The 108,089-nt window shown below is 65.1% G+C and carries 91 protein-coding genes; 51 read left to right on the top strand and 40 right to left on the bottom strand.

Features of this window, described 5'->3' with window-relative positions:
• Window positions 1-517 precede the first annotated feature (517 nt).
• Together BM315_RS14195 and BM315_RS14190 are read right to left on the bottom strand one after the other, a co-directional pair.
• Window positions 518-838, bottom strand: a complete 321-nt coding sequence (locus BM315_RS14195) for a hypothetical protein (RefSeq protein ID WP_090502053.1) — start codon at window positions 836-838, stop codon at window positions 518-520.
• A gap of 229 nt (window positions 839-1,067) precedes the next feature.
• Window positions 1,068-1,649 carry a DUF6436 domain-containing protein gene (locus BM315_RS14190; protein WP_090502050.1) on the bottom strand — a complete coding sequence of 194 codons (582 nt, stop codon included), beginning with the start codon at window positions 1,647-1,649 and terminating at the stop codon, window positions 1,068-1,070.
• A gap of 177 nt (window positions 1,650-1,826) precedes the next feature.
• On the opposite strand from BM315_RS14190, the gene bipL reads away from it, so the two are divergent.
• Complete coding sequence (gene bipL, locus BM315_RS14185; RefSeq protein WP_090502047.1) at window positions 1,827-2,759, top strand: phospholipase BipL; 933 nt, start codon at window positions 1,827-1,829, stop codon at window positions 2,757-2,759.
• Between the two features lie 27 nt (window positions 2,760-2,786).
• Here bipL and BM315_RS14180 read toward each other — a convergent pair whose 3' ends face one another.
• Entirely contained in the window at window positions 2,787-3,554 is a 768-nt protein-coding gene (locus tag BM315_RS14180; protein ID WP_090502045.1) for a hypothetical protein, read from the bottom strand.
• Window positions 3,555-3,640: 86 nt separating this feature from the next.
• Here BM315_RS14180 and BM315_RS14175 point away from each other — a divergent pair, with 86 nt between their 5' ends.
• Together BM315_RS14175 and BM315_RS14170 are read left to right on the top strand one after the other, a co-directional pair.
• A complete protein-coding gene (locus BM315_RS14175; RefSeq protein ID WP_170862221.1) occupies window positions 3,641-4,264 on the top strand; it encodes a 2OG-Fe(II) oxygenase in 624 nt (207 codons plus the stop codon).
• Between the two features lie 373 nt (window positions 4,265-4,637).
• The gene (locus BM315_RS14170) at window positions 4,638-5,156 is read left to right on the top strand and encodes a 2-thiouracil desulfurase family protein (protein WP_090502043.1); all 519 of its coding nucleotides are present in this window, start codon (window positions 4,638-4,640) and stop codon (window positions 5,154-5,156) included.
• Between the two features lie 103 nt (window positions 5,157-5,259).
• Here BM315_RS14170 and serA read toward each other — a convergent pair whose 3' ends face one another.
• Complete coding sequence (serA, locus tag BM315_RS14165) at window positions 5,260-6,489, bottom strand: phosphoglycerate dehydrogenase (protein ID WP_090502040.1); 1,230 nt, start codon at window positions 6,487-6,489, stop codon at window positions 5,260-5,262.
• Between the two features lie 188 nt (window positions 6,490-6,677).
• Here serA and BM315_RS14160 point away from each other — a divergent pair, with 188 nt between their 5' ends.
• From BM315_RS14160 to BM315_RS14140, 5 genes are all read left to right on the top strand, one after another.
• Entirely contained in the window at window positions 6,678-8,072 is a 1,395-nt protein-coding gene (locus BM315_RS14160) for an FAD-binding oxidoreductase (RefSeq protein WP_090502038.1), read from the top strand.
• A 103-nt stretch (window positions 8,073-8,175) separates the two neighbouring features.
• Window positions 8,176-8,841 (top strand): fumarylacetoacetate hydrolase family protein, encoded by a 666-nt coding sequence (locus BM315_RS14155; RefSeq protein WP_090502036.1) that lies wholly within the window; start codon window positions 8,176-8,178, stop codon window positions 8,839-8,841.
• Between the two features lie 103 nt (window positions 8,842-8,944).
• A complete protein-coding gene (locus BM315_RS14150) occupies window positions 8,945-9,877 on the top strand; it encodes an SdiA-regulated domain-containing protein (protein WP_090502033.1) in 933 nt (310 codons plus the stop codon).
• A 120-nt stretch (window positions 9,878-9,997) separates the two neighbouring features.
• Window positions 9,998-10,345 carry a NirD/YgiW/YdeI family stress tolerance protein gene (locus tag BM315_RS14145; RefSeq protein ID WP_090502031.1) on the top strand — a complete coding sequence of 116 codons (348 nt, stop codon included), beginning with the start codon at window positions 9,998-10,000 and terminating at the stop codon, window positions 10,343-10,345.
• 104 nt (window positions 10,346-10,449) lie between these two features.
• Window positions 10,450-11,370 carry an SdiA-regulated domain-containing protein gene (locus tag BM315_RS14140; RefSeq protein WP_090502028.1) on the top strand — a complete coding sequence of 307 codons (921 nt, stop codon included), beginning with the start codon at window positions 10,450-10,452 and terminating at the stop codon, window positions 11,368-11,370.
• Window positions 11,371-11,396: 26 nt separating this feature from the next.
• Here the strand turns inward: BM315_RS14140 and BM315_RS14135 are convergent, their stop codons facing one another.
• Both BM315_RS14135 and rpiA read right to left on the bottom strand, forming a co-directional pair.
• A complete protein-coding gene (locus tag BM315_RS14135; RefSeq protein ID WP_090502026.1) occupies window positions 11,397-11,729 on the bottom strand; it encodes a YegP family protein in 333 nt (110 codons plus the stop codon).
• Between the two features lie 65 nt (window positions 11,730-11,794).
• Complete coding sequence (gene rpiA / locus BM315_RS14130) at window positions 11,795-12,466, bottom strand: ribose-5-phosphate isomerase RpiA (RefSeq protein WP_090502024.1); 672 nt, start codon at window positions 12,464-12,466, stop codon at window positions 11,795-11,797.
• Window positions 12,467-12,720: 254 nt separating this feature from the next.
• Between rpiA and ilvA the strand changes: the two genes are divergently transcribed.
• Window positions 12,721-14,235: a threonine ammonia-lyase, biosynthetic gene (gene ilvA, locus BM315_RS14125; RefSeq protein WP_244527305.1), complete on the top strand. Its 1,515-nt coding sequence runs from the start codon at window positions 12,721-12,723 to the stop codon at window positions 14,233-14,235.
• A 116-nt stretch (window positions 14,236-14,351) separates the two neighbouring features.
• On the top strand, window positions 14,352-14,792 hold the full coding sequence (locus BM315_RS14120) for a DUF2269 family protein (RefSeq protein WP_090502020.1): 441 nt from the start codon (window positions 14,352-14,354) through the stop codon (window positions 14,790-14,792).
• A gap of 264 nt (window positions 14,793-15,056) precedes the next feature.
• Here the strand turns inward: BM315_RS14120 and BM315_RS14115 are convergent, their stop codons facing one another.
• On the bottom strand, window positions 15,057-15,710 hold the full coding sequence (locus tag BM315_RS14115; protein ID WP_090502018.1) for a histidinol-phosphatase: 654 nt from the start codon (window positions 15,708-15,710) through the stop codon (window positions 15,057-15,059).
• Between the two features lie 138 nt (window positions 15,711-15,848).
• Here BM315_RS14115 and BM315_RS14110 point away from each other — a divergent pair, with 138 nt between their 5' ends.
• Together BM315_RS14110 and ptsP are read left to right on the top strand one after the other, a co-directional pair.
• Window positions 15,849-16,328 (top strand): RNA pyrophosphohydrolase, encoded by a 480-nt coding sequence (locus BM315_RS14110; RefSeq protein WP_079203695.1) that lies wholly within the window; start codon window positions 15,849-15,851, stop codon window positions 16,326-16,328.
• Window positions 16,329-16,347: 19 nt separating this feature from the next.
• Window positions 16,348-18,627 (top strand): phosphoenolpyruvate--protein phosphotransferase, encoded by a 2,280-nt coding sequence (gene ptsP / locus BM315_RS14105; RefSeq protein WP_090502015.1) that lies wholly within the window; start codon window positions 16,348-16,350, stop codon window positions 18,625-18,627.
• Window positions 18,628-18,957: 330 nt separating this feature from the next.
• Here ptsP and BM315_RS14100 read toward each other — a convergent pair whose 3' ends face one another.
• A complete protein-coding gene (locus tag BM315_RS14100; protein ID WP_090502013.1) occupies window positions 18,958-19,707 on the bottom strand; it encodes an NRDE family protein in 750 nt (249 codons plus the stop codon).
• Between the two features lie 139 nt (window positions 19,708-19,846).
• Here BM315_RS14100 and BM315_RS14095 point away from each other — a divergent pair, with 139 nt between their 5' ends.
• Genes BM315_RS14095 through BM315_RS14085 form a run of 3 tightly spaced genes read left to right on the top strand, consistent with a single transcriptional unit; the run spans window position 19,847 to window position 22,234 of the window.
• A complete protein-coding gene (locus tag BM315_RS14095; protein ID WP_090502011.1) occupies window positions 19,847-20,629 on the top strand; it encodes a sulfite exporter TauE/SafE family protein in 783 nt (260 codons plus the stop codon).
• Window positions 20,630-20,639: 10 nt separating this feature from the next.
• The gene (gene lgt, locus BM315_RS14090) at window positions 20,640-21,443 is read left to right on the top strand and encodes a prolipoprotein diacylglyceryl transferase (RefSeq protein ID WP_090502009.1); all 804 of its coding nucleotides are present in this window, start codon (window positions 20,640-20,642) and stop codon (window positions 21,441-21,443) included.
• On the top strand, window positions 21,440-22,234 hold the full coding sequence (locus BM315_RS14085) for a thymidylate synthase (RefSeq protein ID WP_090502007.1): 795 nt from the start codon (window positions 21,440-21,442) through the stop codon (window positions 22,232-22,234). The genes lgt and BM315_RS14085 overlap by 4 nt, the downstream gene beginning before the upstream one ends.
• Window positions 22,235-22,503: 269 nt before the next feature.
• Here the strand turns inward: BM315_RS14085 and BM315_RS14080 are convergent, their stop codons facing one another.
• The 3 genes from BM315_RS14080 to BM315_RS14070 are packed head-to-tail and all read right to left on the bottom strand — an operon-like array spanning window position 22,504 to window position 27,297.
• Window positions 22,504-23,619 carry an ABC transporter permease gene (locus tag BM315_RS14080; protein ID WP_090502005.1) on the bottom strand — a complete coding sequence of 372 codons (1,116 nt, stop codon included), beginning with the start codon at window positions 23,617-23,619 and terminating at the stop codon, window positions 22,504-22,506.
• Between the two features lies 1 nt (window position 23,620).
• Window positions 23,621-26,335: a ribosome-associated ATPase/putative transporter RbbA gene (gene rbbA, locus BM315_RS14075; RefSeq protein ID WP_090502003.1), complete on the bottom strand. Its 2,715-nt coding sequence runs from the start codon at window positions 26,333-26,335 to the stop codon at window positions 23,621-23,623.
• Complete coding sequence (locus BM315_RS14070; RefSeq protein ID WP_090502069.1) at window positions 26,332-27,297, bottom strand: HlyD family secretion protein; 966 nt, start codon at window positions 27,295-27,297, stop codon at window positions 26,332-26,334. The genes rbbA and BM315_RS14070 overlap by 4 nt, the downstream gene beginning before the upstream one ends.
• A gap of 172 nt (window positions 27,298-27,469) precedes the next feature.
• Here BM315_RS14070 and BM315_RS14065 point away from each other — a divergent pair, with 172 nt between their 5' ends.
• Complete coding sequence (locus BM315_RS14065) at window positions 27,470-28,537, top strand: transporter substrate-binding domain-containing protein (RefSeq protein ID WP_090502067.1); 1,068 nt, start codon at window positions 27,470-27,472, stop codon at window positions 28,535-28,537.
• 415 nt (window positions 28,538-28,952) lie between these two features.
• Here BM315_RS14065 and BM315_RS14060 read toward each other — a convergent pair whose 3' ends face one another.
• The 3 genes from BM315_RS14060 to BM315_RS14050 all read right to left on the bottom strand — a co-directional run bounded on the left by BM315_RS14060 (window position 28,953) and on the right by BM315_RS14050 (window position 36,045).
• Window positions 28,953-32,789, bottom strand: a complete 3,837-nt coding sequence (locus tag BM315_RS14060; RefSeq protein ID WP_141123949.1) for an RNA-directed DNA polymerase — start codon at window positions 32,787-32,789, stop codon at window positions 28,953-28,955.
• A gap of 373 nt (window positions 32,790-33,162) precedes the next feature.
• Window positions 33,163-34,536, bottom strand: coding sequence for a GTPase/DUF3482 domain-containing protein (locus BM315_RS14055; RefSeq protein WP_090501999.1), 1,374 nt, complete (start codon window positions 34,534-34,536; stop codon window positions 33,163-33,165).
• Between the two features lie 120 nt (window positions 34,537-34,656).
• Window positions 34,657-36,045, bottom strand: a complete 1,389-nt coding sequence (locus BM315_RS14050; RefSeq protein ID WP_090501997.1) for a DUF2868 domain-containing protein — start codon at window positions 36,043-36,045, stop codon at window positions 34,657-34,659.
• A 105-nt stretch (window positions 36,046-36,150) separates the two neighbouring features.
• On the opposite strand from BM315_RS14050, the gene BM315_RS14045 reads away from it, so the two are divergent.
• Together BM315_RS14045 and BM315_RS14040 are read left to right on the top strand one after the other, a co-directional pair.
• Window positions 36,151-36,675 carry a dihydrofolate reductase gene (locus BM315_RS14045; protein ID WP_090501995.1) on the top strand — a complete coding sequence of 175 codons (525 nt, stop codon included), beginning with the start codon at window positions 36,151-36,153 and terminating at the stop codon, window positions 36,673-36,675.
• 88 nt (window positions 36,676-36,763) lie between these two features.
• Complete coding sequence (locus BM315_RS14040; RefSeq protein ID WP_090501993.1) at window positions 36,764-37,408, top strand: YitT family protein; 645 nt, start codon at window positions 36,764-36,766, stop codon at window positions 37,406-37,408.
• 73 nt (window positions 37,409-37,481) lie between these two features.
• Here the strand turns inward: BM315_RS14040 and ligB are convergent, their stop codons facing one another.
• The 3 genes from ligB to BM315_RS14025 all read right to left on the bottom strand — a co-directional run bounded on the left by ligB (window position 37,482) and on the right by BM315_RS14025 (window position 41,790).
• Window positions 37,482-39,155 (bottom strand): NAD-dependent DNA ligase LigB, encoded by a 1,674-nt coding sequence (ligB, locus tag BM315_RS14035; protein WP_090501991.1) that lies wholly within the window; start codon window positions 39,153-39,155, stop codon window positions 37,482-37,484.
• A gap of 415 nt (window positions 39,156-39,570) precedes the next feature.
• Window positions 39,571-40,761: a methionine adenosyltransferase gene (gene metK / locus BM315_RS14030; RefSeq protein WP_090501989.1), complete on the bottom strand. Its 1,191-nt coding sequence runs from the start codon at window positions 40,759-40,761 to the stop codon at window positions 39,571-39,573.
• 12 nt (window positions 40,762-40,773) lie between these two features.
• Complete coding sequence (locus BM315_RS14025) at window positions 40,774-41,790, bottom strand: ArsR/SmtB family transcription factor (protein ID WP_090501987.1); 1,017 nt, start codon at window positions 41,788-41,790, stop codon at window positions 40,774-40,776.
• Between the two features lie 194 nt (window positions 41,791-41,984).
• On the opposite strand from BM315_RS14025, the gene tkt reads away from it, so the two are divergent.
• The 5 genes from tkt to BM315_RS14000 all read left to right on the top strand — a co-directional run bounded on the left by tkt (window position 41,985) and on the right by BM315_RS14000 (window position 48,272).
• Window positions 41,985-43,982, top strand: a complete 1,998-nt coding sequence (gene tkt / locus BM315_RS14020; RefSeq protein ID WP_090501985.1) for a transketolase — start codon at window positions 41,985-41,987, stop codon at window positions 43,980-43,982.
• 133 nt (window positions 43,983-44,115) lie between these two features.
• Window positions 44,116-45,174 carry an erythrose-4-phosphate dehydrogenase gene (gene epd / locus BM315_RS14015; RefSeq protein WP_090501982.1) on the top strand — a complete coding sequence of 353 codons (1,059 nt, stop codon included), beginning with the start codon at window positions 44,116-44,118 and terminating at the stop codon, window positions 45,172-45,174.
• Window positions 45,175-45,186: 12 nt separating this feature from the next.
• Window positions 45,187-46,350 carry a phosphoglycerate kinase gene (locus BM315_RS14010; RefSeq protein ID WP_090501979.1) on the top strand — a complete coding sequence of 388 codons (1,164 nt, stop codon included), beginning with the start codon at window positions 45,187-45,189 and terminating at the stop codon, window positions 46,348-46,350.
• Between the two features lie 179 nt (window positions 46,351-46,529).
• Window positions 46,530-47,594, top strand: a complete 1,065-nt coding sequence (gene fba / locus BM315_RS14005; RefSeq protein WP_090501978.1) for a class II fructose-bisphosphate aldolase — start codon at window positions 46,530-46,532, stop codon at window positions 47,592-47,594.
• Window positions 47,595-47,765: 171 nt separating this feature from the next.
• Window positions 47,766-48,272: a M48 metallopeptidase family protein gene (locus BM315_RS14000; protein ID WP_090501976.1), complete on the top strand. Its 507-nt coding sequence runs from the start codon at window positions 47,766-47,768 to the stop codon at window positions 48,270-48,272.
• 33 nt (window positions 48,273-48,305) lie between these two features.
• Here BM315_RS14000 and BM315_RS13995 read toward each other — a convergent pair whose 3' ends face one another.
• Window positions 48,306-48,539 (bottom strand): DUF2789 domain-containing protein, encoded by a 234-nt coding sequence (locus BM315_RS13995; RefSeq protein WP_090501974.1) that lies wholly within the window; start codon window positions 48,537-48,539, stop codon window positions 48,306-48,308.
• 127 nt (window positions 48,540-48,666) lie between these two features.
• On the opposite strand from BM315_RS13995, the gene BM315_RS13990 reads away from it, so the two are divergent.
• Window positions 48,667-49,431: a substrate-binding periplasmic protein gene (locus BM315_RS13990; protein ID WP_170862220.1), complete on the top strand. Its 765-nt coding sequence runs from the start codon at window positions 48,667-48,669 to the stop codon at window positions 49,429-49,431.
• Window positions 49,432-49,441: 10 nt separating this feature from the next.
• On the opposite strand, the gene BM315_RS13985 is transcribed toward BM315_RS13990, so the two are convergent.
• On the bottom strand, window positions 49,442-49,930 hold the full coding sequence (locus BM315_RS13985) for a GreA/GreB family elongation factor (RefSeq protein ID WP_090501970.1): 489 nt from the start codon (window positions 49,928-49,930) through the stop codon (window positions 49,442-49,444).
• A gap of 116 nt (window positions 49,931-50,046) precedes the next feature.
• Here BM315_RS13985 and BM315_RS13980 point away from each other — a divergent pair, with 116 nt between their 5' ends.
• Window positions 50,047-50,277, top strand: a complete 231-nt coding sequence (locus tag BM315_RS13980; protein ID WP_090501968.1) for a hypothetical protein — start codon at window positions 50,047-50,049, stop codon at window positions 50,275-50,277.
• An 86-nt stretch (window positions 50,278-50,363) separates the two neighbouring features.
• Window positions 50,364-51,221, top strand: a complete 858-nt coding sequence (locus BM315_RS13975; RefSeq protein WP_090501967.1) for an HDOD domain-containing protein — start codon at window positions 50,364-50,366, stop codon at window positions 51,219-51,221.
• A 31-nt stretch (window positions 51,222-51,252) separates the two neighbouring features.
• On the opposite strand, the gene yccS is transcribed toward BM315_RS13975, so the two are convergent.
• Window positions 51,253-53,430 carry a YccS family putative transporter gene (yccS, locus tag BM315_RS13970; RefSeq protein ID WP_090502065.1) on the bottom strand — a complete coding sequence of 726 codons (2,178 nt, stop codon included), beginning with the start codon at window positions 53,428-53,430 and terminating at the stop codon, window positions 51,253-51,255.
• Window positions 53,431-53,782: 352 nt separating this feature from the next.
• Between yccS and BM315_RS13960 the strand changes: the two genes are divergently transcribed.
• The 6 genes from BM315_RS13960 to BM315_RS13935 all read left to right on the top strand — a co-directional run bounded on the left by BM315_RS13960 (window position 53,783) and on the right by BM315_RS13935 (window position 62,037).
• The gene (locus BM315_RS13960; RefSeq protein WP_244527304.1) at window positions 53,783-55,195 is read left to right on the top strand and encodes an NfeD family protein; all 1,413 of its coding nucleotides are present in this window, start codon (window positions 53,783-53,785) and stop codon (window positions 55,193-55,195) included.
• 2 nt (window positions 55,196-55,197) lie between these two features.
• Window positions 55,198-55,956: a slipin family protein gene (locus tag BM315_RS13955; protein ID WP_090501962.1), complete on the top strand. Its 759-nt coding sequence runs from the start codon at window positions 55,198-55,200 to the stop codon at window positions 55,954-55,956.
• A 75-nt stretch (window positions 55,957-56,031) separates the two neighbouring features.
• Window positions 56,032-57,528 (top strand): pyridoxal-phosphate dependent enzyme, encoded by a 1,497-nt coding sequence (locus BM315_RS13950; protein ID WP_090501960.1) that lies wholly within the window; start codon window positions 56,032-56,034, stop codon window positions 57,526-57,528.
• A 152-nt stretch (window positions 57,529-57,680) separates the two neighbouring features.
• Window positions 57,681-58,805: an alanine dehydrogenase gene (gene ald, locus BM315_RS13945; protein WP_090501957.1), complete on the top strand. Its 1,125-nt coding sequence runs from the start codon at window positions 57,681-57,683 to the stop codon at window positions 58,803-58,805.
• Between the two features lie 642 nt (window positions 58,806-59,447).
• Window positions 59,448-60,335 (top strand): Hsp33 family molecular chaperone HslO, encoded by an 888-nt coding sequence (gene hslO / locus BM315_RS13940; RefSeq protein WP_090502063.1) that lies wholly within the window; start codon window positions 59,448-59,450, stop codon window positions 60,333-60,335.
• Window positions 60,336-60,495: 160 nt separating this feature from the next.
• On the top strand, window positions 60,496-62,037 hold the full coding sequence (locus BM315_RS13935; protein ID WP_090501955.1) for a phosphoenolpyruvate carboxykinase: 1,542 nt from the start codon (window positions 60,496-60,498) through the stop codon (window positions 62,035-62,037).
• A gap of 46 nt (window positions 62,038-62,083) precedes the next feature.
• On the opposite strand, the gene BM315_RS13930 is transcribed toward BM315_RS13935, so the two are convergent.
• Window positions 62,084-63,973, bottom strand: a complete 1,890-nt coding sequence (locus tag BM315_RS13930) for a putative bifunctional diguanylate cyclase/phosphodiesterase (protein ID WP_090501953.1) — start codon at window positions 63,971-63,973, stop codon at window positions 62,084-62,086.
• Window positions 63,974-64,435: 462 nt separating this feature from the next.
• Here BM315_RS13930 and BM315_RS13925 point away from each other — a divergent pair, with 462 nt between their 5' ends.
• Both BM315_RS13925 and BM315_RS13920 read left to right on the top strand, forming a co-directional pair.
• Entirely contained in the window at window positions 64,436-66,373 is a 1,938-nt protein-coding gene (locus BM315_RS13925) for a RecQ family ATP-dependent DNA helicase (protein WP_090501951.1), read from the top strand.
• 1,181 nt (window positions 66,374-67,554) lie between these two features.
• A complete protein-coding gene (locus BM315_RS13920) occupies window positions 67,555-67,899 on the top strand; it encodes a cupin domain-containing protein (protein ID WP_090501949.1) in 345 nt (114 codons plus the stop codon).
• A gap of 64 nt (window positions 67,900-67,963) precedes the next feature.
• On the opposite strand, the gene BM315_RS13915 is transcribed toward BM315_RS13920, so the two are convergent.
• On the bottom strand, window positions 67,964-68,446 hold the full coding sequence (locus BM315_RS13915) for a hypothetical protein (protein WP_090501947.1): 483 nt from the start codon (window positions 68,444-68,446) through the stop codon (window positions 67,964-67,966).
• A gap of 320 nt (window positions 68,447-68,766) precedes the next feature.
• Here BM315_RS13915 and BM315_RS13910 point away from each other — a divergent pair, with 320 nt between their 5' ends.
• Window positions 68,767-69,192: an HPF/RaiA family ribosome-associated protein gene (locus tag BM315_RS13910; RefSeq protein ID WP_090501946.1), complete on the top strand. Its 426-nt coding sequence runs from the start codon at window positions 68,767-68,769 to the stop codon at window positions 69,190-69,192.
• A 742-nt stretch (window positions 69,193-69,934) separates the two neighbouring features.
• Window positions 69,935-70,198 carry a hypothetical protein gene (locus tag BM315_RS13905; RefSeq protein ID WP_090501944.1) on the top strand — a complete coding sequence of 88 codons (264 nt, stop codon included), beginning with the start codon at window positions 69,935-69,937 and terminating at the stop codon, window positions 70,196-70,198.
• 9 nt (window positions 70,199-70,207) lie between these two features.
• Here BM315_RS13905 and BM315_RS24315 read toward each other — a convergent pair whose 3' ends face one another.
• On the bottom strand, window positions 70,208-70,600 hold the full coding sequence (locus BM315_RS24315) for a hypothetical protein (protein WP_141123947.1): 393 nt from the start codon (window positions 70,598-70,600) through the stop codon (window positions 70,208-70,210).
• Here BM315_RS24315 and BM315_RS13900 point away from each other — a divergent pair.
• Both BM315_RS13900 and BM315_RS13895 read left to right on the top strand, forming a co-directional pair.
• Window positions 70,599-71,762, top strand: a complete 1,164-nt coding sequence (locus BM315_RS13900) for an iron-containing alcohol dehydrogenase (RefSeq protein ID WP_090501942.1) — start codon at window positions 70,599-70,601, stop codon at window positions 71,760-71,762. The genes BM315_RS24315 and BM315_RS13900 overlap by 2 nt on opposite strands.
• 100 nt (window positions 71,763-71,862) lie before the next feature.
• Window positions 71,863-72,297 (top strand): acyl-CoA thioesterase, encoded by a 435-nt coding sequence (locus tag BM315_RS13895; protein ID WP_090501940.1) that lies wholly within the window; start codon window positions 71,863-71,865, stop codon window positions 72,295-72,297.
• 157 nt (window positions 72,298-72,454) lie between these two features.
• On the opposite strand, the gene BM315_RS13890 is transcribed toward BM315_RS13895, so the two are convergent.
• Window positions 72,455-73,744: an MFS transporter gene (locus BM315_RS13890; RefSeq protein ID WP_170862219.1), complete on the bottom strand. Its 1,290-nt coding sequence runs from the start codon at window positions 73,742-73,744 to the stop codon at window positions 72,455-72,457.
• 328 nt (window positions 73,745-74,072) lie between these two features.
• Between BM315_RS13890 and BM315_RS13885 the strand changes: the two genes are divergently transcribed.
• Entirely contained in the window at window positions 74,073-76,913 is a 2,841-nt protein-coding gene (locus BM315_RS13885; RefSeq protein WP_090501938.1) for an AMP-binding protein, read from the top strand.
• Between the two features lie 269 nt (window positions 76,914-77,182).
• On the opposite strand, the gene BM315_RS13875 is transcribed toward BM315_RS13885, so the two are convergent.
• The 3 genes from BM315_RS13875 to BM315_RS13865 all read right to left on the bottom strand — a co-directional run bounded on the left by BM315_RS13875 (window position 77,183) and on the right by BM315_RS13865 (window position 79,074).
• Window positions 77,183-77,605 carry a glycine zipper domain-containing protein gene (locus BM315_RS13875; protein ID WP_090501934.1) on the bottom strand — a complete coding sequence of 141 codons (423 nt, stop codon included), beginning with the start codon at window positions 77,603-77,605 and terminating at the stop codon, window positions 77,183-77,185.
• A 271-nt stretch (window positions 77,606-77,876) separates the two neighbouring features.
• Window positions 77,877-78,362: a hypothetical protein gene (locus BM315_RS13870; protein ID WP_090501932.1), complete on the bottom strand. Its 486-nt coding sequence runs from the start codon at window positions 78,360-78,362 to the stop codon at window positions 77,877-77,879.
• A 397-nt stretch (window positions 78,363-78,759) separates the two neighbouring features.
• A complete protein-coding gene (locus BM315_RS13865) occupies window positions 78,760-79,074 on the bottom strand; it encodes an ArsR/SmtB family transcription factor (protein ID WP_212632956.1) in 315 nt (104 codons plus the stop codon).
• Window positions 79,075-79,163: 89 nt separating this feature from the next.
• Between BM315_RS13865 and soxC the strand changes: the two genes are divergently transcribed.
• Both soxC and BM315_RS13855 read left to right on the top strand, forming a co-directional pair.
• Complete coding sequence (gene soxC, locus BM315_RS13860) at window positions 79,164-80,447, top strand: sulfite dehydrogenase (RefSeq protein ID WP_090501928.1); 1,284 nt, start codon at window positions 79,164-79,166, stop codon at window positions 80,445-80,447.
• Window positions 80,440-81,000, top strand: a complete 561-nt coding sequence (locus BM315_RS13855; RefSeq protein WP_170862218.1) for a c-type cytochrome — start codon at window positions 80,440-80,442, stop codon at window positions 80,998-81,000. Before soxC ends, BM315_RS13855 begins: the two co-directional genes overlap by 8 nt.
• 189 nt (window positions 81,001-81,189) lie before the next feature.
• On the opposite strand, the gene BM315_RS13850 is transcribed toward BM315_RS13855, so the two are convergent.
• Window positions 81,190-82,281, bottom strand: coding sequence for a substrate-binding domain-containing protein (locus BM315_RS13850; protein WP_090501924.1), 1,092 nt, complete (start codon window positions 82,279-82,281; stop codon window positions 81,190-81,192).
• Window positions 82,282-82,483: 202 nt separating this feature from the next.
• Here BM315_RS13850 and BM315_RS13845 point away from each other — a divergent pair, with 202 nt between their 5' ends.
• The 5 genes from BM315_RS13845 to fdhD all read left to right on the top strand — a co-directional run bounded on the left by BM315_RS13845 (window position 82,484) and on the right by fdhD (window position 88,641).
• Window positions 82,484-82,978: a formate dehydrogenase subunit gamma gene (locus tag BM315_RS13845; RefSeq protein WP_090501922.1), complete on the top strand. Its 495-nt coding sequence runs from the start codon at window positions 82,484-82,486 to the stop codon at window positions 82,976-82,978.
• A complete protein-coding gene (locus tag BM315_RS13840; RefSeq protein WP_090501920.1) occupies window positions 82,975-84,546 on the top strand; it encodes a formate dehydrogenase beta subunit in 1,572 nt (523 codons plus the stop codon). The genes BM315_RS13845 and BM315_RS13840 overlap by 4 nt, the downstream gene beginning before the upstream one ends.
• A 15-nt stretch (window positions 84,547-84,561) precedes the next feature.
• Window positions 84,562-87,405 (top strand): formate dehydrogenase subunit alpha, encoded by a 2,844-nt coding sequence (fdhF, locus tag BM315_RS13835; protein ID WP_090501917.1) that lies wholly within the window; start codon window positions 84,562-84,564, stop codon window positions 87,403-87,405.
• A gap of 130 nt (window positions 87,406-87,535) precedes the next feature.
• The gene (locus BM315_RS13830; protein ID WP_090501915.1) at window positions 87,536-87,784 is read left to right on the top strand and encodes a formate dehydrogenase subunit delta; all 249 of its coding nucleotides are present in this window, start codon (window positions 87,536-87,538) and stop codon (window positions 87,782-87,784) included.
• A 32-nt stretch (window positions 87,785-87,816) separates the two neighbouring features.
• A complete protein-coding gene (gene fdhD, locus BM315_RS13825; protein WP_090501914.1) occupies window positions 87,817-88,641 on the top strand; it encodes a formate dehydrogenase accessory sulfurtransferase FdhD in 825 nt (274 codons plus the stop codon).
• Between the two features lie 143 nt (window positions 88,642-88,784).
• On the opposite strand, the gene yrfG is transcribed toward fdhD, so the two are convergent.
• Window positions 88,785-89,447 (bottom strand): GMP/IMP nucleotidase, encoded by a 663-nt coding sequence (gene yrfG / locus BM315_RS13820; RefSeq protein ID WP_090501912.1) that lies wholly within the window; start codon window positions 89,445-89,447, stop codon window positions 88,785-88,787.
• Between the two features lie 135 nt (window positions 89,448-89,582).
• On the opposite strand from yrfG, the gene nudE reads away from it, so the two are divergent.
• Both nudE and cysQ read left to right on the top strand, forming a co-directional pair.
• The gene (nudE, locus tag BM315_RS13815) at window positions 89,583-90,149 is read left to right on the top strand and encodes an ADP compounds hydrolase NudE (protein ID WP_090501910.1); all 567 of its coding nucleotides are present in this window, start codon (window positions 89,583-89,585) and stop codon (window positions 90,147-90,149) included.
• Window positions 90,146-90,967: a 3'(2'),5'-bisphosphate nucleotidase CysQ gene (gene cysQ, locus BM315_RS13810; RefSeq protein ID WP_090501909.1), complete on the top strand. Its 822-nt coding sequence runs from the start codon at window positions 90,146-90,148 to the stop codon at window positions 90,965-90,967. The genes nudE and cysQ overlap by 4 nt, the downstream gene beginning before the upstream one ends.
• A gap of 109 nt (window positions 90,968-91,076) precedes the next feature.
• On the opposite strand, the gene BM315_RS13805 is transcribed toward cysQ, so the two are convergent.
• Window positions 91,077-92,987 (bottom strand): beta-ketoacyl synthase, encoded by a 1,911-nt coding sequence (locus tag BM315_RS13805; protein ID WP_090501907.1) that lies wholly within the window; start codon window positions 92,985-92,987, stop codon window positions 91,077-91,079.
• Window positions 92,988-93,230: 243 nt separating this feature from the next.
• Between BM315_RS13805 and BM315_RS13800 the strand changes: the two genes are divergently transcribed.
• Complete coding sequence (locus BM315_RS13800) at window positions 93,231-94,883, top strand: acyl-CoA synthetase (protein ID WP_090501905.1); 1,653 nt, start codon at window positions 93,231-93,233, stop codon at window positions 94,881-94,883.
• A gap of 234 nt (window positions 94,884-95,117) precedes the next feature.
• On the opposite strand, the gene dctM is transcribed toward BM315_RS13800, so the two are convergent.
• From dctM to rfbB, 9 genes are all read right to left on the bottom strand, one after another.
• Entirely contained in the window at window positions 95,118-96,401 is a 1,284-nt protein-coding gene (gene dctM, locus BM315_RS13795; protein ID WP_090501902.1) for a C4-dicarboxylate TRAP transporter large permease protein DctM, read from the bottom strand.
• The gene (locus BM315_RS13790; RefSeq protein ID WP_090501900.1) at window positions 96,398-97,027 is read right to left on the bottom strand and encodes a TRAP transporter small permease; all 630 of its coding nucleotides are present in this window, start codon (window positions 97,025-97,027) and stop codon (window positions 96,398-96,400) included. The genes dctM and BM315_RS13790 overlap by 4 nt, the downstream gene beginning before the upstream one ends.
• A 131-nt stretch (window positions 97,028-97,158) precedes the next feature.
• A complete protein-coding gene (gene dctP / locus BM315_RS13785; RefSeq protein ID WP_090501898.1) occupies window positions 97,159-98,148 on the bottom strand; it encodes a C4-dicarboxylate TRAP substrate-binding protein DctP in 990 nt (329 codons plus the stop codon).
• A 346-nt stretch (window positions 98,149-98,494) separates the two neighbouring features.
• Entirely contained in the window at window positions 98,495-99,892 is a 1,398-nt protein-coding gene (locus tag BM315_RS13780; protein WP_090501896.1) for a sigma-54-dependent transcriptional regulator, read from the bottom strand.
• Complete coding sequence (locus tag BM315_RS13775; protein WP_090501894.1) at window positions 99,889-101,703, bottom strand: sensor histidine kinase; 1,815 nt, start codon at window positions 101,701-101,703, stop codon at window positions 99,889-99,891. The genes BM315_RS13780 and BM315_RS13775 overlap by 4 nt, the downstream gene beginning before the upstream one ends.
• Before the next feature lie 341 nt (window positions 101,704-102,044).
• Window positions 102,045-102,914: a dTDP-4-dehydrorhamnose reductase gene (gene rfbD / locus BM315_RS13770; protein WP_090501892.1), complete on the bottom strand. Its 870-nt coding sequence runs from the start codon at window positions 102,912-102,914 to the stop codon at window positions 102,045-102,047.
• Complete coding sequence (gene rfbC, locus BM315_RS13765; protein ID WP_090501890.1) at window positions 102,911-103,456, bottom strand: dTDP-4-dehydrorhamnose 3,5-epimerase; 546 nt, start codon at window positions 103,454-103,456, stop codon at window positions 102,911-102,913. Before rfbC ends, rfbD begins: the two co-directional genes overlap by 4 nt.
• The gene (gene rfbA, locus BM315_RS13760) at window positions 103,453-104,325 is read right to left on the bottom strand and encodes a glucose-1-phosphate thymidylyltransferase RfbA (RefSeq protein WP_090501889.1); all 873 of its coding nucleotides are present in this window, start codon (window positions 104,323-104,325) and stop codon (window positions 103,453-103,455) included. The genes rfbC and rfbA overlap by 4 nt, the downstream gene beginning before the upstream one ends.
• A 14-nt stretch (window positions 104,326-104,339) precedes the next feature.
• Entirely contained in the window at window positions 104,340-105,395 is a 1,056-nt protein-coding gene (gene rfbB / locus BM315_RS13755) for a dTDP-glucose 4,6-dehydratase (RefSeq protein ID WP_090502059.1), read from the bottom strand.
• A gap of 484 nt (window positions 105,396-105,879) precedes the next feature.
• Between rfbB and BM315_RS13750 the strand changes: the two genes are divergently transcribed.
• Together BM315_RS13750 and BM315_RS13745 are read left to right on the top strand one after the other, a co-directional pair.
• Window positions 105,880-107,028, top strand: a complete 1,149-nt coding sequence (locus tag BM315_RS13750) for an ImmA/IrrE family metallo-endopeptidase (RefSeq protein WP_090502057.1) — start codon at window positions 105,880-105,882, stop codon at window positions 107,026-107,028.
• On the top strand, window positions 107,015-107,620 hold the full coding sequence (locus tag BM315_RS13745) for a DUF4411 family protein (protein WP_244527303.1): 606 nt from the start codon (window positions 107,015-107,017) through the stop codon (window positions 107,618-107,620). Before BM315_RS13750 ends, BM315_RS13745 begins: the two co-directional genes overlap by 14 nt.
• A gap of 125 nt (window positions 107,621-107,745) precedes the next feature.
• On the opposite strand, the gene BM315_RS13740 is transcribed toward BM315_RS13745, so the two are convergent.
• A partial coding sequence (locus BM315_RS13740) for a transposase (RefSeq protein ID WP_141123946.1) occupies window positions 107,746-108,089 on the bottom strand: 344 nt, incomplete at its 5' end.

Here is a 108,089-nt window from a genome sequence, read left to right as displayed (position 1 = left end):
CGCCCTGGCGAACAAACTGGCCCGCATTGCCTGGGCGATTGCCGTTAAGCACACTCGATATGAAGCCGAGCCAAACGGCTTGACCGCCTGACCCTACTGACTGAGCAGTACCACGACGACCTTTTCCGGTTTTGCGATAGCTGAATAGACGATGACGTGAACGGCCCACCGGCCTGATGAAGAACCTGATGTAAAAACTGGCTTTCGAAGCCGCCAACGTTTTCAGGATCCTCAGGCGCGACTCTCATCGAGGCGCGGAGCTTGCTCCACCAAGACGCCGGATAGATTTAGGCAAGCCTAACGCTCATCGCTGATCAGTATTGCAAAAGTGGGGGTGACCATAGATTTTTACACAGTCTGGGCCGACTCCGGCCCGTCACGACCGGTAGCAGTCGACCCCAACCTGACGCTTAGCAGCATCGGTATCGTGGTTCCCGATTCTGCTCATTAGTCGGTCCTGCATAGTTGATAGTGGCCTGTCCCTATTGTCCATGAGCCAGCCTGCATCGCCTTGGCCTCAGAGCGAGGCGCTGCGCCGAATGTAGCCAAGCTTCTCTTCCGACAAGCCCGCCAGCTGCGCCTCCTGGACGCGTTCTTCACGAATCAGCTGACCGAACACGAAGAGCAACTGCGAGTAGCGATAGTCGTATTTGCGGTCGATCTCGCGTTGCTTGCGCGCCAGGTATTCCTGGAGCGGCCAGATCTCCTGCGGCTGCGTGATGGCGGCGGCTCTTGCCTTGAAGTCGGCCATGATCTCGGCCAGTTCGGTTGTGAGCGCCGCCTCGAATACGTGGTGCGCGAGTTTCTTCTCGGCGGCGGACCACTTGAGGTCGTGCATGGAGGCTCCTTGCTGGTGCGGCGGCCCTGGGTGAATTTGGGATATTCGGGGCTTGGCCGCGATATGGCCTCTGTTGGAGCCCCGACTGCGCTTCGATTAAAGCCCTTCACTGGCCCATGATTCAACCCGGTCGGCGTCTTTACGCTTGGAAATCCGGGCCGCTGGCCTTCGGCAATCCGGGGCAGGCCATGGCGCGGAGTTGAGCCGGGCTGCCCCTGAATGCCCGGAGTCAGTCGGCTGGCTCCGTTGGCCACTGGCAGAAGCAGCCCACCGCCATGGTGTTGCTGGCGTTGACCGGGCGTCCGGCGTTCAGGGCTTCGAGGATCGGCTCGATGAAACTGTTGCTCGAGTTACAGGTGAGGCCTTCGCTGTAGGGGCCGAAATAGGCCAGTTGGCCCTGCTGGTCCCAGATCGCCACCGCCGGGCTGGCCGGTATGTCGGCGCTGCCGGGGAGCGAGGTGATAGTCTGTATGGCGCTCAGGGTGGCCGGTAGCCGGCCCTTGCTGCCGGGCTTCTGCACGGCATGGAAGCTCACGCCGAGGGGAGCGAAGTGCTCGATCAGTTCGGCCAGGTGTTGCTGGTTGCCGATGTTGCACGGGCAGGCCGGGTCCCAGAAATGCACCAGGCGAATCGGCCCGGGGCCGGCCAGTTCGGCGGGCAGGCGCAGTTCAGCGCCGGCGAACAGCGCGGCCTGCTGGTCGAAGCTGCGCAGGTAGCGCGCCTCGAACCACCAGAAGGCGGCGAGCATGGCGGCTATCCAGATCAGCGCGATGCAGCTGACGAGCAGGGTCTTGCGGCTGGGGCGGGGCATGGCACTATCGGTCGATGAAAGGATGCGTAGCTTGCCATGCCTTGTCTGGCAGCAGAATATCTTTAACCAACCGCCGGTTGCTGGAAGACGGCGTGCTGCGTCGCGAGTAGGTCCTGCGCGATACCAACGTTGTTTGACCGGCCGCACGGGAAGTCCGCCTGATTGATGGAAAGCTTTATGTCAGAACGTTTTCAGCCCGCAGATCTGCTCGCCAATCTGCGCCCCCTGGCCGCCGCGACGACGGCACTGCCGCATGAGCAGGCGTACCGGCGCTTTTACGGTTTCGCGCAGTTGCCGACCGAGGGCAGTCTGCTCGGCTATTTCCAGGTCGGCGCTTACCGGATTGTCGCCCAAGTCTGGTGGCCGCAGGCGCCACGGGCGACCTTGCTGTTGCTGCATGGTTATTACGACCACAGCGGCCTGTATCGCCATGTGATCGAATGGGCGCTCGGCCTGGGCTTTGCCGTGCTGGCGGTCGACCTGCCGGGCCACGGCCTGTCCAGCGGTGCGCGTGCCAGCATCGACGACTTCGCCGAGTATCAGCTGGTGCTGCAGGGCGCGCTGGAGCAGGCCGCCGCACTCGATTTGCCGCAGCCCTGGCACCTGTGCGGGCAAAGCACCGGCGGCGCCATCCTGATCGACTACCTGTTGACCGGCACGCCCGCACCCGAGGTGGGCGAGACGATTCTGTTGGCGCCGCTGGTGCGGCCGCGGGCCTGGGCCTGGTCGCAGCTGAGCTATCGCCTGTTGAAGCCCTTTGTCAGTGAGATTCCACGGCGCTTCAGCGACAACTCGAGCGACCCCGAGTTTATCGACTTCGTGCACAACCGCGATCCGTTGCAGGCGCGCAGCCTGCCAACCGCCTGGGTCGGCGCACTGAGTCAATGGGTGCCGCGGATCGAGGGTGCGTCGCGCAGCGCGCGCAGCCCGTTGATCATCCAGGGCGAAGCGGACATGACTGTGGACTGGCCGCACAACCTGGAGCTATTGCAGGACAAGTTCGCCGCGCCGGAGATCTTGCGCCTGGCCGAGGCGCGCCATCACCTGGCCAACGAATCGCCGGACCTGCGTCAACTCTATTTCGATTTTCTCCGCGAGCGCCTGGCCTGATCGGTTGGCTCGCCGCGCGAGATCCCGTCAGATTCCCTGCGGTGGCGGTGCCAGGTTGGCGCTGCTCTGGCCGACTGCCAGGCCGGCGCGGATTGCCGCCAGGGCCGCCTGGTAGTAGGCCTGGCCTTGTGCCGACTGGGCGAAGCCGACGAATTCATCCAGCTCCGGGTCGGACAGGTCGCGGTAGACGTGCAGCAGGGTGTTGTCCAGGTCCGCACCGATCTGTTCCATCAGGCGCTGACGCTGGGTGTTGAGCAAGGTTTGCGCGCTATCGCCGCCGAACAGGCCGGGGAGCATCTGGCTCAGGCTGTCGGCTGCGACGCCGGCCAGGGCCAGGCTGACCTCGGCGCCAGCCTCCTTGGCCGGCAGCGCCTGGGCCAGGTGACGGATCAGCAGGCGGCGGGTGGCGCTGGCCTCGATACGCGGCAAGCCATCGGCGTACCGGGCCAATTGATCTTTGCGGGTGGCGAGCAGTTCGGCGGCGATGATCTTGCGCCCCAGTTCCGACTGGAAAAACTGCAGGGCGGGCTGCGGGTCGACGAGGTTTTGCCGCAGGCTCTGCTGGGCGCGTTGATCGATCGCCAGCGGGGCAAAGCGCTGGTTGCTGTTGTTCACCAGCGCCTCATACACCGCTGGCGGCAGGCTGCTGCGATAGCGCGCCTGGGCGGCGCTCAGGGCATCGTTGAAATGCGCGCGTTGTTGCGGCCAGCCTGCTGCCTGATAGAGCTGAATTTGCGCATCCGCCAGGCTCGGCAGGCTGAGGAACAACAGGAAAACCATGAATAAGGCGCGCATACGGACTCCGGTCTAGCGGGCGACTATTTTCGATGGCTTGACGGAGCTTGTCGAGGCATAGACCGCGGGCTGATAGAATCGCCGGCATGACTATTTCAACTGATTCCGCACTGTTAGCGCGCATCGTCGACGACCTGGCCGAACAAGGCTGGTCGCTGCAACCGCTGTTCGCACCTCAAGCTCTGACCCTCGAACTGGTCGATGAGTGCCGCAAACGTGCCGCGCAGGGTGATCTGACCCCGGCCAGCATCGGTCGTGGCGCTGGCCAGGAGGTGCGCGAAGGGGTGCGTGGCGACCATATTCAATGGCTGGATGCCGGTTTGTCGCCTGCTTGCGACCAGTATCTGGCGCTGCTGGACGGGCTGCGTCAGGCGCTCAACCGTGAGCTCTACCTGGGCCTGGAAGATTTCGAGTGCCACTTCGCCCTGTATCCGCCCGGCGCCTTCTATCAGAAACATGTCGATCGCTTCCGCGATGACGACCGCCGCGCGGTGTCGGCCGTGTTCTACCTCAACCCCGATTGGCAGCCCGAGCAGGGCGGCGCCCTGCGCCTGTACCTGGCGGACGAGACGACGCGCGATGTACAGCCGCAGGCCGGCAACCTGCTGGTGTTCCTTTCCGCCGACATGCCCCATGAGGTGTTGCCGGCCAGCCGCGAGCGCTTGTCGCTGACCGGCTGGTTCCGGCGCCGCGGCGACGGGGTGGTTTAGGCCGGCACCCGGGGGCATGCCGCGCAACTTGTGGGAGGCGCGCCCCCGCGGCGAATGCAGCCCGCAGGGCTGCCTAGCTATCGCCTGGCGAGCACCGGTTAAAAGCTCGCCCCGAGGTCGGGCCTCCCACAGGCGTGTAGGGTGGATGACGCCTTTTTCATCCTCCAGCGCAGTGGGTGGATGGGTAAGCGTCCGCTACGCGCCCCGATCCACCCTGCGAGGTCGCAGGTCTTGCAAATAAACACAGGATCTACGGGGAGCGTGCCCTTGGCCACGATTGGCGGTGAGGTCGAAGTCGCCGGTGGATCAGGCTCGGGCGTTTGCTTTACGCAGCACGAAACCTGTCAAAGGTGGTCAAGCCCCGGGAGGCTCTATGCAGAAGATACTGGTCAGTCGCTGCCTGCTCGGCCATGCCGTGCGCTATGACGGCGGCGCCCACGGCCCCTTCGATCTGCTCCGGCGCTGGCAGACCGAGGGCCGGGTGGTGGCGCTCTGCCCGGAAGTCGCCGGCGGTCTGCCGACGCCACGGCCGGCGGCGGAAATCCCCTCGGGCCAGGGCGCGCAAGTGCTCGACGGCCGGCTGCCGGTACTGACTATCGAGGGCGAGGATGTCACGGCGGCCTTCGTCGCCGGTGCCGAGCAGGCCCTGGCTCTGGTCCGCCAGCACGGCATCCGCCTGGCCCTGCTCAAGGCGCGCAGCCCGTCGTGCGGCAACCGCGAGAACTACGACGGCAGCTTCGGCGGGGTGAAAGTCGCCGGCGAGGGGGTGACCGCCGCCGCGCTCAGGCGTGCCGGGGTGCGGGTGTTCAGCGAGGAGGAGCTGGCCGCCGCCGAGGCGGCGCTGCGCGAGTTGGAAGCCTTGTGGGAGGGGCCGGGCGGCGCTCCGCTTTAGCCGCGCCAGCAGGCGATCGCCGCTAAAGCGCCTCCCACAGGGTCGCGGTATCGCACATGAAAAAGGGAAGCCGAAGCTTCCCTTTTTTGCATCGCGGCAATGCTTAGAACAGCACGCGGCTGCGGATGGTGCCGTTGACGTGTTGCAGTTTTTCCAGCGCCAGGTCGGAGTACTCGGCGTCGACGTCGATCACCACATAGCCGACCTTGTCGTTGGTCTGCAGGAACTGGCCGGAGATGTTGATGGCGTTTTCGGCGAACACCTTGTTGATCTCGCTCATCACGCCCGGCACGTTCTGGTGGATGTGCAGCAGGCGGTGCTTGCCCGGGTGCGCCGGCAGGGCGACTTCGGGGAAGTTGACCGAGGACACCGAGGTGCCGTTGTCGCTGTACTTGACCAGCTTTTCCGCCACTTCCAGGCCGATGTTGGCCTGCGCCTCGGCAGTCGAACCGCCGATGTGCGGGGTCAGGATCACCCGGTCCAGGCCGCGCAGCGGGCTCTCGAATTCCTCGTCGTTGGACTTCGGCTCGACCGGGAACACGTCGATGGCCGCGCCGATCAGGTGCTCGTCCTTGATCGCCTGGGCCAGATGCTCCAGCTCGACCACGGTGCCGCGGGCGGCGTTGATCAGGATGCCGCCCTTCTTCATCGCGCGGATTTCCTGCTCGCCGATCATCCACTGGGTGGATGGCAGCTCCGGCACGTGCAGCGAGACGATGTCGCACAGGCCCAGCAGGTCATGCAGCTTGGCGATCTGGGTGGCGTTGCCCAGCGGCAGCTTGGTCACGGTGTCGTAGAAGAACACCTGCATGCCCAGGGCTTCGGCCAGTACCGAAAGCTGGGTGCCGATCGAGCCGTAGCCGACGATGCCCAGCTTCTTGCCGCGGATCTCGAAGGAGTTGGCCGCGCTCTTGATCCAGCCGCCGCGGTGACAGGAGGCGTTCTTCTCGGGGATGCCGCGCAGCAGCAGGATGGCCTGGGCCAGCACCAGCTCGGCCACCGAGCGGGTGTTCGAGTAAGGCGCGTTGAATACCGCGATGCCGCGTTCACGAGCCGCGTCGAGGTCGACCTGGTTGGTGCCGATGCAGAAACAGCCAACCGCTACCAGCTTGCTCGCGCAGTCGAAGATTTCGGCGGTTAGCCGGGTGCGCGAGCGAATACCGATGAAGTGCGCGTCGGCGATCTTTTCTTTCAGTTCGTCGTCGGACAGTGCGCCCTTGTGGTACTCGATGTTGCTGTAGCCGGCAGCCTTCAGGGTGTCCACGGCATTCTGGTGGACGCCTTCGAGAAGAAGGAACTTGATCTTGCTCTTGTCGAGAGAGGTCTTGCTCATCGGAGTACCTGTTGTCCCACAAAATAGTGTCAGGAGGGGCGTCAGCGACAGCGCTGACCGAACCCGGCAAATCGGTGCGGGAGGCACGATTCGCGGGATGCGTATGCTAGCATGATCTCCTTTTTCCATGCTCGGTTGCGACCTGAATGGTTCTCAGGGCGACCATGAATTGTTTGAGAGTTCACTTGATGACTACTGCCGTCCTGATCGAAGAGCTGAAGACCCTGGTCGAACCCGGAAAAGTGCTGACCGACGCCGATTCCCTCAACGCCTACGGCAAGGATTGGACCAAGCATTTCGCTCCGGCCCCTTGCGCCATCGTCTTTCCCAAGAGCATCGAGCAGGTCCAGGCCATCGTCCGTTGGGCCAACCAGCACAAGGTCGCGCTGGTGCCGTCGGGCGGGCGCACCGGGCTGTCGGCCGCGGCAGTTGCGGCCAACGGCGAAGTGGTGGTGGCCTTCGACTACATGAACCAGATTCTCGCCTTCAACGAGTTCGACCGTACCGCGGTCTGCCAGCCCGGCGTGGTGACCAAGCAGCTGCAGCTGTTCGCCGAAGAGCAGGGGCTGTACTACCCGGTGGATTTCGCTTCCAGCGGCTCCAGCCAGATCGGCGGCAATATCGGCACCAATGCCGGCGGGATCAAGGTGATCCGCTACGGCATGACCCGCAACTGGGTGGCCGGCCTGAAGGTGGTCACCGGCACCGGTGAGCTGCTGGAGCTGAACAAGGATCTGATCAAGAACGCCACCGGCTACGACCTGCGCCAGCTGTTCATCGGCGCCGAAGGCACCCTCGGCTTCGTGGTCGAGGCCACCATGCGCCTCGACCGCGCGCCGCAGAACCTCACCGCCATGGTCCTCGGTGCGGCCGATTTCGATTCGATCATGCCGGTGCTGCACGCCTTCCAGAACAAGCTGGACCTGACCGCCTTCGAGTTCTTCTCCGACAAGGCCCTGGCCAAGGTCATGGCCCGCGGCGATGTACCGGCGCCGTTCGACACCGAGTGCCCGTTCTATGCGCTGCTGGAATTCGAGGCGACCAGCGAGGCGGTGGCCGAAGCGGCCCTGGCCACCTTCGAGCATTGCGTCGAACAGGGCTGGGTGCTTGACGGGGTGATGAGCCAGAGCGAGCAGCAGCTGCAGAACCTGTGGAAGCTGCGCGAATACATCTCGGAAACCATCAGCCACTGGACGCCGTACAAGAACGACATCTCGGTGACCGTCAGCCAGGTGCCGGCCTTCCTCCACGATATCGACGCCATCGTCACTCAGCACTATCCGGAGTTCGAGATCGTCTGGTTCGGCCATATCGGCGACGGCAACCTGCACCTGAATATCCTCAAGCCGGAAAACCTGTCCAAGGACGAGTTCTTCGCCAAGTGCGCCACGGTCAACCAGTGGGTGTTCGAGACCGTGCAGAAATACAACGGCTCGATCAGCGCCGAGCACGGCGTCGGCATGACCAAGCGCGATTACCTGCATTACAGCCGCTCCGAGGCGGAAATCGGCTACATGAAGGCGATCAAGGCGGTGTTCGATCCGAACGGCATCATGAATCCCGGAAAAATTTTCCCGCTCTGATCCCGTAGGGTGCGTGGGGCCGCCCAGGCCGTGCGCACCAGAAAACCCGCACAGGGCAATGACGGTGCGCGCGGCACACCCTACCGAAACCTAGGAGTCCCTGATGAGTTATCAGCACCAGTATGTCGACGGTACCCATATCCACTTCCCCATGGGCAAGGTGGTGTGCATCGGCCGCAACTACGCCGAGCATGCCGCCGAGCTGAACAATCCGGTGCCCACGGAGCCGCTGCTGTTCATCAAGGCCGGCAGCTGTGTGGTGGCGCTGGACGAGGGGTTTGTCATTCCCGACGACCGCGGCGATGTGCACTACGAGGCGGAAATCGCCGTGCTGATCGGCAAGCCGCTTTCGCGCACACCGGATGCCGAGGAGGTGCGCGACGCCATTTCCGGCTTCGCCCCGGCGCTGGACCTGACCCTGCGCGACCTGCAGGCCAAGCTCAAGGCCAAGGGCTATCCCTGGGAAATCGCCAAGTCCTTCGACGGCGCCTGCGTGCTGGCGCCCTTCGTGCCGGGCGACGCGCTGGAAGACCTGGGCGATATCGGCATCCGCCTGAGCATCAATGGCGAGGTGCGTCAGGACGGCAACAGCCGCGACATGCTCAACCCGATCCTGCCGATGATCCAGCACATCGCCGGCCACTTCAGCCTGCAGCCGGGCGACGTGATCCTCACCGGCACGCCGGTCGGGGTCGGGCCGTTGCACAAGGGCGACGAACTGGTGCTGGAGCTGGTCGGTCACTCGCGCTTCGCCAGCCGCGTGCTGTAAGCGGCCAGTCAGGTACGGGGCGCCTGGAGGCGCCCCTGTCGATAATCGAATCTTAAGCTTTGCCCGCTAGTCTGACGGCCATGGTTTTCTCGAGTCGTGGCCGATGCCTGTCCCGTTCCTTCGTTTCATGCCCCCGCGCCGGTGGGTGCTGTTGTTGCTGGTCGTCGCCACGGCATTGCTGGTCGACTTTCTGCGCCTGGATGAGCGCGCCTGGTTCTGGCTCAAGGAAGGTCGGCTGAGTGTTGCCGAGCAGCAGGCGAGCATCTGGTTGCCAGGCTATCGGGTGGTCGTGCAGGGCAGGACGCTGGCCGGCCTGGCGCGGGACGAAACCTCAGGGCTGAGCTACAACCCGGCCAGCGACACCCTGTTCACAGTGACCGGCAGAAATCCGCAACTGGTGGAGTTGTCGTTGGCAGGCGAGGTGCTGCGGCGCATTCCGCTCACTGGCTTTTCCGATCCCGAGGGGGTCGAGGTCATCTCCGGCGGCCGCCTGGCGATCATCGATGAGCGTCGGCGCAGTCTGACGGTACTCACTGTCGATGACGACACGCGGAGCCTGGATGCCGGGGACTACCCGTCGTTCGATCTGGGCTTTGCCGATTCCGGCAACAAGGGCTTCGAGGGGATCGCCTGGGACTCACTCAACCAGCGCCTGCTGCTCGGCAAGGAACGCGGCCCGCTCGGGCTGTTCAGCTTGCCGTTTGCCGGCGAAGACGGCGCCGCCGGGACGCTGCAGGCCTTGCCCTCGAAGCGCGCGTTCGTGCGCGATATCTCGTCGTTGAGTTTCGATGCGCGCACCGGTCACTCCCTGGTGCTTTCCGACGAGTCGCGTCTGCTGCTGGAGCTGGATGGCCAGGGCCGGCCGGTCAGCTTTATCAGCCTGATCGGCGGTCTCAACGGTTTGCATCGGAGCATCAAGCAGGCCGAAGGCGTGACCATGGACGCGGCGGGCAACATCTACATAGTCGGCGAACCCAATCTGCTCTATGTGTTCAGCAAGGACGCGCCGGTGGTGCTGCCCACGCAGGTCGAATGAGTGGCCTGACGACCTTGCATGCGGGTGCGCTGGTTAAGTTTGGCTTAAGCCCTGATTAAGCCTGGCTTCAGTCTCAGCCTCTAATCTGACCCGGTCATTTAACGATTAGAGGTTCACGCCATGAAGCGTTCCATACTTGTACTGCTGCTTGCCCCACTGTTCTCAGCCGCGGTCTTGGCCGAAGGTTATACCGGCCCCGGCGCCATCACCCAGGTCAGCACGGTGGCTGCTGCGCTGGACGCCGCCGACGATACCCCGGTTGTGCTGCAGGGCCAGATCGTCAAGCGTCTGCAAGACGAACTCTACGAGTTCAAGGATGCCAGCGGCACCATCCAGGTCGAAATCGACGATGAGGATTGGCCGGCGCAGGCTGTTTCCGAAAGGGCTATGGTCAAACTGACCGGCGAGGTCGACCGTGACCTGACCAGCCGCGAAATCGATGTCGATAGTGTCGAGCTGATCAACTGAAAACCGGCCGCGACGCGCGGCTGACCCGCACAACCACGCCAGCCCGAGGCTTTCGCTTCGGGCTGGCGTGGTTGTGCGTTGCGCAATCTGAGAGTGGAAACGCGATGCGCCCTATGGTTACCCGCAAACACTTGGCCCTGGGGCTGTTGCTGGCGGTGCTGCTGGTGCTGGGTTGGCTGGCCCAGGACTACCGCCTGTTCGAGCGTGCCTGGTTCAATGCGCAGCAATGGCGCCATCTGGCGCAATGGCAGGACAGCTCGATCTGGCTGACGGACTACCGGGTGGCGATCGAGGCGCAGCCGATCGTCGGCCTGGACGACGATGTCTCGGCGCTGACCTACGACCCGGATCGGCGCAGCCTGTTTACCGTCACCAACCAGAATTCGGAATTGGTCGAGCTGTCGCTGGACGGTCGTGTCCTGCGCCGGGTCAGGCTGATCGGTTTTGGCGATGCCGAGGCGGTCGAATACATCAGTCGCGGCCTCTACGTGATCACCGACGAGCGTCGTCAGCGCCTGATCAAGGTGCGCCTGGACGAGGACACCCGCGAGATCGATGCGGCCAACGCCGAGCAACTGTCGCTGGGCATCGAGCTGAGCGGCAACAAGGGCTTCGAGGGCCTGGCTTACGACCCGCTCGGGCAGCGCCTGTTCGTCGCCAAGGAGCGCGATCCGCTGCGGATCTACGAGATTCATGGCTTCCCGCACGGCGACCCGGACCAGCCGTTTGCCGTGCATGTGGTCGACGACCGGAAGCGCGACGCCGGGCTGTTCGTGCGCGACCTGTCGAGCCTGCAGTTCGACCGGCGCACCGGGCACCTGCTGGCGCTGTCCGATGAGTCGCGCCTGGTGCTGGAGCTGAATGTCGCCGGCAAGCCGATCAGCAGCCTGTCGCTGTTGGCCGGGCAGCAGGGGTTGAAAACCACGGTGCCGCAGGCGGAAGGGGTGGCCATGGACGATGACGGCAACCTCTATCTGATCAGCGAGCCGAATCTGTTCTACCTGTTCAAGAAGAAAGCCGAGTGATCACCCGGCCTTCGTCTGCCGGTACTTCAGCTGTCGTCGTGCAGGGCCGCTGTCGGTGCATTTTTCTTCACCGCCTCGACGCCGTTCTGGCAGCCGGCCTCGCTGGCATATAGCTGGCTCTGGCCGACCACCTGGCCATTGGTGGCCTTGAGCACGAAGTGAAACTTGCCGCCGGCCGCGGGTTTGACCTCGAAGGCGCCCTCGCGCTGCGCGTTGTTCTTCACCGACTCGATGCCGTTGAGGGCCGAGGGTTTGCTCTTGTACAGCTCGCTGGTGAGGATGATCTCGCCGTTGCCGGCGAGCAGGTTGAAGTGGAACTGACCGTCCTTGGCTGTCTTCAGGTGGAATTTGCTGGCCATGTGGAGCTCCTGAACGTGGGGACTACCCCAGCAAGCCTAGCTCCGATTGTGTATCCGGCCAGCGCTCAGCGGGTCAGGGTTTTCACCCCGTCGGCGGTGCCGAGCAGCAGCCGATCCGCCGGGCGGGCGGCGAACAGGCCGTTGGTGACCACGCCGACGATATTGTTGATCTGCGCTTCGAGTTCGCCTGGGTTGACGATCGACAGGTTGTAGACGTCGAGGATCTGGTTGCCGTTGTCGGTGATCACGCCCTCGCGGTACACCGGGTCGCCGCCGAGCTTGACCAGTTCGCGGGCGACGTGGCTGCGCGCCATGGGGATCACTTCCACCGGCAGCGGGAAGGCGCCGAGCACCGGCACCAGCTTGCTGGCGTCGGCGATGCAGATGAAGGTCTTGGCCACGGCGGCGACTATCTTCTCGCGGGTCAGCGCGGCGCCGCCGCCCTTGATCAGGTTGAGGTGCTCGTCGCTTTCGTCGGCGCCGTCGACATAGAACTCCAGGTCGCTGACCGTATTCAGCTCGTACACCGGAATCCCGTGGCCTTTCAGGCGCGCGGCAGTGGCTTCGGAGCTGGCCACGGCGCCGTCGAACTCGGCCTTGTGCTGGGCCAGGGCATCGATAAAGCAGTTGGCGGTGGAGCCGGTGCCGACCCCGACGACACTCTTGGCGTCGAGCTGGGGGAGGATGAAGTCGACGGCCGCCTGGGCGACTGCTTGTTTGAGTTGGTCCTGGTTCATCGCGGGTTCTGCGCCTGGAGGAATGGAGTCGGAAGGCGCGAATTATAGCGCGTGAGCGCGGTAAAACCTTGCCGGGTGTCAGTAGGGCGCACAGGCAACAGCTAGCCCGGATGCAATCCGGGAAAAATCGCAATGACGCCCCGGATTTCATCCGAGCTACGAAGCTGCGGCGCACGCCTGCATTCTCGGTGGTTTCCCGGCCAAGCCCTGGGGTAGACTCGCTGATTCCTCGAAAAGCCGCCTGCGATAACGCCATGCTCGAACAGTACGTCAAGATGATCCTCACCTCGCGCGTCTACGACGTCGCGGTGGAAACCCCGCTGCAAGCCGCCAGCCAGCTGTCCGAGCGTCTGGGCAACCAGATTCTGCTCAAGCGCGAAGACCTGCAGCCGGTGTACTCGTTCAAGATTCGCGGCGCCTACAACAAGCTGGCGCAGCTCTCGGCCGAGGAGCGCGCGCGCGGGGTGGTCACCGCCTCGGCCGGCAACCATGCCCAGGGCCTGGCCCTGGCAGCCAAGGTGCTGGGGGTCAAGGCGACCATCGTGATGCCCAAGACCACCCCGGAGATCAAGGTCCAGGGTGTGCGCTCGCGCGGCGGCAAGGTGGTGCTGCACGGCGACAGCTTCCCCGAGGCGCTGGCCTATTCGCTCAAGCTGGTGGAAGAGAAGGGCTACATCTATGTCCACCCCTATGACGACCCGCACACCATCGCCGGCCAGGGCACGGTGGCCATGGAGATCCTCCGTCAGCACCCCGGCCAGCTCGACGCCATCTTCGTCCCGGTGGGCGGCGGCGGCCTGATCGCCGGGATCGCCGCCTACGTCAAATACCTGCGCCCAGATATCCGCATCATCGGCGTCGAGCCGGACGACTCCAACTGCCTGCAGGCCGCCATGGCCGCCGGCGAACGGGTGGTGCTGAGCCAGGTCGGGCTGTTCGCCGACGGCGTGGCGGTGGCGCAGATCGGCCAGCACACCTTCGATGTCTGCAAGGATTATGTCGACGAGGTGATCACTGTCAGCACCGACGAGATCTGCGCGGCGATCAAGGACATCTACGACGACACCCGCTCGATCACCGAGCCAGCCGGCGCGCTGAGCGTCGCCGGGATCAAGAAGTACGTCGAGCGCGAAGGCTGCAGCGGCCAGGTGCTGGTCGGCATCGACTCGGGCGCCAACGTCAACTTCGACCGCCTGCGGCATGTCGCCGAGCGGGCCGAGCTGGGCGAGAAGCGCGAGGCGATCATCGCCGTGACCATTCCCGAGCAGCCGGGCAGCTTCAAGGCGTTCTGCGAGGCGATCGGCAAGCGCCAGATCACCGAGTTCAACTACCGCTACCACAGCGACAGGGAAGCGCACATCTTCGTCGGCGTGCAGACCCACCCGGAAAGCGACCCGCGCGCGGCCCTGGTGGAGAGCCTGCGTGGCCAGGGCTTCCCGGTGGTCGACCTGACCGATAACGAACTGGCCAAACTGCACATCCGCCATATGGTCGGCGGCCATGCGGCGCGGGTGCGCGACGAGGTGGTGTTCCGTTTCGAGTTCCCTGAGCGGCCGGGCGCCCTGTTCAACTTCCTGCAGAAGCTCGGTGGGCGCTGGAACATCTCGATGTTCCACTACCGCAACCATGGCGCCGCCGATGGCCGGGTGGTCGCCGGCCTGCAGGTGCCGGAGGCCGAGCGCCATCTGGTGGCGGCGGCGCTGGACGCGATCGGCTATCCGTACTGGGACGAGAGCGACAATCCGGCTTACACACTTTTTCTTGGCTGATTGGTCGGCGGGACCGCAATCTAGGCGGCCGTGCGCGGTTGCGTTCAGCTCCGCTCGGCCCATGCCATTGCGCAACGACTTACTGCGTCGCTAATCCGACAGAGAACACAACCGTTATGGATCCATACCTGTTACTGCGCATCGCCCACAGCCTGCCCGCCATCCTCCTGCTGCTCGGCGTGCTGGCTCATGTCTTCATGCTGTGGAAGGCCCGGCGCGGCGGCGATGCGGCCATCCTGCAACGCAAGTTGCGGCGTACCCGGATGATCAGCCTGCCGCTGCTGGGGCTGCTGGCGTTGAGCCTGCCGGTCAGTGGCTGGGGCCTGGTGGACATGGTCGGCTGGCCCCTGGGGCAGACCTGGTTGCTGCTCGGCAGCATCCTGTTCGCGCTGATGATGCTCTGCGGCCTGTTGCTCGCCGGGCGCCTGGCCGCCTGGCAGGCGCTGGGTGAGGCGCCGGCCTCCAGCCGCCTGCTGGGTTTCACCGCCGCCTATGCCGGGCTGATGGTCCTGCTGTTGCTGGTGATCATGGGCCTGATGGGCGCCAAACCGGCTTGAGTAACTGCGCCAACAAAAACGCCGCCTGACCAGGCGGCGTTTTTGTTGGGGGCCCCGAATACAGGACCGTAGGATGGGTTAGGCGCCCACAAATTGTCCTGTTACCAGCAGAATAACCGCGCCGTAACCCATCATGGATTTCAGCCACGACAACCGGATGCAGGTATAAATCGCTCGATGGGTATCGCTGCGCTCATCCTACGCGGCCCGACGGATCGCCGCCCGCACCATCCTACGGGCAACCTACAAGGGACAGGCGCTTTACTAGCGCAGGGAAATAATCGGCCAGCCGCGTTTCTCGGCTTCGCCGCGCAGCTTGGGGTCGGGGTCGACGGCTACCGGGTGACTGACCTGTTCCAGCAGCGCCAGGTCGTTCATCGAGTCGCTGTAGAAGCAGCTGTCGGCCAGGCTGAAACCGCTTTGCGCCAGCCAGCGGTTGAGGCGGGTGACCTTGCCTTCCTTGAAGCAGGGCACGTCGGTGGTGCGCCCGGTGTAGCGGCCGCCTTCCATCTCGCACTCGGTGGCCAGCAGGGTGTCGACGCCCAGGCGCGCGGCAATCGGTGCGGTGACGAAGCGGTTGGTGGCGGTGATGATCAGCAGCTTGTCGCCGGCGGCGCGGTGCTCCTCGAGCAGGGCTTCGCCCTTGGCCAGGATGATCGGTTCGATGCAGTCGCGCATGAACTCGCGGTGCCACTGCTCGAGTTGCGCCATCTCGCTGCGGCCGAGGATCGCCAGGCTGAAGTTCAGGTAGTCGCGGATGTCCAACCGACCGGCCAGGTAGTCTTGGTAGAACTGGTCGTTGCGCGCCTTGTAGGCCGTGCCATCGAGAATGCCGCGCGCGCACAGGTAATCGCCCCAGGCGTGATCGCTGTCGCCGCCGAGCAGGGTGTTGTCGAGATCGAATAAAGCCAGACGCACAGAGCACCTTTGAGCAAAACCTAGAAGGGCGGTCAGGATAACGGCTTTTATCCGGCCTGCCCATTCGGGTGCTCGCGTTGCTGCTGTTATGACCTTTGTGGAACAATGCCGGAACATGCGTTTACGAGGTTGTGCGCCGTGATCGATCCTGATGGTTTTCGCCCCAATGTCGGCATTATTCTGACCAACGATGTTGGCCAGGTGCTCTGGGCGCGCCGGATAAACCAGGACGCCTGGCAGTTCCCGCAAGGCGGGATCAACGACTATGAGTCACCGGAAGAAGCGCTGTACCGCGAACTCAACGAAGAAGTCGGCCTGGAGCAGCAGGATGTGAAAATTCTCGCCTGCACCCGGGGTTGGTTGAGGTATCGTCTGCCCCAGCGCCTGGTTCGCACCCACAGCCAACCGCTGTGCATCGGCCAGAAACAGAAGTGGTTCCTGCTGCGTCTGACCTCGGACGAACAGCGGGTGCGCATGGACCTGACCGGCAAACCGGAGTTCGATGGCTGGCGTTGGGTCAGTTACTGGTACCCGTTGGGCCAGGTGGTCACATTCAAGCGCGAAGTCTATCGCCGCGCCCTCAAGGAACTCGCTCCGCGCCTGCTGGCACGGGACTGATACGGACTAGAGCCGAACCATGCTCAATACGCTGCGCAAGATCGTCCAGGAAGTTAATGCTGCCAAGGATCTCAAGGCGGCCTTGGGCATCATCGTGCAGCGGGTCAAGGAGGCCATGGGCAGCCAGGTCTGCTCGGTCTACCTGCTCGACCCGGAGAGCAACCGTTTCGTGCTGATGGCCACCGATGGCCTGAACAAGCGCTCCATCGGCAAGGTCAGCATGGCGCCCAACGAGGGCCTGGTCGGCCTGGTCGGCACCCGCGAGGAGCCGCTCAATCTGGAGAACGCCTCCGAACACCCGCGCTACCGCTACTTCGCCGAAACCGGCGAGGAGCGTTATGCCTCCTTCCTCGGCTCGCCGATCATCCACCACCGCAAGGTGATGGGCGTGCTGGTGATCCAGCAAAAGGAGCGGCGCCAGTTCGACGAGGGCGAAGAAGCCTTCCTGGTGACCATGAGCGCCCAGCTCGCCGGGGTTATCGCGCACGCCGAGGCGACCGGTTCGATCCGTGGCCTGGGCAAGCAGGGCAAGGGCATTCAGGAGGCCAAGTTCATCGGCGTGCCCGGTTCGCCCGGTGCGGCGGTGGGCACGGCCGTGGTGGTGTTGCCGGCCGCGGACCTGGAAGTGGTGCCGGACAAACATGTCGAGGACATCGCCGCCGAGCTGCTGCTGTTCAACACCGCCCTGGAAGGCGTGCGCACCGACATGCGCGCCTTGTCGGCGAAGATGGCCACCCAGCTGCGCCCGGAAGAGCGCGCGCTGTTCGACGTCTACCTGATGATGCTGGAAGACGCCGCCCTGGGTAACGAGGTGGTCAAGGTCATCAAGACCGGACAGTGGGCCCAGGGCGCCTTGCGCCAGGTGATCGGCGAGCACGTCAACCGCTTCGAGCTGATGGACGACGCCTACCTGCGTGAGCGCGCCTCCGACGTCAAGGATCTCGGCCGCCGTCTGCTCGCCTATCTGCAGCAGGCGCGCCAGCAGACCCTGGTGTACCCCGATAACTGCATCCTGGTCAGCGAGGAACTGTCGCCGGCCATGCTCGGTGAAGTGCCCGAAGGCAAGCTGGTTGGCCTGGTTTCGGTACAGGGCTCGGGTAACTCGCATGTGGCGATCTTCGCCCGCGCCATGGGCATTCCCACGGTGATGGGGGTGGTCGATCTGCCCTACTCGAAGATCGACGGCATCCAGCTGATCGTCGACGGCTACCACGGCGAGGTGTTCACCAACCCCAGCGAGCTGCTGCGCAAGCAGTATGCCGAGGTGGTCGAGGAAGAGCGCCAGCTGACCCAGGGCCTGGATGCCTTGCGCGCCCTGCCGTGCGAGACGCTGGATGGTTACCGCATGCCGCTGTGGGTCAACACCGGCCTGCTGGCCGATGTCAAGCGCGCCCAGGAACGCGGCGCCGAGGGCGTGGGCCTGTACCGCACCGAAGTGCCGTTCATGATCAAGGAGCGCTTCCCCAGCGAGAAGGAGCAACTGGCCATCTATCGTGAGCAGTTGCAGGCCTTCCACCCGTTGCCGGTGACCATGCGCAGCCTGGACGTCGGTGGCGACAAGGCCCTGAGCTACTTCCCGATCAAGGAAGAAAACCCCTTCCTCGGCTGGCGCGGCATCCGCGTGACCCTCGACCACCCGGAGATCTTCCTGGTGCAGACCCGCGCCATGCTCAAGGCCAGCGAAGGCCTGGATAACCTGCGCATCCTGTTGCCGATGATTTCCGGGATTCAGGAGCTGGAAGAAGCGCTGCACCTGATTCACCGGGCCTGGGGCGAAGTGCGCGACGAGGGCGTGGACATCCCGATGCCGCCGGTGGGGGTGATGATCGAAATTCCCGCCGCGGTCTACCAGGTGCGCGAGCTGGCGCGCCAGGTCGACTTCCTTTCGGTCGGCTCCAACGACCTGACCCAGTACCTGCTGGCGGTGGACCGCAACAATCCGCGGGTCGCCGACCTCTACGACTTCCTCCATCCGGCCGTGTTGCAGGCGCTGTGCAAGGTGGTCGAGGGCGCCCATGCCGAAGGCAAGCCGGTGAGCATCTGTGGCGAAATGGCCGGCGATCCGGCGGCGGCGGTGCTGCTGATGGCCATGGGCTTCGACAGCCTGTCGATGAACGCCACCAACCTGCCCAAGGTCAAGTGGCTGCTGCGTCAGATCAGCCTGGGCAAGGCCAAGGAACTGCTGGGCCAGGTGATGACCATCGACAACCCGCATATGGTCCATAGCACCCTGCAACTGGCCCTGCGCAACCTCGGTCTGGGCCGCATGATCAATCCGGCGTCGAATATCCAGGCCTGAACACGTGGCCGGGTTGGTTTAGCGGTGCGTGCCTGATGAATCGCCACGAAATATCGGCCTAGGCTGCTCGCGGTTAGGCCGCTCCTACAAGATCAAGCCCGACGCAAACCTCGCGGGAGCGGCGGGGACGTTCGAATTTGACCGCTATTGCGATGCTGGCGAGGCACTGGTGGGAGATCTCCCGTCGTCCAGACGCCGCGCTGTCGCGCAGCAAACTGGAGGCAATCGCGTGTGTCGGCCTGTGGGCACTTGTGGGAGGGGCTTTCGGTTCGGGCATCCTGCTTCGCTCTACCTCCTGCATCCCTGCAGTCGTAGCCGCGAAAGCCGCGATCAAGGACACTCGATCCGCACCTCGCCCAGGTGCGCGCCAAAGGACCCGTAGCTACGTTCGACCAGGGTTTGCGAGCCGTCGGCATTGACCAGCAGCACCGTGCTGGCGCGCGTGCCGTAGCTATGGGTGGCGATGAAGATGCTGGAGAGCAGGCGCTCGGTATTCAGGCCGACGCCGGTGTCGGGCAGGCGCGCGTCCTCGACCTGCTGGTCGTCGTGCAGCAAATCCAGCAGGGACGGTATCTGCGGCCTTATCAGGCATTCGCCGAGCAGCGCCTTGGCTTTTTCCACCTTGGGCCAGGGCGTATCCAGTTCGGCATTCGACAGGCCGTAGATGCCCTGCGTCAATTGCATTGGCTCGCCTGCGCGCGAATTGAGCAACCAGAGCTGCTGAGGGTCGCCGAGCAATAGATTGAAGCCCGAGTAGTCCCCGGCGCGTTGCGCCACATCGCGCAAAAACGCTTGCGGGCCAAGTCGGCCACTCAGGTACTGAACGGGTAACTCGCCCCTGGAGCGGCCGCGTGGCGGCTGGCGTGGGTCACGGATATTGGTCAGGGCGGCGAAACGCCCCTGGGGGCCAATGCCCAGCCAGGTGCCGCCGGCCTGCTGGTCGCGCCCGGCGATGAGCCCGGGCACGTCCGGCCATTCAGCCAGCGGCAGGCTGGGGCGGTCATAGAACTCGTCCCGGTTGGCGGCCATCAGCAAGGGCTGCGGGTGGCCGGGACGCCAGGCAAATACGATCAGGCACATGGGAATCCTTGCGTGGCAGCTAGCTTCAAATCCTAAGATAGCAGCGCCGCCGCCCGATTGCGCAAGTGGTGGATTCCGCTTCGCGCTTCCCGCATCCGCCCGCGACGATTACCATTGCGCTTTGTTTTCGGGGGTGGCGATGGAACTCGTGCTGTATTTACTGCTGGGCGCTGCCGCGGGTGTGCTGGCCGGGCTGTTTGGCGTGGGTGGCGGGATCATCATAGTGCCGGTGCTGGTCTTCAGTTTCGCCGCCCAGGGCTTCGAGCCGAACGTGCTGACCCATCTGGCGGTGGGGACTTCGCTGGCGACCATCGTCTTCACCTCGATCAACTCGGTACTCGAACACCAGCGCAAGGGCGCGGTGCGCTGGCCGATCTTCATCTGGATGACCCTGGGCATCCTGCTCGGCGCGGCCCTGGGCGCCATGACCGCGGCCGCGATCCAGGGGCCGCTGCTGCAGAAGATCATCGGCGTGTTCGCCATCGTCATCGCCCTGCAGATGGCCCTGGAACTGCAACCCAAGGCCAGCAGTTCGGTGCCGGGCAAGCTGGGGCTGACCGCTGCCGGTGGCGTGATCGGCTGGGCCTCGGCGATCTTCGGGATTGGCGGCGGCTCGCTCAACGTACCCTTCCTGATGTGGCGCAGCGTGCCCATCCAGCAGGCGGTGGCGACCTCCTCGGCCTGCGGCCTGCCGATTGCCGTGGCCGGCGCGCTGAGCTTCATGTGGCTGGGCTGGGACAGCCCGCAACTGCCGGAGTGGAGTCTGGGTTTCGTCTACCTGCCGGCGATGGCCGGGATTGCCTTCACCAGCATGTTCTTCGCCCGTTTCGGCGCACGCCTGGCGCATCGTCTGTCGCCACGCCTGCTCAAGCGCCTGTTCGCCTTGCTGCTGTTCAGCGTGGGCCTGAGTTTCTTGATTTGAGGAGTTGTTGATGCTGCCTTACCCGCAGATCGACCCGGTGGCGATAGCCCTGGGTCCGCTGAAAATTCACTGGTACGGCCTGATGTACCTGGTCGGCATCGGTGGCGCCTGGTGGCTGGCATCGCGCCGCTTGAGCCGCTTCGAGCCGACCTGGAACCAGGAGAAACTCTCCGACCTGGTGTTCTGGGTGGCCATGGGGGTGATCCTCGGCGGGCGCCTGGGCTACGTGCTGTTCTACGACCTGGCGGCCTATATCGACCAGCCAAGCCTGATCCTGCAGGTGTGGAAGGGCGGCATGTCGTTCCACGGCGGCTTTATCGGCGTGATGCTGGCGAGCTGGTGGTTCGGCAAGCGCAACGGCAAGAGCTTCTTCCAGTTGATGGACTTTATCGCGCCACTTGTCCCTATTGGATTGGGAGCGGGCAGGATCGGCAACTTCATCAACGCCGAACTCTGGGGCAAGGCCACCGACCTGCCCTGGGCCATGGTCTTCCCCACCGATCCCGAGCAACTGGCGCGCCATCCCTCGCAGCTCTACCAGTTCGCCCTGGAGGGCGTGGCGCTGTTCACCATCCTCTGGTTCTACTCGCGCAAACCGCGGCCGACCATGGCGGTGTCGGGCATGTTCGCCGCCTGTTACGGGCTGTTCCGCTTCATCGTCGAGTTCGTCCGGGTGCCGGACGCCCAGCTCGGCTACCTGGCCTGGAACTGGCTGACCATGGGCCAGGTGCTCAGCCTGCCGATGATTCTGCTCGGGCTGGGCCTGATCTGGTTCGCCTACCACCGCCAGGCCGTCCAGGGAGCCACGCGATGAAACAGTACCTCGAGCTGATGCGCCTGGTGCGCGACACCGGCACCTTCAAGAGCGACCGCACCGGCACCGGCACCTACAGCCTGTTCGCCCAGCAGATGCGCTTCGACCTGGCCGCGGGTTTTCCCCTGGTCACCACCAAGAAGTGCCACCTGAAATCGATCATCCACGAGCTGCTGTGGTTCCTCCAGGGCGATACCAATATCAAGAACCTGAAGGATAACGGCGTACGCATCTGGGACGAGTGGGCCGACGAAAACGGCGACCTCGGCCCGGTCTACGGCTACCAGTGGCGCAACTGGCCGGCGCCCAACGGCGGCTCGATCGACCAGATCAGCCAACTGATCGAGACGATCAAGCAGAATCCGGACTCGCGCCGGCTGATCGTCTCGGCCTGGAACCCGGCGCTGGTCGAGCAGATGGCCCTGCCGCCGTGCCATGCGCTGTTCCAGTTCTACGTCGCCGAGGGCAAATTGAGCTGCCAGCTGTACCAGCGCTCGGCCGACATCTTCCTCGGCGTGCCCTTCAATATCGCCAGCTACGCCTTGCTGACCCTGATGGTCGCCCAGGTCTGCGATCTGCAGCCGGGCGATTTCATCTGGACTGGCGGTGACTGCCACCTGTACGCCAATCATCTCGAGCAAGCCGACCTGCAACTGTCGCGCGAGCCGCTGCCGCTGCCGCGCATGCAGCTCAACCCGGCGGTGAAGGACATCTTCGCCTTCAAGTTCGAGGACTTCGAACTGCTCGGCTACCAGGCCCACCCGCATATCGCTGCGCCGGTGGCGGTCTAGCTCCCCGGCACCAGTGTCGTGTCAATCCTGAAATGTCGGATCACTGTAGGGTGGGTTAGCGGCGCCAACCTCCGAACGATCAGGCATCGCCATCGTGGCGCGCCGCGTAACCCACCAGGCGATATCCCTGCGCTGCGCCAATGGTGGGTTACGGCGCAACGGATCTTGCGGTTCATCGCTATCGACAGCGTGCGCCTAACCCACCCTACAGGGGATCGCGGTACATGGGTAAGACCGCGATTAACCGACATTTCATGGTTGACGCGGCACTAAGCCGCCAGGCTGCTGCGAAAGCGTCGCAGCGCCAAGCCGAAGAACACCAGGCCGATCGCCGTCAGTGCCGCCAGCTCGGGCCAGAGCACGCCCGGGCCGGCGTCGCGGAACAGGATCGAGGTGCTCAGGCTCAGGTAATGAGTGGACGGCGAGAGTTGCATCAGCCACTGCAGCCACACCGGCATGCTCTCCATCGGCGTGCTGCCGCCGGAGAGCATCAGCATCGGGATGATCACCGGGATCGCCAGCAGGCCGAATTGCGGGATCGAGCGCGCCAGGGTGGCGAGGAAGATGCCCAGGGCGGTGCTGGCGAACAGGTAGAGCGCGGTCACCGCGAGAAAGAAGGCGAGCGAGCCGGCCAGCGGCACGCCGAGCGCGCCCTTGACCACCAGTTCCAGCGACAGCCAGGTGCAAATCACCACCACCAGGGCGTTGCTCCAGATCTTCGCCAGCATGATCTCCAGTGCGGTCAACGGCAGCACCAGCAGGTGGTCGAGGGTGCCGTGCTCGCGTTCGCGCAGCAGCGCGGTGCCGGTCAGCAGCACGGCCAGGATGGTGATGTGGTTGACGATCTGCAGCAGCGCGAGGAACCAGCCGCCCTGCAGGTTGGCGTTGAACAACGCGCGGCTGCTCAGCCCGACCGGCGCCTGTGCGGCGGCGTCCGGATTGGCGTAGTCGAGCAACTCGCGCTGCAGGATCCGCCCGAGGTCGCGCGCACCCATGAACGCCTGGCTCATGGCGGTGGCGTCGACATTGACCTGCAGGGCCGGCTGGCGCCCGGCCAGCAGGTCGGCCTGGAAGTTCGCCGGGATGTCGATGACGAAGGTGAAGCGGCCGCTGTCCATCGCCGCGTCCAGCTGGTCGTAGGGCAGCAGCTCGGGGATCTGGAATTCCGGCGGCTGCAGCACCTCGGCCAGGCGCCGCGACAGCGGGCTGCGGTCCTCGTCGACCATGGCCACGCTGGCATGGTGCACGCCGATCACCGAGCCGGTGGCCGGCATGTAGACGGCCACGCTGAAGGCATACAGCAGGAACAGCAGCAGCACGCTGTCGTGGCGCAGGCTGGTCAGCTCCTTGAGGCCGAGGCGGAAGATATGCGCCAGCTTGTTCACCCTAGTCCTCCTGCTTCTTCAGCAGCCACACGCTGAGCGCGCTGGCGGCGAGGAAGAAGCCAAATAGCGCCAGGCATTGCGGCCACAGGCTGCGCAGGTCGAGGGCCTTGGTGAAGGTGCCGACGGCGATGTCGAGGAAGTGCCCGGCCGGGAACACATGGCCCATCAGCGCCGAGCCGCCTTCCAGCGAGGAACGCGGCACGATCAGCCCGGAGTACTGGATGGTCGGCAGGGTGGTGACGATCACCGTGCCGAGGATCGCGGCGATCTGGGTGCGGGTGAAGGCCGAGATCAGCAGGCCCAGGCTGGTGGTGGCGAGCAGGTAGAGCAGGCCGCCGAGGGCCAGGGTCAGGCCGCTGCCCTTGAACGGGACGCCGAACAGCAGGCGGTTGAGCGCCACCAGCATGGCCAGGTTGAGCAGGCTGACCGCCAGGTACGGCAGCTGCTTGCCGAGCAGGAACTCCAGGCGGGTCAGCGGCGTGGCGTAGAAGTTGCTGATCGAGCCCAGTTCCTTCTCCCGCACCACGCCCAGGGCGGTGAGCATGGCTGGGATGAAGGCCAGGATCAGCGCCATCACCCCGGGGCCGATGGCGTGCACGCTGACCACGTCCTGGTTGTAGCGAAAGCGCGTCTCCAGGCGCGCCACGGCCGGCGCGGCGAGGGCCGGGCTGCTCTCCCGGGCCAGGCGCTCGAGGTTGGCCAGGTGCACGGCCTCGACGTAGTTGCGGCTGGTCTCGGCGCGAAACGGCATGCCGCCGTCGAGCCAGGCGGCCACCTGCGGCTGGCGCCCGGCCAGCAGGTCGCGGCCGAAGCCCGGCGGGATCTGCAGCGCCAGCTTCAGCTCCGAGCGTTGCAGGCGCCGGTGCAGTTCGCCGGCGTCGCTGATAGGCGCGCGCTCGTCGAAATAGCGCGAGCTGCGGAACGCCTCCAGGTAGGCGCGGCTGTGCGGCGACTGGTCCTGGTCGAGGGCGGCGAAGGCGATGTGCTCCACGTCCAGGGAGATGCCGTAGCCGAAGATCACCATCATGAACAGCGCGCCGAACAGGGCGAAGGCCAGGCGTACCCGGTCGCGCAGCAGCTCCATGCTCTCGCGCACGGCCAGGGCGCGCAGGCGGCGCAGGCTGAAGCCGGGTTGCCGCGGCGACGGCCCGGCGGTCGCGGCGGCAACGGCCGCTGGCGGCGCCGCGGGGCTGTCGCCCTGGGCCTGCTCCAGGCAGCGGACGAAGGCTTGCTCCAGGTCCTGCGCGGCGAACTGCAGCTGCAGCGCGGCCGGGGTGTCGCAGGCCAGCACCCGGCCGGCATGCATCAGCGAGATGCGGTCGCAGCGCTCGGCCTCGTTCATGAAGTGGGTGGAGAGGAAGATGGTCACCCCCTGCTCGCGCGACAGCTCCAGCAGCAGGCGCCAGAAGTCGTCGCGCGCCGCCGGGTCGACGCCGGAGGTGGGTTCGTCGAGGATCAGCACCTCCGGGCCATGGATCACCGCCACCGCCAGCGACAGCCGCTGGCGCAGGCCCAGGGGCAACTCGCCGGCCGCGTCGCCGGCGTGTTCGGCCAGGCCGAAACGCTCGATCAGCGCCTGGCTGCGTGCGCGGCCCTCGGCCGCCGGCAGGTCGAACAGGCGCGCGTGCAGCTCCAGGTTCTGCCGCACCGACAGCTCGCCGTACAGCGAGAAGCTCTGCGACATGAAGCCGACCCGCTTGCGCGTGGCCAGGTCGCCGGCGTCCACCGCCTGGCCGAGCAACCGGGCGCTGCCCGCGCTGGCCGGCAGCAGGCCGGTGAGCACCTTCATGGTGGTGGTCTTGCCGCAGCCGTTGGAGCCGAGGAAGCCGAAGATTTCGCCGCGGCGGATGGCGAAGCTGACCTTGTCCACCGCGGTGAAATCGCCGAAGCGCAGGCTCAGCTCGCGGGCCTCGATGGCGATCTCGGCGGACTGCGCGGGCAGCGGCGGGATCAGCAGCGCCTGGCGCGGCGCCGCGCTGCCCTGGAAGTGGGTGAAGGCTTCGTCCAGGTGGCCGCTGGCGGTGACCCTGGCCAGCTCGGCGGTACGGCCCGCGGCGATCAGCCGGCCGCGGTCGAGCATCAGGCAACTGTCGAACTGCTCGGCCTCCTCCATGTAGGCGGTGGCCACCAGCAGGGTCAGCTGCGGCCGCCCGGCGCGCACCTGCTCGACCAGTTCCCAGAAGCGCCGGCGCGACAAGGGGTCGACCCCGGTGGTCGGCTCGTCCAGGACCAGCAGGTCCGGCTCGTGGATCAGCGCGCAGCAGAGCCCGAGCTTCTGCTTCATGCCGCCGGACAGCTTGCCGGCCGGGCGCTCGGCGAAGGCCGTCAGGTCGGTGGCCGCCAGCAGGTTGGCCATGCGCGCCTGGCGCTCGGCGCGGCTCAGGCCGAACAGGGTGGCAAAGAAGTGAATGTTCTCGGCGATCGACAAGTCGGGGTAGAGGTTGTGCCCCAGGCCCTGGGGCATGAAGGCGATGCGCGGGTACAGGCTGGTGCGGTGGCGGCGTTGCTCGATCGGCCCGCCGAGCACATCCAGGCGGCCGCGCTGCAGCTTCTTCACCCCGGCGATCAGGCCCAGCAGGCTGGACTTGCCGGCACCGTCCGGACCGATCAGGGCGCAGCGCGCACCGACCGCCAGTTCGAAGTCGATGCCGTTCAGCGCCAGCTGCTTGCCGTAGCCATGCTGCAGGCCTTCGGCGCGGATCGCCCAGGCGCTCATTGCAGCTCGGCCGGCCAGGCGACCTCGGCCGTGCGCACATAGCCTGCCCCGGGCATGCCCGGCTTGGCCTGGGGCACGGCGGCCGGCTCGCTCAGGCGCAGCTTGACCCGGAACACCAGCTTCTGCCGCTCGTCGCGGGTCTCCACCTCCTTGGGGGTGAACTGCGCCTTGGCCGCGACATAGGCGACCCTGGCCGGCAGCGGCCGCTCGGGCAGGGCGTCGAGCAGCACCCGCGCCTCGTCGCCCTGGGCCAGGCGGCCGGCGACGGCGGCGGGCAGGTAGAGGTTCATGTACTGCTCGCCGGGGTCGATCAGCAGCAGCACCCGGCCGCCGGCGCCGAGCACCTCGCCGGGCTCGGCCAGGCGCAGCTGGACCAGGCCGTCGAGCGGCGCGCGCAGGCTGCTGTCGTCGATCTCGCTGCTCAACTGGGCGACCAACGCCTGGGCCGCGCCGATTGCCGCGCGGGCCGCCGAGACCTGGGCGCGGGCCGCTTCCAGGGCGGCGCCGGCGGTGTCGAAGCGCGCCTGCTGCTGGTCGAGCGACTGGCGGCTGGCATGGCCGCGCTGGAACAGCTCGCGAAAGCGTTTGAGGTCCTGCTCGGCCAGCAGCCGCTCGCTCTCGCGCAGGCGCACATTGGCCTGGCTGGCGGCCAGGTTCTCCTCGGCGCGGCGCACCTCGGCCTCGGCCTGGGCGCGCTGGGCCTCCAGGGTGCGGGTGTCCAGGCGGGCGAGCAGCTGGCCTTGCTTCACCCGGTCGCCTTCCTGCACCCGCACCTCGGCCAGCCGCCCGGGATACTTGCTGGCGATCTGCACCTCGGTGGCCTCTAGGCGCCCGTTGCTCATGGCCAGGCCTTCGGGTAGGCGCTCCCTGAGCGACAACCAATAGCCGAGCAGGCCGGCGGCGAGCAGGCCCAGCAGCAGGGGCACGACGAACAGGCGGGAAGGGCGGAGCTCGCTGGACATGAAGTGCATCCTGCAGAGTGACGCCGCCAGTGTGGCAGCGTTGCCGGTGCGGGTCTTGACCCGCATCAAACGGGGCGCCTGCAGCTCAGGATAGACCGCGAGCCGGGTCGTGGCCGGGCGCTGGCGGTCATTTTTGTTACCCTGACGCTTTGCCGGGAAGGGGAGTGTGCGGGTGTCGAGGATTCTGATCATCCTGCTGTTGGGACTGCTGGGGCTGAACGCCGTGGCGGATGAGTCGAGCGAGCCGGTCTTGCGGGTCGGCATCAGCGAGGTGCCGCCGTTCGTGATCAAGGAGCCGGACGGCAGCTGGCGCGGCATCAGCATCGACCTGTGGCAACAGGTGGCGGCGCAGTCGGGTTACCGCTTCGAGCTGCAGCCGATGCCGTTCAAGCGCCTGCTGCCGAGCCTCGAAGCCGGCCAGCTGGATGTGGTGGTCGGTGCCCTGACCATGACCGCCGAGCGCGAGGCGCGCTTCGACTTCACCCACCCGTTCTACCGCACCGGCCTGGCCATCGGCGTGCCACGGGGCGGCGATGGCAGCGGCTGGGCGGCGGTCAAGGGTTTGCTGTCCTGGCAGTTCGTCAGCCTGATCCTCGGCCTGGCGGTGTTGCTGCTGATCGTCGGCGGGCTGCTCTGGCTGTTCGAGCGGCGGCACAACCAGCAGCAGTTCGGCGGTACCCCGGTGCAGGGGCTGGGCTCCAGCTTCTGGTGGGCGGCGGTGACCATGACCACGGTCGGCTACGGCGACAAGGCACCGGTGACCCTGGGCGGGCGCCTGATCGGCCTGGTATGGATGTTCGCCGGCCTGATCATGGTCTCGACCTTCACCGCCGCGGTGGCCAGCGCGCTCACCGTGGGCAACCTGCAGGGCGGTATCCAGGGCGTCGACGACCTGCGCCGCGCCCATGTGGCGAGCATCGACAAGACCGTCAGCGCGCGCTACCTGGACAGCCAGCGCATTCGCCACAGCGACTACCCCAACCTGCTCGAGGCCATGCGCGCGGTGCAGCAGGGCGAGGCCGATGCCGTGGTCTACGACCTGCCGATCCTGCAGTACCGCAATGGCGAGCTGGGCCAGGGTGGTTTGCGCATGCTGCCCGGCACCTTCGAGGAGCAGTCCTACGCCTTCGCCCTGGCCGACGGCAGCCCCTACCGCGAACGGATCAGCCAGGAAGTGCTGCGGGTCACCGGCGGCGACGACTGGGACGAGGTGCTGGAGCTGTACCTGGGCAGGCCCTGAACGGGTGTGAAAAGTGCGAGCCTCTCCGCACAGCCCGCTGCAGCCATCCACCCTCCACAGTCTGCAAATTGACGTAGGGTGGAAAAACCGCGGAGCGTTTTCCACCTGTGCCGTATTCAGGCTACCTGGCTGGCCGATCACAACCGGCAGCAGTCGGCCAAGAGCAGTCATTCGTGGGTGGTCTTTTTCGACCCTTAGCTAACGTTCGCGAAAGCCAAAATTGAACCCAATGTCTTCTGACGCGGCTGCTCGGGAATATTCGTAGATTGATCGCCTCCGCCACTCAGAAGTTGTAGGTGCGGTGAAATGGTGGACAGGATGTAAGCCTTCCATGGCCCCATGGTGGACTGGGGTGGGTCTACCCGCGTACTTGGCAGACCTGTGAACCTGTCCAGGCACCGCTCGCGATCGACAGTTACGTAGTTGCCCTACGCTTCAAACCAGCAGGTGGGGTTTTGCCAATCCTTTCAGTAACCTCCTTGAGTTTCTTGATCCCAGGACCAGCTGCCTGTAGTTCTGGGCCAAAATCTTCCATGCGGACATCGAAGACTGAAATCGCAAGTTGCTCACTACCGTGAGAATGGGAGATGAGGCGCCGGTGTTCTTGATCGTAAGGGGCTTGAGCCGTCGAGCCGCCATATTCACCAATATTCGCGATCAGAATGTGCTGATACATGTGATAACGCAGGGCTGCGACCATCCCGTCAAACGTTTTCACGTCCTTATTCATAGCTGATACCACATACATGTGGCTTTCATCTCTGAGGTCTGCCGCGAGGGCTAGGTCAGTTGCATCGAAGCATATCGACCCAGTTAAGCGGTATGGGCTTGATGTAGAGCTCGATGGATCGTGAAGCTCGATCACTACCTGGTACGGGCGCCATGAGTTAATCCCCAGAGTTTTCTCCCCTGGCGTGAGGTGGAACTTCCCCTGATCTACCTGAACCCACGAGCGACCTTGCGCTCTCATCTGGGGAACTAGCCACCTTGCCGCGTTAATGGGGTTCCCACCAAGGTCCGCTGCCCCAAGTAGCCCATAGAACAACATCGCGCCCGTGGCGTCTGAGAACGCGCGCATTAAATCCTGATCATCGACATGGATGCTCAATTCAGGGAATACGACCAGATCGAAATGTGGTTTTTCTGAGCGTCCCAAAACGTAATCACGTGCAGCAAGGTGTTTGGTCGTTAAATGCAATAGCGCCGCTGTGTGGTTCCGGTGCTGTTCTCTGTACCCTGGGTCATCAAGTCCTTCTAGTCCTCGATCAAAATGGGCCTGCATCGGCATCAGTCCTTGGACCATCACCACCCGCAAGCCACGCTTCACGTTTAGTCGCCACTCAAAGGGATACCTGTAAATTGGGAGATTACTACTCTCTCCGAAAATCAAGGCTTGCTCGTCGATGCGTTTTTCGATGGTCTTCAAAAAGTCGGTACGCGTGCGAATGTTCACTGATTCAACTTGGTCTCGTCCAGCGATCCCAGGCCATCGAAGCAGATTAAGAAGAAGCTCTGAGAACCATGGGGTTATGGCAGCAGTGGTTCCACGTAAACCTTCAGCAGTATGGAGCATGCCCAGACGACGTTTATGCCACGTGCTGCGAATCCCCGAATACCAACCAGAATCCTCGCGCGTCAGCCAATGACGAACCGTGAAGTCGGGCTCTCCCGTGGAGGCAGCGCGAAGGAGGCGACCAAAGGCGTATTTCCAGGCTTCCTCAGGGCGACACCAAGACGGCGTGTCATAGTACCCCCCCGTGGTTTTTATGTGCTCAATCGCCCTGGCATCTAGATTCGCTAAGCTTGGATTGTTTAATTTATCCCAGTCGTCGCTTCGCACTTCAACGTTCAAAAGAGTAAGAATTTCGGGATCAAAGGCCCGAATCGTCTTATCGCGTCCCAAGGCGCGGGCTAGCACGAGAAGAGCGTTTTCCTGGGCGAATAATTCGGAAGGATGAGTGATCACCGTTAGCAGCGGCAGCCATTTGCGTGTGGGAAGGGGATCGGTGCCCTTATCCCATCTCGCGGCTAAGTAGCGGGTTAGATACCTCGGAACTTTGGATATTGCATCAGACATTCCACTGCGGGGAGATTCCAGCAAAGACATAAACAAATCTGAAGAGGTTTCTGCGATCGCCTGCCATGCTTTTCCGACCACGACCTTATCTCGATTCTCACAAAAACGTATGAACCATTTTTCGTAGTGAGGTATGTCGTTGAGCAACTGATGCCCTACAAGTGAAACGACGAGTTGCTCTTGCGCCAATACCTCATCTTCGAGAGGTCGGAATCTCACATACGAGCTGAGCACTCTATAGAAACGCAGTTCCTCGACACTTTTTGCCAACGACGCGGCTTGACGCTGAGAAGCCAACAAGAGTGTGGCTTGCTGTTGGACATACCATGGCGAATCTTTTCTCTCGATAATTTTCTTCGCCAAGATCGAAAGTGCAACGCGGTAGCTCCCTACATCGGCAACGCTCAAAGTTGAATCGCTTTCTGCCTCCTTCCCGGTTTCTGTAGCACCCGCTTTAAAAAGGTCAGCGAGTACGTACCAAGCAACACGTTTTCCAAACTCCCCGGTCGACGTTGCCTGATCAATTTTGCTCATCAGAGCTTGCTCTATAGGTTCGAGGAGATCAGTGCTCGGATAGAGGTCTAGTGCATATCTGAGCACCTGAACCAAAGAGGGGTTGACGGCCCATGCCGACACCAGCCGGCGGGCAACGGCCTGATAGTCTTGGATAAGATCAATCTTAGGGTCTTTTCCATCGGTAGACTCTGTTAGATCAGTCATGCTCCGACGCATTCTCAATGAGCGAACGAGTCTGTACGCTGAAAATCTAGTCAGCGTATCATCACGCACTTCGAGCTTCAGCTTCGCAACTGATGCCAATTGAAGGCCTTGGGTCAACAGTGGAGAAGATTCATCTTCAACAAGGCTGAGTTCAGCTAATGAAAGCAGGCCGTTCAGACCTGACTCCAACTGACGCAGTGAATCCACATCGAATGGGCCACTCAGCTGCTTCTGAAACGTTTTCATTCGAACAGCCGTGCCGGATTCGCCACCTACTTCGACAAGTGGTTCAAGCTGAGTTTTACGCTCGTTGATTTTCAAATACGCATCAGGGTTATCCGTTGGGGCGGTATGTCTCTTTAGCAGGCGTTGCACCCAGTCGCTGATTTCACTACCTAATTGCGTCGGATCGACAAAATCTCCCTCATCCTTGTCTACTGATACAACCAATCTGATGTCATCGACGTATCGGCAGTAATCGTGAATGCGGAAAGATCTCTTTCGAGGCCGTCTGCCGATAAATGCGCCCACCACGCGATCAAACTTCAAAAGATATGCGTTTGCAAAAAAACCACTTCCGACCAAGCCTTGAGGGAGGCCTAATGGAAGCAATTGGTCTCGGAATAGGTTTGCAAGCGGTTGGTCTTCAGCTCGCCAGTCAAATTTGAGAGCCGCGCTGGTAGCCGTCCAAAATGCTTCGTCAGAGTCAAGATACTCCTCATCGGTGGCCCCTACGAAGCGCGCATATTCATCACGCATTCGCTCGATGAGTAGATCCACGTCGATGCTGTCGAAAAACGCGCTCAGGTCCAAGCTCACGATGAAAACGTTCTCTTCACCTTCGGCTTCAGCCTGCTTAGCCAGAGCTACCGGCCTCTCCACGAAACGTTGGTAGTCCTGAAAATAGCGGCTGTAGGTATTGGAATTACCCCATGAGAAGGTTGCAGCGGAATGATCTTTCGACCATGAGCAAAAAAGCCGGTTGCCGTAGCTATACACTTTGGCTGTCGAGGCCGCTAGCGCATCCTGCGACGTGTCTCCTTGAGCCGTCTCGATACAGTCCGCAAGGCACAACATAATTGCGGTCGCAATGGTCTGTTCCTTGATCCCGATGTGAGCAAGCGGGCGCAGTACGGGCTCGTCACCGTTTCCGCTCTTTCGAGGTCCCCAGCCACCTTCATCGTTCTCCCGAAAGCCCCAAAGACCGTTTTTCGGTGCGGGCACGAGCCAGGCAGGAGCAGTTTGGTACTCCCCGGATGAGATTGACTTTGACCAAAGACTTAAATTATCAGCCAGGCATACAGCAGAAGCATCAAGCTCCAACACATCCGCATACCAGTTATGCCGTCTTATGAAGGTGTGGGTTTTCTTCCATGCTTGGGCAAGTATGACTTCATCTTGAAGCAACCCAATTTGCGGGCTCAACCTATCGTATCGTGAATCCACAACGCTCATTAGCAGTCCTTTAAATAGCTGTCGACCTGCTGCGCGTGTTCTTGGGCTGAAATTACCATCAGCAGGCCTTCTGCCCGCAACTCTAACCGTCTCGGCTTAATTGGTCGACTGTCCCCTTCTGGCCGGTTGTTGCCTGTCGCGACTGGCGGCTGAGGGTCTGAATCTGCCTGCCTGCGGCCGTCATCAACCCCCTCTGACTCGCTGCCATCGATGAGATTGAGGCCATCTGTGATCGCGCTATATCCATCTCTCCGCCCACTGAACGCCGAGCAAGAGCCTGCTGCTCAAGACGTCGGCGCCCATTGCAACAACAGTTCAAGTACGGATGCAAACCGGGCAGCATGAATGGGCACGCTCCTCGGCGTCCATCCGGCTACGACGCTGTCAGCGTCGTGCTCAGCACCTCGACCTGCGCCTGGCGCTCCAGCTGTTGCAGGCGCGCGCCGGGGTTGAGGGACGACCATTCGGGGTGGGCGCGGGCCTTGTGCAGGGCGTCGGGCAGTTTGCCTTCGCGCCATAGCGCCTCCTGCGGCGCGGCCAGTTGGATGGCCTGCACCGCCGCGTGGCCACGGGCTTCCAGGGCTTGCAGCAACAGTTGCTGGCGCAGGGCGAGCAGGCGCAGCACGGCGTCGTCGACGCTCAGCTCGCGCTGGCCCTTGAGTTTGCCTTTCAGGCGGGCGCCGTAGCCGCGCAGGGTCTGTGCGCCGCCGCCGAGCAGGGCGCCGAGGGCGGCCGCGGCGCCGAGGGTGACGCCGCCCACCAGCAGGTCGATGCCGACCCCGGTGGCCGCGCCGGCGGCCATGCCGCCGCCGAGCTTGACCCCGAGTTGCTTGAGGGTTTCCGGGTTGAACAGGTCGTCGCCCCAGCGGCCGTCGAGCAGGGGCACGGCTTCGGCCTTGGCGTCGTCCTGGCGGAAGGCGTACAGGCGCAGCAAAGCCTCGACACAACGCTGTTCGCGCTGGCGGATGGTTTCGCGCAGTTCGCGGATCGCGCCTTGCTCCAGGCTTGGCTGGGCCGCCACGCTGCGCCGGCAGGCGGCGCAGTCGAGCAGCAGTTCGGCGATCAGCCGGGTGCCGCTGTGGCGGCGGGCCAGGCGCTGCGCTGCATGGTCGTCGATCAGCCGTTGCAGCTGCGGCCGGGCCTTTTCCTGCAGCAGGGCCAGGCTCTCGTACAGCCGGCGTTCGCCATCCAGCGGTGGCGCCACGCTGTCGAAGGCGACCCGCGCATGCAGGCCGAGGCGGGCCAGGGCCTGGTACCAGTCGTCTTCGCGGTGCTGGCTGCCGGCGACGAAATTCAGCACCGGCAGCAAGGGTCGGCCGGCCATGGTGAGGATCGCCAGTTCGTCGCGGTACTTGGCCAGCACCGGCTCGCGGGCGTCGATCACGTAGAGGCCGGCGTCCGAGGCGAGCAACTGGCGCAGCACCTTGGCCTCCTGCTCGAAACGCTGGCGCGCCTCGCTGCCCTCGAGAAAGCGCGCCAGGCGAGCCGGGCCGTCCAGGCGTTCGCCGGGGCGCTCCAGGCGTTCCAGGTAGTCGAGCAGGGCGATGGCGTCTTCCAGGCCGGGGGTGTCGTACAGCTCGAGCAGCGCCTGGCCGTCCACCGACAGGCGCGCGCCCTCGACATGGCGGGTGGTGCTGGGGCGGTGCGAGACCTCGCCGAAGCCGTGGTCACGGGTCAGGGTACGCAACAGCGAGGTCTTGCCGACATTGGTGTGGCCGACCACGGCCAGCTTCAGCGGTTGGCTCATCGTAGGCTCCGGGGTGGATCGGGGCGCGTAGCTGACACCTTTTTCATCCACCATCGCAGCCGGTGGATGGATGAAGCGTCATCCACCCTACTCAGGTCGCGTAGCCTGGCTTGAACGGCTTCAGTCATGGCCGCTCTCCAACCAGCGTAGCGGCGCGCTGTCGCTATGGGCCAGCTGCAACTGGTCCAGGGCGGCGTGCCAGTCGCCGAGGCGTTCGCTGTCCAGGGCTTCGCCGGGTTGTGCCGGCAGCAGCCAGATGCGCGTGGCTGCGGCCGTGCGGGCTAGTTCGCCGAGCAGCGCCAGGCTGCCGCGATCCGGCGAGCGGCGCGGGTCGCAGGCGATCGCTAGGCGCGCCGGGGGGAAGCGGCTGAGTTTTTCGAGTAGGCGCTGGCGCTGTTCGCGGCTGTCGATCACCCCGGCGTCGCCGATGCCCTTGGCCAATGCCGGTGGCCAGGGCCGTCGCTCGTCCAGTTCGATGGCGACCAGTACGGCGCCCTGGCTGTCTTGCGGGTTGCTGCCGGCGGTTGGCTGCGACCACTGCGCGGGCGCCGCATCGCACACGCCGAGGCGTTCGCTGCTCGGTTGCAGGCGCTCACGCAGCAGGCTGTAGCCGGGCAGGCCGACGTCCAGGCGCAGGACGGCGCAGCCCCGGCGCCAGCGCCACAGGCAGAACAGCCCAAGCAGCAGGCGCGGCAGCAGGCCGTAGACCAGCAGCACACCGACCAGCCAGCCGGCCCAGGCGTGGCGCGCGGCTTCGCTGGCCAGGGCGTTGTCGCCGCTGGCGCGAATCAGCTCGGCATCCGGCAGGCTGAAGCCGAGCAGCGCCGGCAGCGCGCCGAGGGCCTGGGTCAGGGCGATAAAGGTTTCGCCGCCGAGGATGGTGCTTTCCCAGACGAAGCCGTAGCGGCGGGTGGCGAGCAGCGTCAGCAGGCTCAGCAGCGCCGCCAGCAGGGCCAGCAGCCACAGGCCATGGACCAGCACACCCAGGCCCCAGCGGCTCAGGCGTTGGCGTTGTAGCAGTACCAGCAGGGCCGGCGCCAGTTGTGCGGCCCGGGCGTCGCGGGCGAGCTTTGCGCTGAGCCACAACCACAGCCGGCCGAGGGCGCCGCTGCTGTCGCGCGCCAGCAGCAGGCCCAGGGCCCAGCCGAGCAGCATCAGCAGGTTGAGGCCGAGCAGGCTGCCCAGGGCCCAGAACACGTTGACCGGGCGCTGGCCGTCGCCGAGCGCCGCAAGCGCCAGGCCGATGCCGCTGAGCAGGGCCAACAGCAGCAGCGCCGCCAAAGCCAGGCGTGCGCCCTGCAGCCAGTGGCGCAGCGCTTGCAACTGGCCGTCACGCTCGGCGAGCAGCAGGGCGCGGGCCTGGATGCGTTCGGCCAGATCGCCGCCGGCGGCCTGGGCGCGACGATTGGCTTCGCGGTCTTCCAGCGGGCCTGCGTGCTCTTCGCGCAGGCGAATCGCTTCGCTGAGCCAGAGGCGTTGGAGTTTGTTCGGAGCGGGTTCGGTGGTCACGCGGCATCTCGTTGGCCAGGTCGAGACTGAGCATAACCCGTGCTGCCGCGTTGGGCTAAGCCTTGTCCGTGCGGGGGCGGCTGCACGGCCAGCGGTTGCTCTGCTATGCTCGCCGCCATGAAAAATTCCCTGCCTCTCTGCCTGATCGCCGCCCTCGCGGACAACCGCGTGATCGGCCGCGACAACCAACTGCCCTGGCGTCTGCCGGCCGATCTCAAGCACTTCAAGGCGCTGACCCTGGGCAAGCCGATCATCATGGGCCGCAAGACCTGGGATTCGCTCGGACGGCCCCTGCCGGGCCGGCTCAACCTGGTGGTCAGCCGCCAGCCCGGCTTGCAGCTCGAGGGTGCCGAAGTCTTCGCCTCGCTCGAGGCGGCCATGGTCCGTGCCGAACACTGGGCCCGTGAGCAGGGTGCCTGCGAACTGATGCTGATCGGCGGCGCCCAGCTTTACCAACAGGCGCTGCCTTTGGCCGCGCGGCTGTACCTGACCCGGGTCGCGCTGAGTCCCGAGGGCGACGCCTGGTTTCCGGCGTTCAGCGAGGCCGACTGGCAGCGTGATGCCCTCGAGGCACACCCGGCCACGGCGGATACGCCGGCCTATACCTTCGAAACCTGGTTGCGCGATTGATCGAGGCTTTCTTGATCTAGACCAATTCGCCTGAGCGGTTATTGGTCTAGTTTTTCCGACTCGTTCATTGCACCAGCAGGTTTGCACCATGGCTGAAGCCAAATCCGATAGTCCGCAGGCGGACACCCTGGCCGCGATCATGCGTCATCCGTTGTGGGAGGATGCCCTGGCCTTGCTGATGGGCACCGCCATGGTCGCCCTGGGCATCGCCCTCTATGCCCATGCGGGGCTGCTGACCGGCGGCACCGTGGGCGTGGCCTTCCTGCTCAAGTACCTGATTGGCTGGTCGTTCGGCTGGTCGTTCTTCCTGATCAACCTGCCGTTCTATGCCCTGGCCATCTGGCAGATGGGCTGGCAATTCACCCTGCGGACCTTCTGCGCGGTCGGCCTGGTGTCGCTGCTGGCCGAACTGACCCCGCTGTGGATCGGCTTCGCCCAGTTGAATGTGCTCTATGCGGCCTTGTTCGGCGGTTTTGCCATGGGCCTGGGGCTGCTCATGCTGTTCCGCCATCGCGCCAGCCTGGGCGGGGTGAATATCCTCGCGCTGTTCCTGCAGGAGCGCTTCGGTCTGCGCGCCGGCAAGGTGCAGATGGGCATCGATGTGGCGATCGTGCTGGCGGCGGTGTTCATCGTGCCGCTGGACAAGGTCGTGTTGTCGATCATCGGTGCAGTGGCGCTGAACATGGTCCTGGCGATCAATCACCGGGCCGGGCGTTATATGGGCGTGAGTTGAGCGGCCTGTTCGACCGGTAGGGTATGCATTGGCCGGTACGCGGCGCGTCCTGCTACGCGGGTTGGTCGCCGGCTTAAAAACCCGCGACTCCTGCCTGGCGCAGGCGCTCGCGCAGGGCCCGGACCTCCGGGTGCTGGAAGAAGGCCTGCAGCTGCGCCGCGCGGCTCGGGCCGATGCCCGGCTGGCGCTGCCACTGCGCGCGGCTGCGTTGCGCCAGCTCATCCCAGTTGTCCGCCAGTGGCGCCGCGCCGCTGGGCGGCAGGCCGAGCGCGCGCAGCCAGTCGGCGAAGGGGCGTTGCCGGGCCAGGGCAAAGCTCTGTTCCAGCTTGCTGGCGCTGAGCGGGCCTAGACCGGGCACTTCGCCCAATTGCGTAGCGGAGAGCTGCAGCCAGTCGAGCAGGCCGTCGAGTTGCTGCGCCTGCAGCAGCTTGTCCCAGGTGCCGGGACCGACCCCGGGCAGGGCCAGACCCTGCTTGCCGCTGAGCCAGGCCAGGCGTGCACGGAATTGGCTGGCGCAGGCCGGCGTCGCCCGCCAGCAGCTCAGCGCATGGTAGTCGTCGGCTTGCGGTGCCTGCACCACGGGGCGATGGGGGCTGCGCCAGACCACGTTGTCCAGGTGCGGAATGGTCAGCCCGGCCAGCTGGATGGCGACCTGGTCGCCGGGGCCGATGTCCAGGCTGCGCCAGCGTTGCAGCGAGCCGAGGCTGACATATTCGATCCGGCGCTCGTCCAGGGTGATCGGCTGCAAGCGCAGCACCGGGGTGATCCGGCCGCTGCGGCCAATGCGGAAATCCACCGCCTGCACCACCGCCAGCGCCTGGCTCAACGGGTATTTCCAGGCCGCCGCCCAGTGCGGTGGTGTGGCTTGCCAGCGCTGCGCCGGCGGTCGGCTGCCCTGGCGCAGCACCACACCGTCGCTGGCGAAGGGCAGGGCGCCGCGGTACCAGTGCTGGCGCCAGTGGCTGGCCTGGTTGAAATCGCCGATCGGCTGGCTGAGGCGCAGGCTGTCGGCAAAGCCCAGGGCGTCGAGGCGCTGCAGGCGCTCGCGCATCCCGCTCGGGCCGTCCGGCCAGTCCCAGACGAACAGGCCGATGCTGGCGGCTTGTTCATCGTCGAGGCTGTGCCGCGCCAGCAACCCGGCGACCCGGCCGCGCGCAGCCAAGCCGCCGGCCTCGGCCTGCACATGCGCGGGCAGGCGCCAATAGAGTTCGCCTTGCAGGGTCAGGTCAAGCGGCGTCGGCAGCTGTTGCGGGATCGCCGACAGACGCCGCGCCCGGGCGGTCCAGTCCTGGCCGCGGCGGCCGTCACCCCGGCTGATGGCCTGCTGCAGAAGGCCGCCGCGATAGACCAGGGTCACCGCCACGCCATCGACCTTGGGCTGGATCCACAGGTCTTCGCGGGTCGCCATCCAGTCGCGCACCGCGGCGTTATCCGCCAGCTTGTGCAGCCCGGTCTGCGCCACCGGGTGGGCAATGCGCCCGGCGCTGCCGCTCAGGGGATCGGCGGGCGGCGGGCCGATTCCGGCAAAGCAGCTGCGCCACTGCTCCAGCTGGGCGCGCGCCTGATCGTAGAGCTCGTCGGCTACCAGCGACACGCCCTGGCGATGGTAGGCCTGATCCCAGGCGGCGATCTGTGCGCCGAGTGCGCTTATTTCAGCCTTGGCCTGCACCGTGGGCCAGTCGGGACAGGGGGCGGCCCGGGCATCGAGGGCCAGGGCAATGAGGAACGGTGCGATCCAGGTCTGCATCATGAGCATCCTTGCTCGGGGAATAGGCTTTACAGCCTAGTTCGTTTTCTGCGGACAACAAAAAGGCGATGTACCCGATATCTGTTGCATGAGAGGGGGAGCCCCGTCTCCGTCTCCGACGCCGCGCTGTCGCGCAGCAAACTGAAGGCAGTCGCGTCTGTCGGCTTGTGGGTACCTGTAGGAGCGGGCCATGCCCGCGATTGGTTTCGCGGGCATGGCCCGCTCCTACAAGGATCAGCGCTGATTTAATTTATACATATAAAACAATGAGTTATTTTTTGTTTGATAAGAGATAACGTTTTTGTAGGCGCGGCCCGGCCCCTCCCACGAGGTTGCGATCTGGCTCAACAGATAACGGGTACATCGCCAACAAAAAGCCCCGCACCAGGCGGGGCTCTCGGTTTTGCTGGCGGGCTTACAAACCGCCAGCGGCGCGCAGTTCGGCGGCCTTGTCGGTTTTTTCCCAGGTGAAGGCGGTGAAGCTGTCGCCGTCGACGGTCATTTCGACCGGGGTGCGCCCGAAGTGGCCGTAGGCCGCGGTCGCCTGGTACATCGGGTGCAGCAGGTCGAGCATGCGGGTGATGGCGTAGGGGCGCAGGTCGAAGTGCTCGCGCACCAGCTGGATGATCAGGTCGTCGCTGATCTTGCCGCTACCGAAGGTGTTGACCGAGATCGAGGTCGGCTGGGCCACGCCGATGGCGTAGGACACCTGGATCTCGCAGCGCTCGGCCAAACCTGCAGCGACTATGTTCTTCGCCACATAGCGACCGGCGTAAGCCGCCGAGCGGTCGACCTTGGACGGATCCTTGCCGGAGAAGGCGCCGCCGCCGTGACGGGCCATGCCGCCGTAGGTGTCGACGATGATCTTGCGTCCGGTCAGGCCGCAGTCGCCCACCGGGCCGCCGATGACGAACTTGCCGGTCGGGTTGATGTGGTACTGGGTGTCCTTGTGCAGCAGTTCGGCCGGCAGGGTGTGCTTGACGATCAGCTCCATGACCGCTTCCTGCAGGTCGGACTGGCTGATTTCCGGGTTGTGCTGGGTCGACAGCACCACCGCGTCGATGCCGACCACCTTGCCGTCTGCATAGCGGCAGGTGACCTGGGACTTGGCGTCCGGGCGCAGCCACGGCAGCAGGCCGGACTTGCGCGCTTCGGCCTGACGCTCGACCAGGCGGTGGCTGAAGCAGATCGGTGCGGGCATCAGCACGTCGGTCTCGTTGCTGGCGTAGCCGAACATCAGGCCCTGGTCGCCGGCGCCCTGGTCTTCCGGCTTGGCCCGGTCGACGCCCTGGTTGATGTCCGGCGACTGCTTGCCGATGATGTTCAGCACGCCGCAGGTGGCGCCGTCGAAACCCACGTCGGAGCTGGTGTAGCCGATGTCGCAGATGACGTCGCGGACGATCTGCTCGAGGTCGACCCAGGCGCTGGTGGTGACTTCGCCGGCGACGATCGCCACGCCGGTCTTGACCAGGGTTTCGCAGGCCACGCGGGCGTGTTTGTCCTTGGCGATGATGGCGTCGAGCACCGCATCGGAAATCTGGTCGGCGATCTTGTCCGGATGGCCTTCGGAGACGGACTCGGAGGTAAAGAGGGAGTATTCGCTCATCGATCGGTTTTCCTATTGTTTACCGGTGACGGTGGCCCGCAGGCCGCTGTTTGCATGAGGTTTGGCGAAGTGCCGCAGCTGGATCTGGAAACCATTGCGTAAACCCACGTACAGGCTTTCGCCCGGCGTGAGTCCCGCGGCGACCGCCCAGCGGGCCAGGTCGTCCTGTTCGAAACCGAGCCAGAGATCGCCGCAGGCTTGCCGGGCCCAGCTCTGGTTGTGGCTGCACAGCTCGGTGATCAGCAGGCTGCCGCCGCTTTTCACCTGCCGGGCCAGTCGTTTCAGGGCCTCGGCGGGGGCGGCGAAATGGTGCAGGACCATGTTCAGCACCACGCAGTCGGCGGCCGGGTAGTCGTCGTTGAGGGCGTCGGCCAGTTGCAGCTCGACGTTGCCCAGGCCTTCTCGTTCACAGCGCGTGCGCGCCAGTTCGAGCATCGCCGGGCTGTTGTCCAGCGCCGTGACCTGGCTGAAGCGGCGTGCCAGTTCGGGCAGGAAGGCGCCGTCGCCGGGGCCGATTTCCAATGCCGTCGCCGTCCCGGCAAAACCCAGGGCATCGAGCAGTGCCAACAGGCTGTCGCGGTATTGCGGCAGGCCGGCGATCAGATCCTGCTGGGCCTGGAAGCTGGCCGCCGTGCGGGCGAAAAAATCCTGGCTGGCGGCGGCGCGCTGGCCGTGCACCGCGGCGATCCGTTCCTGCACCTGGCTGGGCAGCTGCAGGCTATCCACTTCATCGAGCAGGGCCGCGTGCAGGTGACTGCCCGGTTGTTCGTTATGGGCCAGGGCGCGGCGGTAGAAGATCGCATTGCCCTCGCGGCGGGTGGCGACCAGCCCGGCCTGGGCCAGCACCTTCAGGTGATGGCTGATGCCCGACTGGCCAATGGCGAAAATCTGCGCCAGTTCCAGCACGCCAAAGGAGTCGTTGCTCAGCGCGCGCAGGATATTCAGGCGCAACGGATCGCCGCTGGCCTTGCACAGGGCGGCGAGGGCGTCGACGGGCTCGAAGGCCAGATGTGAGGCGCGCATATTCATAAGCCGGGCAGTCTAGTCGGTCATTTTTCATCCAGCAATACCAATATCAAAAAGTTTTGATATTGGTATTGCTGGCGCCTAAGCCAGAAAACATTGGCCCTGCGACTATCTGTCATTGCCCCGGCGGGCTCCACTGGGCGAAAATGGCCGCCTTTTTCGACCTTCCTGTTGCAAAACCCGTAGGAGATTCAGTGATGCCCAGCCGTCGTGAGCGAGCCAATGCCATTCGTGCCCTGAGCATGGATGCCGTGCAGAAAGCCAACAGCGGCCACCCGGGCGCCCCTATGGGGATGGCGGACATCGCCGAAGTGCTGTGGCGCGACTACCTCAAGCACAACCCGGCCAACCCGGGCTTCGCCGACCGCGACCGCTTCGTGCTGTCCAACGGCCATGGTTCGATGCTGATCTACTCCTTGCTGCACCTGACCGGCTACGACCTGGGCATCGACGACCTCAAGCAGTTCCGCCAGCTGCACAGCCGCACCCCCGGCCACCCGGAATACGGCTACACCCCGGGCGTCGAGACCACCACCGGCCCGCTCGGCCAGGGCCTGGCCAACGCCGTGGGCTTCGCCCTCGCCGAGAAGGTCCTGGGCGCCCAGTTCAACCGCGACGGCCACAGCATCGTCGACCACTTCACCTACGTGTTCCTCGGCGACGGCTGCATGATGGAAGGCATCAGCCATGAGGTCAGCTCGCTGGCCGGTACCTTGGGCCTGGGCAAGCTGATCGCCTTCTACGACGACAACGGCATCTCCATCGACGGCGAGGTCGAGGGCTGGTTCACCGACGACACGCCGAAGCGCTTCGAGGCCTACGGCTGGCAGGTGATCCGCAACGTCGACGGCCACGACGCCGAAGAGATCAAGATCGCCATCGACACCGCGCGCAAGAGCGAACAGCCGACCCTGATCTGCTGCAAGACCACCATCGGCTTCGGCTCGCCGAACAAGCAGGGCAAGGAAGACTGCCACGGCGCGCCGCTGGGCAACGACGAAATCGCCCTGACCCGCGCCGCCCTGGGCTGGAACCACGGCCCGTTCGAGATCCCGGCCGAGATCTACGCCGAGTGGGACGCCAAGGCCGCTGGAGCCGCTGCCGAAGCTGCCTGGAATGAGAAGTTCGCTGCCTACGCCGCCGCTTACCCGGAACTGGCCGGCGAATTCAAGCGGCGCATCGCCGGCGAGCTGCCGGCCGATTTCGCCGAGAAGGCCGCCGCCTATATCCAGGAAGTCGCCGAGAAGGGCGAAACCATCGCCAGCCGCAAGGCCAGCCAGAACGCGCTGAACGCCTTCGGCCCGCTGTTGCCGGAATTCCTCGGCGGCTCGGCAGACCTGGCCGGTTCCAACCTGACCCTGTGGAAGGGCTGCAAAGGCGTGTCCGCCGAAGACGCCAGCGGCAACTACATGTTCTATGGCGTGCGCGAGTTCGGCATGAGCGCGATCATGAACGGCGTGGCCCTGCACGGCGGCTTCGTGCCCTACGGCGCGACCTTCCTGGTGTTCATGGAGTACGCCTGCAACGCCGTGCGCATGGCGGCGCTGATCAAGAAGCGCGTGCTGTTCGTCTACACCCACGATTCCATCGGCCTGGGCGAAGACGGCCCGACCCACCAGCCGATCGAGCAGCTGGCCAGCCTGCGCTGCACGCCGAACCTGAACACCTGGCGTCCGTGCGACGCGGTGGAGTCGGCGGTGGCCTGGAAGTGCGCGATCGAGCGCAATGACGGCCCCAGCGCGCTGATCTTCAGCCGGCAGAACCTGACCCACCAGAACCGCGATGCCCAGCAGTTGGCCGACATCGCCCGTGGTGGCTATGTGCTCAAGGACTGCGCCGGCGAGCCGGAACTGATCCTGATCGCCACCGGTTCGGAAGTCGGCCTGGCCGTGCAGGCCGCCGACAAGCTGAGCGAGCAGGGCCGCCGGGTGCGCGTGGTGTCGATGCCCTCGACCAGCCTGTTCGACCAGCAGGACGCCGGCTACAAGCAGGCCGTGTTGCCGATCGAGGTGGGCGCGCGGATCGCCATCGAGGCCGCCCATGCCGACTTCTGGTACAAGTACGTCGGCCTCGAGGGCCGGGTGATCGGCATGACCAGCTTCGGCGAGTCCGCGCCGGCGCCGGCGCTGTTCGAGCACTTCGGCTTCACCCTGGACAACATCCTGGAAACCGCCGCCGAGCTGTTGGAGGCCTGAAGTCAGGAGAACCGTAGGATGGGTCGGGCCGCGCAGGTTGAGCGCAGCGATACCCATCGTTTTTGCAGTGGCGCTGCCCAGGTTGTTGGGTATCGTCGCTGCGCTCCTCAACCCAACCTACGTTCGAGTCCCTATGTCCCATCGCCCCTACAGAATCGCCCTCAACGGCTACGGCCGCATCGGCCGCTGCGTGTTGCGCGCGCTGCACGAACGCGGTGCCGGGGCGCGTCTGGAAATAGTCGCGCTGAATGATCTGGCCGACCAGGCCAGCATCGAATACCTGACCCGCTTCGACTCCACCCACGGGCGGTTTCCCGGCGAGGTGAAGGTCGACGGCGACTGCCTGCATATCAATGGCGACTGCGTGCGGGTGCTGCGCCAGGCGACACCCGAAGCCGTCGACTGGGCGGCGCTGGACATCGACCTGTTGCTCGAGTGTTCCGGTGCCTATCACACCCGCGCCGACGCGCAGCGCTTCCTGGCGGCCGGCGCGCCGCGGGTGCTGTTCTCCCAGCCGATGGCCAGCGAGGCGGATATCGATGCCACCGTGGTTTACGGGGTCAATCAGGCTTGCCTGAGCGGCGCCGAACGACTGGTATCCAACGCCTCCTGCACCACCAACTGCGGGGTGCCGCTGCTCAAGTTGCTCAACGAGGCGGTGGGCCTGGAGTATGTCTCCATCACCACCATCCACTCGGCGATGAACGATCAGCCGGTGATCGACGCCTACCACCACGAGGATCTGCGCCGCACGCGTTCGGCCTTCCAGTCGGTGATTCCGGTGTCCACCGGCCTGGCCCGCGGCATCGAACGGCTGTTGCCGGAACTCAGCGGGCGGATTCAGGCCAAAGCCATACGGGTGCCGACGGTCAACGTCTCCTGCCTGGACATCACCCTGCAGACCACGCGGGACACCAGCGCCGCTGAAATCAACCGGGTGCTGCGTCAGGCCGCCGAAAGTGGTCCGCTGCAGGGCTTGCTCGCCTACACCGAGTTGCCCCATGCCAGTTGCGATTTCAACCACGATCCGCACTCGGCCATCGTCGATGGCAGCCAGACCCGGGTTTCCGGGCCGCGCCTGGTCAACCTGCTGGCCTGGTTCGACAACGAGTGGGGCTTTGCCAATCGCATGCTCGACGTGGCCGAGCATTTTCTCGCCGTGTCGCCTGTTTCCATTCAACCAGCCCCTTAAAGGACTGATTTCATGACCGTTCTGAAGATGATCGACCTCGACCTCCAGGGTAAGCGCGTGTTGATCCGCGAAGACCTCAACGTGCCGGTAAAAGACGGCGTGGTGACGAGCGACGCGCGCATCCTCGCATCCCTGCCGACCATCAAGCTGGCCCTGGAAAAAGGCGCGGCGGTCATGCTCTGCTCGCACCTGGGCCGGCCGAGCGAGGGCGAGTTCTCCGCCGAGAACAGCCTCAAGCCGGTCGCCGACTACCTGAGCCAGGCACTCGGCCGTGAAGTGCCGCTGCTGCGCGATTACCTCGACGGCGTCGAGGTCCAGCCCGGCCAACTGGTGCTGCTGGAAAACGTGCGTTTCAACCCGGGCGAGAAGAAAAACAGCGACGAACTGGCCCGGCAATATGCCGCCCTCTGCGACGTGTTCGTCATGGACGCCTTCGGCACCGCCCACCGCGCCCAGGGCTCGACCCATGGCGTGGCCAAGTTTGCCAAAGTCGCTTGCGCCGGCCCCTTGCTGGCGGCCGAGCTGGATGCCCTGGGCAAGGCGCTGGGCAATCCGGCCAAGCCGATGGCGGCCATCGTCGCCGGCTCCAAGGTGTCGACCAAGCTCGATGTACTCAACAGCCTGAGCCAGATCTGCGACCAGCTGATCGTCGGCGGCGGCATCGCCAACACCTTCCTCGCCGCCGCCGGTTTTCCGGTCGGCAAGTCGCTGTACGAGGCCGACCTGGTCGATACTGCCAAAGCCATCGCGGCCAAGGTCAGCGTGCCGTTGCCGGTGGACGTGGTGGTGGCCAAGGCCTTCGCCGAAGACGCCGAAGCCACCGTCAAGCTGGTCGCCGATGTGGCCGCCGACGACATGATCCTCGACATTGGCCCGCAGACCGCGGCGCAGTTCGCCGAGCTGCTGAAGTCGTCGAAGACCATCCTGTGGAACGGTCCGGTCGGCGTGTTCGAGTTCGAGCAGTTCGGCAACGGCACCAAGGTGCTGGCCGAAGCCATCGCCGCCAGCCCGGCGTTTTCGATTGCCGGTGGTGGCGACACCCTGGCGGCCATCGACAAATACGCCGTGGCCGACAGGATTTCCTATATTTCCACCGGCGGCGGCGCCTTCCTCGAGTTCGTCGAGGGCAAGGTGCTGCCGGCCGTGGAAGTGCTGGAGCAGCGCGCCAGGGGCTGAGAAGCCGGCCGCGGGCGGGTTATGCCCAGATCCATGCTCAGATCCATGTAGGAGCGGGCCATGCCCGCGAAACGGGCAACGCAAAAGCTTCGCGGGCATGGCCCGCTCCTACAGATATTCAACAGCGCCGCCACGGCGGGCTGCTACGATTAACGAGTTCCTCCGGGAGAAAGAACACCATGGCACTTATCAGCATGCGCCAGATGCTCGACCACGCCGCCGAATTCGGTTACGGCGTGCCGGCTTTCAACGTCAACAACCTCGAGCAGATGCGCGCCATCATGGAAGCGGCCGACAAGACCGATTCCCCGGTGATCGTCCAGGCCTCCGCCGGTGCGCGCAAATACGCCGGCGCGCCCTTCCTGCGCCACCTGATCCTGGCCGCCATCGAAGAATTCCCGCACATCCCGGTGTGCATGCACCAGGACCACGGCACCAGCCCGGACGTCTGCCAGCGCTCGATCCAGCTGGGCTTCAGCTCGGTGATGATGGACGGCTCGCTGCTGGAAGACGGCAAGACCCCGGCCGACTACGACTACAACGTGCGCGTGACCCAGCAGACCGTGGCCTTCGCCCACGCCTGCGGCGTGTCGGTGGAAGGTGAGCTGGGTTGCCTGGGCAGTCTGGAAACCGGCATGGCCGGCGAAGAAGACGGCGTCGGCGCCGAAGGCGTGCTCGATCACAGCCAGATGCTCACCGACCCGGAAGAGGCCGCCGACTTCGTCAAGCGCACCCAGGTCGACGCCCTGGCCATCGCCATCGGCACCAGCCACGGCGCCTACAAGTTCACCAAGCCGCCGACCGGCGACATCCTCGCCATCGACCGGATCAAGGAGATCCACAAGCGCATCCCCAACACCCACCTGGTGATGCACGGCTCCAGCTCGGTGCCGCAGGAGTGGCTGGCGATCATCAACCAGTACGGCGGCGACATCAAGGAAACCTACGGCGTGCCGGTCGAGGAAATCGTCGAAGGCATCAAGTACGGCGTGCGCAAGGTCAATATCGACACCGACCTGCGCCTGGCCTCCACCGGCGCCATGCGCCGCCTGATGGCGACCAACCCGAGCGAGTTCGACCCGCGCAAGTTCTTCGGCGCCACCGTCACCGCCATGCGCGACATCTGCATCGCCCGCTACGAGGCCTTCGGCACCGCGGGCAACGCCTCGAAGATCAAGCCGATCTCCCTGGAAGCCATGTTCCAGCGCTATGCCAAGGGTGAGCTGGCCGCCAAGGTCAACTAAGCCGAGGTTGCAGCAAGCAAAAAAGCCCGCTGATGTTGAGCGGGCTTTTTGTTGGGCGTGCCCCATCCGCGCTCCGGGTATCGCCTTTGCGGCGGCGGCCTGACGGACCGATAGGGGCTGCGCCCATGGCTGCGGCATACTGTGCAACCTGAACCCTTAGTGCATTGGCCGATGACCCCACTGAAATTCCTCCAGGGCTACCCGCTGCAGTTGCAGGAGCAGATCCGCCAACTGATCGCCGAGGAGCGCCTGGGCGATTACCTGGCCCGGCGCTACAGCGGCAAGCACGGCGTGCAAAGCGACAAGGCGCTGTACGCCTATATCCAGGCGCTCAAGCAGGAACACCTGAAGAACGCGCCGGCCATCGACAAGGTGCTGTTCGACAACCGCCTCGACCTCACTCACCGCGCCCTCGGCCTGCACACTGCGATTTCCCGGGTGCAGGGCGGCAAGCTCAAGGCGAAGAAGGAAATCCGTGTCGCCGCCCTGTTCAAGGACGCCGCGCCGGAGTTTCTGCAGATGATCGTGGTGCACGAACTGGCCCACCTGAAAGAGGCCGAGCACAACAAGGCGTTCTACAAACTCTGCGAATACATGCTGCCCGACTACCATCAGCTGGAATTCGACCTGCGCGTCTACCTGACCTGGCGCGAGCTGCAGGGACGTAGCCCGGTCTGAGAGCGCTGGCCGCGCGCGGCACAGCGCGCGCCGTCAGCCGCGCAACAGCAGGTTGAGCTGATCGACCACTTCCGCCCAGTCGGCGTCTTCGAGGATCTCCTCGCGCAGAAAGCTGGCCTGGGCGGCGCTCCAGAAGGGCGCGTCTGCCAGTTTGCAGGTTTCCGGCAAGGGCGAGTGCTCGGCGATGAAGCGCTCGATGCTGGCCCGCTCGGCCGGTAAACCGAGCTGTTCGAACAGGGCCGATAGGTCGTGGGTGGGGCTTTCCATGACGTGCTCCTCTGGAGGTTGGGCTAGCCCATACAGCCTAGCGTATATCGACAAACACAGGCCGCAGGGTGCAGGCTTCGGGGCTTATCGGGTGCAGTGTTTTCCAGCGATTCGGGATGGTCACGGCATGCATTCAGGTTTTTTGCGCAGATTGTTGGTGGTTGGACTCGGCCTGGGGTTGCTGCTCCCACCGTTGGCCCTGGCGCGCGAGTTGCTGGCGGTCGGCAGCGATTTCCCGCGGATTTTCGAGCGCACGGCGGCGGGTGAGTACCGGGGGCTCGGCCCGGACGTCCTGCGCCAGGTGCTCGAGCCGCGTGGCCATAGCCTGCGTTTCGCGTTCTACCCCTGGGCCCGCGCGCAGCGCATGGTCGAACTGGGTCAGGCCGACATCCTCATCGGCCCCTATCGCAGTCCGACGCGCGAGGCGCGTTTCGCGTTTGTCGGGCCGCCCTTCTATCGCGACCGGATCGTGTTTTATAGCCGCCGCGACAGCTTGTTGCACTGGTCCGGCGATTACCGCCAACTGGCCGGCCAGCGCATCGGCGTGGTGCGGGCCTGGGCCTACGGCGCGCGTTTCGATGCCGAGCGCGCGCGGCTCGAACTGGTCACCGTGGAGGGCGTCGACAACGGCCTGAAAATGCTCAGCCTGGGCCGTCTCGAACTCCTCGCCAGCAATCAGCGCAACACCCTGCCGGTACTGCAGGCCCAGGGGTTGAGCGATGAGATCAGCCAGCTCGAGCCCTCTGTCGATACCCAGGACGGCTACTTCGCCTTCCCTGCGCAGGTCAGCCATGCCCGCCTGCGCGGGGAGTTCGACGAGGGTTTTCGGCAACTGATCGAGCGTGGCCAACTGACCCGGCTGGCGGCCCAGTGGCAGGTGGAAGTCCCATGAGCAGGGGCGTTCAGCAGACCCGCAGCACCTCGAAGCGCTGAATGCTGCTGCCCATGCGCAGCTCCACCTGATCGCCTTCGGCGCAGCCGATCAGGCGTTGTCCGAGCGGTGCCCGCGGGCTGATCACCCGCACTTGCTGACCGTCCAGCAGCAGCTTCAGGCCGGCGCCGGCGCCGTCGGGGCCGAGGAACAGGCATTGTTCGGCGCCCTCGGCGTCGGCCAGCCACACCAGAGCGCTGAGCTGAATGCCCAGTTGTGCATCGAAGGGCCGCAGCCGGAGTTTTTCCCAGGCGCTCAGGGCCTGGCGAATCTCCTCGACTCGGCGCGCCTGGCCGGCAGCCAGATAGGAGGCCTCCAGGCCCAGGGTGTCGTACTTGTTCTCGGCGATATTCTCTTCGTGGGTGGCCGCCTCATAGGCGGTCAACGCCGCCTGCTGGGCCTGTGCCAGGTCGCCGCGCAGCTGGTCGAGAATAAGTTGCTGGAGCAGGGCTTTGTTCAACGGTCACTCGCAGGATCGGCAGGAAGAATCTCGGCCTATGCACCAAGGTCTAGTGTCGCCCTGGCCGCCGAAAGCGGCATTGTGCATGGGTTGCCAGCAAAAGTGAGGGTGAAAGAATGAACATGATGCGCTCGATGGGGTTTTTCTTCCTGTTTCTGCTGGTGCCACTGGGCGCCTTGCTGGCCAGCTACCCGGGGCCGATTGCCGACTGGTTGAGCGCGCTGGCCGGGGTGCCAGTCAGCCGGGGCAACCTCGGCGCCGGCTTCATGCTGCTGGCGGCGATCTGCCTCAAGCTCGATCTGAGCATTCGCCGTCGCGCTCAGGCCCGCGAAGCCAGCATCGCCTGACCCTTCGTGCGGCAATCTGCAAGCAAGCTGGCGCAATAGCCCACGGCCTTGGTTACACTGCGCTCCATCTGCGGCGGGAGGCCATGATGGAGACGACACAGTCCGACTACTCGATTTACCGCCAGGTAGTCACGCAACTGATGAATGACCAGGAGCAACTGCCCAGTCTGCCGATGTTGACCCTGGAAATTCGCCAGGCGCTGGCCAGACCCGAGGTCAGCATGATCCAGCTGGTCCGCCTGATCGGCAAGGATCCGGCGCTCAGCGCCTTGCTGATGAAATATGCCTCCAGTGCCTTGCTGCGCACCCGCCTGGCGCCGAAAACCCTGCAGGACGTGCTGCGCGTGCTCGGCATGCAGCAGGTGGACCGGGTGGTGATGCTGCACAGCGTCAAGAGCCTGTTCGTTCTGCACAGCCCAGGGCACAAGTTGCTGTTCGTGGACGCCTGGCAGCGCCTGATTCTGAAGGCGAGCATCTGCGGCTTTCTCGCGCGCAAGGTGGGCCAGGTGCCGGCCGATCATGCGGCGCTCGCCAGCCTGCTCAGCGAGGTGGGCTCGCTGGCGGTACTCTCGGCGTTCAAGGGCGGCGATCTGGTGCCGACGCCGGCGCGTTATCACAGCCTGTGCCAGGCCTATGGCAAGTCGCTGGGGGTGATGCTGCTGAAAAAGTGGACGGTGGATGAGGCCTACGTGGACATAGTGCGCGAGGCGGGAAACTGGACGCTGCAGCGCCAGCGGCAGATCGAGCTGCTCGATCTGGTCAACCTGAGCCTGTTCCACGCCATTCAGGTGGCCGACCACGGCAGCGATCTGCCGGCACTGACCAGCCTGGCCGCCTATGCCAAGCTCAATGGCAGCCACAATGAGGTGGCGGCGGACGGCAGCCTGGCCCTGGTCAGCCAGCATTGGGACGAGATCCACGAGCTGGCCGCGGTGCTGCGCTAGCCGTTTCCTCTGCATTATCAGCAGACCCCCTCTACGGCTTGCTGCGATCCTTGAGCAGGTGCGCGGCGAGGGTGCGCAACGGGCCGAGTTGCCTGCAGATCAGCGCCAGCTGGGTCTGCAGCAGGCGCTGCCGGTCGTCCAGCGCATCCGCGCGCTGTTCCAGTTCGCTGGCCAGTTGTTCTTCGGCATCGCTCTGAATCGCCACCGCACGTTCTTCGGCCAGGCTCCTGGCGATTTCGTCGAGGCTGGCGGCCAGGCGCTCGGCGCTGGCCGGCAGCGGACTGTGCCGGTCGCCGAGGATGATTTCGCCGCGGTGCGCGCCCAGACCCGAGAGATAACTCAAGAGGGTGTGCGACAGCACCAGGAAGCGCAAGCCGATGTCCGCCTCCTTACGGAAATGCCCGGGCTCCATGAGCATGTTACCGAGGGTGGTGGACAGTGCGGCTTCGGCGTTGTGCGCATTGCGCCGGGCCAGGCGGTAGGCCAGGTCGTCGCGTTTGCCGCTGACATACTGCTGGATGATCTGGCGCAGATAGATGCTGTTGCAGCTGAGGGTGTTGGCCAGCATGCGGTTGAGCCGGCGGCCCTGCCAGTCCGGCAGGATCAGGAACACCGCGAGGCCGGCGATCAGGCTGCCGATCAGGGTGTCGACCAGGCGTGGCAGGATCAAGCCGTAGCCGTCGCCGACCTGGTTGAAGCAGAACAGCACCAGCAGGGTAATCGCCGCGGTGGCTAGGGTGTAGCGGCTGCTGCGGGTGGCGAAGAAGGCCACCCCGGCGGCCACGGCGAAGAAGGCCTGCACCAGCGGGCTGGGGAACAGGTCGAACAGCGCCCAGCCGAGCAGCAGGCCGAGCACCGTGCCGGCGATCCGCTGCACCAGCTTGAGGCGGGTGGCGCCGTAGTTCGGTTGGCAGACGAACACCGTGGTCAGCAGGATCCAGTAGCCCTGGGTCGGGTGAATCCAGTGCAGCACGCCATAGCCGGCAGCCAGGGCGATGGCCAGGCGCAGGGCGTGGCGGAACAGCAGCGAGGTCGGGGTCAGTTGCTGGCGCAGGCGTTCCCAGACCTCCTTCAGCGAGTGCGGCTCGCGATCCAGCAGGCTGCTGTCCTGTTGCTCGGCCAGGGCATCGGGGTTGCTGGCGTGGCCGAGCAGTTGGTCGAGGGCGGCGAGGTTGCCGGCCAGGGCGCCGAGTGAGCGCAGCAGCTGGCGCCAGGCCGGGTTGCTCTGCAGGTGCAGGTGCTGCAATGAGGCCCGCAGGTCGTCCAGCGCCTGGCTGCACTGCTCGCGGTACTCGAACGGCTGGCGCAGTTCGATGGCCTGGGCCAGGCGCTGACAGGCCTCGCCATGCAGGCGCAGCAGGCGCTGGCAGCGGAACAGCACATCGCTGTGGAAGAACGCCTCGGCCAGTTCGTTGTAGGGGTAATGCGAGGAGCTGGCGCGCTCGTGGAGGTCCTGGGCGAGGAAGTACAGCTTGAGGTAGCGACTGACCGTGCTCCCCGGTCGGTCGTTGCCGACCCGGTGCAGGATGATTTCCTTGGCGGCATTCAGCGCCGCCACCACCCGGCCGTTCTGCTGGGCCAGGGCCAGCCGCCGTTGTTCCACGTCGAGTTGCCGTAGCGGCTCGAACAGCGCGGCCTTGAGCTTGAGGTAGCGGCCCAGCTCGCGGAACAGCCGGGCCAGACTGTGCTGCACCGGCTGGTTGGCGAACAGCGCATGCCAGATCACCGACAACACCCCGTACCAGGCCGCGCCCGCCACCAGCAGCAAGGGTTCCAGCCACAGGCCGGCGACGCCGCCGCGCTGCTCCACGCCGATCATGCTGTAGATCGCCAGGATCAGGGTCGCCGAGCCCAGGGTGGCGTAGCGCTCGCCGAGGGCGCCGAGCATGGTCAGGGCGAAGCTGGCCAGGGCCAGGGCGGCGACGAACAGCCAGGGATAGGGGAACAGCCATTCCACCGCATAAGCCGCCGCGCTGAAGCAGCCGAGGGTCACCAGCAGCGCGCTCAGGCGGCCCTGCCAGCTGTCGTCGGTCTCGGCCAGGGCGCTGGCGATCACCCCGAGAAACAGCGGAATCAGCGCCTGCATCCAGCCCTGCGCCCAGCACAGCAGCAGGCTGCCGCCGAGGGCGATGAACACCCGCAGGCTGTAGCTGAATTTATCCAGCGCCCACAGGCGACGCAGGGAGTGGCTGAGAGAACTGGCGGGCATCCGAACGACCTTGTGCAGCGGCAATAGTGAGCAGCCTAACAGGCTGTTGAAAAACTACCTACGTTGCCAATACGGCGTTAAAAATGGCCTCGCGTGCGAGCCCAGTCAAAATGCTCATTTACACCAGTAAACTCCGCTTTCTCGGCCATTTTTGCCTTGTCTTGGCTGCCTCGCCTACATTTTTCAACGGCCTGTTAACGGAGTATGCGGACGACGGGCACTCCCCAGGCGACACCTTTTACTGCGTCGGCGGCATGTCGGGCCTGCGTAAAAAGTCATGGACTATCCTGTAAGCAGACAACCGTGCTTTGCCCATCTTTTGCTTCCCGTAGCGGCTGTCGTGGAGAGGGCCGTGAAGGTTTTGCCGATACATGCTTTGCTCATTGCCCTGGCCCTGTTGCTCTTGCCGCCGGGACTGCTGGCTGCTCAGGCGGTGGCCCCGGCCCCGGTGGTGGAGTTGCGCGTCGACGGCGCGATTGGCCCGGCCAGCGCCGACTATGTGGTGCGCGGCCTGGCCCGTGCGGTGGAAGAGGGCGCGCAGCTGGTGGTGCTGAGCATCGACACCCCCGGCGGCCTGGACACCTCGATGCGCGACATCATCAAGGCGATTCTGGCCAGCCCGATCCCGGTGGCCAGCTTCGTTGCGCCCAGCGGTGCGCGGGCCGCCAGTGCCGGTACCTATATCCTCTATGCCAGTCATATCGCGGCGATGGCGCCGGGCACCAACCTTGGTGCGGCCACGCCGGTGGCGATCGGCGGCATGCCCAGCTCGCCGCCGAAGCAGCCCGAGGGCGATGATAAAGCGGAGAAATCCGACCAAGACAAAGAAGGCGAGGCCGAGCAGGCGCCGGGCGACGCCATGAGCAAGAAGCAGATCAACGATGCCGCCGCCTATATCCGTGGCCTGGCGCAGATGCGCGGGCGCAATGCCGAATGGGCCGAGCAGGCGGTACGCCAGGCGGTCAGCCTGGCGGCCGAAGAGGCGCTCGAACTCAAGGTGATCGACTATGTCGCCCGCGATCTGCCTCATCTGCTCAAGCAACTGGACGGCAAAAGCTTCACCGCCGCCGGGGTCGAGGCGCAGTTGCACACCGCCGATGCCGTGGTGGTCAGCCATGCGCCGGACTGGCGCACGCGCTTGCTGGCGGTGATCACCAATCCCAGCGTGGCGCTGCTGTTGATGATGATCGGCGTGTACGGCCTGTTCTTCGAATTTTCCAACCCGGGCACCGGCGTCGGCGGCGTGCTCGGCGGCATCTGCCTGATTCTGGCGATGTACGCCCTGCAGCTGTTGCCGGTCAACTACGCCGGAGTGGCCTTGATCCTGCTCGGCATCGCCTTCATCGCCGCCGAAGCCTTCCTGCCCAGTTTCGGCGTGCTCGGCATCGGCGGCTTGGTCGCCTTCGTCTTCGGCGCCCTGATTCTGATCGACACCGAGGTGCCGGGTTTCGGCATTCCTCTGACCTTGATCGTGACCCTGGCCCTGACCAGCGGTGGGGTGATCTTCGTCATCCTCAGCATGGCCTTGCGCGCGCGGCGCCGGGCCCTGGTCGGTGGCGACAGCGAGCTGATCGGCAGCCTGGCGCGGGTTCATGCGGTACAGCCGAGCAACCCGCTGGGCGGCTGGGTGCAACTGCAAGGGGAGAACTGGCAGGTCGTCAGCCAGGTGCCGCTGCAACCCGGCCAGCAGGTACGGGTGCTGGCGCGCAAAGGCTCGATGCTGGACGTCGCCAGCACTGAAGACACACCGTCACAAGGAGATTGATCATGGGTTTCGAACTGAGTTTTGCCACGCTGGCGGTGCTGCTGATGGCGCTGCTGGTTTCGGCCTTTCGCATCCTGCGCGAATACGAGCGCGGCGTGGTGTTCCAGTTGGGGCGCTTCTGGCGGGTCAAGGGGCCGGGCCTGGTGATCATCATTCCGGGCATCCAGCAGATGGTCCGTGTCGATCTGCGCACCATAGTGCTGGATGTGCCGACCCAGGACGTGATCTCCCGCGACAACGTCTCGGTCAAGGTCAATGCGGTGGTCTACTTCCGCGTCCTCGACCCGGAGAAGGCGATCATCCAGGTCGAGGACTACCACGGCGCCACCAGCCAGCTGGCGCAGACCACCCTGCGCGCGGTGCTCGGCAAGCATGAGCTGGACGAAATGCTCGCCGAACGCGAACGCCTGAATATCGACATCCAGCAGGTGCTGGACGCGCAGACCGATGCCTGGGGCATCAAGGTGGCCAATGTCGAGATCAAGCACGTCGACCTCGACGAATCGATGATCCGCGCCATCGCCAAGCAGGCCGAGGCCGAGCGCGAGCGGCGGGCCAAGGTGATCCATGCCGAGGGTGAGTTGCAGGCCTCGGAAAAACTCATGCAGGCCGCCGAAATGCTCGGCCGCCAGCCCGGCGCCATGCAACTGCGCTACATGCAGACCCTGAGCAATATCGCCGGCGACAAGAGTTCGACCATCGTCTTTCCGCTGCCGATCGAACTGCTCCAGGGCATGGCCGAACTCAAGGGTAAAAGTTAGCCGGCCGGCAACCGGGCAAGGCTCGCGCAATGCGGGCCTACCCAGTGCGGTCGAGGCTGCTGACGGAGGCTTCGAATGAACACCCGCTGCGAGACTATTCTGGCCACCATCGGCCACACCCCAGTGATCCGCATCAACCGCCTGGGCCCGCCCGGCATCGAGCTGTACGTCAAGGCGGAAGCCTTCAACCCCATGGGTTCGGTGAAGGACCGCATGGCCCTCAGCGTGATCGAGGCGGCCGAAGCCAGCGGCGCCCTGCAACCGGGGCAGACGGTGATCGAAGCCACCAGCGGCAACACCGGCATCGGCCTGGCCATGGTCTGCGCGGTCAAGGGCTATCCGCTGGTGCTGACCATGGCCGAGAATTTCAGCATCGAGCGGCGCAAGATCCTGCGTTTTCTCGGTGCCCGGGTGGTGCTCACCCCGGCGGCGCTCAAGGGCAGCGGCATGGTTGGCAAGGCCGAGGAACTGGCCGCGACCCATGGTTGGTTCCTGGTGCGCCAGTTCGAGAACGAGGCCAATGCCGACGCCCATAGCCGCGGCACCGCCCTGGAGATTCTCGAGGCCTTCGCCGATGCACCGCTGGACTACTTCGTCACCGGCTACGGCACCGGCGGCACGCTCAAGGGCACCGCCCGGGTGCTGCGCGAGCGCAGCCCGGCGACCCGCATCCTGGTCTGCGAGCCGGACAATTCGCCGCTGCTGGGCAGCGGCATCGCCCAGCAGCGCGATGCCGAGGGCCGTCCGCGGGACAGCCATCCGGCGTTCCGCCCGCACCTGATGCAGGGCTGGACCCCGGATTTCATTCCCAAGCTGACCGAGGATGCCCGCAGCCTCGGCCTGATCGACCGGATAGTGCCGATCAACGGCAATCAGGCCCTGCACTACGCCCGCGAACTGGCGCGCCAGGAAGGCATCTTCTGCGGTCCCTCGAGCGGCGCCACCTTCGCCGGCGCCATGGCCGTGGCCGCCGAGGCCGCCCCCGGCAGCCGCATCCTGTGCATGCTGCCGGATACCGGCGAGCGTTACCTGTCCACGCCGCTGTTCGAGGACATCGCCGTCGACATGAGCGAGGAGGAGCAGCAACTGGCCGCCTCGACGCCCAACTACCGCTTCGACGTCAGCCCCGCCGCGCCCGCTGCCGCGCCGCCAGAGCCGCTCGGCACGGAAGTCGATGCCGAGGCCGCGGCGCTGCTGGCGCAGATCCTCGCTGACCGCGAGCAGCCGCTGGTGATGTTCGCCCTGGAGTGGTGCGAGTTCTGCTGGTCGGCGCGCAAACTGTTCAACGCCCTCGGCGTGCCCTACCGCTCGGTCGACCTGGACTCGGTCGAGTACCAGCGGGACGACCTCGGCGGCCGCCTGCGCCTGGCGCTGCGGCGCAGGAGCGGGATGCTCACCATCCCGCAGATATTCGTCGGCGGCGAACTGCTCGGCGGCTGCAGCGAACTGTTTGGCGCCTATGCCGATGGCCGGCTGGCCACGTTGCTGCGTGCTCACGGCGTCGAGCTGGCCGAGACGCCGGCGCTCGATCCGGCCAGCCTGGCGCCGGCCTGGTTGCATCCGCGCGCCTGACAAGCTGTCGTGTTCTGCGCCGAAGCTCGGAGAATATGCTGTGATGCCTGGGTGAATCAGGGCTTTCCCCTGAAGCGTGACGGATATACGGGGAGGCCGGCTCCAGCGCTCTTCTAAACTTCAAGGTACCCGGCTGGATGAAGGAGAGGATCATGCGTATCGGTGTCCCCAAAGAGCTCAAGAACCATGAGTACCGCGTCGGCCTGACGCCGCAATCGGTTGCCGAACTGACCACCCTTGGCCATGAGGTCTGGGTCGAGAGCCAGGCGGGGGTCGCCATCGGTTTCAGCGACGCCGACTATCAGGCGGCCGGCGCGCAGATCGCCGGGGACGCGGCGCAGGTGTTCGACCAGGCGCAGCTGATCGTCAAGGTCAAGGAACCGCTGAGCACCGAACGCGCGCGGCTGCGTCCCGAACACACCCTGTTCACCTACCTGCACCTGGCGCCGGACCGGCCGCAGACCGACGAGCTGATGGCCAGCGGCGCTACCTGCATCGCCTACGAAACCGTTACCGACAGCCACGGCCGCCTGCCGCTGCTGGCGCCGATGTCCGAGGTGGCCGGGCGCATGTCGATCCAGGCCGGGGCCAACTGTCTGGAAAAAGCCAGGGGCGGGCGCGGTGTGTTGCTCGGTGGCGTACCGGGCGTGGCGCCGGGCAAGGTGGTGATCCTCGGCGGCGGCGTGGTCGGCAGCCATGCCCTGGCCATGGCGGTGGGGCTGGGCGCCGACGTCACGGTGCTGGACAAGAGCGTCGATGCCCTGCGCCGTCTGGACAACCAGTACGCCAGCCGCATCACCACCCTCTATTCGACCCGCGCGACCCTGCGCGAGCAGATCCTCGCGGCCGACCTGGTGATCGGCGGGGTACTGATACCCGGCGCCGCCGCGCCCAAGCTGATCAGCGCCGAGATGGTCAGGCAGATGCAGCCCGGCTCGGTGCTGGTGGACGTGGCGATCGACCAGGGTGGCTGTGCGGAAACCTCGAAAGCCACCACCCACGATAATCCGACCTATGTGGTCGACGAGGTGGTGCACTACTGCGTGGCCAACATGCCCGGTGCGGTGGCGCGCACCTCGACCCTGGCGCTGAACAACGCGACCCTGCCGTTCGTCATCGCCCTCGCCGAGAAGGGCACGCGCCGTGCCCTGGAAGAAGACCCGCACCTGTGCAACGGTCTCAACGTGGCCAAGGGCGTGATCACCTGCGCCAGCGTGGCCGAAGCCCATGGCTTGCCCTATCAGGCGGCGACCAGCGTGCTGGAGCGGCTGTTGTAGCGCGAGTGGCCGCACAGGTTGGTCCGGCATGCTGGCTCTGTCCTGGTTAGATGCCGCATGAAGGAACGATTCAGGCGGTAGCCAGGCCTGGTAGGGGCTCTGCTCGGGTAGGGGGTGCCGTGCGCACCGCTGGCAGATGGAGGTTGGCGGTTGGTTGGTGCGCACGGCGCACCCTACTCGATGGCATTGGGCCGGATAACTTTAGGCCGCATAGCGGGGCAGCCTTCACTTCGTGGCGTTTCTCAACGCCCCGAAATTAGGCTGAGTCGCCCCAGTAGCGGCAGGCGTGCCAGTTGGCGGGTCAGCGGTGCGCTCGATCCCATAGCTGGTGGCCCACCGGCAGGCAGCCGCACGGCGACGATGCGGCTGGTCACCAGCGGGCGCAGGCGCCATTGGCAGTTCAAGCAATGAGTCGGCATGGATTAGGACTTCCCCGTAATGAAAATGGCGCAATCCGCTGTGGCGCGCACCTTGGGAAGTCTGCCGGCCATTGCAACGCCGTCAGGGCAGTTTGCCAGCCACGTGTGAACGAACGCATGGCTCGATAGCCTTGGCTGTCGGGGCCATATAGATGGGAGGCGCTTGGTCGGCGTGGCGTTTGCGCCTAAAATCGCCGGCCTGATCCTATTTTGCGAAGTGCGCATGTCCGATTTCACTCAACGCTTTCTGTTCGACGACACCGACATTCGCGGCGAGTTGGTCGTCCTGGGCGAGAGCTACCAGCACGTGCTGGCCAAACATGACTATCCGCAGCCGGTCGCGCAATTGCTCGGCGAGCTGATGGCCGCTGCGTCCCTGCTGGTTGGTACCCTGAAGTTCGACGGTCTGCTGATTTTGCAGGCGCGTTCCTCGGGTGCGCTGCCGCTGTTGATGGTCGAATGTTCCAGCGCCGGGGAGCTGCGCGGGATCGCCCGCTACCACGCCGAGCAGATCGGCGCCGATGCCGGCCTGGCCGAGCTGATGCCCGATGGCGTGCTGGCGATGACCGTCGACCCCACCCAGGGTCAGCGCTATCAGGGCATAGTCGACCTGAACGGCGCCACCCTGAGCGATTGCCTGACCAACTATTTCGCCACGTCCGAGCAACTGGCCACGCGCTTCTGGCTGTGTGCCGACGGTCAGCGCGCGCGCGGCCTGCTGCTTCAGCAGTTGCCCGCCGATCGTCTGAAAGATGCGCAAGAGCGTGAGGCCAGCTGGCAGCATGCGGCGACCCTGGCCGCCACCTTGAGCCACGAAGAGCTGCTGGGCCTGGACAACCAAACCCTGCTGCACCGCCTCTATCATGAAGAGCCGCTGCGCCTGTTCGAGCCGCGCCCGCTGCAGTTTCGCTGCAGCTGCTCGCGTGAACGTTCGGCCAATGCGCTGGTCAGTCTGGGTCAGGCCGATGCCGAACTGCTGCTCAGCGAGCATGCCGGCCAGGTGGTGATCGACTGCCAGTTCTGCAACCAGCGCTATGCGTTCGATGCTGCCGACATCGCCCAGCTGTTCGCTGGCGGCGGCAGCGCAGAGCCTGCGGATACCCTTCACTGACGGCGATAGGGTGCGTCTATCGACCCGCTTAGCGGATCGGGTGCTGCCAAGGGGCGTGCTTTCTGGCATACTCGCGCCACTTTTTTCTCGCTGTAGTAGTGTTTCTGCTTTTACTACAAAACGTTTGGAAGACTCGGCCCTTTGGCCGATGGGGACCCACATGACGCAAGCTAACAACGCCGTGTACACCGACATCAGCGCTGCTCAACTGGTCGAAGAAGCCATCCGCCGCGGTGAGGGCGAGCTGGCTGCCAGCGGCGCCCTGGTCGTGCGCACCGGTCACCGCACTGGTCGTTCGCCGGCTGATCGCTTCATCGTGCAAGAGCCGAGCACCGAGGCGCAAATCGCCTGGGGGCCGATCAACCGTCCATTCCCCGCCGACAAGTTCGATGCCCTGTGGGATCGCGTCGAGGCTTTCAGCCAGGACCAGGACCGCTTCGTTTCCCATGTCCATGTGGGCTCCGCCGAAGAGCACTACCTGGCGGTCAAGATGACCACCGCCACGGCCTGGCAGAACCTGTTCGGCCGTCAGCTGTTCATCAACCCGCCAGCCTACAACCCGCTCGGCAAGGACGAGTGGCAGGTGCTCAACGTAGCCAACTTCGAGTGTTCCCCTGAGCGCGACGGCACCAACTCCGACGGCTGCGTGATCATCAACTTCGCCGCCAAGAAGGTTCTGCTGGCCGGCATGCGCTACGCCGGCGAGATGAAGAAAGCCATGTTCTCGGTGCAGAACTTCCTGCTTCCGGAAAAAGACGTGCTGCCGATGCACTGCGCCGCCAACATCGGCGAAGAGGGCGACGTGACCCTGTTCTTCGGCCTGTCCGGCACCGGCAAGACCACCCTGTCGGCCGACGAGTCGCGCTACCTGATCGGCGATGACGAGCATGGCTGGGGCGAAGGCGTGGTGTTCAATATCGAGGGCGGTTGCTACGCCAAGTGCATCGACCTGTCCGAGAAGAACGAGCCGGTGATCTGGAAAGCCATCCAGTTCGGCACCGTGCTGGAAAACGTCGTCCTCGACGAACAGCGCGTGCCGGATTACAGCGACGACAGCCTGACCCAGAACAGCCGCGCCGCCTATCCGCTGGAGTTCGTCGAGAAGCGTAGCGAGAAGAACCTCGGCGGCGAGCCGAACGCGGTGATCTTCCTCACCTGCGACCTGACCGGCGTACTGCCGCCGGTGTCGATCCTCAACGAAGAGCAGGCGGCCTACCACTTCCTCTCCGGCTATACCGCGCTGGTCGGTTCCACCGAGATGGGCAGCGGCAGCGGCATCAAGTCGACCTTCTCCACCTGCTTCGGCGCGCCCTTCTTCCCGCGTCCGGCTGGCGAGTACGCCGAACTGCTGATCAAGCGCATCCGCGGCTTCGGCTCCAAGGTCTACCTGGTCAACACCGGCTGGACCGGCGGCGGCTACGGCGTCGGCAAGCGCTTCAACATCCCGACTACTAGAGGCGTGATCGCCGCTATCCAGAGCGGTGCGTTGATCGGCGCCGAGACCGAGCAACTGCCGATCATCAACCTCAGCGTGCCGACTTCGGTACCGGGCGTCGAAACCAGCCTGCTCAACCCGCGCAACACCTGGGCAGACCAGAACGCCTACGACGAAGCCGCCAAGGGCCTGGCCAAGCTGTTCATCGACAACTTCCAGAAGTTCGATGTGTCCGACGCCATCAAGCAGGCCGGTCCGCAGCTTTAAGCCGCGGTCTAGGGCTGCTTGCACAAGCCGCCTTCGGGCGGCTTTTTCATGGGCGAGCCGGCAAGGGCGCCTGGGGCGGGGCTACACCGGCGTACGGCTGACCGCAGGCGCCGCCCTGCGTTGCGGCAACGGCCGACAACGCCTGCCAGTGCTGCGCGAACGACTCAGCCGCCATGGGCCGGCCGAGCAGGTAACCCTGGCACTGGTCGCAGCCTTCGGCCAGCAACCAGCCTTGCTGCTCCGGCGTTTCCACCCCTTCGGCCAGCACCGTCAGTTGCATGGATCTGGCCATGGCGATAATGGTATGGACTAACTGGCAGTCGCTGCTATTGGCGGGCACTCCGGCCATGAAGCTTTTATCGATCTTCAGCTTGTCCAGGGCGAAGCGGCGCAGATAAGCCAGCGATGAGTAGCCGGTGCCGAAATCGTCCACCGCTATCCGCACGCCCAGGGCCTTGAGGGCGTTCAGGGTATTTTCCGCTTGATCGGTGTGGCGCATCAGTGCGCCTTCGGTGATTTCCAGCTCCAGGCAATGAGCCGGCAGGCCGCTGCCGGCCAAGGCCCGCGCGACCAGCTGGACGATGTCTTGCTGCATGAACTGGATCGGCGACAGGTTGACGGCAATGGTCTCCAGCAGCAGGCCTTCTTCGCGCCAGGCGCTGGCCTGGCGGCACGCCTCGTTCAGCACCCAGCTGCCGATCGGCACAATCTGCCCGCTGTCTTCGGCCAGCGGGATAAAGGTATCCGGCCCCACCTGACCATGCTGCGGGCTGTGCCAGCGCAGCAGCGCCTCGGCGCCCAGGCAATGGCCGTCCGCCAGGCGCATTAGCGGCTGAAAGTGCAGGCTCAATTCTTGGTTATGCAGAGCCCCGCGCAGGGAGCGCTCCAGCTCGAACCGGGTCCGCGCATGCTCGGTCAGGCGGGGGATGTAATGGGCACAGGTGTTACGGCCGTTGGCCTTGGCACTGTACATGGCCGCATCCGCGTTGCGGATCAGTTCCGCCGCATCGCCGCCATCGCCGGGGTACAGGGCAATGCCGATGCTCGCGCCCACATACAGCTCATGACCCTCTTCCAGTTGCAATGGCTGTTCGAGCAACTGCAGCAGGCTGCGTGCCACCAGGCTGGCCGTGTTCGGTGCCGGCAGCTGCTCGAGAATCAGCAGGAACTCGTCGCCGCCCAACCGCGCCAGGGTATCTTCCTGGCGGCAGCGCGTCTGCAGGCGCTGGGCAACCGCGCGCAGCACGGTGTCGCCAAAGCCATGGCCATAGCTATCGTTGAGCGTCTTGAAGCGATCCAGGTCGATAAACAGCACCGCGAGGTGGCCGCCACGGCGCGTCACCTTGTCCAGTGCGTGCGCCAGTCTGTCGTACGCCAGCGCCCGGTTGGGCAAGCCGGTCAGCGAGTCGAAATGGGCCATTTGCTGCAACTGGCGTTGATAGCTCTCGACAAAGCGGATCAGCATCTGCGAGCCGCACAGCAAACCCAGCATCAGCAGGAATACCGCCAGCGCATACACCGGCGCACGTTCGACGAATACTTGCTGAAAGCTCATGCCGCTGACCAGTACCGCCAGCACCCCGGCGCCTTCCTGCTGGCGCACCCAGGCGCCGAGTGGGGTCTGGGCATCCAGCAGGGTCAGGCCGGACAGGTTGACCCACTCCGGCTCGGCCCCGGCGGCCTTGATCAGCCGTTGCCGGACAGGAGAGGTGGCGGCGTCAGCGAGGCGCATGGGTTGCAGCGGGCCATCGGGCAATGCGGCCTCGCCCCCCTGCCACCACAGCAACAGACTCCGTGCCTGATCCTGCCGGCTCTGGTTGACACTGCGCTGCTCCAGCGCCATGGCCACTACGACCACCAGCAGGATACTGAAGAAGGCTACACCGTTGACCGCCCAGAACTTGTAGCGCAAGGGCATTCGCCGTAATGCTTCCATGCCTGGGCTCCGTAGTCAGAAAAGCGATGATTTTATAGTTGAGGGATGCTTCACATCATGCGCTGAATCAATGCTGACGGGGTTGTGATGTATTGATGAACATTACCTATCGAGCTTGGCGGCAAACCGCGGCAACGCTTTCGAAGCGGGCGGATTTATCCTGAGGCTGTTCAGCCTATGACTCAGGCAAACGTTCATTTCGGTTGCTGGACCATGGTCGTATACAGCCAGCGGATCAAGGCGTAACAGTCCATGCACGGTACTCCCGAGCGTGTTTTCGGTTTTCAGCAACTGCATTTCCGCACGTCGCGCCGATCCCCTGTGGGAGCGGACTTGTCCGCGAACGGCGCCGTAGCCGGATACAATCCGGGCTACGAGGTCGCATCGATTTTTCGGCTGGCCTGACCCACCTTCGCCGCGTTATGGTCACAGGCCATCCAGCGGTCAACGGAGTGACAGCGTATGTACACCACCCTCGAACGTGTTTTCGGTTTCCAGCAGCTGCGACCCGGTCAGGAAGCGGCGATCGGCGCCGTGCTGGCGGGGCGCTCGGCGGCGGCGATCTTTCCCACCGGGTCGGGCAAGTCGCTGTGCTACCAGTTTCCGGCCCTGCACCTGCCGCACCTGACCCTGGTGGTCTCGCCGTTGCTGGCGCTGATGCAGGATCAGCTGGCCTTTCTCTCCCGCCACGGCATCAGCGCCGCCAGCATCGACTCGGCGCAGAGCCGCGAAGAGGCCAGCGCGGTGATGGCCAGGGCCAGGTCCGGCGAGTTGAAGATCCTGATGATCTCGGTCGAGCGCCTGAAGAATGAACGCTTCCGCAACTTCATCGGCCAGGTGCCGATCTCCCTGCTGGTGATCGACGAAGCCCACTGCATCTCCGAGTGGGGCCACAACTTCCGTCCCGACTACCTCAAGTTGCCCGACTACCAGCGCCAGTTCGGCATTCCCCAAGTGCTGCTGCTCACCGCCACCGCGACGCCGCCGGTGATCGCCGACATGCAGGCCAAGTTCGCCATCGCGCCGGCGGATGTGATCACCACCGGCTTCTACCGGGCCAACCTCAACCTGCTGGTCGAGCCGGTCGGCGGCGCCGACAAACAGCGCCGGCTGGTCGAATGGCTGGGGGCCAAGGCCGGGCAGCCGAGCATCGTCTACGTCACCCAGCAGAAGACCGCCGAGCAGGTCGCCGAGCGCCTGAGCCAGCGCGGCATCGCCGCCAGCGCCTACCACGCCGGCATGGCCCACGAGGCGCGCGAGGCTCTTCAGCGCCGCTTCATGGCCGGGCAGATCAACTGCATCGTCGCCACCATCGCCTTCGGCATGGGCATCGACAAGAGCGATATCCGCAACGTGGTGCACTTCGACCTGCCCAAGTCGATCGAGAACTACAGCCAGGAGATCGGCCGGGCCGGGCGCGACGGCCAGCCTTCCGACTGCCTGGTGCTGGCCAACCGCGACAGCCTCAACGTACTGGAAAACTTCGTCTATGGCGACACGCCCGAGCAGGGCGGCATCCGCTGGGTGCTCGACGAGCTGCTGGCGCACGGCCGGGACGGTGAGTGGGAACTGCTGCTGGGTGCCCTGTCCGAGCAGAGCAACATCCGCCAACTGCCGCTGAAGACCCTGCTGGTTCAACTGGAGCTGCGCGGCATCATCGCCCCGCGCTATGCCTACTTCGCCGAATACCGCTTCAAGCATCTGCTCGAGCCCGAGGCCCTGCTGGCCAAGTTCGACGGCGAACGACGGCAGTTCGTCGAGGCCATCCTCGACAGCTCGCAACGCGCCCGCACCTGGTGCACCCTGGATTTCGACAGGCTCTACCAGCAGCACCAGGCCGAACGCGGGCGGGTGGTCAAGGCGCTGGACTACTTCCAGGACAAGGGCTGGATCGAGCTGGAAAGCAAGCAGATGACCGAGGTCTACGCGCTGCTCGATGCCGGCTTCGACCCCGAGTCACTGAGCGCCGAGCTGCACGGTTACTTCAAGCAGCAGGAACGCAGCGAAATCACCCGCATCCACGCCATGCTCGAGCTGTTCGCCAGCGAGCACTGCCTGAGTCAGCGCCTGGCCGCCTACTTCGGCGACCGCCAGGCGCCCGAGCGCTGCGGCCACTGCTCGGTGTGCCACGGCCGAGTCGCCCAGCTGCCAGAGCCGCCGTCCTTGCCCGCATTGGCCGGACATGACCTGCAACGCCTGTGCGGCAGCTTTATCCAGCGCCACGCCGAGCTGAAAGGCAGCACCCCGAGCGCCGAATGCCTGACCCGCTTCCTCTGCGGCATCAGCGTGCCGCTGTTCACCAGGCTCAAGGCGCGCAGCATTGCCGGCTTCGCCGCGCTGGACAGCTACCCCTATGCCGAAGTACGCGCCTGGGCCGAGTGGCAACTGACCGCGCACTGACGCCGCGACGAAGCTCGCCGCGCGCAAATGCCGCCCGATGCGGCGAAAGCAATTGGTGCGCACGGCGCACCCTACGTGAGTATGGCGCTGGGGCCGTGATCTCGATGCCGCGCCGCAGACCTCGAGAAGTCAATCCGATGTAGGCCTGCGCTTCGGTAGGCTGCGCCGTGTGCACCGCCGGCAACACGCGATTGCTGCGCAGGGCACAGCCTACTGGGCTATGGCGTCGCGTCAGGTGGAGAGGTTGGGCGGCATCACCGCGCACGACACATTTCATCCCGATGCTTGATCGGGATGAAATGTGTAGGAAAGGGGAAGATCCGAACCGAGGCGGCGCTGGTGAGGGTCAGCCGCCGTCTCGGATTTTTCTGGTGCACGCCCCGTGCAGGGCGCTGGATCGGTGTCGCTGACCGCCTGGACGAGTGCCAGGATGCTGCGTTGGGTCGTCATGCTCTGCAGTTGAACGGATCTTCGTTAGCGCTAGGGCTATCTATCCTGACCCATGGTCGGGTTATGCCGTTCTCCTGTTTTGCCTTGTACGATTTGCCCATGCGCAAGCTACGGCGTTACGCGCTAAGCGCGGAGTTGTAGCGCTTTATGATGTGGTTGACCTGCACCCACGGTCGGACTTATCGACTCCATGGTTACACGTGCATTCTGTGCGTTGGCACTATGGCCGGCGTGCAGAATCACGTGGGTGCTGATTGGGGGACAAGTGATACTGCGTGTCGTCATTCGCTTAAGCCCTCCTTGTTGCCGTCCTGAGTCTTAAGGTAGCCCGATTCATGGCGAGATGTTTAGTACGAGTGGCGATAAAACCTGAGGCTTAAGGAATTAACACTCATAAACCCCGGCAACAGCCCCGTATTCCCTGGCCTGGGCCGGTTGCTTGTCGAGAATCCCGGGTGTAGCCGCTGTTGGGTTGGCTTTAGACGCAAGCAAGGCCGTGTGGTGCTGAAAGAGCTTTCGCCTTGCCGCGAATGCCTGGCGGCGGTCTCGCCACGGCGCTCGATATTGCCCAAAACTCAGGAGCCTGCGTCATCCGGGATGGCGCGCCGATCCATCGCACTCAAACAACAGCGCGTTTCCAGACATTTTGGGGTCGACTACAGACATTCGTGCAGGCGCCGGAGGCTCTAGGTTAGGCGGGTGTTATTTCAGCCGAACAATTTGGAGCAGACATGCCTAACCCGATTACCGTTCTCCGCGATACCACCCCCATGCCGATGCTCGACGCCTGCAAGTGGGAGAAGCTCGCCGGCGACCCGCACACCGTCAACCTCAATGCCTACACCTCGGAAGACGGCAGCAAGATCATGGGCACCTGGATCTGCACTCCCGGCAAATGGCGGGTCGCCTACGAGAAGTGGGAGTACTGCCACTTCCAGGAAGGCTACTGCATCATCACCCCGGACGGTCAGGCGCCGATTCACCTCAAGGCCGGCGACATCTTCATCGTCGAGTCGGGTATGCGCGGCACCTGGGAAGTGGTCGAGACGGTGCGCAAGTATTTCGTCTTTGCCTGACCGGCAATTGCGCAGAGCAATGCTGTAACGCCAGCCGCCTCTGCAGGTTGGCGTTGAGCGCATCCTACGGGGCTCCGGGTGCGCTCGCTTCCTCATCCGCCAGCCGTTGCAGGTAGACGGCGAAGTCCGGGTCTTCCCCGCGCAGCAGTTGCGGCAGCCGCTCGCGGAAATCCTCGCGCCGGCTCCACTCGCGCATGTAATCCTCCCATGAGTGCCAGCGGCGCTGTTTCCTCTCATCCATGTCGGTTTCGTAGACCAGCAGATAGGCACGCTCGAACAGCGAGATGAGCATGTCAAAGATCAGCCACATGCGTTCGCGCTGTTCGTCGGTCAAGTCCGGGGTGGCGAGTTGGCTGCGCAGCTTCAGGTCCGGGTTGGCCAGCACCACCTCGAGGAAGTCGATATAGGCATCGGATATCTGCTGCCAGGTGGCTTCCTGTTCATTCGCGCGCTCCTTGCGTTGCTCGACCAGAAACACGCCAATGGCGAAGGGCAAGGCCACCACGGTGACGATGTAGGACAGCAGCTCCCAGGTTGCAAGTGTCATATCCACGCCTTGGCTAATGGTCGGTAGGGCAAGCAAAGCTCATTTTGCCGCAGGCGTGGCACTATTGCTCCGGCATCATTTACCCCGTCGTGCAGGCGATAGGGGTTGCCTTCCGCGCCGGCCATTGTCATAACTGTCATGTGGCCATGTGCGGGAGCGTATTCAGCATCCCCGTGCAGGCTCAGCGCAAGACAGGGCTGCGCATACGCAGCTGGGGCGTCGCAGATTGTGGCCTTTGTCAGCACTGCAAGGACAAAGTCCGGAACCTCGGCGGTAAGCCTGCCCTCGAAGGTACAGACCCGTCAGAAGCGAGGAATACCATGCAAATTCATGTGCGAAGCAACCATATCGAAGGCAGTGTCCGGCTTCAGGAGTGGGTAAGCGCAACGGTGACGGAGCGGCTGGACCGTTTCGAAGATTTTCTCACCCGGGTTGAGGTCTATCTCAGCGACGAAAATGGCAACAAAACCGGTGGCGCCGACAAGCGTTGCCAGATCGAAGCACGGCCCAAAGGCCACCAATCCATTTCAGTCACCCACAAGGCCTCATCGCTCGATCTGGCCGTGGACGGCGCCACCGAAAAAATGCGCCATGCCCTCGAGCACATGGTCGGCAAGCTCGAGGTCAGGCCCGTATCCACCGGGCATATCGACGACCCACGCCTGAGCGAAGAGCCTGAACAAGTCACCGAGGCCCTGCTCCAGGAAGAATTCCTGGCCAACGAAGAAGCCCTGAGCCGGGGTTAAGGCGCTCACATTCGTTGATTCCTGAATGATTGCCATAAGGGGTTGCCATGCATGCGTGGCAACCCCTTTAAGGTTGCGCCGGCCGGCCCGCAATCCGCCAAACCAGCCGGCACGCCCTTGCAAACACGACGCCCCGCCGTCTGTTGCGCAAAGCCTGCGTGATTCGCCGCCGGGTGGGGCGGGTGCCTAACCCATCCTCCATGTGGAGACAGCCGGACACGATTGACCCCGTTGCAAACGGTACGTGCCAGATATTGTTCGGTCGATAGCACCTGCTTTTCCCAGGCCCGGCATTGCTCGCGAAAATGCACCTTGGCCGCCTTGCGGCATTCGCGGTAGTCGGTCGAGCCGGGTCGGCTCGAGGTGCTGGGGAGTGCGGTAGGGGCGGGCAGGTAACTGTGCGGGAGGCCAAACCCGCGAGGATGCCGAAGCGGCAGGCTCCGTCGTTTGACGGATACCCCGCGTAATCTGCTGCCATCTCTGGGATCGCTCCCGGATTGTACGGGCGGGATCATCGCGCTCTTGCAGGGGCGGGCCCTGCGGCGATGCAGCCGCACAGGCAGGGTCTGGTGTAAGCCAGACGCCATGGCCGGTTGTGGGCTATCGGCTACGGCGCCAGGGCAAATAGTGCTTTTATGGAAGGCATTAGGCCACTATTATGCACGGCGTATTTCACGGATGAGCGCGGCAGCCCTATGGCTGGCGCCTGAATCATCATCTGCTGGTGTGAAAGGACTCTGCCATGAAAGAGCAACGCTACCTCCCTGCGCTACGCGCGTACATCGATCAACTGCTGCGCGAAGGCTGGGTCATTGCCCAGCGCAACCCGCTCAAGTTGCAGCTCGGCGGCAGAACCTGTCTGGTCACGCACGGCATGCTGATCAGTGAGGGCCCGCTCTGGAACCATGCCGGGACCGAGCCACCATCCTCCGCCCGCAACCCGCAGCAACACTCGCGGCAAAGCAGCGCGTCGTCCGTGCCGGAGCCGGCTGCGGTTGCTGGTTGACAGCCATCGCTAGGCGTCCGCGCTGGTGAGAAATCGAGCGCGGTAGCGAGAGGGTCTCCAGAGGTTCGCGGCAAGGCTGCCCGCCGGATCGGAGGCTTCGCCTCGACCTGCTGCTAGGCGGCGCGGATCGGCGCTTGCAGGGCCGTCGAGCAGTTGCCGCCGGCGGTTCAGCGCATCGAATAGGTGCCGCAGATTCAGATCGAATGTGGGGACATTCATCTGCTGAATACGGCTTACCACAAGACTAAATTTCAAAAATAGTAGCGCCTTGCTTTTGCTCGGCGGCGATTTTTCTTCGTCTGGAATGTGCCGGTGCTGAATGACGTCGGCACACGCGCGGTCTCTTGGAGAAGGGGAGCCGTGCGCACTGCGTTGTGCCGAGCAAAATGAGGAGCATTCCATGCAGCCATTCAGCTTCGCCACCACCGCGCAGATCATCTGCGCAAGCGGTTCCGCCCGTCGACTGGCGGCCTTGTGCGCCGAGCGCGGCGCCCGGACGGTATTGATCGTCACCGACCCCGGCATCACCCGGCTCGGCCTGCTCGCCGAGGTGCTGCCCGGCTTCCTGCTCGAAGGGGTGACGGCCCAGGTGTTCGACCAGGTGCTGGCCGACCCGCCGCAAGCCATAGTGCAGAGCGCGGTGGCGCAGGCCCGGGCGCTCAAGGCCGAGCTGGTGATCGGCTTCGGCGGCGGCAGTTCGCTGGACGTGGCCAAGCTGGTCGCGCTGCTCGCCCATCCCGACTGCAACCAGCAACTGGCCGACCTCTACGGCGTCGGCAAGGCCAAGGGTCGGCGCCTGCCGCTGATCCAGGTGCCGACCACCGCCGGCACCGGCTCGGAAGTGACCCCGGTGGCGATCGTCACCACCGGCGCCACGACCAAGCTGGGTGTGGTCTCGCCGCTGTTGCTGCCGGACCTGGCGCTGCTGGATGCCGACCTCACCCTCGGCCTGCCGCCGGCGGTGACTGCCGCCACCGGCATCGACGCCATGGTGCATGCCATCGAGGCCTACACCAGCGTGCTGCAGAAGAACCCGCTGTCCGACCTGCTGGCCCGCGAGGCGCTGCGCCTGCTCGCCGCCAACCTCGATGAGGCGGTGCACCACGGCGGCAACCGCCAGGCGCGCCAGGCCATGCTGCTCGGCGCCTGCCTGGCCGGCCAGGCGTTCGCCAACGCGCCGGTGGCGGCGGTGCATGCGCTGGCCTATCCGCTCGGTGGGCACTTCCACATCCCCCACGGCCTGAGCAACGCCCTGCTGTTGCCCCATGTGCTCGGCTTCAACGCCGCCAACGCCGCGCCGCTGTACGCCGAGCTGGCGCCGCTGGTGCTGGGCGCCAGGCTGCGCCCCGGCGACGCCATGGCGCAGACCGAGCAGCTGATCGGCGCGCTGGCCGACTTCAGCGAGCGCAGCGGCCTGCCCACCCGTTTGCGCGACGCCGGGGTGCCGCAGCAGATGCTCGCCCAGCTGGCGGCCGAGGCCATGCTGCAGCAACGCCTGCTGGTCAATAATCCGCGCGAGATGACCGAGGCCCACGCCCTGGCGATCTACCAGTCGGCCTATTGAGACACGAGTCCCGTTGGTGCACACGCTGAGCGTGCCTGCGACCCGTAGGGTGTGCGGGGCCGCCCAGGCTGCGCGCACCATCAATCAACCAGGACAGCCCATGACCCCACCCCAGCACCTGCGCCACGACTACCCGCACTTGCAGCCGATCAGCACCCGCTGGCACGACAACGACCTCTACGGTCACGTCAATAACGTCACCTACTACAGCTACTTCGACAGCGCGGTGAACGCCTATCTGATCGAGCGCGGCGGCCTGGATATCCACAACGGCGAGGTGGTCGCTTTCGTGGTCAGCTCCAGTTGCGACTATTTCGCCTCCATCGCCTTCCCCGAGCGCATCGAGATCGGCCTGCGGGTCGCCAGGCTGGGCAACAGCTCGGTGGAGTACCAGCTGGCGGTGTTCAAGCAGGGCGAGAACGAGGCCTGTGCGGCCGGGCGCTTCGTCCATGTGTTCGTCGACCGGCAGAGCAACCGGCCGCTGCCGATTCCCGAGCGCCTGCGCGCGGCACTGGCGGATTTGCTGGTGACATGAAGGCGGCTGGTGGGGGGGCGGCGATCGGTTTCGGCCTTCCACCCGCTCAGGCAATGCTGGGCTGAAGCCCACCCTACGCCTAGCCGTTGGCGCGCAAGGCGTAGCAGAGGCATAGCCAGAAAACGCTCGTGCTCGGGCATCTCACAACTTCTGCGCCTTACCAGTCGGCCAACGCCGCGCGGCGGCCGCGCTTGAGGTCGACGCTGGCGAGGATCAGCAGGCCGAGGACGAAGTAGCTGCCGGTGATCAGCATCGCCAGGCGGTGGTCGCCGGCGGTCAGCCAACTGGTCAGGCCGTAGGTCATCGGCCCGAGGATCGACGACAGCTTCACCGCCTGGCCCCACAGGCCGTAGAACTCCGCGCGCCGGGTCGGCGGCGCCAGCAGGCCGACGATGGCGCGCCCGGCCGACTGGCTGGCGCCCATGCACAGCCCGGCGATATTCGCCGCCAGCCAGAACAGCGGCGGACCCTCGGCGGCCCAGGCCAGGCCTATCATCAGCAGCCAGCCGAACAGGGTCAGGGTCAGGGTGGCGAGGTGGCCGAGGCGATCCTGCACGTAGCCGAACAGCAGGGCGCCGAGCGAGGCGGTGATATTCACCAGCAGAATCAGCTTGAGGGTGTCGCGGGTGGTGAAGCCCATGGCCTGGTCGGCATAGATGGCGGCCAGGGTGACCACCGCGGCGATCCCGGCCTGGTAGCACAGGGTGCAGGCGAGAAAGCGCAGCAGGTCGCGGTAGCGCCTGGCCTCGCGCACCGTCTGGGCGAAACGGGCGAACGCCACCCGCGCGCTGTGGCGGGCGCCGGCTTGCAGCTGCGGGCGGCTGCGCTCGCGCAGAAACAGGAAGGTTGGCAGGCTGCTCAGGGCGAACAGCGCGGCGGTGAGCAGCATGCACACAGGCACGAACTGCGCCGCCGTGTGGCCCTGGGCCTGGGCCCAGCTGACGTAGGCCAGGCTGGCGCCGAGGCTGAGCAGGCCGCCGAGATAACCGAAGCCCCAGCCCCAGCCGGAGACCCGGCCGATGGCCTCCTCGCGGGCGATCTCCGGGAGGAAGGCGGCGATCAGGTTCTCGCCGCTGCCGAAGCAGAGGTTCGACAGCACCACGAAGACGACGGCGATCGCCAGCGTGCCTGGCCCGGCCAGGGCCAGGCCGGCGGTGAACAGCACGCAGCCGAGGGTGCTGAGCAGCAGCAGGCGCTTCTTGCAGGCATAGGCGTCGGCGTAGGCGCCGAGCAGTGGCGCGCTGAGGATGATCAGGACATAGGACAGGGCGATGGCGCTGGTCCAGGCCAGGGTGCCCCAGGCCGCGCCTTCGGCGACCACGGCGACGAAGTAGGCGTTGAACACCGCGGTGATCACCACCGTGGTGTAGCCGGAGTTGGCGAAGTCGTACATCGCCCAGGCCCAGGCTTCGCGGCGCGTCACTCCGGGGGCGAGGCTGGGGGGCATGGCGGACACTCCGGTTTGGCGCTGGACAATTGTGGGTAGATCCTAGCAGCCCGCTCGGCGAGAGACGACCGCGCTATAACCGCGGGCCTGTTATGGGCCAGAGGTTATTATCGCCGGTGCCGGCAAAGGCTTATTGTTTTGGGGGGGAGGTTCCAGGCACCCAGCACGTAGCCCGGATGCAATCCGGGAGCGGGTATTCAGGTGTCAGACTTCGCCGGATTGCATCCGGGCTACAAAGAAATACTGCACGCATGGTCAAGTGAACAGCATGGGTGCAGTAGGTGAGAGTTTTCTCACAGGCTCTCAGGACAGTCTTGAGGGGTCGCCGATGAGTCGTTTGCCTCATGCAACACGCGCCCATCCCGATTCAACGGCTGCGGCGCAACGACTGTTACACATCGTTCGACAGACACTTGTCGAGTTGCGCCCCGCTGCGGCGCAGGATTCGCCCGTCAGTCTGCACAGCGTTCTCGACAGCGATCTGGGGTTGGACAGCCTGGCCCGGGTCGAGCTGTGGTCGCGGGTCGAGCGCGAGTTCGGCGTGCGTCTGCCGGAGACGCTGTTCGCCTCGGCGGAGACCCCCGGCGATGTGCTCGAGGCGCTGCTGGCATGCGCCCCGACAGTAGTCGCGCCGGGGCCGTGCGGCAGCGTCGAGCGCTTGCCCGTTGGCCCGCGGGAACGGCTCGCGCCGGACGCCGCGCAGACCCTGATCGAGGTGCTCGACTGGCATGTGCAGCGCCATCCGCAGCGCATTCATGTGCGCCTGCTGGGCGATGGCGATGTGCCCGAAGACATCAGCTATCTGGCCTTGCAGCAGGGCGCCAGGGCGGTTGCCTGCGGCTTGCAGCAGCGCGGCCTGCGCGCCGGGCAGCGGGTGGCGCTGATGCTGCCGACCGGCCGCGATTTCCTCTTCGGCTTCTTCGGCATCCTCCTCGCCGGCGGCGTGCCGGTGCCGATCTATCCACCCATGCGCCTGTCGCAGATCGAGGAGCACCTGCGCCGCCAGGCCGGCATTTTGGGCAATGCCGAGGCGAGCATGCTGATCACCGTCAACGAAGCCAAACTGCTCGCCCGCCTGCTCAAACCGCAGGTGCCGAGCCTGCGCGAGATCGCCAGCGTGGCCGAGTTATCCGCCGAGCCCGGCACCTTCCTGGCGACCAGGCGCCAGGCCGAGGATCTGGCGTTCCTGCAGTACACCTCGGGCAGTACCGGCCAGCCCAAGGGGGTGATGGTCAGTCATGCCAATCTGCTGGCCAACCTGCGCGCGATGGGCACGGCGTTTCGTGTCGGCGCCGACGATGTGTTCGTCAGTTGGCTGCCGATGTACCACGACATGGGCCTGATCGGCGCCTGGTTCGGCAGCCTGTATTACGGTTTCGTCTTGGTGCTGATGTCGCCGCTGGCCTTTCTCGCCCGCCCCCTGCGCTGGCTGGAGACCATCCACCGCTACCGCGGCACGCTGTCGGCGGCGCCGAATTTCGCCTACGAGTTGTGCCTGGGCAAACTCACCGACAGCGATATCCAGGGCCTCGACCTGAGCAGCTGGCGCCTGGCCTGCAACGGCGCCGAGCCGGTCAGCCCCGACACCCTGCAACGCTTCGCCGAGCGCTTTGCGCGTTATGGGCTGCAGCCGAGTGCGCTGGCTCCGGTCTACGGTCTGGCCGAGGCGACCCTGGGCGTGGCCTTTCCGCCGATTGGCCGTGGGCTGTTGATCGACTGGGTCCGGCGCGAGCCGTTCCAGGCCCGGGGCAAGGCTGAGTGCGCCGCGCCGGGAAGTGCCGATGCGCTGCGTTTCGTCAGCTGCGGGCGGCCGCTGCCGGGGCATCAGGTGCGGATCGTCGATGACCAGGATATCGAGCTGCCCGAACGCTGCGAGGGCCACCTGCAATTCAAGGGGCCGTCCACCACCAGCGGCTACTTCCGTAATCCGCCGGAGAGCCAGCGGGTGCGCCATGGCGAATGGATCGATTCGCTGGATCTGGCCTATATGGCCGCAGGCGAGATCTATCTGAGCGGGCGGGCCAAGGACCTGATCATTCGCGGCGGGCGCAACATCTATCCCTACGACGTCGAGACTGCGGTCGGCAGTCTGCCGGGCCTGCGCAAGGGCTGCGTCGCGGTGTTCGGCAGCGGCGATCCGGCCAGTGCCAGCGAGCGCCTGGTGGTGCTGGCCGAAACCAACGAGAAGGACGCCCTCACACGGCAACGCCTGCAACAGCAGATCAGGCGGATCGCCGTCGACCTGACCGGGGTGCCGCCGGACGATATCGTCTTGGCGCCGCCGCACAGCGTGCTGAAAACCTCCAGCGGCAAGATCCGCCGCGCCGCCAGCCGCGAGCTGTACGAGCGCGGCGAGGTGGGCCGGCCGGGGCGGCCGGTATGGCGGCAACTGCTGCGCTTGGCGCAGTCGGCGTTGCGCGCGCAACTCGGGCGAGCGGGCCGGCGCCTGCTGAGCGCACTCTATGCCGGGTATTTCTGGGCCTTGCTCGGGCTGCTCGGCAGCCTGACCTGGACGGCCGTGGTGCTGTTGCCGCGGCTGAGCTGGCGCCGCCGCTTGACCGGGGCCGCGGCGCGCCTGTTCCTGCGTCTGGCGGGCATCCCCGTGCATGTCGAACGTCTGGACAGGCTGCGTCGCCAGGAGGTGCGGGTGCTGGTCGCCAACCATGCCAGCTACCTGGACGGTTTGCTGCTCTGCGCGGCGCTGCCGCCCGAGTTCAGCTTCGTCGCCAAGCGCGAGTTGGCCGGACAGCGTATCGCCGGGCCCTTCCTGCGCAGGCTCGGCACCTGCTTCGTCGAGCGCTTCGACCTGCAGCGCAGTGCCGCCGACGCCGAGTGCCTGGCGACGGCGTTGCAGGCCGGGCAGTCGCTGCTGTTCTTCCCCGAAGGCACGCTGAGCCGCGAGCCGGGGCTGCTGCCGTTTCGCATGGGCGCCTTCGTCCTCGCCGCCCGTGCCGACGTGCCACTGGTGCCGGTGGCCATCGGCGGTTCGCGCATGGTGTTGCGCGACGGCCAGTGGTTCCCCCATCGCGGCGCAATCCAGCTGCACATCTGCGCCCAACTGCTGGCGCAGGGCCCCGACTGGCTGGATGCGATCAGATTGCGCGACAGCGCGCGGGCCGAGTTGCTGCAGCACCTGGATGAGCCGGATCGACTGCTGCTGGCGGGCTGAGGGCATGCGCGGTCGTGGAGCCATAGGCGCGAAGAGTTTGAAGCCTAGGGTGCGCCGCGCGCACCAGATTGCCGAAGGCGGTGAGGCCTCGGTACGCACGAGGCTCCGCGACTTTGGCCTGGATCAGCCCCAGCGAAATCCGGGAACGGTTGCTCGGCGCCAGATCCTCCTGGATTGCATCCGGGCTACAAAAAAGCCGCTCACCTGACTGGCTGCTGTTGGGGGCGCTGGCGCTGGGCGGCAGGTGCATATGGCGCACCTGGGGTTACTCAATGGTGGCGGTGCTTCTTGTGTTTTTTGCCATGACCATGACGGTGGCCGTCGTCACGGTCGCCGCCGGAGTATTCGTTGGCCAGCGCGCCGCCGGCGGCTCCACCGAGGCCCGCACCTATGGTCGAACCGGTGCTGCCGCCGACCTGGCCGCCGAGCACCGAACCGCCTGCGGCGCCGAGGCCGCCGCCCAGGGCGGCGCTGGTCTTGTTACCGTCGCGGGCGGTAATCACCCCGCCGGCTGCACCGCCGACCCCGGCGCCAATCGCGGCGCCCGTGCTACCGCCGACCTGTTGACCGATGACGTTGCCCAGGGCGCCACCAACGCCGCTGCCAATGGCGACTTTGCCGGAGTCGCCGGCCAGGGCATAAGGCGCGGCGACAAGGCCGCCGAGCGCGAAGGCTAGGAGAATATTACGCATGGTTTGAGTCCTGCTGAAGAGGGGGGCGAGCGTACTGCAGTCACGCTTAGTGGCTTTTCGCTGCATCGCGCAGATGTAGAGGCGCCTGGTGGGCTTTGGTTCCCCGGCGGGGGAGCGGTCGCTTCTGCGTCATTGCTGAAGCACGCAACGCGCCAGGATTCGGGGCGGGCTCCGGATTGCGCTGGCGCTTATTCGGGCTACGGAGGAGGGGCCGGGTAGCGATCCGCTTTAGTCCACCACAAAAAACGGATAGCGCTCCCGGCTCGCCCTGCTAGTGGCGCCAGCCGTGACGGTGATGCCTATGTTTGTGGCGCTTGCGGTAGTGGTGACGATGGCCGTGGCGGTGGTCGTCCCGGTAATAACGCCGGTCGCCGCGGTAGTCGTGGTCGTCGTAACGGCTGGCATCGCCATAGCTGTTGCCGATGGCGCCGCCGGCACCGCCGCCGAGCGCCGCGCCGATCAGGCCGCCAGTGGTGCCACCCATTTGCTGACCGATGACGTTGCCGCCGGCCGCACCCAGGCCACCACCGATGGCCGCCTCGGTCTTGTTGCCGCGACGCGCGGCAACCGAGCCGCCCGCGGCGCCGCCGACCCCGGCACCGATGGCCGCGCCGGTGCTGCCGCCGATATGCTGGCCGACCACCGAGCCCAGTACTCCGCCCAGCGCGCCACCGACACCGGCCTGGATGTTATCGCCGGCCATTGCCTGTCCTGCGGCGAAGCCGAGGCTCAGTAGAAGCATCGAAATGTACTTCATGGAGAGGTTCTCTCAGTGGTTAAGTCGGTGGCGATGCTGGGGTGGGCGGGCAGGCCTGGCAAGCGCCTGCCGACGAGCGGTGCGCTTGTGTAAGGGTTATGTAAGTAACTGTTTTAGATAGAGAACTTTTTAAGAATTGGATGGTCACAGCTCGTTATTCCAAGGCGGGTTAGAGCGTTTTTGCAGGCATTTTAATGGCACTTTCCGGGGTCTCGACCGGTGCCTGGCGGGGTGCTGGGGAAATGCCCGGGTGCCGTCCAGATCAACGAGCGTCGGGTGCCAGAAGGCTTGCGTCTTGCCCGGCAGTTTCGAGGCACGTCGGTAGGAGCGGCCGTCCCGCCTTCGACGCTCCGCTGTCGCGCGGCAGCGCGAGGCGCGCAGGGGAGCGCTGGGCTGTTCAGCTTGGTCCGCCGTCCTGGCAGCACTCGGCCAGCATGAAATTCAGGGCCTGCTGCAGCCGGGCGAAGTCGACCCGGTTGAATACTTCGCGGCCTTCGCGCTGCTGCACGAGCACGCCGGCCTGCACCATGCTGTTGAGGTGATGAGCCAGGGTCGAGCGGGGAATGCCGATGCGCTCCTGCAACTGGCCGAAGTTGAGCCCGTTCGGGCCGCTGCGCACCAGGGTGCGGAAGACCTGCAGGCGCAGCGGATTGCCCAGCGCCTCGAGGCAAGATGCGACTTCATTGAGTTCCATGGCGCGGAGAATAGACAAGCGGCCAGCGGCATGCAACCATATAACTAGATTACTAGTTATATGGTCATTCAGTGAAAGCGACGGCGCCTGCCGTCCGGGAGCCTGTCGTGAACAAGTCAGCTTTGCGCTTCGTCGCCGGTAACGGCCTGCTCGATCGCCGCGCCTTTCTCAAGAGCGGTTACGGCCTCAGCCTGGCCGCCGCCATCGGCCTGTCACCGGCCGGACGGGTGCTGGCGCAAGGCGAACCGCCCATGCCCGCCTGGATGACCAGCCTGGGCGGCGCCGACGTCGAATACGGCAGCCCCTCGGCCCATGAACGCCAGGTGTTGCGCCAGCTGCAGCCGAGCACCGCGCAGACCGCCGGTTTCAGCATCTGGCATTCGCCGTTGCAGCATCAGCGCGGCAGCATCACCCCCAGCGGCCTGCACTTCGCAGTGCACCACAACGGCATCCCGGCCATCGACCCCGAGCGCCATCAGCTGATGATTCATGGCCTGGTCGAGCGGCCGCTGCGGTTCGACCTGGAGCGCCTGATTCGCTACCCCATGGTGTCGCGCATCCAGTTTCTCGAATGTGCGGGCAACACCGCCGCCAACGCCCTCTCGCCGACCGCGCGCAATGCCGACTGCCAGGCATTGTTCGGCCAGCTATCGGGCGCGGAATGGACCGGCGTGCCGTTGTCCTACCTGCTGCGCGAAGCCGGGGTAAAGGCCGAGGCACGCTGGGTGATCTGCGAGGGCGCCGACGGCGGTTCGCACAGCCGCAGCCTACCGCTGACCAAACTGATGGACGACGCCATCATCGCCTTCTACCAGAACGGCGAGCGCCTGCGGCCCTCCCAGGGGTATCCGCTGCGCCTGTTCGTGCCGGGCTGGGAAGGCAACGTCAGCGTCAAGTGGCTGCACCGCCTGGAAGTCAGCGACAGCCCGGTCTTCAGCAAGGACGAGTCGGGGCTCTATACGCGCATTCTCAGCGACGGCGAGATTCTCGCGTTCGGCTTTCCCATGGAGGTCAAATCGGTGATCACCCACCCCAGCGGACAGCAGCAACTGCCCGAGCTCAAGGGCTTCTACGAGGTCTCCGGGCTGGCCTGGTCCGGCCTGGGGCGCATCGCCAAGGTCGAGGTATCCGCCGACAACGGCCACAGCTGGGCGCCGGCACAGTTGCACGCACCGGTGTTGGACAAGGCGCTGACCCGTTTCAGCATCCCCTGGCAGTGGACGGGCGCGGCCACCACCCTGCTCAGCCGCGCCACCGACGCGCTGGGCAATACCCAGCCGAGCCGCAGCGAATGGCGCAGCCGTTACGCGGCCCACTCGTTCAACCACTACAACGCCATCCAGGCCTGGCGGGTGAGCAGTAGCGGCGAGGTGGAGAATGTCTATGCGTAGCCTCTGGCTGCTGCTGGCGCTGACCGGCAGTGCGGCGGCGCAGCCGCCGATCGACTTCGGCCTACCATTATCGCAGCAAACCATCGAGCGCTATGCCATCAGCGTCTACCCCGATGGGCGCAACCTGCCCCCCGGTCAGGGCAGCGTGCTCGCCGGCGGCGAGCTCTATGCCAGCCAGTGCGCCGCTTGCCACAGTGCCAACGGCAAACAGGGCCCGGCCGCACGCCTGGTTGGTAGCGACGGTTTTTTCAGCTTCGACGACCCGCTGCGCATCCTGCGGATCAGCGAACATCCGTTGCTGCTGCTCTCGGTCGGCGGTCAATGGCCGTACGCCACCAGCGTTTTCGACTACATCCGGCGGGCCATGCCGCACCATGCGCCGAAGAGCCTGAGCGACGATCAGGTGTATGCCGTCACCGCTTATCTCCTGCACCTCAATGGCCTGCTGGACGCGAGCGCCGTGCTCGACCAGCACAGCCTGGCCAAGGTCGAGATGCCCGGGCGCCAACGCCTGCGCTGGGCGCAAGGGGTGCCGCAGTCTGCGGCGCCCTGAGAGCGCTGTCGCGCAGCAAACGGGGGCAATTGCGCCTGTCGGCTTGTGGGTACCTGTAGGAGCGGGCCATGCCCGCGATGCGTTTCGCGGGCATGGCCCGCTCCTACAGGTCTTTGTGCAGATTAAATGTCTATATATAAAGCAACGATTTATTTCTTGTTTGAGAAGGACTGGTGAAAAAACTCTCGCCTACTCCAGCAGGCTCTCGCGGCTCCATTGTTCCAGCGCCTGGGCCAGTGGCAGCACCTCGCCGGGGCGGCTCAGGGCGTAGCCGGGCAACTGGCCGATGCGCGCCTGGAACTGAGGATTCTGCAGCACCTCGAGCAGGGCGCCCATGGCCGGCAACGCCAGGCTGTCCTGATGGCAGAGCAGGCAGTAATGCTCGCGGGCCAGGGGAATGAAGGCCAGGCCGAACATCCGCGCCGCCGCCTCCACACCGAAGCCGACATCGGCCATGCCGCTGGCGACGTAGGCGGCCACCGCGGCGTGGGTGTATTCCTCGTTATGGAAGCCGTCGATGCCGGCGCTGTCGATCTGCGCCTGTTGCAGCAGGCTTTCCAGGAGCATGCGCGTGCCCGAGCCCTGTTCGCGGTTGACCAGGCGCAGGCCGTTGCGCTGCAGGTCGGCCAGCCCGGTGATGCCCAGCGGGTTGCCGGGGGCGAGGATCAGCCCCTGGGTGCGCACGACGAAGGTGATTACCCGATGCTCGGCGCGCAGCCAGGGCTGGATGCGCGCCATGCTCAGGCTGCCCAGCGGCCCGGACGGCACGTGCAGGCCGGCCAGGTCGCAGTCGCGGCGTTGCAGCGAAAGCATCGCTTCGACGCCGCTGCGAAACTGCAACTCCCACTGCCAGCGGCTGTCCTGTTCCAGCCATTCGCGCAGCGCCGCCACGGCGAAGCCATGGCTGGCATGGATGCGCAGGCCCGGGCGGGTTTCCTGCAGCGCGCGGTTGAGCTCGACCTCCAGTTCGCCGGCGAGGTTGTCCAGTTGCGGGGTCAGGCGCGCGCGGATGCGTTGGTCGGCGCGCAGCAGTTTTTCCCCGAGGCTGGTCAGGTGTGCACCCTTGCCGCGTTCCAGGGCGATCAGCGGGCTGCCGAAGAAGGCTTCCCACTTGCCCAGCAGGTTCCAGGCATGCCGGTAGGAGTAACCGCTGCGGGCGGCGGCCTCGGTCAACTTGCCGCAGTCGTGGACGTTCTGCAGCAGGCTCAGGCCCTGCGGGTCGAGGCTGCTGCCGTCGGTCTGGTGAAAGCGCCAGCGCGGTTGGATCTCGATGCGGATCATATGTCCTCTGCTTCATATTTGATCGCGGAAAGGCCCATGCTAACGTGCGGCATCTGGCGGTTTTACGCCTGAGTATAAGAACTTTACTTCATATATGGCGAGCCCTCAGCGGAACGCCCGAGATAACTGGCCCGGCAGCCGTGACTGGCCCAGCCTATCTCCCCGACAGTACCGGCTAAGCCCGCCGGCTGGAGCATCGCACATGGCCACTCTTCCCCAGCGCTTCGACCCCGAACAGTATCAGGCCGTCACCCGCGAGGTGTTGGCGGCGCACCGCGACGAACCGGGCGCCCTGCTGCCCATTCTTCACGATATCCAGGATCGTCTCGGCGCGGTGCCGCCCGAGGTGCTGCCGCTGATCGCCGAAGACCTGTGCCTGTCGCGCGCCGAGGTGCACGGGGTGGTCAGTTTCTACCATGACTTTCGAGCCAGTCCGCCGGGGCGTGTGCACCTCAAGCTGTGTCAGGCCGAGGCCTGTCAGTCGATGGGCGCCAAGGCGCTGACCGCCGAGCTGCAGGAAAAACTCGGCCTGCAACTGGGCGAAACCCGGCCTGATGGCAGTCTGACCCTGGAGGCGGTGTACTGCCTGGGCAACTGCGCCTGCGCGCCGAACGCCATGCTCAATGGCGAGCTGCACGGCCGGGTCGATGTCGAGGATCTGCTGGATTTGTTGGAAGAACAGGAGGCGCGGGTATGAATTCGCCCATTACCGTTTATGTGCCGCGTGACGCCAGCGCCCTGAGCCTGGGAGCGGACAAGGTGGCCCGGGCCATAGTCGCCGAAGCCAAGGCGCGCAATCTGGACGTGCAACTGGTGCGCAACGGCTCGCGTGGGCTGTTCTGGCTCGAGCCGCTGGTCGAGGTCGCCACCCCGGCCGGGCGCGTGGCCTATGGTCCGGTCAAGGCGCGCGACGTTGCCGGGCTGTTCGACGCCGGCTTTCTCGACGCCGGCGAGCATCCGCTGGCACTCGGCCTGACCGAGGAGATCGACTACCTCAAGCGCCAACAGCGCCTGACCTTCGCCCGCGCCGGGATCACCGATCCGCTGTCGCTGGCCGACTATATCGCCCATGACGGCTACCGCGGCCTCAAGCGCGCGCTGGCAATCGGCTCCGAGGCGATCATCGCCGAGGTGCTCGAGTCCGGCCTGCGCGGGCGCGGCGGCGCGGCCTTTCCTACCGGTATCAAGTGGCGCACCGTGGCCGGCTGCGAGGCGGCGCAGAAATACATCGTCTGCAACGCCGACGAGGGCGACTCGGGCACCTTCTCCGACCGCATGGTGATGGAGGACGACCCCTTCGTGCTGATCGAGGGCATGACCATCGCCGCCCTGGCCGTCGGCGCGACCGAAGGCTATATCTACCTGCGCTCGGAATACCCGCACGCCGAAGCCGCGCTCCAGGCGACCATCGCCACGGCCAATGCCGAGGGCTATCTGGGCGACGACATCCTCGGCAGCGGCAAGGCCTTCCATCTGCACCTGCGCCGCGGTGCCGGTGCCTATGTCTGCGGTGAGGAAACCTCGCTGCTGGAAAGCCTCGAAGGCAAGCGCGGCGAAGTGCGGCCCAAGCCGCCGTTGCCGGCCATCGAAGGCCTGTTCGGCCAGCCGACGGTGATCAACAACGTGATCTCCCTGGCTTCGGTGCCGATCATCCTCGACAAGGGCGGTGCCTACTACAAGGATTACGGCATGGGCCGCTCGCTCGGCACCCTGCCGATCCAGCTGACCGGCAACATCGCCCGCGGCGGCCTGATCGAGCTGGCCTTCGGCATCACCCTGCGCGAGCTGCTCTATGACTACGGCGGCGGTTCGGCCAGCGGCCGGCCGATTCGCGCGGTGCAGGTCGGTGGCCCGCTGGGTGCCTACCTGCCGGAAGCGCAGTTCGATACGCCGCTCGACTATGAAGCCTTCGCCGCCCTTGGCGCGGTGCTCGGCCACGGCGGCATCGTGGTGTTCGACGACACGGTCGACATGGCCGATATGGCCCGCTACGCCATGGAGTTCTGTGCGATCGAATCCTGCGGCAAGTGCACGCCCTGCAGGATCGGCTCGACCCGCGGCGAAGAGCTGCTCGAGCAGATCATCGTGGCCCGCTCGGAAGGCCCGCAGCCGGGACGCATCGAACTGCTCAAGAGCCTCTGCGACACCATGCTCGGTGCCTCGCTCTGCGCCCTCGGCGGCATGACTCCCTATCCGGTGCTGAGCGCCCTCAATCACTTTCCCGAAGACTTCGGCGTGTCGCAAGACGCAGCCGAAGCTCGCTGATCCGGAGACGCCCCCATGGCCCTGTTTCGTGAACTCGACTACGGAACCCCCGCCCGCACCGGCGCTCCGGTAACGGTGGAAATCGATGGCACGCCTATCACCGTACCGGCCGGTACTTCGGTGATGCGCGCCGCCCAGGAAGCGGGCATTTCCGTGCCCAAACTGTGCGCCAGCGACAGCCTGGAGCCGTTCGGCTCGTGCCGCCTGTGCACCGTGGAAATCGAAGGCCGGCGCGGCTATCCGGCGTCCTGCACCACCCCGGTGGAAGCCGGGATGAAGGTGCGCACGCAGAGCCCGAAACTGGCCGAGCTGCGCCGCGGCACCATGGAGCTGTATATCTCCGACCACCCGCTGGACTGCCTGACCTGTTCGGCCAACGGCAACTGCGAGCTGCAGGACATGGCCGGCGTGGTCGGCCTGCGCGAAGTGCGCTACGACCCGGTGAAGACCCACCTGGCCGAGACCAAGGACGAGTCCAACCCCTATTTCACCTTCGACCCGGCCAAGTGCATCGTCTGCAACCGCTGCGTGCGCGCCTGTGAAGAAGTGCAGGGCACCTTCGCCCTGACCATCAGCGGCCGCGGCTTCGACTCGCAGGTCAGCGCCGGGCAGAACGAGGACTTCCTCGATTCCGAGTGCGTATCCTGCGGCGCCTGCGTACAGGCCTGCCCGACCGCCACGCTGATGGAAAAAACGCTGATCGAGCAAGGCCAGGCCGAGCGTAGCGTCACCACCACCTGCGCCTATTGCGGCGTTGGCTGCTCGTTCAAGGCCGAGATCAAGGGCAACGAAGTGGTGCGCATGGTGCCGAACAAGAACGGCCACGCCAACCACGGCCACGCCTGCGTCAAGGGCCGCTTCGCCTGGGGCTACGCCACCCACCCGGACCGCATCGCCGCACCGATGATCCGCGAGAGCATCCATGACGCCTGGCGCACCGTGAGCTGGGACGAGGCGATCGCCTATACCGCCAAGCGCTTCAAGGATATCCAGGCGCAGTACGGTCGCGACTCGGTCGGCGGCCTGACCTCGTCGCGCTGCACCAACGAAGAGGCCTACCTGGTACAGAAGCTGGTGCGCGCCGCCTTTGGCAACAACAACGTCGACACCTGTGCGCGGGTCTGCCATTCGCCGACCGGCTACGGCCTCAAGGTCACCCTCGGCGAGTCCGCCGGCACCCAGGATTTCGACTCGGTGCTGGCCGCCGACGTGGTGCTGGTGATCGGTGCCAACCCCACCGACGGCCACCCGGTGTTCGGCTCGCAGCTCAAGCGCCGCCTGCGCGAGGGGGCCAAACTGATCGTCGCCGACCCGCGCGGCATCGACCTGGTGCGCAGCCCGCACGTCAAGGCCGAGCATCACCTGCAACTGCGCCCGGGCAGCAACGTCGCCCTGCTCAATAGCCTGGCCCATGTGATAGTCACTGAAGGTCTGGTGGACGAGGCCTTCGTCGCCGAACGTTGCGAGGCTGAAGCCTTCGAGCAATGGCGCGGCTTCGTCGCCGATCCGCGCCACAGCCCCGAGGCCATGGAGGAATTGACCGGCGTGCCGGCCGCCAGCGTGCGCGCCGCCGCGCGTCTGTATGCCACCGGCGGTAACGCGGCGATCTACTACGGCCTGGGCGTGACCGAACACAGCCAGGGTTCCTCGACCGTGATGGCGATCGCCAACCTGGCCATGGCCACCGGCAACATCGGCCGCGCCGGCGTCGGCGTCAACCCGCTGCGCGGGCAGAACAACGTGCAAGGCTCCTGCGACATGGGCTCATTCCCCCATGAACTGCCCGGCTACCGCCACGTCTCCGATCCGCAGGCGCGGGCGCAATTCGAACAATCCTGGGGCGTCAGCCTGCTCGACGAGCCGGGCCTGCGCATTCCCAATATGCTGGCGGCGGCCCATGCCGGCACCTTCAAGGGCATCTACATCCAGGGCGAAGACCCGGCGCAGTCCGATCCGGACACCCAGCACGTCACCGATGCGCTCAAGGCCATGGAATGCGTGGTGGTGCAGGACCTGTTCCTCAACGAAACCGCCAAGTTCGCCCATGTGTTCCTGCCCGGCGCTTCGTTCCTGGAGAAGAACGGCACCTTCACCAACGCCGAGCGGCGCATCTCGCCGGTGCGCAAGGTGATGCCGGCGCTGGCCGGCAAGGAAGACTGGGAGGTGACGGTGGCGCTGTCCAACGCCCTCGGCTATCCGATGAACTACACGCACCCGTCGCAGATCATGGACGAAATCGCCAGCCTGACGCCGACCTTCACCGGCGTCAGCTATGCCAAGCTCGATCGCCTGGGCAGCATCCAGTGGCCGTGCAACGACGCCGCGCCGGAAGGCACGCCGATCATGCACGAGGACGCCTTCGTGCGCGGCAAGGGTCGCTTCATGGTTACCGAATTCATCCCGACCGAGGAGCGCACCTCGCGCAAGCGCCCGCTGATCCTCACCACCGGACGGATTCTTTCGCAGTACAACGTCGGCGCGCAGACCCGGCGCACCGCCAACGGCGCCTGGCATGCCGAGGACCGTCTGGAGATCCACCCGGTGGATGCCGAGGATCGCGGGATCAACGACGGCGACTGGGTGTCGATCAACAGCCGCGCCGGCGAGACGGCGATGCGTGCGACCATCACCGAGCGGGTGCAACCCGGGATCGTTTACACCACCTTCCACCACCCGGAATCCGGTGCCAACGTGATCACCACCGACAACTCGGACTGGGCCACCAATTGCCCGGAATACAAGGTCACCGCGGTGCAGATCAGCAAGGTCGAGGCGCCGTCGCAGTGGCAGAATGAGTTCCAGGCTTTCACCCACGAGCAGCTCGATCTGCTGCCGCAGATCAAGGTGGTGCAGCTATGAGGCTATTCGCAACGACACAGGCTCGTAGGGTGTCGCGGGGCCGCCTAGGCTGTGCGCACCAGACACTCGGTTGTCGCACCCTACACCGGCCAGCCGACGCGGTATTCAGGTTAATCAGCGGAGCACTTCCATGGGCATGAACGCCACGCAACTGATCAAGATGGCCAACCAGATCGGTGCCTTCTTCGCCTCCCAGCCCGACCCGCAGCAGGCGCGGGAGGACTTCGCCCAGCACCTCAAGCGCCAATGGGACCCGCAGATGCGCAGCGCGCTCTGCACCCACCTCGACGCCACCGAGGGCGAAGGGCTGAGCGCATTCGTGCTCGAGGCCATGCAGGCGCACCGCGAACAGCTCGAACCGCTGGCCCGTCCGGCTTAAGCTGAGGGTCTGGTCTATTGGAAGCTTCGAGCATGTCGCGTCGCGTGCCCATCCTCGCTCCGGGCGAGCCGTCCCCCGGCCAGACGGAGGAGGCCTATGCCTTTGTCGAGCTGGATGACCCGGCGTTGCGCGGCAGCGCCATACTGGCCGAGGAATGTGCCCTGGCGATTGCCTACAACGGCATCAGCCATGCGGTGATGATGGTTTCGCCTTCGGCTATCGAGGACTTCGTCATCGGCTTCAGCCTGAGCAGTGCGGTGGTCGCCAGCGTCGAGGAGATTTTCGACGTGCGCGTCACGCGCAGCGGCGACACCCTCAATGCCGAAGTGCAGATCGCCAACCGCGCCTTCTGGGCGCTCAAGCAGCAGCGCCGCCAGCTGGCCGGTACCAGCGGTTGTGGCCTGTGTGGCGTGGCGGCGCTGGAGCAGGCGTTGCCGCAACTCAGGATCCTGCCGCCCAGCCCGTTGCCGCCGGCGGCACACCTGCGCGACCTGCGCACGCGCATCGCCGGGGTGCAGAGCCTGGCGCGCCACAGCGGCGCTTTGCATGCCGCGCTGTTCGTCGACGCCAGCGGCGAGATCGTCCTGTGCCGTGAGGATATCGGTCGACACAACGCGCTGGACAAGCTGATCGGTGCGCTACGCCAGCAAGGTCGCAGCGCGCGCCAGGGCTTCGTGGTGATCACCAGCCGCTGCAGCCTGGAGCTGATCCACAAGGCGGTGCGCGGCGAATTCGCCACCCTGGTCAGCCTCTCGGCACCGACCAGCCTCAGCGTGCGCTGGGCGCGCGAGCACGGGCTCAACCTGATCCACCTGCCGCATCAGAGTGCGCCACGGGTCTACAGCCCGGCGTGCTAGGGTGCTCTCTCAGCGTTATTATTTCGATGACCCCGGCTCGTAGGGTGCGTGGGGCCGCCTAGGCTGCGCGCACCGGCACCTGATTGCCAGTGGTGCGCACGGCGCACCCTACCAGCATTGCCGCATCCCCGTGCGCCACGGCTCTACAGCCCCTCGATCAACGCCCGGTAATCCTCCACCGCGGCGAATTCCTCGGTATCCCTGGGCTCGGCCTGGCTGTCCGGCTGGCGCACCGCGAGCAGCTGGGCGACGCCGAATTGCCGGGCGCTGCGCAGGATCGGCAGGCTATCGTCGATGAACAGGCTGCGCCCCGGGTCGAAACCGAGATCCTGTTGCAGGGCGAACCAGAACTGCTGGTCTTCCTTGGGAAAACCATAGTCGTGGGAGCTGATCAGTCGGTCGAAATAGGGCGCCAGCTCGACCCGTTCCAGCTTCAGCGACAGCGAGTCGCGGTGGGCATTGGTGATCAGCACCACGCGCTTGCCGGCGCCGCGCACCGCGGCGAGGAAGGTATCGGCGTCGGGGCGCAGGGCGATCAGGTGGGCCACCTCGCGCTTGAGCTCGCGGATCGACAACTTCAACTCGCGGCTCCAGAAATCCGTGCAGTACCAGTTGAGCTGGCCGGCGTGCTGCTTGAACAGCGGCAGCAGCTCGGCATCGGCCAGCGCGCGGCTGATGCCGTGCAGCTCGGCGTAGCGCTGCGGCAGGTGCTGCAGCCAGAAGTGGTTGTCGAAGTGCAGGTCGAGCAGGGTGCCGTCCATGTCCAGCAGTACGCTGTCGATCTCGGTCCAGGGCAGTAGCGGCATGGCGGCTTCTTGTGTGCTGATTGCGCAGGTTGTCGCGAAACTGCCGACCGAGGTCGTGATCGCGCAATCTGTCGCGGGGCTAATCGGAAAAGGCGCGGTATGATAACTCGCCCCGCCACTCTCAGGAGCCGCCCCATGCGTCAGAAACCCACCGTACTCGCCCGCGAGATAGTCGCCAGCAGTCGTCTGTTCCGTGTCGAAGAGCTGCAGCTGCGCTTCGCCAACGGGGTGGAGCGGACTTATGAGCGGCTGGTCGGCAAGGGGGCTGGTTACGGTGCGGTGATGATAGTGGCGCTGGCCGATGCCGAGCATGTACTGCTGGTCGAGGAATACTGCGCCGGCACCGACGACTATCAGCTGTCGTTGCCCAAGGGCCTGATCGAGCCGGGCGAGGACGTGCTGGCGGCGGCTGAGCGCGAACTCAAGGAAGAAGCCGGTTTCGGCGCGCGGCAGCTCGAACACCTGACCGAGCTGAGCCTGTCGCCCGGCTACATGAGCCAGAAGATCCAGGTGGTGCTGGCCCGCGACCTCTACCCGGAAAGCCTGCCCGGCGACGAGCCGGAGCCGATGCGGGTGGACAGGGTCAACCTGCGCGAACTGTCGAGCCTGGTCCAGCATCCACAATTCAGCGAGGGCCGGGCCCTGGCCGCGCTCTATCTGGCGCGCGATCTGCTGACCCAGCGCGGAGACTTCGTCCTATGAGCCATCCCCTGATTCCGGCGGTCATCCAGTTGGTGCGCGAGGCCGGCGCGGCGATCCTGCCGCATTGGCGCGCCGGCGTGCTGGTCACCGAGAAGGCCGACGCCTCGCCGGTGACCGCCGCCGACATGGCCGCCCATCACATCCTCGCCGATGGCCTGATCGCGCTCGCTCCGGACATTGCGCTGTTGTCCGAGGAGGACGCCGATATCGCCTTCGACGAGCGTGCGCAATGGCGTCGTTGGTGGCTGGTCGATCCGCTGGACGGCACCAAGGAATTCATCGCCGGCAGCGAAGAGTTCACCGTCAACGTCGCCCTGATCGAGCAGGGCCGGGTGGTGTTCGGCGTGGTCGGGATTCCGGCCAATGGTCGCTGCTATTACGGCGGCGCCGGCCTGGGTGCCTGGCGGGCCGAGGCCGATGGCGCGGAGCAGCCGATCAGCGTGCGCCTGACTCCGGACGAAGCCTTTACTGTGGTCGCCAGCCGGCGCCACAGCAGTCCGGCCCAGGAGCGTCTGCTGGATGGCCTGAGTGAGCGCTTCGGCGACCTGCAACTGGCCAGCGTCGGCAGCTCGCTGAAGTTCTGCCAACTGGCCGAAGGCATTGCCGATTGCTACCCGCGCCTGGCGCCGACCTCGCAGTGGGACACCGCCGCCGCCCAGGGCGTGCTGGAAGGCGCCGGCGGCGAAGTGCTGACCCTCAAGGGTGAAGTGCTGACCTATGAAGCGCGCGAGTCGCTGCTCAACCCGTCCTTCCTCGCCTTGCCGGTGGCCGCCGAATGGCGCGCCGAACTGATCCAGTTGGCCCGCGCGTTGGATTGACGCGCGGGGCATTCGCGGGCCGTCTGTCTCGTAGGGTGCGCCGCGCGCACCAAGGCCCGCAGCACAACAGCCGGTGCGCATGGCGCACCCTACGGGGGTAGCGCCGCGCTCAGTCGAGCATATCGCTGAAGCGCTCATCCTTCTTGAACACCAGCGGCTGGGCGAAGCCCGGCACCTTGATCTGTTCGGTGCCCAGCTCGATGGCCTGGTCGTCGATCAGGTCGCGGCCGAAGTTGTAGATGATTTCCAGCTGACCCAACATGGCCTGTTCGTCATAGGCGCGGGCGGCGGCACGGGTCTGTTCGCGGCGGCTGCAATAGGCGTCGAAGGCCGCCTCGCCGTGGCGCTTGCGCAGCATCTTGTCGACCACATGGGGCGCCAGCACCACGGCGCTGGCGTTGTTGCCGCCGAAGCCCTTGGAGTTGATGAAGCACACGTCGAGTTGCTGCGGTTCGCGTTGGCGATCGGCAGTGGCGAAGCACAAGTGCTGCTGAAACACGTCGTCGGCGGGTGCGTCGATGGTCTTGATGCCGGGAATGATGCCGTACTTGAAGCTGCCCAGGGCGGAGATCACCTGATCGCCGCTGGCGGTGGCCAGGGAGTGGCCGACGAAGGCCTTGACCGCGGTCACCGGCCATTGCTCGATGGCGAAGGCGGCGGCGATGCGATCGAGCAGCTCGGATTCGGTGACTCGATTGGCCGGGGTGCTGGAACCATGGGCCTGGACGAAGCTGCGCTGACGTACGGCATCGCTGCCGAGCAGTTGCACGGCGCTGGCTACCGCCTTGGCCATGGTCAGGTAATTACCTGGGCCGGGGGCGGAGATGGATTTCTTGAAACCGTCGGCGTTGACGAAGACATCCGGCACCGCGCCATGGATGTCGGCGCCAAGCTCCAGGGCCAGCTCGTCGTCCATCAGCACCACGAACTGGCAGGCTTCGGCCAGGGTGAAGCCGCAGTTGTCGCCGAACGGACGGCTGGCACGGCGGAAGTCTACCTGCTGGTTACCTTCGATCTGGCGCAGGCCTTCTTCGGTGGCCAGTGCGCCCATGGCGCCGTAGCCCTCGATGCATTCTTGGTTGACCGGCGCTTCGCTGCTGCCGACGATTACCACCCGGGCCTTGCCCGCGGTGATCTGCTCGATGCCTTTCTGCAAGTTGTAGAGGAAGGTGGCGCAGGCGCCGGTGATGGCGCCGGTGCTGCCGACACTGCCGAGCACGTAGGCGTTGATGAAGTCCGCCGGCATGCTGTTGAGGCCCAGGGCTAGCTGCTTGGCGGTGACCCGACCGCCCTTGAGGCGCGACTGCATCATGCCGCCGAAACCGTTTTCGTCGAGCTGGCTCATGATGCAGCTGGCGAACACCGCCACTTCGTCCGGTTGCACCCGGTCGACGATCGATTGCCAGGGCAGGCCGGTCGAGCGCAGGGCGTCGGTGACCCCGACGATGGCCATGCTCAGGCCGCGCGGGTGGAAGCGCGAGTTGTAGTGTTCGCTCGGCTCGAAGCCGCTGGGCAACTGGCCGGCGGATTTGACCGGCAGGGCGCGGTAGCTGTCGACCTTGAAGTCGCAGTTGTCGTGCAGGCTGACGCGCACCTCGGTGGCATTGAGCTCTTCCACCGACCAGTTGGCCGGCAGCGGCTCGGGCAGTTGCTTGCGGTTGCTGATGAAGCTCAGCGGGGTGCCGGGCACGCCGCTGACGCTGATGTTCTTCTGCCAATGGGCGGCGTCGACATCCAGGTGCTGCTTTTCGATGCGGCGCACCAGGGTCGAAGCGAGAATCTGCTCGGCAAAGCGGCTGTCGATCTCGGCCAGGCTCAGCGGCGTGCCGTCGGCCGTCTGGTAAGCACCGTCGAGAACCTGCACCAGTTTCATCATCACCGCCAGGCCGGCGAGGGTCTCCTGGCGCGCGCGGATGTCCATCGACTCGATCACGGTACGGCGGAAGCCATGATGAAAGGAGCTGCGGCCGGCTGCGTTATAACCACCAAAACCAACGATCACGGGTAAGCGAGACTTCACGCGGGAAACTCCTTCAAATAAATACGCCGGACAAGCTCAGATGCAGCAATACCTGCTTGTCGCTCGCCCGGGAACCCGTAAACACGGGACATTCGAGTGGGGCGAGCAGTGGCTCGACTGTTCGGGTGATTATGCTGACGTGATTCATGACCCGTGAGTCACTGCTTCGACCAAGGTAGCGCTTCGACAAGACCATACTCCTGCTAAGGTTTCTGCAGTCCAAGGTCTCGCTGGAGAACAATAATGCACAGCCTCAACCCCTACGAATATGGCATGCCGCGCGATGCGGCGAACTTTCAGGCGCTCAGCCCCTTGAGTTTTCTCGAGCGTGCGGCGAGTGTCTACCCGCAACGCACGGCGCTGATCAACGGTAGCCTGCGCCAGACCTGGGGCGAGACCTACAGCCGCTGCATTCGTCTGGCCTCGGCCCTGGCCAAGCGCGGTATCGGCCTGGGCGATACGGTGGCGGTGATCGCGCCGAACGGCCCGGCGATGTTCGAGGCGCACTTCGGCGTGCCCATGTGCGGCGCGGTACTGAATGCTATCAACACCCGCCTGGATGCCGAGGCCATCGCCTTCATCCTGCAGCACGGCGAAGCCAAGGTGCTGCTGGTCGACAAGGAGTTCGGCGAGCTGGTGCAGCGCGCCACCAGCCACCTGCCCAACCGGCCGCTGATCATCGGCATCGACGACCCGCAATATCGGGACGGCCAACTGATCGGCCAGTTCGACTACGAGGCGCTGCTGGCCGAAGGCGACGCCGACTATGCCTGGCAGATGCCCGCCGACGAGTGGCAGGCGATCTCGCTCAACTACACCTCCGGCACCACCGGCAACCCCAAGGGCGTGGTCTACCATCACCGCGGCGCCCACTTGAATGCCCTGTCCAACGCCATGTGCTGGGACATGAGCCGCTTCCCGGTGTACCTGTGGACGCTGCCGATGTTCCACTGCAACGGCTGGTGCTTCCCCTGGGCCCTGGCCGCCTATGTCGGCACCAGCGTGTGCCTGCGCCACGTGCGCGCCGAAGCCATCTACCCGCTGATCGCCGAGCATGCGGTCGACCATTTCTGTGGCGCGCCTATCGTGCTGAACATGCTGGCCAATGCCGCCGATGACTTGAAGGCGCTGAAGACCCGCCCGGTCAAGGTGCTGACCGCCGGTGCCGCACCACCCGCCGCGGTGATCGAGGCCATGGAGGCCATGGATTTCCGCGTCACCCACGTCTATGGCCTGACCGAAACCTATGGCCCCAGCGTGGCCTGCGAGTGGAAGGACGAGTGGGACGGCGAAACCCCCGAGCAGCGGGCGCGTCTCAAGTCCCGCCAGGGCGTGCGTGCGCCGCTGCTCGACGGCCTGATGGTGGCCGACCCGGACAGCCTGCAGCCGGTACCGAAGGACGGTCAGACCATCGGCGAGATCATGATGCGCGGCAACGTGGTGATGAAGGGCTACCTGAAAAATCCGAGCGCCACCAGCGAGGCTTTCGCCGGTGGCTGGTTCCACTCCGGCGACCTGGCGGTGTGGCACGCCGACGGCTACGTCGAGATCAAGGACCGCTCCAAGGACATCATCATTTCCGGTGGCGAGAACATCTCCTCGATCGAGGTGGAAGATGCGCTGTATCGCCACCCGCTTATTTTGGAGGCGGCGGTGGTGGCCATGCCCAGCGACAAGTGGGGCGAAACCCCGTGTGCCTTCGTCACCCTCAAGCCCGGCGTCGAGCTGACGGCGGCCGAGGTGATCGCCTTCTGCCAACAGCACATGGCGCGCTTCAAGGTGCCGGGCTGCGTGGTCTTCACCGCCCTGCCGAAGACCTCCACCGGCAAGGTGCAGAAGTTCGTCCTGCGCGAGCAGGCGCGGGCGATGGCGGCCGGCGGTCAGGCGGTGGCGTAGGCGCCTGTTATGCAGGTTGCTGCGTAGGTTGGTGCTGAGCGCAGCGAAGAGTCCTCGCGGTCGGCGGCCAAGGCCGTTTGATCGCGGCAGGCGATATTGTTCCGTTATCCGCAAGGCCTGCGCCATCCACCCCGCTTTTGTAGCGGCATTGCAAAAGCCCGCTGGGTCATAAGCAAAAAAAGCCCGGCACTGAGGCCGGGCAGAAGGTACAGGGAGCATTTCCAGCGCTCTCGGTCAGCTCATGCCCAGCCAGTTCGGCAGGGCCAGGGACACGGCCGGGACGTAGGTGATTACCAGCAGGAAACTCAGCAGCAGCATCAGCCACGGCCAGGCGGCCTTGATCACCGCGGTCAGCGGCATGCCGGTGACCGCCGAGGTGACGAACAGGTTGAGTCCCACCGGCGGGGTGATCAGGCCGATCTCCATGTTCACCACCATGATGATGCCCAGGTGAATCGGGTCGATGCCCAGCTGCACGGCGATCGGGAACAGGATAGGCGCGAGGATCAGGATGATCGCCGAGGGCTCCATAAAGGCGCCGGCGACCAGCAGCACGATATTCACCACCAGCAGGAACTGCCAGGGCTGCAGGCCCATCTCGACCACAATGGCGGTGATCGTCTGGGGGATCTGCTCGGTGGTCAGGACATGGGCGAAGAGCATGGCGTTGGCGATGATGAACATCAGCATGATGGTCAGCTTGCCGGACTCGAGCAGCACCTTGGGGCACTCGCGGATACGCATGTCCTTGTACACGAACAGGGCGACGAAGCCGGCGTAGACCGCCGCCACCGCCGCCGCTTCGGTCGGGGTGAACATGCCGGAGTAGATGCCGCCGAGGATGATCACCATCAGCAGCAGGCCCCAGATCGCCTTGCGCGCGGTTCTCAGCAGTTCGCCGAGGCTGGCGCGCGGCAGGGACGGCAGGTTCATCTTGCGCGCGACTATGTAGATCGCCACCATCAGCGCCACGCCGAGCATCAGGCCCGGCACCACGCCGGCCATGAACAGCTTGCCGACCGACTGCTCGGTCGCCGCGGCATAGACCACCATGACGATCGACGGCGGGATCAGGATGCCCAGGGTGCCGGCGTTACAGACGATGCCGGCGCCGAAGGCCTGCGGGTAGCCGGAGCGGACCATGCCGGCGATGGCGATCGAGCCCACCGCGGCCACGGTCGCCGGCGAGGAGCCGGACAGTGCGGCGAACAGCATGCAGGCCATGACGGCGGAGATCGCCAGGCCGCCACGGATATGGCCGACGCAGGCGTTGGCGAAATCGATCAGGCGCTGGGCCACGCCGCCGGTGGTCATGAAGGCGCCGGACAAGAGGAAGAACGGAATCGCCAGCAGGGTGTAGTGCTCGCTGGTCTCGAACAGCTTGATCGCCAGCGAGCGCACCGAGTCCGGGCTGAACAGCATGATGGTGATCGAGCCGGCCAGGCCGAGCGAGGCGGCGATCGGCACGCCGATGAACATCAGCGTGAACAGCAGGATGAAGAGGAACAGGATGGTCATTGCTTGGGCTCCTCGTGCTCGGTCACTTTCATGGCTTCGGCAGCCTCATCGGCCAGGCCGAGACCGGTCTGCTGGTTGCGCAGGATGCGCACGAAGATTTCCAGGAAACGGATAAACACCATGGTGTAACCGAACGGCACGATCATGGTGATGTGCCATTGCTTGATGCCGTAATGACCGAGGTCTTCGGCACCGATGTCGGCACTCAGCAGGGTGCTCATCCAGTCGAAACTGGCCACCGCGATCAGCCCGGCATAGCCCAGGCAACACAGGCAGGCGATCAGGCCGATAATGCGTTGCACCGGTTTGCGCGCCAGTTTCACCAGGGCGTCGACCCCGATGTGGCCGGCGGTGCGCACGCCGTAGGCCAGGCCGAAGAAGATCAGCCAGGCGAACAGCGCCTTGGCCAGGGCAATGCTCCAGGTCATCGACTGGGCCATGTCGAGAATCTGGTCGCCGATGGCGAGCAGGGTCTCGTTACCACCGAAGTAGTCGCCCAGGTTGAAGAACAGGGTGTAGAAATTATTGAGGATTACGTAAACGAAGGTCACAAGCGTCATGGCCGCGAGCAGGAACGCGATAAAGCCTTCCTCGAAGTGGTTCCAGACGCGCAGCAAGGCGTTCATCGATAACATCTCCAGTGTTGGAGTGGGTAGCGCACGGTCTCTGCGGGCGTGCGTCCGCAGTCGGCAGGATGGGTTGAGGCGCTGGCGACGATACCCATCGAGCCGATGGGTATCGCTGCGCTCAATCCTCCTTACTGGTTGGCAGCGTCTGCGGCCTTGATCAGGTCGGCACCGATTTCGCCTTCGAACTTGGCCCATACCGGCTTCATGGCGTCGCGCCACATGCCGCGCTGCTCTGGGGTCAGCTCGATGATTTCGGTGGTTTTGGCCTCGAGGATGCGCTGCTTGTCGCCCTGGTTCAGCGCGTCGGCCTGCTTGTTCACCTCGACGGTCACCTCGGCGATGATCTTGTCCAGCTCGCCGCGCACATCGGCAGGCAGGCCGTTCCAGAACTTGGTGTTGGTGATCAGCATGTAGTCGAGTACGCCGTGGTTGGACTCGGTGATGTACTTCTGCACTTCATGCATCTTCTGGCTGTAGATGTTCGAGTAGGGGTTCTCGGCACCGTTGACCACGCCGGTCTGCAGGCCCTGGTAGACCTCGGCGAAGCTCATCTTGCGCGGGTTGGCGCGTACCGCCTTGAACTGCTCCTCGAGGACGGCGGAGGCCTGCACGCGGAACTTCAGGCCGCGGGCATCCTTCGGCTCACGCAGCGGCTTGTTCGCCGACAGCTGCTTGAGGCCGTTGTGCCAGTAGCCCAGGCCGGTGATGTTCTTGTCTTCCATGGAGGTGAGCAGTGCCTGGCCTTGCGGGCTTTGCTGGAAGCGGTCGACGGCGGCGATGTCCTGGAACAGGAACGGCAGGTCGAAGACCTGGACTTGCTTGGTGTATTGCTCGAACTTGGCCAGGGACGGGGCGATCAGCTGCACGTCGCCGAGCAACAGCGCTTCCATTTCCTTGCCGTCGCCGAACAGCGAGGAGTTGGGGTAGACCTCGACCTTGACCTTGTCGCCCAGACGCTCTTCGGCGAGCTTCTTGAACAGCAGTGCACCTTGTCCCTTGGGAGTGTGCTCGGCGACCACGTGGGAGAATTTGATCACGATCGGCTCGGCCGCTTGGGCCATGCCGGCGATGGTCAGGGACAGGGCGCAAGCCAGCGCCTTGGCAGTGAACTTGAACATACGAGTGCTTCCTCTTGTTGTTTGTTGTTGGTTATCGCGTCAAGCGCGTAGCGCAGAAAACCGGCGAACAAGAGCAAGTCTAGGTGGCCTGCCGGAAAACGACGGACGCTGGGCAGCGATTGCCTGGACTTGTGCTTGTTGGATCGCCTGCAGGGACTAGAGCAACCGCCATGCCAGGCCGCGGTTCGGCGGCTGTCCGGCTGCGAAAAATCATCGGTAGCCGCCGCCGGCAGCTTGCCAGCGCTGGGTTTCGCGCAGGCGCTGGATGAACGCGCGGCAGCGCTGGGGCGCCGCTGCCGCAGGCTATGGCGTGGCGGGACGGGTGGAGGTGGCGGGAATCCGCCAGTCAGTCGAAGTCATCTGGCGAGCTTCCGCCAGCGTCGGCCACGCTCAGGCCGTGTTTGCGCAATTTATCGTGCAGGGTCTTGCGCGGCACGCCCAGGGCTTCGGCCAGGCTGCGCAGCGAGCCATGGCCGCGGCTGAGTTCGGCGGCGATCATGGCGCGCTCGAAGGCTTCGACCTGCTCGCTGAGGTTGCCGCTGGGCGGTACGCCGCTCTGCGGGCCGTCCAGCTTCAGCTCCAGGCCGAGATCCAGGCCCAGGTCGAGGCCGATGGCGAAGCGTTCCGCGGCGTTCTGCAGTTCGCGCACGTTGCCCGGCCAGGGGTGGCGCAGGAGCATGGCGCGCTGCCCCGGTTGCAGTTCGCGCACCGGCAGGCCGTGGCGGGCGCTGGCGCCATCGGCGAAGTGCTGGAACAGCACGAGGATGTCGTCGCCGCGTTCGCGCAGGGGCGGAATGCGCAGCGGGGCGACGTTCAGGCGGTAATACAGGTCGGCGCGGAAACGGCCCTGGTCGGCGGCCTGACGCAGGTCTTCCTTGGTCGCGGCGATCACCCGGATATCCAGTGGGATCAACTGGTTGCCGCCCAGGCGCTCGACCACCCGCTCCTGCAGCAGGCGCAACAGCTTGACCTGCACCTCCAGGCTCATGCTCTCGATTTCATCGAGGAACAGGGTGCCGCCGTTGGCGAACTCGAATTTGCCGATGCGGCGTTTTTGCGCCCCGGTGAAGGCGCCCGGTTCGTGGCCGAACAGTTCGCTTTCCACCACCGACTCGGCCAGGGCGCCGGCGTTGATGGCGACGAAGGGACCGGCGCGGCGGTTCGACAGGTCGTGCAGGGCGCGGGCGACCACCTCCTTGCCGGCACCGGTCTCACCGAGGATCAACACGTCGGCGCCGATGTTGGCCAGGGCGCCGATCTGCTCGCGCAGGCGCGCCATGGCCGGCGACTGGCCGACCAGGCGCGCGCTCAACTGCTGGCGGTCGGCCAGGGCCAGGCGCAGGCAGCGGTTATCCAGCACCAGGCGGCGCAGTTCGAGGGCGCGGCGCACGCTGCCCTGCAGGTCGTCGCTGGCGAAGGGTTTCTCGAGAAAGTCATAGGCGCCGGCGCGCATCGCCTGCACCGCCAGCGGCACATCGCCATGGCCGGTGATCAGCAGCACCGGCAGGTCCGGGTCCTGCGCGTGCAGCTGCTCGAGCAGTTGCAGGCCGTCGATGCCCGGCATGCGGATATCGCTGACCACCACGCCTGCCCAGTCGTGCTCGATACGCGCAGCGACACCATGGGCGTCGGCCAGGCTGACGACTTTCAGGCCGGCCAGGTCGAGGGTCTGGCTCAGGGCCTGGCGCAGGTGCGGGTCGTCGTCGATCAACAGCACCTGGGTGTCTGGGGCGAGGGTGGTCATAGGCAAAAGTCCTCGGGCGATTGGGTTTTAACGCCCTGTTCGGCGGCGCGCAGGCGCAGGGTCAGCAGGGCGCCGCCGTCGGGATGGTTGGCCAGCAGCAGTTCGCCGCCGAGGGCGCGGATCAGGCTGTCGCAGATCGCCAGGCCGAGGCCCAGGCCCTGGGCGCTGGTCTTGGTGGTGAAGAAGGGTTCGCGGGCCCGTTGCAGGGCTTCGGCGCTGAAGCCGGGACCGTTGTCGCGCAGGTGCAGGTCGACGCCCTCGCTGCTGCGTTCGGCGCTAAGCCAGATGCGCCGCGGCGGCGCTTTCTCGCCCAGGGCGTCGAGGGCATTGGCCAGCAGGTTGCCGAGCACCTGGCGCAGGCGGGTTTCGCCGGCCTGGACCCAGAGGGTGGCGTCCGGCAGGTCGCGGATCAGTTCGACCTCCATGGCCCGGCGGCGTTTGCCCAACAGCGCCAGGGCGTCGTCCAGGGCCGGCTGCAGGGCCACGCTCTCCGGGGCATGGCGGTCACGGCGGGCGAAGGCGCGCAGGTGGGCAATGATCGAGGCCATGCGTTCGGTCATCTGGCTGATCAGCTTGAGGTTGGCGCGGGCGTCTTCGCTGCGCTGGTGGTCGAGCAGCACGCAGGCGTTGTCGGCATAGCTGCGAATTGCCGCCAGCGGCTGGTTGAGCTCATGGCTGATGCTCGCGCTCATGGTGCCCAGGGCCGACAGCTTGCCGGCCTGGACCAGTTCGTCCTGGGCGCGCACCAGTTCCTGCTGGGCGTGTTCGCGCTCCAGCACTTCCTGCTTCAGGCGGCTGTTGAGGCGCTCCAGATCCTGGGTGCGCTCCTGCACGCGTTGCTCCAGTTGCTGGCGGGCCCGGGCATCCAGGGCGATGCGTTCGAGGTAATGGCGACGGCGCTGGATCAGCAGGCCGAGCAGCAGCAGGAGCATCAGCAGCGCCGCGCCACCAATGGCCACAGCGCTGCGCACGGGGCGATCGAGGAGCAGGCGTGGCGCCAGAATGCTCACCGTCCAGCCGATATCCTCGAGGTCGCGGCCCTGCCGCAGCCAGGCCGCGGGCTCGAGGTGCAGGGGCGGTGGCGACTGGATGCGGTAAGGCTGGGTGGCGCTGATCGCGGCGCGTTCGGCATTGTCCAGCGCGCGGGTGGCATGGAAGCGCCAGTCGGCCTGGGAGGTGAGGATCACCACGCCGTAGTTGTCGGTGACCAGCAACTGTTCGGGGCGATTGCCCCACAGGGTCTCGGTGTGGTCGAGGTCGACCTTGACCACCAGTACGCCGAGGATCTGCGCGCCCTCGCGCACCGCGGCGGCGAAGAAGTAGCCACGCTTGCCGGAGGTGGTGCCGAGGCCGAAGAAGCGCCCGGGGCGGCCCTGCATGGCTTCGCGAAAATAGGGGCGGTAGGAGAAGTTGCGCTCGACAAAGCTGTCCTGCCGGTCCCAGTTGGAGGCGGCCAGGGTATTGCCGTCGGGGGCCATCAGGTAGATCACATCGGCCCCGGTCTGCTGCTGCAGGTCGGCGAGCAGCTGGTTGGCCCGCTCGCGCAGTTGCCCATCGGCGCGGTGCTGCAACAGCTGGCGCAGGGTCGGCAGCTGGCCGAGGATCGGCGGCAGCACCTCATAGCGGTTGAGGGTGCCGAGCAGGTTAGCGACGTAGAGATCGAGGGTCTGGCGGTTCTGCTCGTTCAGCGCGGCGCGGTAATAACGCTCGGCCAGTTGTTGCAGTGGCCAGAGCAGCGGGGTCAGCAGCAGGGCAAGCAGCACCAGGCTGCGCCAGCGGAGACGTTTGGGGGTGCGGATGGTTGCGGTCATGGAGTCAGGCGCCCGGGTATCGCAGGTAGTATGCATCTTCAGGCTTTAGCAAGGGATGTGCCAGTGCCGCTTGGACGCGGCGGGCTTCACCCCAGCCGCCGAGATCGGGCGTCGGGATGATGCTTCTGGTAATCCTGGCGAGTCGCAGTGGATCCTGTGTTCATGCACAAGCTTCGCAGGACGTACGAGCGGGGGGACGCCTAGTTCCATGCCCGCGATGCTTTTTGCAGGTATGCCGCTATCGCGGCCATGGGCCGCTCCTACAAAGCGCAGGACGCGGCAAGTCCGGGATGATTCTCGCGGATTGCGCTGGCGCTTGTTCGGGCTGCGGCTTGCTTTGCTCAGCGGGGGCGTTGCAGGCACTCGAGCAGGGCGCTGTGCCAGTCGCTCAGCTGGACATGCCAGTCGCGTTGCAGGCGTGTGCAATCCAGTCGCGAGTTGAGCGGGCGCCGGGTAGGCGTCGGGTAGGCGCTGCTGGGAATGGGCTGCAGGGTCGCGGTGGCTTTGCCTTGCGCGCGCAGTTGTTCGGCGATCGCGCTGGCGAAGCCGAACCAGGAGGTTTCGCCCTGGGCGCTGAGGTGATACAGCCCCCAGGGGCCGCCTTGCCCTGCGCGCCAGTGTTCGACCAACTGGCTAGTGGTGCGGGCGATGCTGCCGGCCCAGGTCGGCGCGCCGATCTGGTCGTCCACCACATTCAGGCTGGCGCGTTCCTGCAGCAGACGTTGCATGGTCAGCAGGAAGTTCTTGCCGTGCAGCGAATAGACCCAGCTGGTGCGCAGGATCAGGTGCGCACCGCCAACCGCCTGGATCGCCTGTTCGCCCGCCAGCTTGCTGCGGCCATAGACGCTCAGCGGGTTGGGCGCATCCTCCTCGGTGTAGGGCGCTGTTTTTGTACCGTCGAACACATAGTCGGTGGAGTAATGGATCAGCGGCGCACCCAGCGCGGCGGCTTCCTCGGCGAGAATGCCGGGCGCCGTGGCGTTGATGGCGAAGGCCCGCTCGGGCTCGCTCTCGGCCAGGTCGACCGCGGTGTGCGCCGCGGCGTTGATCACCAGCTCGGGTTGCAGCTCGCGCAGCTGCTGGCGGATCTGCTGCGGCTGGCCCAGATCGAGCCGGTCGCGGCCGCGCACGATCAGTTCGCCCAGGCCGCGCAGGCTCAGTTGCAGTTCGCGGCTGACTTGGCCGTGTTCGCCGAGCAGCAGGATCTTCATGGGAACAGCTCCGCATCGGTCAGGCTGAGGCCGGCCTGATCCTTGGCCGAGAGCTGCGGGGCCTCGGCGAGCGGCCAGTCGATGGCCAGGCTCGGGTCGTCCCAGCGGATGCAGCGCTCATGGCCCGGCGCATAGTAGTCGGTGGTCTTGTAGAGGACTTCGGCGTATTCGCTGAGCGTCAGGAAACCGTGGGCGAAGCCTTCCGGCAGCCACAGTTGGCGCTTGTTCTCGGCGGACAGCCGGACGCCGATCCAGCGACCGAAGGTCGGCGAGCTGCGGCGAATATCCACCGCCACGTCGTAGATCTCACCGGCGCTGACCCGCACCAGCTTGCCCTGGGTCTGCTGCAACTGGTAATGCAGGCCGCGCAGCACGCCACGCTGCGAGCGCGAGTGGTTGTCCTGGACGAACGCGCAGCTGCGGCCGGTCGCCTGCTCGAAGCTGCGCGCGTTGAAGCTTTCATAGAAAAAGCCGCGTTCGTCGCCGAACACCCTGGGTTCGAGGATCAGCACGCCCGGCAGTTCGCTGCTAATCACCTTCATGGGTGCTCCTGCGCCAGCTTGGCCAGGTATTGGCCGTAGCCGGTCTTGCCAAAGGCCTGGGCCTGGCTGAGCAACTGCTCGCGGTCGATCCAGCCATTGTGGTAGGCGATCTCTTCCAGGCAGGCGACTTTCAGGCCCTGGCGGTGTTCGATGGTCTGCACGTATTGCGAGGCCTCCAGCAGGCTGTCGTGGGTGCCGGTGTCGAGCCAGGCGAAGCCGCGGCCGAAGCGCTCGACATGCAGGTCGCCGCGCTCGAGGTAGGCGTTGTTGATATCGGTGATTTCCAGTTCGCCGCGGGCCGAGGGCTTGACCGCCTTGGCGATCTCGATCACGTCGTTGTCGTAGAAATACAGGCCGGTGACGGCGTAGCTGGATTTCGCCTTGGCCGGTTTTTCCTCGATCGAGATGGCCCGGCCGCTGGCGTCGAACTCGACCACGCCGAAGCGCTCGGGATCCTTGACCCAATAGCCGAAAACCGTGGCGCCGTGGGGTTCGGCGACGGCGCGCAGGAGCTTCTCGGTGAAGTGCTGGCCGTGAAAGATATTGTCGCCGAGGATCAGGCACACGGGGTCGCTGCCGATGAACGACTCGCCGATCAGAAAGGCCTGGGCCAGCCCTTCCGGTGCCGGCTGTTCGGCGTAGACGAAGCGCACGCCGAACTGGCTGCCGTCACCGAGCATCTTCTGAAAGTTAGGCAGATCCACGGGCGTGGAGATGATCAGAATCTCGCGGATGCCGGCGAGCATCAGCACCGAGATCGGGTAGTAGATCATCGGCTTGTCGTAGATCGGCAGCAGCTGCTTCGACACCCCCAGGGTGATCGGGTGCAGACGGCTGCCGGAGCCGCCGGCGAGAATTATTCCTTTCATCCCTTGCACCCCTTTCATTGAGAAGTTCCCAGGCGTTCGCGTTGATAGCTGCCGTCCTGCACGCGGCGGCACCAGTCGAGGTTATCCAGGTACCAACGCACGGTCTTGCGCAGGCCGCTGGCGAAGCTTTCCTCGGGCGTCCAGCCGAGTTCGCGCTCGATCTTGCCGGCATCGATGGCGTAGCGCTGATCGTGGCCGGGGCGATCCTGGACAAAGGCAATGAGTTCCTTGTAGGCGCCGGTCTGTCGCGGCGCCAGTTCATCGAGCAGCGCGCAGATGCTCTGCACCACCTGCAGATTGGTCTGCTCGTTGTGCCCGCCGATGTTGTAGGTCTCGCCCACCCGGCCCTCGCTCACCACCTTGAGCAGGGCGCGGGCATGGTCCTCGACATACAGCCAGTCGCGCACCTGCTGGCCGTTGCCGTACACCGGCAGCGGCTTGCCCTCCAGGGCGTTGAGGATCACCAGCGGAATCAGTTTTTCCGGGAAGTGATAGGGGCCGTAGTTGTTCGAACAATTGCTCAGCAGTACCGGCAGGCCATAGGTACGGTGCCAGGCGCGGACCAGATGGTCGGAGGCTGCCTTGCTCGCCGAGTAGGGCGAGCTGGGGGCATAGGGCGTGTTCTCGGTGAACAGGTCGTCGACGCCATGCAGGTCGCCATACACCTCGTCGGTGGAAATATGGTGAAAGCGAAAGGCCTGCCTGCGCGCCTGGTCCAACTGCAGCCAATAGGCGCGGGTGGCTTCCAGCAAGGCGTAGGTGCCGACGATATTGGTCTGGATAAAGGCCGCCGGGCCGTCGATGGAGCGGTCGACATGCGACTCGGCCGCCAGGTGCATGATCGCGTCCGGCTGGAACTCGGCCAGGGCCCCACTGACCGCTACGCTGTCGCCGATATCGGCCTGCAGGAACTGGTAGCGCGGGTTGTCCGCAACGCCGGCCAGCGACTCGAGGTTGCCGGCGTAAGTCAGCTTGTCGAGGTTGAGCACCTGGTGCTGGGTGTTGTCGAGCAGGTGGCGGATCAGCGCCGAACCGATAAAGCCCGCACCGCCAGTGACTAGAATACGCATGAAAATAGAGCCTTCTTCTACATGCTTGAGCAGACGGCATAGCTTGTCGGCTGAACGCGTCGGCCGCAAGCGCTGGATGCGGCCTTGGTGCGCGCCGCGGTGCCAGCGCATATAGCGGCGACGGCCCGCAGCGAAGCGGGCTTTTTGCCGATGCGCGTTTCGTCGCCATGCTGCAGAAACAAAAAAGGCCCACCTTGCGGTGAGCCTAAGTCGTTGATTTAGATGGTGCCGGCACCAGGAGTGAAACTGTAAGCCTTGATGCCTTTAATTTAAAGGCTTTTCGTTGTATTGAAAGTATAAAAGGTACTCATAAAGGTACTCGCCTTCTATTTTCCAGCGACACCTTTTCCTTAGCCCCGATCTCTTCTCTCAGCGCAAGCTCAATGCGCCAGACGAGCTGAGGCAGTCTCTGCCGCATCAAGCTTTTAGCGGCTAGCTTTGATGGCTGATGTTCACAGGTTCGCACCGTCTATATACTCAAATCATGGAACGTATCCAATCGATCAATCTCGCGCGTATAGACTGGTGTTGTGCCGATCACGGCATGACACGGGACGAACTCGCCCGTGAGATCGATATAGCACCTGCCAGCTTTGACAAAGTGATGGCCGGCGAGGCCGGTCTGACCTTCAGCCAGCTGCGTAAGCTGGCGGCCTTTTTCGGGCGAGGCACCTTATTTTTTATGGAGCCAGGGCCGGTCAACGAGGCAAAGGTGCATTCGCCGCAGTTCCGCACCTTGAGCAATCAGAAACCGGAGCTTTCGCACCGCTTGAGGCTATTGATTGAGCGAGTGGAGCACCAGCGCACAGTGTTCCTTGCACTACGTGAGGAGCTTGATCCGACGGAGGTTGTGCGCTTCTCGCCGCCTGACCTGGGAGGCCTGAGTATCCCCGATGCGGCCAGCCGTGTGCGTGAATGGCTGGGGCTGGCGAACCGTAACAATTTCGACAGTTATCGTAAGGCCATCGAAGCGTGCGGTCTGTTGGTCTTCCGCAGCAATGGCTACAACGGTAAATGGCAGATTGCGAAGGAAAACCCAATCCTCGGTTTTTCGCTCTACGATCCTGAATGCCCGGTAATCGTCGTTAAGAAGCAGGATGCAGATACTCGCCAGAGCTTCACGTTGATGCATGAGTTGGGGCACCTACTCATTCATCGTGCAAGCTCGATTGACGATGAAGAGGATCTGCATTCGGCGGACGGTGAAGAGCAAGAGGCGAATGCCTTTGCCGGCCATCTGTTGGTCCCCGACCGGTTTCTGTTAAGCATTCGTGACAATGAGCGCCCTGTTGAGGTAGCCGAATTTGATGACTGGCTGGAACCACAACGCAGGGCGTGGGGTGTGAGTGGCGAGATGATCCTGCGGCGTCTGATGGATGCCGGACGTTTGCCAAGCGAAGCCTATGCCGCATACCGGCGGTGGAGCCAGCAACGAGTGATACCTGAAAAAGAGGGTGGCAGCCGAGAGCACCGCAACCGCGAACCTCGGCACATTTTTGGCGATGGGTACGTGCGCACGGTGCTTGAAGCAATGAACGCTCGCCGTATCACTCTCGCCAAGGCCAGCAGCTACCTCGACAACCTGAAGATATCGGACCTGCACAAGCTGGAGCGCTTCTATGCAGGTGTTTGATGCCTCATCCATGCTCTACGCATGGGATAACTACCCTATCGCGCAGTTTCCGGGGCTTTGGGCATGGATGACGGATCGAGTGGCACAAGGGGTGATTCGGATGTCCGAGGTTGCCGTCGAAGAAGTGGGACACAAAGCACCGGAGTGCGTGACTTGGTTGAAGGGTGCAGGTCTGCAAAAGATGCCCGTGACCGAGGCAATTCTGTTGGAAGCCTTTCGTATCAAAGGGTTGCTTGAGATCGAAGAAGACAAATACGGTGCCGGGGTCGATGAAAACGATCTATACATCATTGCCACCGCGAAGCTGCATGTCTGCGAGTTGGTCACGGATGAGGCGTTTCAGCCTTCTGTGAACAAGCAAAAACGCAATTGGAAGATTCCTGCTGTTTGCAGTATGGAAAATGTGCAAACTCCCTGGATTGCTGCCCTGCAGCTAGTTATCCACAGCCTGCTGTCGGGGTGCTGGAACGGTATCGGCAGGGGTGCTAGAACGGTATCAGCGGGGGCGCTGGAACGGCAGAAAGGGGCGCTGGAACGGTATAGACAGGGTGCTAAACGGTATCAGCTCCGGCGTGTCAGGTGCCGCTTCTGAGAGGGCGTTGGAGTAGTTTTGACTCGAACCAAATTATCATCTATCGAGAAACTGAAAGGCTGTCCTGCCGCGACGCGTGCTTTTTCAATTGCGCGCAATCCGCGACGTAAGTCCCTTTTAAGTGCTCAACAAAAAGTCAGGTTGTAATCCTTGCCAAATCCCGCCTGGATTCGATCAAGTGCGCCCTCCAGCTCTGCTCGTGTGTGTTTACGAAACGGCAGCCACTCGTATTTGATCTTGCGCCAGAGGATTTCGATCCGATTCAACTCCGGGGAATACGGCGGCAAGAAGTACAGGGTTAGTCTTTCGAACTCCGGAAGCCGGAGTAGTGCCCGTACCGCTTTCGCCGCATGAATAGAGGCGTTGTCCACCACCACGACCAAAGGCTTGGCTGTACGTTTTAACAACTGGCTCAAGAAGCCTGCAAAAGCCAGCGACGTCATCGTCCCCCAAGTTCCCGAAAAATATA

The sequence above is a fragment of the Pseudomonas borbori genome, from assembly GCF_900115555.1.
Lineage (GTDB): Bacteria > Pseudomonadota > Gammaproteobacteria > Pseudomonadales > Pseudomonadaceae > Aquipseudomonas > Aquipseudomonas borbori.
The sequence above is the reverse complement of the archived record's forward strand: the minus strand, read 5'-3'. Positions and strand labels throughout refer to the sequence as shown.

Excerpts from the sequence above, each read along its gene's own strand:
- BM315_RS14195 (WP_090502053.1), bottom strand. The coding sequence starts at position 838 with ATGCACGACCTCAAGTGGTCCGCCGCCGAGAAGAAACTCGCGCACCAC.
- BM315_RS14190 (WP_090502050.1), bottom strand. The coding sequence starts at position 1,649 with ATGCCCCGCCCCAGCCGCAAGACCCTGCTCGTCAGCTGCATCGCGCTG.
- bipL (WP_090502047.1), top strand. The coding sequence starts at position 1,827 with ATGTCAGAACGTTTTCAGCCCGCAGATCTGCTCGCCAATCTGCGCCCC.
- BM315_RS14180 (WP_090502045.1), bottom strand. The coding sequence starts at position 3,554 with ATGCGCGCCTTATTCATGGTTTTCCTGTTGTTCCTCAGCCTGCCGAGC.
- BM315_RS14175 (WP_170862221.1), top strand. The coding sequence starts at position 3,641 with ATGACTATTTCAACTGATTCCGCACTGTTAGCGCGCATCGTCGACGAC.
- BM315_RS14170 (WP_090502043.1), top strand. The coding sequence starts at position 4,638 with ATGCAGAAGATACTGGTCAGTCGCTGCCTGCTCGGCCATGCCGTGCGC.
- serA (WP_090502040.1), bottom strand. The coding sequence starts at position 6,489 with ATGAGCAAGACCTCTCTCGACAAGAGCAAGATCAAGTTCCTTCTTCTC.
- BM315_RS14160 (WP_090502038.1), top strand. The coding sequence starts at position 6,678 with ATGACTACTGCCGTCCTGATCGAAGAGCTGAAGACCCTGGTCGAACCC.
- BM315_RS14155 (WP_090502036.1), top strand. The coding sequence starts at position 8,176 with ATGAGTTATCAGCACCAGTATGTCGACGGTACCCATATCCACTTCCCC.
- BM315_RS14150 (WP_090502033.1), top strand. The coding sequence starts at position 8,945 with ATGCCTGTCCCGTTCCTTCGTTTCATGCCCCCGCGCCGGTGGGTGCTG.
- BM315_RS14145 (WP_090502031.1), top strand. The coding sequence starts at position 9,998 with ATGAAGCGTTCCATACTTGTACTGCTGCTTGCCCCACTGTTCTCAGCC.
- BM315_RS14140 (WP_090502028.1), top strand. The coding sequence starts at position 10,450 with ATGCGCCCTATGGTTACCCGCAAACACTTGGCCCTGGGGCTGTTGCTG.
- BM315_RS14135 (WP_090502026.1), bottom strand. The coding sequence starts at position 11,729 with ATGGCCAGCAAATTCCACCTGAAGACAGCCAAGGACGGTCAGTTCCAC.
- rpiA (WP_090502024.1), bottom strand. The coding sequence starts at position 12,466 with ATGAACCAGGACCAACTCAAACAAGCAGTCGCCCAGGCGGCCGTCGAC.
- ilvA (WP_244527305.1), top strand. The coding sequence starts at position 12,721 with ATGCTCGAACAGTACGTCAAGATGATCCTCACCTCGCGCGTCTACGAC.
- BM315_RS14120 (WP_090502020.1), top strand. The coding sequence starts at position 14,352 with ATGGATCCATACCTGTTACTGCGCATCGCCCACAGCCTGCCCGCCATC.
- ptsP (WP_090502015.1), top strand. The coding sequence starts at position 16,348 with ATGCTCAATACGCTGCGCAAGATCGTCCAGGAAGTTAATGCTGCCAAG.
- BM315_RS14100 (WP_090502013.1), bottom strand. The coding sequence starts at position 19,707 with ATGTGCCTGATCGTATTTGCCTGGCGTCCCGGCCACCCGCAGCCCTTG.
- BM315_RS14095 (WP_090502011.1), top strand. The coding sequence starts at position 19,847 with ATGGAACTCGTGCTGTATTTACTGCTGGGCGCTGCCGCGGGTGTGCTG.
- lgt (WP_090502009.1), top strand. The coding sequence starts at position 20,640 with ATGCTGCCTTACCCGCAGATCGACCCGGTGGCGATAGCCCTGGGTCCG.
- BM315_RS14085 (WP_090502007.1), top strand. The coding sequence starts at position 21,440 with ATGAAACAGTACCTCGAGCTGATGCGCCTGGTGCGCGACACCGGCACC.
- rbbA (WP_090502003.1), bottom strand. The coding sequence starts at position 26,335 with ATGAGCGCCTGGGCGATCCGCGCCGAAGGCCTGCAGCATGGCTACGGC.
- BM315_RS14070 (WP_090502069.1), bottom strand. The coding sequence starts at position 27,297 with ATGTCCAGCGAGCTCCGCCCTTCCCGCCTGTTCGTCGTGCCCCTGCTG.
- BM315_RS14060 (WP_141123949.1), bottom strand. The coding sequence starts at position 32,789 with ATGAGCGTTGTGGATTCACGATACGATAGGTTGAGCCCGCAAATTGGG.
- BM315_RS14055 (WP_090501999.1), bottom strand. The coding sequence starts at position 34,536 with ATGAGCCAACCGCTGAAGCTGGCCGTGGTCGGCCACACCAATGTCGGC.
- BM315_RS14045 (WP_090501995.1), top strand. The coding sequence starts at position 36,151 with ATGCTCGCCGCCATGAAAAATTCCCTGCCTCTCTGCCTGATCGCCGCC.
- BM315_RS14040 (WP_090501993.1), top strand. The coding sequence starts at position 36,764 with ATGGCTGAAGCCAAATCCGATAGTCCGCAGGCGGACACCCTGGCCGCG.
- ligB (WP_090501991.1), bottom strand. The coding sequence starts at position 39,155 with ATGCAGACCTGGATCGCACCGTTCCTCATTGCCCTGGCCCTCGATGCC.
- metK (WP_090501989.1), bottom strand. The coding sequence starts at position 40,761 with ATGAGCGAATACTCCCTCTTTACCTCCGAGTCCGTCTCCGAAGGCCAT.
- BM315_RS14025 (WP_090501987.1), bottom strand. The coding sequence starts at position 41,790 with ATGAATATGCGCGCCTCACATCTGGCCTTCGAGCCCGTCGACGCCCTC.
- tkt (WP_090501985.1), top strand. The coding sequence starts at position 41,985 with ATGCCCAGCCGTCGTGAGCGAGCCAATGCCATTCGTGCCCTGAGCATG.
- epd (WP_090501982.1), top strand. The coding sequence starts at position 44,116 with ATGTCCCATCGCCCCTACAGAATCGCCCTCAACGGCTACGGCCGCATC.
- BM315_RS14010 (WP_090501979.1), top strand. The coding sequence starts at position 45,187 with ATGACCGTTCTGAAGATGATCGACCTCGACCTCCAGGGTAAGCGCGTG.
- fba (WP_090501978.1), top strand. The coding sequence starts at position 46,530 with ATGGCACTTATCAGCATGCGCCAGATGCTCGACCACGCCGCCGAATTC.
- BM315_RS14000 (WP_090501976.1), top strand. The coding sequence starts at position 47,766 with ATGACCCCACTGAAATTCCTCCAGGGCTACCCGCTGCAGTTGCAGGAG.
- BM315_RS13995 (WP_090501974.1), bottom strand. The coding sequence starts at position 48,539 with ATGGAAAGCCCCACCCACGACCTATCGGCCCTGTTCGAACAGCTCGGT.
- BM315_RS13990 (WP_170862220.1), top strand. The coding sequence starts at position 48,667 with ATGCATTCAGGTTTTTTGCGCAGATTGTTGGTGGTTGGACTCGGCCTG.
- BM315_RS13980 (WP_090501968.1), top strand. The coding sequence starts at position 50,047 with ATGAACATGATGCGCTCGATGGGGTTTTTCTTCCTGTTTCTGCTGGTG.
- BM315_RS13975 (WP_090501967.1), top strand. The coding sequence starts at position 50,364 with ATGGAGACGACACAGTCCGACTACTCGATTTACCGCCAGGTAGTCACG.
- yccS (WP_090502065.1), bottom strand. The coding sequence starts at position 53,430 with ATGCCCGCCAGTTCTCTCAGCCACTCCCTGCGTCGCCTGTGGGCGCTG.
- BM315_RS13955 (WP_090501962.1), top strand. The coding sequence starts at position 55,198 with ATGGGTTTCGAACTGAGTTTTGCCACGCTGGCGGTGCTGCTGATGGCG.
- BM315_RS13950 (WP_090501960.1), top strand. The coding sequence starts at position 56,032 with ATGAACACCCGCTGCGAGACTATTCTGGCCACCATCGGCCACACCCCA.
- ald (WP_090501957.1), top strand. The coding sequence starts at position 57,681 with ATGCGTATCGGTGTCCCCAAAGAGCTCAAGAACCATGAGTACCGCGTC.
- hslO (WP_090502063.1), top strand. The coding sequence starts at position 59,448 with ATGTCCGATTTCACTCAACGCTTTCTGTTCGACGACACCGACATTCGC.
- BM315_RS13935 (WP_090501955.1), top strand. The coding sequence starts at position 60,496 with ATGACGCAAGCTAACAACGCCGTGTACACCGACATCAGCGCTGCTCAA.
- BM315_RS13930 (WP_090501953.1), bottom strand. The coding sequence starts at position 63,973 with ATGGAAGCATTACGGCGAATGCCCTTGCGCTACAAGTTCTGGGCGGTC.
- BM315_RS13925 (WP_090501951.1), top strand. The coding sequence starts at position 64,436 with ATGTACACCACCCTCGAACGTGTTTTCGGTTTCCAGCAGCTGCGACCC.
- BM315_RS13920 (WP_090501949.1), top strand. The coding sequence starts at position 67,555 with ATGCCTAACCCGATTACCGTTCTCCGCGATACCACCCCCATGCCGATG.
- BM315_RS13915 (WP_090501947.1), bottom strand. The coding sequence starts at position 68,446 with ATGACACTTGCAACCTGGGAGCTGCTGTCCTACATCGTCACCGTGGTG.
- BM315_RS13910 (WP_090501946.1), top strand. The coding sequence starts at position 68,767 with ATGCAAATTCATGTGCGAAGCAACCATATCGAAGGCAGTGTCCGGCTT.
- BM315_RS13905 (WP_090501944.1), top strand. The coding sequence starts at position 69,935 with ATGAAAGAGCAACGCTACCTCCCTGCGCTACGCGCGTACATCGATCAA.
- BM315_RS13900 (WP_090501942.1), top strand. The coding sequence starts at position 70,599 with ATGCAGCCATTCAGCTTCGCCACCACCGCGCAGATCATCTGCGCAAGC.
- BM315_RS24315 (WP_141123947.1), bottom strand. The coding sequence starts at position 70,600 with ATGGAATGCTCCTCATTTTGCTCGGCACAACGCAGTGCGCACGGCTCC.
- BM315_RS13895 (WP_090501940.1), top strand. The coding sequence starts at position 71,863 with ATGACCCCACCCCAGCACCTGCGCCACGACTACCCGCACTTGCAGCCG.
- BM315_RS13890 (WP_170862219.1), bottom strand. The coding sequence starts at position 73,744 with ATGCCCCCCAGCCTCGCCCCCGGAGTGACGCGCCGCGAAGCCTGGGCC.
- BM315_RS13885 (WP_090501938.1), top strand. The coding sequence starts at position 74,073 with ATGAGTCGTTTGCCTCATGCAACACGCGCCCATCCCGATTCAACGGCT.
- BM315_RS13875 (WP_090501934.1), bottom strand. The coding sequence starts at position 77,605 with ATGCGTAATATTCTCCTAGCCTTCGCGCTCGGCGGCCTTGTCGCCGCG.
- BM315_RS13870 (WP_090501932.1), bottom strand. The coding sequence starts at position 78,362 with ATGAAGTACATTTCGATGCTTCTACTGAGCCTCGGCTTCGCCGCAGGA.
- BM315_RS13855 (WP_170862218.1), top strand. The coding sequence starts at position 80,440 with ATGCGTAGCCTCTGGCTGCTGCTGGCGCTGACCGGCAGTGCGGCGGCG.
- BM315_RS13850 (WP_090501924.1), bottom strand. The coding sequence starts at position 82,281 with ATGATCCGCATCGAGATCCAACCGCGCTGGCGCTTTCACCAGACCGAC.
- BM315_RS13845 (WP_090501922.1), top strand. The coding sequence starts at position 82,484 with ATGGCCACTCTTCCCCAGCGCTTCGACCCCGAACAGTATCAGGCCGTC.
- BM315_RS13840 (WP_090501920.1), top strand. The coding sequence starts at position 82,975 with ATGAATTCGCCCATTACCGTTTATGTGCCGCGTGACGCCAGCGCCCTG.
- fdhF (WP_090501917.1), top strand. The coding sequence starts at position 84,562 with ATGGCCCTGTTTCGTGAACTCGACTACGGAACCCCCGCCCGCACCGGC.
- BM315_RS13830 (WP_090501915.1), top strand. The coding sequence starts at position 87,536 with ATGGGCATGAACGCCACGCAACTGATCAAGATGGCCAACCAGATCGGT.
- fdhD (WP_090501914.1), top strand. The coding sequence starts at position 87,817 with ATGTCGCGTCGCGTGCCCATCCTCGCTCCGGGCGAGCCGTCCCCCGGC.
- yrfG (WP_090501912.1), bottom strand. The coding sequence starts at position 89,447 with ATGCCGCTACTGCCCTGGACCGAGATCGACAGCGTACTGCTGGACATG.
- nudE (WP_090501910.1), top strand. The coding sequence starts at position 89,583 with ATGCGTCAGAAACCCACCGTACTCGCCCGCGAGATAGTCGCCAGCAGT.
- cysQ (WP_090501909.1), top strand. The coding sequence starts at position 90,146 with ATGAGCCATCCCCTGATTCCGGCGGTCATCCAGTTGGTGCGCGAGGCC.
- BM315_RS13800 (WP_090501905.1), top strand. The coding sequence starts at position 93,231 with ATGCACAGCCTCAACCCCTACGAATATGGCATGCCGCGCGATGCGGCG.
- dctM (WP_090501902.1), bottom strand. The coding sequence starts at position 96,401 with ATGACCATCCTGTTCCTCTTCATCCTGCTGTTCACGCTGATGTTCATC.
- BM315_RS13790 (WP_090501900.1), bottom strand. The coding sequence starts at position 97,027 with ATGAACGCCTTGCTGCGCGTCTGGAACCACTTCGAGGAAGGCTTTATC.
- dctP (WP_090501898.1), bottom strand. The coding sequence starts at position 98,148 with ATGTTCAAGTTCACTGCCAAGGCGCTGGCTTGCGCCCTGTCCCTGACC.
- BM315_RS13780 (WP_090501896.1), bottom strand. The coding sequence starts at position 99,892 with ATGACCACCCTCGCCCCAGACACCCAGGTGCTGTTGATCGACGACGAC.
- BM315_RS13775 (WP_090501894.1), bottom strand. The coding sequence starts at position 101,703 with ATGACCGCAACCATCCGCACCCCCAAACGTCTCCGCTGGCGCAGCCTG.
- rfbD (WP_090501892.1), bottom strand. The coding sequence starts at position 102,914 with ATGAAGATCCTGCTGCTCGGCGAACACGGCCAAGTCAGCCGCGAACTG.
- rfbC (WP_090501890.1), bottom strand. The coding sequence starts at position 103,456 with ATGAAGGTGATTAGCAGCGAACTGCCGGGCGTGCTGATCCTCGAACCC.
- rfbA (WP_090501889.1), bottom strand. The coding sequence starts at position 104,325 with ATGAAAGGAATAATTCTCGCCGGCGGCTCCGGCAGCCGTCTGCACCCG.
- rfbB (WP_090502059.1), bottom strand. The coding sequence starts at position 105,395 with ATGCGTATTCTAGTCACTGGCGGTGCGGGCTTTATCGGTTCGGCGCTG.
- BM315_RS13750 (WP_090502057.1), top strand. The coding sequence starts at position 105,880 with ATGGAACGTATCCAATCGATCAATCTCGCGCGTATAGACTGGTGTTGT.
- BM315_RS13745 (WP_244527303.1), top strand. The coding sequence starts at position 107,015 with ATGCAGGTGTTTGATGCCTCATCCATGCTCTACGCATGGGATAACTAC.